Origin of the sequence: Lysinibacillus sp. FSL K6-0075 (assembly GCF_038592945.1) — a bacterium.
GTDB lineage: Bacteria > Bacillota > Bacilli > Bacillales_A > Planococcaceae > Lysinibacillus > Lysinibacillus fusiformis_F.
The window spans coordinates 4,839,126-4,954,468 of the sequence record NZ_CP151947.1 but is presented as its reverse complement, the minus strand read 5'-3'; the positions used below and the strand labels follow the sequence as shown (position 1 = coordinate 4,954,468).

General features: G+C 37.6%; 107 protein-coding genes and 2 other annotated features (1 of these 109 only partly in view). Of the genes, 79 read left to right on the top strand and 28 right to left on the bottom strand.

Going from position 1 to position 115,343, the window contains the following annotated elements:
• The 3 genes in view from MHB65_RS24925 to MHB65_RS24915 are tightly spaced (at most 15 nt apart) and all read right to left on the bottom strand, a layout consistent with a single transcriptional unit that may run on beyond the window.
• Nucleotides 1-622 carry the 5' portion of a GntP family permease gene (locus MHB65_RS24925; RefSeq protein WP_342442081.1) on the bottom strand. It extends 725 nt beyond the left edge of the window, so only the first 622 of its 1,347 coding nucleotides appear in the window; the start codon lies at nucleotides 620-622; the stop codon falls past the left edge of the window.
• Nucleotides 623-637: 15 nt separating this feature from the next.
• Complete coding sequence (gene gntK, locus MHB65_RS24920) at nucleotides 638-2,179, bottom strand: gluconokinase (RefSeq protein ID WP_342442080.1); 1,542 nt, start codon at nucleotides 2,177-2,179, stop codon at nucleotides 638-640.
• Nucleotides 2,172-2,903, bottom strand: a complete 732-nt coding sequence (locus MHB65_RS24915) for a GntR family transcriptional regulator (RefSeq protein WP_205446250.1) — start codon at nucleotides 2,901-2,903, stop codon at nucleotides 2,172-2,174. Before MHB65_RS24915 ends, gntK begins: the two co-directional genes overlap by 8 nt.
• A gap of 237 nt (nucleotides 2,904-3,140) precedes the next feature.
• Here MHB65_RS24915 and MHB65_RS24910 point away from each other — a divergent pair, with 237 nt between their 5' ends.
• Both MHB65_RS24910 and MHB65_RS24905 read left to right on the top strand, forming a co-directional pair.
• Complete coding sequence (locus tag MHB65_RS24910) at nucleotides 3,141-3,350, top strand: hypothetical protein (RefSeq protein ID WP_205446249.1); 210 nt, start codon at nucleotides 3,141-3,143, stop codon at nucleotides 3,348-3,350.
• Nucleotides 3,351-3,537: 187 nt separating this feature from the next.
• The gene (locus MHB65_RS24905) at nucleotides 3,538-3,813 is read left to right on the top strand and encodes a hypothetical protein (protein ID WP_342442079.1); all 276 of its coding nucleotides are present in this window, start codon (nucleotides 3,538-3,540) and stop codon (nucleotides 3,811-3,813) included.
• Nucleotides 3,814-3,879: 66 nt separating this feature from the next.
• Here the strand turns inward: MHB65_RS24905 and MHB65_RS24900 are convergent, their stop codons facing one another.
• Nucleotides 3,880-4,371, bottom strand: a complete 492-nt coding sequence (locus tag MHB65_RS24900) for a hypothetical protein (protein WP_342442078.1) — start codon at nucleotides 4,369-4,371, stop codon at nucleotides 3,880-3,882.
• A 156-nt stretch (nucleotides 4,372-4,527) separates the two neighbouring features.
• Between MHB65_RS24900 and MHB65_RS24895 the strand changes: the two genes are divergently transcribed.
• The 6 genes from MHB65_RS24895 to MHB65_RS24870 all read left to right on the top strand — a co-directional run bounded on the left by MHB65_RS24895 (nucleotide 4,528) and on the right by MHB65_RS24870 (nucleotide 10,852).
• Nucleotides 4,528-4,677: a hypothetical protein gene (locus tag MHB65_RS24895; RefSeq protein WP_243456363.1), complete on the top strand. Its 150-nt coding sequence runs from the start codon at nucleotides 4,528-4,530 to the stop codon at nucleotides 4,675-4,677.
• 138 nt (nucleotides 4,678-4,815) lie between these two features.
• Complete coding sequence (locus MHB65_RS24890) at nucleotides 4,816-5,373, top strand: sigma-70 family RNA polymerase sigma factor (protein WP_342442077.1); 558 nt, start codon at nucleotides 4,816-4,818, stop codon at nucleotides 5,371-5,373.
• A complete protein-coding gene (locus tag MHB65_RS24885; protein ID WP_342442076.1) occupies nucleotides 5,370-6,305 on the top strand; it encodes a hypothetical protein in 936 nt (311 codons plus the stop codon). Before MHB65_RS24890 ends, MHB65_RS24885 begins: the two co-directional genes overlap by 4 nt.
• Nucleotides 6,306-6,376: 71 nt before the next feature.
• Entirely contained in the window at nucleotides 6,377-7,144 is a 768-nt protein-coding gene (locus MHB65_RS24880) for a nucleotidyltransferase domain-containing protein (protein ID WP_342442075.1), read from the top strand.
• 387 nt (nucleotides 7,145-7,531) lie between these two features.
• A complete protein-coding gene (gene mqo, locus MHB65_RS24875) occupies nucleotides 7,532-9,013 on the top strand; it encodes a malate dehydrogenase (quinone) (protein ID WP_342442074.1) in 1,482 nt (493 codons plus the stop codon).
• A 759-nt stretch (nucleotides 9,014-9,772) separates the two neighbouring features.
• Nucleotides 9,773-10,852, top strand: coding sequence for an ankyrin repeat domain-containing protein (locus MHB65_RS24870; protein WP_342442073.1), 1,080 nt, complete (start codon nucleotides 9,773-9,775; stop codon nucleotides 10,850-10,852).
• A 414-nt stretch (nucleotides 10,853-11,266) separates the two neighbouring features.
• Here the strand turns inward: MHB65_RS24870 and MHB65_RS24865 are convergent, their stop codons facing one another.
• From MHB65_RS24865 to MHB65_RS24840, 6 genes are all read right to left on the bottom strand, one after another.
• The gene (locus MHB65_RS24865; RefSeq protein ID WP_342442072.1) at nucleotides 11,267-11,935 is read right to left on the bottom strand and encodes a hypothetical protein; all 669 of its coding nucleotides are present in this window, start codon (nucleotides 11,933-11,935) and stop codon (nucleotides 11,267-11,269) included.
• Between the two features lie 147 nt (nucleotides 11,936-12,082).
• Nucleotides 12,083-12,490, bottom strand: a complete 408-nt coding sequence (locus tag MHB65_RS24860; RefSeq protein WP_342442071.1) for a MarR family transcriptional regulator — start codon at nucleotides 12,488-12,490, stop codon at nucleotides 12,083-12,085.
• Nucleotides 12,491-12,646: 156 nt separating this feature from the next.
• Nucleotides 12,647-13,303 carry a hypothetical protein gene (locus tag MHB65_RS24855; RefSeq protein ID WP_342442070.1) on the bottom strand — a complete coding sequence of 219 codons (657 nt, stop codon included), beginning with the start codon at nucleotides 13,301-13,303 and terminating at the stop codon, nucleotides 12,647-12,649.
• Between the two features lie 2 nt (nucleotides 13,304-13,305).
• On the bottom strand, nucleotides 13,306-13,713 hold the full coding sequence (locus MHB65_RS24850; RefSeq protein ID WP_342442069.1) for a permease prefix domain 1-containing protein: 408 nt from the start codon (nucleotides 13,711-13,713) through the stop codon (nucleotides 13,306-13,308).
• Complete coding sequence (locus MHB65_RS24845) at nucleotides 13,710-14,039, bottom strand: PadR family transcriptional regulator (RefSeq protein WP_004233468.1); 330 nt, start codon at nucleotides 14,037-14,039, stop codon at nucleotides 13,710-13,712. The genes MHB65_RS24850 and MHB65_RS24845 overlap by 4 nt, the downstream gene beginning before the upstream one ends.
• Nucleotides 14,040-14,219: 180 nt before the next feature.
• On the bottom strand, nucleotides 14,220-15,410 hold the full coding sequence (locus MHB65_RS24840; RefSeq protein ID WP_342442068.1) for a M14 family metallopeptidase: 1,191 nt from the start codon (nucleotides 15,408-15,410) through the stop codon (nucleotides 14,220-14,222).
• Nucleotides 15,411-15,594: 184 nt separating this feature from the next.
• Here MHB65_RS24840 and MHB65_RS24835 point away from each other — a divergent pair, with 184 nt between their 5' ends.
• Nucleotides 15,595-18,336, top strand: coding sequence for an ATP-binding protein (locus MHB65_RS24835; protein ID WP_342442067.1), 2,742 nt, complete (start codon nucleotides 15,595-15,597; stop codon nucleotides 18,334-18,336).
• A gap of 5 nt (nucleotides 18,337-18,341) precedes the next feature.
• On the top strand, nucleotides 18,342-19,196 hold the full coding sequence (locus MHB65_RS24830; protein ID WP_205446234.1) for a protein-glutamate O-methyltransferase CheR: 855 nt from the start codon (nucleotides 18,342-18,344) through the stop codon (nucleotides 19,194-19,196).
• Nucleotides 19,197-19,804: 608 nt separating this feature from the next.
• Here the strand turns inward: MHB65_RS24830 and MHB65_RS24825 are convergent.
• Nucleotides 19,805-20,953 carry a fused response regulator/phosphatase gene (locus MHB65_RS24825; protein WP_342442066.1) on the bottom strand — a complete coding sequence of 383 codons (1,149 nt, stop codon included), beginning with the start codon at nucleotides 20,951-20,953 and terminating at the stop codon, nucleotides 19,805-19,807.
• A 125-nt stretch (nucleotides 20,954-21,078) separates the two neighbouring features.
• Nucleotides 21,079-22,086, bottom strand: coding sequence for a hypothetical protein (locus MHB65_RS24820; RefSeq protein WP_342442065.1), 1,008 nt, complete (start codon nucleotides 22,084-22,086; stop codon nucleotides 21,079-21,081).
• A gap of 114 nt (nucleotides 22,087-22,200) precedes the next feature.
• On the opposite strand from MHB65_RS24820, the gene MHB65_RS24815 reads away from it, so the two are divergent.
• Nucleotides 22,201-23,460: a GNAT family N-acetyltransferase gene (locus tag MHB65_RS24815; RefSeq protein WP_342442064.1), complete on the top strand. Its 1,260-nt coding sequence runs from the start codon at nucleotides 22,201-22,203 to the stop codon at nucleotides 23,458-23,460.
• 17 nt (nucleotides 23,461-23,477) lie between these two features.
• Here the strand turns inward: MHB65_RS24815 and psiE are convergent, their stop codons facing one another.
• Entirely contained in the window at nucleotides 23,478-23,930 is a 453-nt protein-coding gene (gene psiE, locus MHB65_RS24810; protein WP_342442063.1) for a phosphate-starvation-inducible protein PsiE, read from the bottom strand.
• A 207-nt stretch (nucleotides 23,931-24,137) separates the two neighbouring features.
• On the opposite strand from psiE, the gene MHB65_RS24805 reads away from it, so the two are divergent.
• Nucleotides 24,138-24,362, top strand: coding sequence for a hypothetical protein (locus MHB65_RS24805; RefSeq protein ID WP_004233486.1), 225 nt, complete (start codon nucleotides 24,138-24,140; stop codon nucleotides 24,360-24,362).
• A gap of 52 nt (nucleotides 24,363-24,414) precedes the next feature.
• Here the strand turns inward: MHB65_RS24805 and MHB65_RS24800 are convergent, their stop codons facing one another.
• Nucleotides 24,415-26,145, bottom strand: a complete 1,731-nt coding sequence (locus MHB65_RS24800; RefSeq protein ID WP_342442062.1) for a cache domain-containing protein — start codon at nucleotides 26,143-26,145, stop codon at nucleotides 24,415-24,417.
• A gap of 194 nt (nucleotides 26,146-26,339) precedes the next feature.
• On the bottom strand, nucleotides 26,340-27,323 hold the full coding sequence (gene guaC, locus MHB65_RS24795; RefSeq protein WP_342442061.1) for a GMP reductase: 984 nt from the start codon (nucleotides 27,321-27,323) through the stop codon (nucleotides 26,340-26,342).
• Nucleotides 27,324-27,559: 236 nt separating this feature from the next.
• On the opposite strand from guaC, the gene MHB65_RS24790 reads away from it, so the two are divergent.
• Nucleotides 27,560-27,979, top strand: a complete 420-nt coding sequence (locus MHB65_RS24790; RefSeq protein ID WP_205446228.1) for a VOC family protein — start codon at nucleotides 27,560-27,562, stop codon at nucleotides 27,977-27,979.
• 62 nt (nucleotides 27,980-28,041) lie between these two features.
• Here MHB65_RS24790 and MHB65_RS24785 read toward each other — a convergent pair whose 3' ends face one another.
• A complete protein-coding gene (locus MHB65_RS24785) occupies nucleotides 28,042-29,991 on the bottom strand; it encodes a methyl-accepting chemotaxis protein (RefSeq protein WP_342442060.1) in 1,950 nt (649 codons plus the stop codon).
• A gap of 650 nt (nucleotides 29,992-30,641) precedes the next feature.
• A complete protein-coding gene (locus tag MHB65_RS24780; RefSeq protein ID WP_342442059.1) occupies nucleotides 30,642-32,591 on the bottom strand; it encodes a methyl-accepting chemotaxis protein in 1,950 nt (649 codons plus the stop codon).
• Nucleotides 32,592-32,817: 226 nt separating this feature from the next.
• Between MHB65_RS24780 and MHB65_RS24775 the strand changes: the two genes are divergently transcribed.
• A complete protein-coding gene (locus MHB65_RS24775) occupies nucleotides 32,818-33,192 on the top strand; it encodes a VOC family protein (RefSeq protein WP_205446225.1) in 375 nt (124 codons plus the stop codon).
• Nucleotides 33,193-33,287: 95 nt separating this feature from the next.
• Here MHB65_RS24775 and MHB65_RS24770 read toward each other — a convergent pair whose 3' ends face one another.
• Nucleotides 33,288-34,034 (bottom strand): hypothetical protein, encoded by a 747-nt coding sequence (locus MHB65_RS24770; RefSeq protein WP_342442058.1) that lies wholly within the window; start codon nucleotides 34,032-34,034, stop codon nucleotides 33,288-33,290.
• 282 nt (nucleotides 34,035-34,316) lie between these two features.
• Here MHB65_RS24770 and MHB65_RS24765 point away from each other — a divergent pair, with 282 nt between their 5' ends.
• The 5 genes from MHB65_RS24765 (at nucleotide 34,317) to MHB65_RS24745 (ending at nucleotide 38,656) form a co-directional block, all read left to right on the top strand.
• The gene (locus tag MHB65_RS24765; protein WP_342442057.1) at nucleotides 34,317-35,483 is read left to right on the top strand and encodes an acyl-CoA dehydrogenase family protein; all 1,167 of its coding nucleotides are present in this window, start codon (nucleotides 34,317-34,319) and stop codon (nucleotides 35,481-35,483) included.
• A gap of 36 nt (nucleotides 35,484-35,519) precedes the next feature.
• Nucleotides 35,520-36,383 (top strand): transporter substrate-binding domain-containing protein, encoded by an 864-nt coding sequence (locus MHB65_RS24760; protein WP_342442056.1) that lies wholly within the window; start codon nucleotides 35,520-35,522, stop codon nucleotides 36,381-36,383.
• A gap of 82 nt (nucleotides 36,384-36,465) precedes the next feature.
• Nucleotides 36,466-37,173, top strand: a complete 708-nt coding sequence (locus MHB65_RS24755) for an amino acid ABC transporter permease (RefSeq protein ID WP_342442055.1) — start codon at nucleotides 36,466-36,468, stop codon at nucleotides 37,171-37,173.
• Nucleotides 37,174-37,185: 12 nt separating this feature from the next.
• Nucleotides 37,186-37,887, top strand: a complete 702-nt coding sequence (locus MHB65_RS24750; RefSeq protein ID WP_342442054.1) for an amino acid ABC transporter permease — start codon at nucleotides 37,186-37,188, stop codon at nucleotides 37,885-37,887.
• A gap of 13 nt (nucleotides 37,888-37,900) precedes the next feature.
• The gene (locus tag MHB65_RS24745; RefSeq protein ID WP_205446219.1) at nucleotides 37,901-38,656 is read left to right on the top strand and encodes an amino acid ABC transporter ATP-binding protein; all 756 of its coding nucleotides are present in this window, start codon (nucleotides 37,901-37,903) and stop codon (nucleotides 38,654-38,656) included.
• Nucleotides 38,657-39,281: 625 nt separating this feature from the next.
• Here MHB65_RS24745 and helD read toward each other — a convergent pair.
• The gene (gene helD, locus MHB65_RS24740) at nucleotides 39,282-41,585 is read right to left on the bottom strand and encodes an RNA polymerase recycling motor HelD (RefSeq protein WP_342442053.1); all 2,304 of its coding nucleotides are present in this window, start codon (nucleotides 41,583-41,585) and stop codon (nucleotides 39,282-39,284) included.
• 584 nt (nucleotides 41,586-42,169) lie between these two features.
• Between helD and MHB65_RS24735 the strand changes: the two genes are divergently transcribed.
• From MHB65_RS24735 to MHB65_RS24720, 4 genes are all read left to right on the top strand, one after another.
• Complete coding sequence (locus tag MHB65_RS24735; protein ID WP_342442052.1) at nucleotides 42,170-43,582, top strand: C4-dicarboxylate ABC transporter permease; 1,413 nt, start codon at nucleotides 42,170-42,172, stop codon at nucleotides 43,580-43,582.
• A gap of 17 nt (nucleotides 43,583-43,599) precedes the next feature.
• Nucleotides 43,600-44,778: an amidohydrolase gene (locus MHB65_RS24730; RefSeq protein ID WP_342442051.1), complete on the top strand. Its 1,179-nt coding sequence runs from the start codon at nucleotides 43,600-43,602 to the stop codon at nucleotides 44,776-44,778.
• Nucleotides 44,779-44,930: 152 nt separating this feature from the next.
• Nucleotides 44,931-45,887: an AAA family ATPase gene (locus MHB65_RS24725; RefSeq protein ID WP_342442050.1), complete on the top strand. Its 957-nt coding sequence runs from the start codon at nucleotides 44,931-44,933 to the stop codon at nucleotides 45,885-45,887.
• Between the two features lie 24 nt (nucleotides 45,888-45,911).
• Nucleotides 45,912-46,550 carry an RNA ligase family protein gene (locus MHB65_RS24720; protein ID WP_342442049.1) on the top strand — a complete coding sequence of 213 codons (639 nt, stop codon included), beginning with the start codon at nucleotides 45,912-45,914 and terminating at the stop codon, nucleotides 46,548-46,550.
• 185 nt (nucleotides 46,551-46,735) lie between these two features.
• Here the strand turns inward: MHB65_RS24720 and MHB65_RS24715 are convergent, their stop codons facing one another.
• Nucleotides 46,736-47,926 carry a coenzyme F420-0:L-glutamate ligase gene (locus tag MHB65_RS24715; RefSeq protein ID WP_342442048.1) on the bottom strand — a complete coding sequence of 397 codons (1,191 nt, stop codon included), beginning with the start codon at nucleotides 47,924-47,926 and terminating at the stop codon, nucleotides 46,736-46,738.
• A 122-nt stretch (nucleotides 47,927-48,048) separates the two neighbouring features.
• On the opposite strand from MHB65_RS24715, the gene MHB65_RS24710 reads away from it, so the two are divergent.
• Nucleotides 48,049-48,966, top strand: a complete 918-nt coding sequence (locus tag MHB65_RS24710; protein ID WP_205446212.1) for a LysR family transcriptional regulator — start codon at nucleotides 48,049-48,051, stop codon at nucleotides 48,964-48,966.
• A gap of 16 nt (nucleotides 48,967-48,982) precedes the next feature.
• Here the strand turns inward: MHB65_RS24710 and MHB65_RS24705 are convergent, their stop codons facing one another.
• The gene (locus MHB65_RS24705) at nucleotides 48,983-49,864 is read right to left on the bottom strand and encodes a LysR family transcriptional regulator (RefSeq protein ID WP_205446211.1); all 882 of its coding nucleotides are present in this window, start codon (nucleotides 49,862-49,864) and stop codon (nucleotides 48,983-48,985) included.
• 113 nt (nucleotides 49,865-49,977) lie between these two features.
• On the opposite strand from MHB65_RS24705, the gene MHB65_RS24700 reads away from it, so the two are divergent.
• Nucleotides 49,978-50,997 carry a YeiH family protein gene (locus MHB65_RS24700; protein WP_342442047.1) on the top strand — a complete coding sequence of 340 codons (1,020 nt, stop codon included), beginning with the start codon at nucleotides 49,978-49,980 and terminating at the stop codon, nucleotides 50,995-50,997.
• Nucleotides 50,998-51,108: 111 nt separating this feature from the next.
• Here MHB65_RS24700 and MHB65_RS24695 read toward each other — a convergent pair whose 3' ends face one another.
• Nucleotides 51,109-51,441, bottom strand: a complete 333-nt coding sequence (locus MHB65_RS24695) for a heme oxygenase (protein WP_205446209.1) — start codon at nucleotides 51,439-51,441, stop codon at nucleotides 51,109-51,111.
• 219 nt (nucleotides 51,442-51,660) lie between these two features.
• On the opposite strand from MHB65_RS24695, the gene MHB65_RS24690 reads away from it, so the two are divergent.
• From MHB65_RS24690 to MHB65_RS24635, 12 genes are all read left to right on the top strand, one after another.
• Nucleotides 51,661-52,347 carry a response regulator transcription factor gene (locus tag MHB65_RS24690; protein ID WP_342442046.1) on the top strand — a complete coding sequence of 229 codons (687 nt, stop codon included), beginning with the start codon at nucleotides 51,661-51,663 and terminating at the stop codon, nucleotides 52,345-52,347.
• Complete coding sequence (locus MHB65_RS24685; RefSeq protein WP_342442045.1) at nucleotides 52,331-53,746, top strand: HAMP domain-containing sensor histidine kinase; 1,416 nt, start codon at nucleotides 52,331-52,333, stop codon at nucleotides 53,744-53,746. Before MHB65_RS24690 ends, MHB65_RS24685 begins: the two co-directional genes overlap by 17 nt.
• A gap of 795 nt (nucleotides 53,747-54,541) precedes the next feature.
• Entirely contained in the window at nucleotides 54,542-55,243 is a 702-nt protein-coding gene (locus tag MHB65_RS24680) for a polyphosphate polymerase domain-containing protein (RefSeq protein ID WP_342442044.1), read from the top strand.
• 19 nt (nucleotides 55,244-55,262) lie between these two features.
• The gene (locus MHB65_RS24675; protein ID WP_131521792.1) at nucleotides 55,263-55,946 is read left to right on the top strand and encodes a DUF4956 domain-containing protein; all 684 of its coding nucleotides are present in this window, start codon (nucleotides 55,263-55,265) and stop codon (nucleotides 55,944-55,946) included.
• Between the two features lie 42 nt (nucleotides 55,947-55,988).
• A complete protein-coding gene (locus tag MHB65_RS24670) occupies nucleotides 55,989-57,770 on the top strand; it encodes a CotH kinase family protein (RefSeq protein WP_342442043.1) in 1,782 nt (593 codons plus the stop codon).
• An 87-nt stretch (nucleotides 57,771-57,857) separates the two neighbouring features.
• The gene (locus MHB65_RS24665; protein ID WP_342442042.1) at nucleotides 57,858-58,457 is read left to right on the top strand and encodes a class I SAM-dependent methyltransferase; all 600 of its coding nucleotides are present in this window, start codon (nucleotides 57,858-57,860) and stop codon (nucleotides 58,455-58,457) included.
• Between the two features lie 404 nt (nucleotides 58,458-58,861).
• Nucleotides 58,862-60,082, top strand: coding sequence for an ABC transporter substrate-binding protein (locus MHB65_RS24660; RefSeq protein ID WP_016992165.1), 1,221 nt, complete (start codon nucleotides 58,862-58,864; stop codon nucleotides 60,080-60,082).
• Nucleotides 60,083-60,228: 146 nt separating this feature from the next.
• On the top strand, nucleotides 60,229-61,104 hold the full coding sequence (locus MHB65_RS24655; RefSeq protein ID WP_016992164.1) for a branched-chain amino acid ABC transporter permease: 876 nt from the start codon (nucleotides 60,229-60,231) through the stop codon (nucleotides 61,102-61,104).
• A gap of 12 nt (nucleotides 61,105-61,116) precedes the next feature.
• On the top strand, nucleotides 61,117-62,052 hold the full coding sequence (locus MHB65_RS24650; RefSeq protein WP_205446203.1) for a branched-chain amino acid ABC transporter permease: 936 nt from the start codon (nucleotides 61,117-61,119) through the stop codon (nucleotides 62,050-62,052).
• Nucleotides 62,052-62,831, top strand: a complete 780-nt coding sequence (locus MHB65_RS24645) for an ABC transporter ATP-binding protein (protein ID WP_205446202.1) — start codon at nucleotides 62,052-62,054, stop codon at nucleotides 62,829-62,831. Before MHB65_RS24650 ends, MHB65_RS24645 begins: the two co-directional genes overlap by 1 nt.
• Nucleotides 62,831-63,538, top strand: coding sequence for an ABC transporter ATP-binding protein (locus MHB65_RS24640; protein ID WP_004233555.1), 708 nt, complete (start codon nucleotides 62,831-62,833; stop codon nucleotides 63,536-63,538). Before MHB65_RS24645 ends, MHB65_RS24640 begins: the two co-directional genes overlap by 1 nt.
• A 485-nt stretch (nucleotides 63,539-64,023) precedes the next feature.
• On the top strand, nucleotides 64,024-64,521 hold the full coding sequence (locus MHB65_RS24635; protein WP_342442041.1) for a cupin domain-containing protein: 498 nt from the start codon (nucleotides 64,024-64,026) through the stop codon (nucleotides 64,519-64,521).
• 41 nt (nucleotides 64,522-64,562) lie between these two features.
• Here MHB65_RS24635 and MHB65_RS24630 read toward each other — a convergent pair whose 3' ends face one another.
• A complete protein-coding gene (locus MHB65_RS24630; protein ID WP_342442040.1) occupies nucleotides 64,563-65,282 on the bottom strand; it encodes a hypothetical protein in 720 nt (239 codons plus the stop codon).
• Nucleotides 65,283-65,307: 25 nt separating this feature from the next.
• Complete coding sequence (rluF, locus tag MHB65_RS24625) at nucleotides 65,308-66,009, bottom strand: 23S rRNA pseudouridine(2604) synthase RluF (RefSeq protein WP_205446199.1); 702 nt, start codon at nucleotides 66,007-66,009, stop codon at nucleotides 65,308-65,310.
• Between the two features lie 241 nt (nucleotides 66,010-66,250).
• Here rluF and adh point away from each other — a divergent pair, with 241 nt between their 5' ends.
• Nucleotides 66,251-67,771, top strand: coding sequence for an aldehyde dehydrogenase (gene adh, locus MHB65_RS24620; RefSeq protein ID WP_205446198.1), 1,521 nt, complete (start codon nucleotides 66,251-66,253; stop codon nucleotides 67,769-67,771).
• A gap of 21 nt (nucleotides 67,772-67,792) precedes the next feature.
• Complete coding sequence (locus tag MHB65_RS24615; protein WP_342442039.1) at nucleotides 67,793-68,152, top strand: DUF779 domain-containing protein; 360 nt, start codon at nucleotides 67,793-67,795, stop codon at nucleotides 68,150-68,152.
• A gap of 163 nt (nucleotides 68,153-68,315) precedes the next feature.
• Here MHB65_RS24615 and MHB65_RS24610 read toward each other — a convergent pair whose 3' ends face one another.
• Complete coding sequence (locus MHB65_RS24610) at nucleotides 68,316-68,441, bottom strand: hypothetical protein (protein WP_342442038.1); 126 nt, start codon at nucleotides 68,439-68,441, stop codon at nucleotides 68,316-68,318.
• A gap of 159 nt (nucleotides 68,442-68,600) precedes the next feature.
• Here MHB65_RS24610 and MHB65_RS24605 point away from each other — a divergent pair, with 159 nt between their 5' ends.
• From MHB65_RS24605 to MHB65_RS24595, 3 genes are all read left to right on the top strand, one after another.
• Nucleotides 68,601-69,569, top strand: a complete 969-nt coding sequence (locus tag MHB65_RS24605) for a DUF4003 family protein (RefSeq protein ID WP_342442037.1) — start codon at nucleotides 68,601-68,603, stop codon at nucleotides 69,567-69,569.
• Between the two features lie 43 nt (nucleotides 69,570-69,612).
• The gene (locus tag MHB65_RS24600) at nucleotides 69,613-71,040 is read left to right on the top strand and encodes an aldehyde dehydrogenase family protein (RefSeq protein WP_342442036.1); all 1,428 of its coding nucleotides are present in this window, start codon (nucleotides 69,613-69,615) and stop codon (nucleotides 71,038-71,040) included.
• 69 nt (nucleotides 71,041-71,109) lie between these two features.
• Complete coding sequence (locus MHB65_RS24595) at nucleotides 71,110-71,589, top strand: acyl-CoA thioesterase (protein ID WP_004233566.1); 480 nt, start codon at nucleotides 71,110-71,112, stop codon at nucleotides 71,587-71,589.
• A 34-nt stretch (nucleotides 71,590-71,623) separates the two neighbouring features.
• On the opposite strand, the gene MHB65_RS24590 is transcribed toward MHB65_RS24595, so the two are convergent.
• On the bottom strand, nucleotides 71,624-72,934 hold the full coding sequence (locus MHB65_RS24590; protein WP_205446194.1) for a globin-coupled sensor protein: 1,311 nt from the start codon (nucleotides 72,932-72,934) through the stop codon (nucleotides 71,624-71,626).
• 283 nt (nucleotides 72,935-73,217) lie between these two features.
• On the opposite strand from MHB65_RS24590, the gene MHB65_RS24585 reads away from it, so the two are divergent.
• Nucleotides 73,218-73,427 carry a hypothetical protein gene (locus MHB65_RS24585; RefSeq protein WP_342442035.1) on the top strand — a complete coding sequence of 70 codons (210 nt, stop codon included), beginning with the start codon at nucleotides 73,218-73,220 and terminating at the stop codon, nucleotides 73,425-73,427.
• 47 nt (nucleotides 73,428-73,474) lie between these two features.
• Here MHB65_RS24585 and corA read toward each other — a convergent pair whose 3' ends face one another.
• Entirely contained in the window at nucleotides 73,475-74,437 is a 963-nt protein-coding gene (corA, locus tag MHB65_RS24580; RefSeq protein ID WP_342442034.1) for a magnesium/cobalt transporter CorA, read from the bottom strand.
• Nucleotides 74,438-74,472: 35 nt separating this feature from the next.
• The gene (locus MHB65_RS24575) at nucleotides 74,473-75,156 is read right to left on the bottom strand and encodes a class I SAM-dependent methyltransferase (protein ID WP_342442033.1); all 684 of its coding nucleotides are present in this window, start codon (nucleotides 75,154-75,156) and stop codon (nucleotides 74,473-74,475) included.
• Nucleotides 75,157-75,280: 124 nt separating this feature from the next.
• On the opposite strand from MHB65_RS24575, the gene MHB65_RS24570 reads away from it, so the two are divergent.
• The 36 genes from MHB65_RS24570 (at nucleotide 75,281) to MHB65_RS24395 (ending at nucleotide 115,043) form a co-directional block, all read left to right on the top strand.
• Nucleotides 75,281-75,586: a DUF4870 domain-containing protein gene (locus MHB65_RS24570; RefSeq protein ID WP_016992147.1), complete on the top strand. Its 306-nt coding sequence runs from the start codon at nucleotides 75,281-75,283 to the stop codon at nucleotides 75,584-75,586.
• A gap of 267 nt (nucleotides 75,587-75,853) precedes the next feature.
• Nucleotides 75,854-76,324: a CtsR family transcriptional regulator gene (locus MHB65_RS24565; protein ID WP_004233573.1), complete on the top strand. Its 471-nt coding sequence runs from the start codon at nucleotides 75,854-75,856 to the stop codon at nucleotides 76,322-76,324.
• A gap of 13 nt (nucleotides 76,325-76,337) precedes the next feature.
• Nucleotides 76,338-76,880: a UvrB/UvrC motif-containing protein gene (locus tag MHB65_RS24560; RefSeq protein WP_205446188.1), complete on the top strand. Its 543-nt coding sequence runs from the start codon at nucleotides 76,338-76,340 to the stop codon at nucleotides 76,878-76,880.
• A complete protein-coding gene (locus MHB65_RS24555; RefSeq protein WP_205446186.1) occupies nucleotides 76,877-77,986 on the top strand; it encodes a protein arginine kinase in 1,110 nt (369 codons plus the stop codon). Before MHB65_RS24560 ends, MHB65_RS24555 begins: the two co-directional genes overlap by 4 nt.
• Nucleotides 77,976-80,420, top strand: a complete 2,445-nt coding sequence (locus MHB65_RS24550; protein WP_205446185.1) for an ATP-dependent Clp protease ATP-binding subunit — start codon at nucleotides 77,976-77,978, stop codon at nucleotides 80,418-80,420. The genes MHB65_RS24555 and MHB65_RS24550 overlap by 11 nt, the downstream gene beginning before the upstream one ends.
• A 91-nt stretch (nucleotides 80,421-80,511) precedes the next feature.
• Nucleotides 80,512-81,888 carry a DNA repair protein RadA gene (gene radA / locus MHB65_RS24545; protein WP_342442032.1) on the top strand — a complete coding sequence of 459 codons (1,377 nt, stop codon included), beginning with the start codon at nucleotides 80,512-80,514 and terminating at the stop codon, nucleotides 81,886-81,888.
• 285 nt (nucleotides 81,889-82,173) lie between these two features.
• Entirely contained in the window at nucleotides 82,174-83,259 is a 1,086-nt protein-coding gene (locus MHB65_RS24540; protein WP_342442031.1) for a PIN/TRAM domain-containing protein, read from the top strand.
• An 11-nt stretch (nucleotides 83,260-83,270) separates the two neighbouring features.
• A complete protein-coding gene (ispD, locus tag MHB65_RS24535) occupies nucleotides 83,271-83,966 on the top strand; it encodes a 2-C-methyl-D-erythritol 4-phosphate cytidylyltransferase (RefSeq protein WP_205446180.1) in 696 nt (231 codons plus the stop codon).
• 293 nt (nucleotides 83,967-84,259) lie between these two features.
• Complete coding sequence (gene epsC, locus MHB65_RS24530; RefSeq protein WP_205446179.1) at nucleotides 84,260-85,201, top strand: serine O-acetyltransferase EpsC; 942 nt, start codon at nucleotides 84,260-84,262, stop codon at nucleotides 85,199-85,201.
• Nucleotides 85,202-85,342: 141 nt separating this feature from the next.
• Nucleotides 85,343-85,819: a 2-C-methyl-D-erythritol 2,4-cyclodiphosphate synthase gene (ispF, locus tag MHB65_RS24525; protein WP_205446178.1), complete on the top strand. Its 477-nt coding sequence runs from the start codon at nucleotides 85,343-85,345 to the stop codon at nucleotides 85,817-85,819.
• 91 nt (nucleotides 85,820-85,910) lie between these two features.
• Nucleotides 85,911-87,371: a glutamate--tRNA ligase gene (gene gltX / locus MHB65_RS24520; protein ID WP_205446177.1), complete on the top strand. Its 1,461-nt coding sequence runs from the start codon at nucleotides 85,911-85,913 to the stop codon at nucleotides 87,369-87,371.
• 50 nt (nucleotides 87,372-87,421) lie between these two features.
• Nucleotides 87,422-87,639: a binding site (T-box leader), on the top strand.
• Nucleotides 87,640-87,699: 60 nt separating this feature from the next.
• Nucleotides 87,700-89,100, top strand: coding sequence for a cysteine--tRNA ligase (cysS, locus tag MHB65_RS24515; RefSeq protein WP_342442030.1), 1,401 nt, complete (start codon nucleotides 87,700-87,702; stop codon nucleotides 89,098-89,100).
• A 5-nt stretch (nucleotides 89,101-89,105) separates the two neighbouring features.
• Nucleotides 89,106-89,525 carry a Mini-ribonuclease 3 gene (locus MHB65_RS24510; RefSeq protein WP_342442029.1) on the top strand — a complete coding sequence of 140 codons (420 nt, stop codon included), beginning with the start codon at nucleotides 89,106-89,108 and terminating at the stop codon, nucleotides 89,523-89,525.
• Complete coding sequence (gene rlmB, locus MHB65_RS24505; protein ID WP_342442028.1) at nucleotides 89,525-90,277, top strand: 23S rRNA (guanosine(2251)-2'-O)-methyltransferase RlmB; 753 nt, start codon at nucleotides 89,525-89,527, stop codon at nucleotides 90,275-90,277. Before MHB65_RS24510 ends, rlmB begins: the two co-directional genes overlap by 1 nt.
• Before the next feature lie 2 nt (nucleotides 90,278-90,279).
• On the top strand, nucleotides 90,280-90,792 hold the full coding sequence (locus MHB65_RS24500; protein WP_205446173.1) for an NYN domain-containing protein: 513 nt from the start codon (nucleotides 90,280-90,282) through the stop codon (nucleotides 90,790-90,792).
• Between the two features lie 68 nt (nucleotides 90,793-90,860).
• Nucleotides 90,861-91,508, top strand: a complete 648-nt coding sequence (gene sigH, locus MHB65_RS24495) for an RNA polymerase sporulation sigma factor SigH (protein ID WP_004233587.1) — start codon at nucleotides 90,861-90,863, stop codon at nucleotides 91,506-91,508.
• A gap of 77 nt (nucleotides 91,509-91,585) precedes the next feature.
• Complete coding sequence (gene rpmG / locus MHB65_RS24490) at nucleotides 91,586-91,732, top strand: 50S ribosomal protein L33 (protein ID WP_004233588.1); 147 nt, start codon at nucleotides 91,586-91,588, stop codon at nucleotides 91,730-91,732.
• Between the two features lie 48 nt (nucleotides 91,733-91,780).
• Nucleotides 91,781-91,966, top strand: coding sequence for a preprotein translocase subunit SecE (gene secE, locus MHB65_RS24485; protein ID WP_205446172.1), 186 nt, complete (start codon nucleotides 91,781-91,783; stop codon nucleotides 91,964-91,966).
• Between the two features lie 352 nt (nucleotides 91,967-92,318).
• Complete coding sequence (gene nusG / locus MHB65_RS24480) at nucleotides 92,319-92,852, top strand: transcription termination/antitermination protein NusG (RefSeq protein WP_004233590.1); 534 nt, start codon at nucleotides 92,319-92,321, stop codon at nucleotides 92,850-92,852.
• Between the two features lie 229 nt (nucleotides 92,853-93,081).
• Nucleotides 93,082-93,507, top strand: a complete 426-nt coding sequence (gene rplK / locus MHB65_RS24475; protein WP_004233593.1) for a 50S ribosomal protein L11 — start codon at nucleotides 93,082-93,084, stop codon at nucleotides 93,505-93,507.
• A gap of 116 nt (nucleotides 93,508-93,623) precedes the next feature.
• A complete protein-coding gene (rplA, locus tag MHB65_RS24470) occupies nucleotides 93,624-94,322 on the top strand; it encodes a 50S ribosomal protein L1 (RefSeq protein ID WP_205446171.1) in 699 nt (232 codons plus the stop codon).
• A 53-nt stretch (nucleotides 94,323-94,375) separates the two neighbouring features.
• Nucleotides 94,376-94,521 (top strand) — a sequence feature (ribosomal protein L10 leader region).
• A 32-nt stretch (nucleotides 94,522-94,553) separates the two neighbouring features.
• A complete protein-coding gene (gene rplJ, locus MHB65_RS24465) occupies nucleotides 94,554-95,054 on the top strand; it encodes a 50S ribosomal protein L10 (protein ID WP_103119000.1) in 501 nt (166 codons plus the stop codon).
• Nucleotides 95,055-95,126: 72 nt separating this feature from the next.
• A complete protein-coding gene (gene rplL, locus MHB65_RS24460) occupies nucleotides 95,127-95,486 on the top strand; it encodes a 50S ribosomal protein L7/L12 (RefSeq protein WP_205446170.1) in 360 nt (119 codons plus the stop codon).
• Nucleotides 95,487-95,562: 76 nt separating this feature from the next.
• Complete coding sequence (locus MHB65_RS24455; RefSeq protein ID WP_205446169.1) at nucleotides 95,563-96,165, top strand: class I SAM-dependent methyltransferase; 603 nt, start codon at nucleotides 95,563-95,565, stop codon at nucleotides 96,163-96,165.
• 242 nt (nucleotides 96,166-96,407) lie between these two features.
• Entirely contained in the window at nucleotides 96,408-99,983 is a 3,576-nt protein-coding gene (rpoB, locus tag MHB65_RS24450; protein ID WP_205446168.1) for a DNA-directed RNA polymerase subunit beta, read from the top strand.
• 203 nt (nucleotides 99,984-100,186) lie between these two features.
• Nucleotides 100,187-103,870: a DNA-directed RNA polymerase subunit beta' gene (gene rpoC, locus MHB65_RS24445; RefSeq protein ID WP_205446167.1), complete on the top strand. Its 3,684-nt coding sequence runs from the start codon at nucleotides 100,187-100,189 to the stop codon at nucleotides 103,868-103,870.
• 137 nt (nucleotides 103,871-104,007) lie between these two features.
• Nucleotides 104,008-104,256 carry a ribosomal L7Ae/L30e/S12e/Gadd45 family protein gene (locus MHB65_RS24440; protein ID WP_205446166.1) on the top strand — a complete coding sequence of 83 codons (249 nt, stop codon included), beginning with the start codon at nucleotides 104,008-104,010 and terminating at the stop codon, nucleotides 104,254-104,256.
• 98 nt (nucleotides 104,257-104,354) lie between these two features.
• Nucleotides 104,355-104,774 carry a 30S ribosomal protein S12 gene (rpsL, locus tag MHB65_RS24435; RefSeq protein WP_010860613.1) on the top strand — a complete coding sequence of 140 codons (420 nt, stop codon included), beginning with the start codon at nucleotides 104,355-104,357 and terminating at the stop codon, nucleotides 104,772-104,774.
• A 149-nt stretch (nucleotides 104,775-104,923) separates the two neighbouring features.
• Nucleotides 104,924-105,394, top strand: a complete 471-nt coding sequence (gene rpsG, locus MHB65_RS24430) for a 30S ribosomal protein S7 (RefSeq protein WP_155593039.1) — start codon at nucleotides 104,924-104,926, stop codon at nucleotides 105,392-105,394.
• Between the two features lie 80 nt (nucleotides 105,395-105,474).
• Nucleotides 105,475-107,553 carry an elongation factor G gene (gene fusA / locus MHB65_RS24425; protein WP_205446165.1) on the top strand — a complete coding sequence of 693 codons (2,079 nt, stop codon included), beginning with the start codon at nucleotides 105,475-105,477 and terminating at the stop codon, nucleotides 107,551-107,553.
• Between the two features lie 136 nt (nucleotides 107,554-107,689).
• Nucleotides 107,690-108,877: an elongation factor Tu gene (tuf, locus tag MHB65_RS24420; RefSeq protein WP_004233614.1), complete on the top strand. Its 1,188-nt coding sequence runs from the start codon at nucleotides 107,690-107,692 to the stop codon at nucleotides 108,875-108,877.
• Nucleotides 108,878-109,032: 155 nt separating this feature from the next.
• Entirely contained in the window at nucleotides 109,033-109,722 is a 690-nt protein-coding gene (locus MHB65_RS24415; protein WP_342442027.1) for a response regulator transcription factor, read from the top strand.
• A 5-nt stretch (nucleotides 109,723-109,727) separates the two neighbouring features.
• The gene (locus MHB65_RS24410; RefSeq protein WP_342442026.1) at nucleotides 109,728-110,747 is read left to right on the top strand and encodes a sensor histidine kinase; all 1,020 of its coding nucleotides are present in this window, start codon (nucleotides 109,728-109,730) and stop codon (nucleotides 110,745-110,747) included.
• Nucleotides 110,748-110,843: 96 nt separating this feature from the next.
• On the top strand, nucleotides 110,844-111,605 hold the full coding sequence (locus tag MHB65_RS24405) for an ABC transporter ATP-binding protein (protein ID WP_342442025.1): 762 nt from the start codon (nucleotides 110,844-110,846) through the stop codon (nucleotides 111,603-111,605).
• Complete coding sequence (locus MHB65_RS24400) at nucleotides 111,595-113,574, top strand: ABC transporter permease (RefSeq protein ID WP_342442024.1); 1,980 nt, start codon at nucleotides 111,595-111,597, stop codon at nucleotides 113,572-113,574. The genes MHB65_RS24405 and MHB65_RS24400 overlap by 11 nt, the downstream gene beginning before the upstream one ends.
• Before the next feature lie 158 nt (nucleotides 113,575-113,732).
• Nucleotides 113,733-115,043: a Na+/H+ antiporter NhaC family protein gene (locus MHB65_RS24395; RefSeq protein ID WP_342442023.1), complete on the top strand. Its 1,311-nt coding sequence runs from the start codon at nucleotides 113,733-113,735 to the stop codon at nucleotides 115,041-115,043.
• Nucleotides 115,044-115,343: the final 300 nt, after the last annotated feature.

Sequence of the window (115,343 nt, the reverse complement as noted above, 5' to 3'; positions counted from 1 at the left end):
TTTTGTTGAATGATTCAGGCACTAACTTTTGCGCCAATTTTGTAAATAATGGTCCTGCTAAAATGACAGTTGGAATGGCGATGATAAAGCCATAAAGCAATACTTCACCAATGTTTGCCCCAAATTCACCAGCGATGACGGTAGGCCCCGGATGAGGTGGCAGAAATCCATGTGTGACTGATAATGCTGCTGTCATCGGAATTCCTAAATATAAAATAGAAACTTTTAATTGTCTTGAAATGGCAAAGACAATAGGGATTAATAGCACAAGTCCTACTTCAAAGAAAAGAGCGATACCGATAATAAAGGATGCGGCTACTACAGCCCATTGGATGTTCTTTTCCCCAAATTTATTCACAAGGGTCATGGCAATGCGCTGTGCACCACCAGAATCCGCAATTAACTTACCTAGCATGGCACCAAGTCCAAATATTAAAGCTAAGTGACCCAGCGTGCCGCCTAATCCAGCTTCAATTGTTTTGACAATAACATCTAAAGGCATACCGAGGGCTAGTGCGACACCGAATGAAACAATGATTAATGAGATAAACGTATTTAATTTAAAGCCCATTATTAAAATTAATAGCGCAATAATACCAATACCTACAATAACTAATGGCATGTATTCTCCTCCTCTTTAGTCAGGCTTAATTAAGCTCCTTTGATACTGAGCAATTGACGCATAGTCATCTGCTAACACTCTAGATAAACGAATGAAAATTGGGAGTAGCTGTCTATATTCTTTGGCCGCCTCTTCGATTGGTGTATGCTTATAAGTGTCACCAACCATATCAGCGACAACGTCAAAGGAATCGATTTTTCCCATAGCATATAAGCCTAAAATACAAGCACCAAGACAGGAGCTTTCATAGCTTTCAGGGACTACCACTTCCGATTCAAAAATATCAGCCATCATTTGTCTCCAAATCTCAGAGCGTGAAAAACCACCTGTTGCTTGAATACGAGTGACAGGGCTTTCCATACATTCGAGTAAGGCTAAATAGACAGTATATAAATTGTAGATAACCCCTTCGAGGGCAGCTCGTATCATATGTTCTTTTTTATGAGACATGGTTAAACCAAAAAATGAACCGCGCACATCTGGATTCCATAAAGGCGCACGTTCACCTGATAGATAAGGATGGAATAGCAGTCCATCAGCACCAGGTCTAACACGTTCAGCGATTTTCGTTAACACTTCATATGGATCAATACCCAGTCTTTTAGCTGTTTCAATCTCAGAAGAGGCAAACTCATCACGAATCCAGCGTAATACCATACCACCATTGTTTACTGGTCCACCAATGACCCAATGGTTTTCTGTTAAGGCATAACAGAAAATTCTACCCTTCACATCTGTTTTGGGTTTATCAATTATCGTACGGATTGCACCGCTTGTCCCAATTGTAACGGCAATCTCACCTTCTCTAATGGCATTCACCCCTAAATTGGAAAGCACGCCATCACTTGCGCCAATGACAAAAGGTGTTTGTGGGTCAATGCCAATTTGTTTAGCTAAATGGACATTGCAGTTAGAAAATAACTTAGTTGTTGGTACGAGTGTCGATAATTGTGCTCTTGAAATACCTGCAATGGTTAAAGCTTCCTCGTCCCAATCCAATGTGTGGAGGTTCATCATACCCATACAGGAAGCTAATGAATAATCCACAACATATTGGTCAAAGAATTTTTTAAAGATATATTCCTTAATACCGATATATTTCTTTGCTTTATGAGCGATTTCGGGATGCTCATTCACCAGCCAAGTGATTTTGCTTAATGGGGACATTGGATGTATAGGTGTACCCGTTCTTTTATAAACTTCATGTCCATTCCATTCATCTTTAATTTTATGTGCCCATGCTTCACTACGATTATCCGCCCAAGTGATGACAGGTGTTAACGGTTGGTCATTTTCATCTACAGCGATAACACTATGCATAGCACTACTAAAGGAAACAAATAGTAATGGTTTGTCGGAATGGACTTTCATAATACTGGTAATGGCTTGCAGTACAGCTTGAAAGATTTCTTCTGGATTTTGTTCAGCTGTCGAAATATCAGGGGTATATAAGGGATACCCGATATTTTCTTGTTGAATAACCTTTCCGTGTTCACTAAATAATACGGCCTTTGTGCTAGTAGTCCCTATATCAACACCTAACATATAGTTAGTCATCTTGTTGCTCAACCCCTTTAGATAGCATTTGCTGTGAACGCCATAGATCTTCTACTTTGCCTTGAACATCATCAAAATTTTCATGTAAGGATTTAATCATGAGTTCTCGGTCTTTGGCTCTAATCGCATCAATATATAGTTCATGATTTTTCACAATTCGAGTGAAATCCTCATATTTTTCTTTAAAGCGCATGCGCATAGATAGCAAAATCAAGCCTTCCATTACTGGTTTTAAATTATTCCAAATCATTGTGATATAGGAATGTCCAATGGAGCGAATGATAGCCTCGTGGAACATAACATCCTGGTAAGAAAATTCGTCCGCATCACTATATTTAATGGCAACCTTCATCATTTCTAATGTTTTGCTAAGCTCCATTGCTAAGTTCGTTGTATCCATTTTAATTAGACGTTCAAACACGAATGTTTCAATCAGCAAACGAACATCATAAATTTCTTCTATTTCCTTTTCTGATAAACCGATGACAACAGCGCCCATTTTTTCTAATCGAATGATATTTTCAGAAGCTAATATTCTTAAGGCTTCACGAATGGGTGAACGACTTACTTCAAAATCAGCTGCCAGTTTGTTTTCAGAAAGAATGGTACCGCTTTCAATTAAGCCTGAAATAATGCGCATTCTAAGTTCATATGCTACGCGATCTCCTGTTGACGCCTTAGAAAGCCATTTTTGTGGATATAAATAGTCCTTAGATTCGCTCATAATATCACCTTTTTTAGTTTTGAGTATACTTGTATACAAGTATTATAGTCAGAAAGAAAATAAGATTGCAAGCGACTTACGAACAATTAGAAATTGAAAAAGCCTCAACACTATACTTAGCTAAATAAAAAAAATAATGCACATTGTTTTTTTCTCATTGGACAAACTTTAGAATGAAAAGTTCCTAAAACACATAAACAGTTTTAAAGCTTTTCAAATAATCGATGGAGGATGGTTATGTCAAATATGAATACAAATCGTAACAAAACAACAAATGGTACGAGAAGTGCAAATAAAACAAACCAACAGCGTCAGAAACTTCATCGTGAGGAGTTTGGTGCTGAGTTTGAGCTTGATTCAGCTTCAGCACAGATTAACAACTTTGCTGAAACACAAGGAAAAACAGGTAGCAAGCAACCAGCCAGTGAGAGGACTGCCTGGCACTAATTTATATTTGACAACTATTTTTACATTGAGGGGGGAACTAAGGCAGTAGCCTTAGTTCTTTGATTATAGCCTGGGAAATATTGTGTTTTGTAACTTGGCGTTATTTTCTTCCATACATATTTTCGGGGCACTTCATAATACTACATCTAGAACAATGAAAACTTTTTAAGAAGGGAAGATGTATACATTGGCTAAGCACTCCGATACAAGTTGGAAGCAAGATCACCCTAGTATATTGTTTAGTAACTCCGTGCTAAAGGCAGATCGTTTGTTGAAGCATGCTAAATCACATCCAGAGGAAATAGCGCTAGAACATGCTTTCAATCAAATTAAGCATGCTGAAAATGCACGTTTCAATGCAGAGCAATATGGTGAACATTTGGATATTGTGCAGCAAAATAAAGAAAGCCTAGAGCAAATTAAACAGCAATTACATGAAATGAAAGACGATATGAATAAGTAATAACAGATAAAAACGGCTTAAATTCTCATAGTGAGGTTTAAGCCGTTGCTCATTTCAATGATGAGGTTAACACCAAACTATGATTTCGTACGGTGTGGTTTGGGCAGGAATACTTCTAGTGGAAGGGCCATAAATGACAATGAGGTTTCGATTTGCAGGATTATTGGAAAAAGGCTGCCCATTTTTAAGTGAGATAACCGTAGTGGGGGAAAGTTTTAATTGTAATTGTCCATCACTACTTAGCAATTGATGATTAAAAAAATCTACCTTTACATTTTGATAGTTGCTATCTTTAACAATAATTAAAGCACGATATTGAGGTGGGTAAATCATTGGAACAGGTGCATCTCCATCATAATATCCTGTTACCCATTCACCCGTTGTAACAATTTCACGATTAACAAAATAGGTGGAGGGAGAAATAATAAAATTGACAACCCCGCCAGCACCATCTTCTAAGGTCATCATTTTATAACAACCGTTCTTATCCCCGTTTTGCCCTACAGGAAAATCACTGATTTGAGTGATGACACCTCGAAAAGATTTAAAATTGACCATAGCCATTCCTTTCTTACATATTTCTCTTTTGTAGCGTATCATTTTAGTTTATGTAGCATTGTAAAATTAGGTGACAGGCAGTTAATAGGGATGCTATTTCATCCCAATCCATCTATACTTAACATGCTTACTATTACGTCAGAGGAGTGGAATCTATTGAATTGGATTTCTAAAAATAAGAAAATCTTTCTATTATTAATTTTTGTTATCGTTGTCATTGCAGGTGTACTCGATATTAAATATGAGGGCTTATTCTTTCAGCTATTACCAACATCTATGCAAACATTTTTAGCTGGTTTATTTTAATATGTTGAGAACCGTACCTTATAAGAAGGACGGTTTTTTTATTAAGGAAGGTTTTTTAAAGAAATTTTTCATTACATGCAACCAATTGTTTGGATTATCTACTTTATAAGTAAGAGTACATAAAAGGAGAAAAAGCAAATGGACGATGAAAAAATAGTTGCTTTATATATACAACGCTCACAGCAGGCTATTTTGGAAACAAGGGAGAAATATGGAGCATACTGTAGAGTAATTGCGAGAAAAATCTTGTCAAATTTGAGGGATGTTGAAGAATGTGAAAATGATGCCTACCTAGCTGCATGGAATACAATCCCACCACAAATACCAAGAAAACTATCTATTTTTTTAGGGAGAATCATCCGTAATATTGCGCTAGATAAGCACAGCTATAATACAGCAAAAAAGAGAAGTAATGAATTTGAGATGATTCTCGCAGAGCTGGAAGAATGTCTAGCTTCCTCTCACACAGTAGAAACATCCTATGAAGCTGGTGAAGTTGCACAATACATTAGCCAATTTTTATACACCCTAGATGAACAATCTAGAAATATTTTTATTCTGAGATATTGGTACTCCTATTCTATTAAAGATCTCTCCTTACACTTTCAAACGAGTAGTAGTAAAGTAAAATCCAACTTATTTAGGACACGTAATAAACTAAGATTTTATTTGGAAAGCGAGGGGATACAGATATGAAAAAAGAGGAGCTGTATCGAGAGGTTGGATTAATAGAGGAAGAGTTAATTGAAGCTGCCAAACATGATGTAAAGAAAAAAAGTTTTCCTAAAAAATGGCTGGCTGTGGTAATAAGTATGATGATCATAAGCTCCGTTTCTACTGCCACAATAGCAGCAGCTTACTATAAACATCAAAATAATGAGCTTTATATTCGTTATTTATCGGCAGAGGATATGGAATTAATGCCGGCTACAGAGTATGATGCAGAGAAATTTCTAAAAGCGCTAGATAGCGACAAAGAGGAGTATATCTATATTGCAATCAATAGATTGATCGAGAGCTATAATAATGAAAAGTTTAGAAATAAGGCGTTAAAGGCTATTCAGCCCTTTATACAAAGTGATAACGAAAAAATTGCGAATGCGGCTATTTTTGCAGTCGATATTTTATCAGGAAGCTTTAAAAGTCAGTATGTATATAAATTAGCAGATGGGAGTATCTTTTTTACTTTATTCAATAATTACTCTGACTACGGAAGCCAAAATGTTCTTTGGCGGATAAAAGATGATGTGCTAGAGGCGTATTCCAGTTTCTCCAGCCCCTCTATGTATATTAAAAAAATAATCCCTTCACCTGATCAAAAGTTAGTCGCCATTGTCACCAATTCTAATAAAAGTGAATTTGTCGAAGTAATCAACGTGGAAGAGCGTATGGTAAGTCCAGAGTTAGTTGAATCTTCTAGGGTTAAATATGGTGCTGAACAAGGTTTAGATACTTGGATTCGAACAGATCATGAAAACTATAGCTATGTGGATCATCTTAAATGGAAGGGAAATGCAACGATAGAATTTGAAGCTAGCCTTTCCTATGATGACACAGCGATTATTAAAAATGTGTTAGTTACTTATGAAATTAACCCAAAGAAATTAACCGTGAAAGAAATTGAATAATGACGTGGAAAGTAAAACAGATTTTCTATTTTTTGAATAGTATTGTTGAAAAAAAAGGAAGTGAATGATCGATGGCAAAATGGACAATGGCCTTAGAAACATTCTTAAAAGATTGGCAAGACAAAGAGGAAGTTGTAGGAGCACTCGTTTGTGGGAGCTATGTTACTGGAAATCCTTCTAAACGCTCTGATATTGATGTCCATATTATTTTGGCAGATAATGTGGAGTGGAGGGAAAGGGGCAATCGTGTTATAGATGGCTTTTTAATTGAATACTTTGCGAATCCACCAGGTCAAATTCGGGGATATTTTCAAGATGATTTTAAAAAACGAAGAACCATGTCGATGGTGCAATTTAAAACAGGTAGAATTTTATTTGATTATACTGGAATAATAAAAGATTTGAAATTTGAAGCAGAAGAGCGCCTCAAAGAAAACTATAAACAAATGAATAAAACGCTCTTAGAAATAAAAAAATATGAATTATGGGATGCACTAGACAATTTAAAGGATTGTTATGAGCAAGAGAGAAAGGACTTTTCCTTTACCTACCATCACTCATTAGCCATTTTGTTTTTAGCGTACTGTCAGTTTTTAAATCTAGAAACGATACCCTTCTATCAAATCCATGCCTATCTGGAAGATCCAATATACCTGCAAAAATATAGTAAGTCGGCTTTTCCAGATGCTGACTTTAAAGAAATTTTTATGAGAGCAATGCAAGAGGACCATGCTGAAAAGATGATGGCACGATATGAAGCATTAGTGGATTATGTGTTAATACAAATGGGCGGTTTTCATATAGATGGATGGTATGTAAAAAGTCCAATCGATAGTTAAGCTTGAAGGATGGAAGTTAGTTCAGAAACAAGACGAGCTACATATTTTTATGTTATTATACAGATATAATAATAAAAAGAACCTATTTTTTATGAAAATGTCAACCATTTTTAGGCCGATTATTCCATTAAGCTTAAATTATTCAATTTTTATTTAGAACAAAAAGTGATTTTTTTGCTTGAATTATGAATGGAAAGGCTCGAAAAAAGCTGATAACTCTCATATAAATAGTTGATATTTTATTCTTGAACTAATTGTGATAAACTGCAATAAGGTAATAATTGATACAGAAATGGTGTGCTCCAAGGTTGCTCCATGGCTACAGTACTTCTAAAGTGGGAGTGCTTACATCCTTTCTGCAAATCTTAATATATAAGGAAGGTAAAAATGAGTAACAGACAAATTAAATCAGATGTTATCTTAATTGGTGCCGGAATCATGAGTGCAACTTTGGGAACATTACTCAAAGAATTAGCACCAGGTTGGAAAATTACAGTGTTTGAAAAGCTTGAAAAAGCAGGCGAAGAAAGTTCTCACGAATTAAACAATGCGGGAACTGGACATGCTGCATTATGTGAGCTGAACTACACATCAGAGAAAAAAGACGGATCAATCGATATCAAAAAAGCGATTAATGTTAATGAACAGTTCCATGTTTCAAGACAATTCTGGTCGTATCTTGTAAACAATAAGCTGATCAATAATCCACAAGACTTCATTATGCCTTTACCACATATGAGTTTAGTACAAGGGAAAGAAAATGTTGAGTTTCTAAAGAAACGTCATGAAACGATGACAAAAAATCCTTTATTTGAAGGAATGGAATTTTCTAATGACCCTGAAACACTAAAAAAATGGATTCCACTTATTATGGAAAATCGTCCTGCTGGTGAAGACATTGCTGCAACGAAAATTGACACTGGTACAGATGTTAACTTTGGTGCTTTAACACGTATGTTAATTAACCACTTAAAAGCAAAAGATGTTGATGTTAACTACAATCATAGTGTTGAAAGTTTAAAACAAGCTAGTGATGGTACATGGGAAGTACGTGTGCATGATTTAGACGGCTGTAAAATGGAATATCATTCAGCAAAATTTGTCTTCCTTGGAGCTGGTGGAGGAAGCCTAGAATTACTACAAAAATCAGGTATTCCTGAAGGGAAACATATTGGTGGATTCCCAATTAGCGGTTTATTCTTACAATGTAATAATCCAGAAGTGGCTGAACAACATCATGCAAAAGTGTACGGAAAAGCAAAAGTTGGTGCTCCACCAATGTCAGTTCCGCATCTTGATACTCGTTATATTGATAATAAAAAATCATTACTATTTGGACCATTCGCAGGTTTCTCACCGAAGTTCTTAAAAACAGGTTCAAATATGGATTTATTTGCTTCAGTAAAACCGCATAATATCACAACATTATTAGCGGCAGGCGTAAAAGAAATGGGATTAACAAAATATTTAATCCAACAACTTATGCTTTCAAAAGAACAACGTATGGAAGAACTACGTGAGTTCATTCCAAATGCGAAGAGCGATGATTGGGATATTACCGTAGCTGGTCAACGTGTACAAGTTATTAAAGATACAGAAGCTGGCGGTAAAGGAACACTTCAATTCGGTACAGAAGTTGTAAGTGCTTCTGATGGCTCGATTGCAGCTTTACTTGGAGCTTCACCAGGTGCATCTACTGCTGTACATGTTATGCTTGAAGTTCTTAATAAATGTTTCCCTCAACATATCAAGGAGTGGGAACCAAAAATTAAAGAAATGATTCCATCTTATGGTTTATCATTAGCAGAAAACCCAGAGCTTCTAAAAGAATTACATGCAACAACAGATAAAGCACTTGGCTTAAAATAAAAGTAAGTCATGTAAGCGTTTAAGAAAGAGCTCTCAATCTACTCAGATTGAGAGCTTTTTTAATGTTGAAAATGGATTTCCGTTGCAGGCTACTTGCTTTCCTGTGGGCGAGCGCCGAATCGCTTCCTCCGCTACCGCTCCGTGCAGGGCTTCGCCTGTCTCGCTATCCCACGGGAGTCAAGTAGCCTTCCACTCCAACCCACAAAAGTGTTATCTTTTTAGCAAAGGTTTTCAGCTAAAGTGAAGGTGTTCACTACTCTTTATGAAGAGGTGTTGTCACGCATCACTTCTCCACATTAAAAATAAGTGCCTCTCCTCTCTCTAATAAGACAAATAGTGGGCTATTTTGTTCACTACTACTAGTATGAAAGACATTTTCAGAATGGTTGATTGGAGTGGAGCCAGCGTCACTCCTAGGGGATTTAGCGTCACAGAGGAGACCCTGGAGCGAACGTTAGTGAGTGAAGCGGCTCATCGGACGCCCCCTGGAAAGGACGCTGGCGGAACGGAAATCAACCTCTCACCTTGCAAAGTTACTTTTTCTGCCGTTTTCTGCCGTTGACATCATCTTTTTTTAATTAGAATATATCCTTTCCTGGGAAATTTTTAATCCAGTTGTGTTCTTTTTAATAAAAGAACCGTCAAAATTAATATAAATCTTGCCTTGTATTTTATGACACTATAGCTCTATGTCCCATTGTTTTGTAAGTGGTTGTTTTCTATACTTTTTATAAATGTTAGAAGGGAGCCCATCTATAGATGATTAAGCTACAAGATATTGGAACATTTCAAGAACTACCAGAGCTTGCAATGCATATCTATACTGGCAATATTACTGCTTTGCAGGCTGCGAGGGATAAAGGCTGGAATATTGAAGAAGAGATACGTTTAAGTCCGCATACATCATTAAGCCCGTTGGATTTAGCATTGATTGCACAAAGATTTGAGGTAGTAAAAGTATTAGTTGAATATGGGGTCAATTTAAATGTGGAAAAAAATCCTGCTTTTTTAAGAGCTGTTCGATATTGTAAGGAAACTATCGTACGTTACCTTGTTGAACAAGGGGCAAGATTAGATGGCTGTAATCAAGTTGGATCTGGGGCCTACTCTCAGGCGTACTATGGCAATAAAAGAAATATCCCACTTATTCATGAATTGGGACTTGATATAAAGCTGCATGGGGGAGTTGTATTACGTCAGGCTGTGTCGAATTTTGACAGGAAAACTGTCACTTATTTACTTGATCACGGAGTAGATATTAATTATCAAAAGCCTGACATGGTCTATCCCTATGAGGCAACACCATTAACAATTGCAACACGAATGGGTAATATCGCTATGGTGAAATACTTGATTGAACGAGATGCAACTGTCACTTTAGCGGAGAAAGATGGGGAGAGGGCTTATACAATTGCAGTAGGTATGAAAAATATGGAACTAGCAAATTATTTGAAGGCTCTAGAACCTATTGAATTTCATACTTTAGAGAACAAAAAAGAGGCATTAAAAAAATACAAATTACCAGATGAATTGGTGAATTTTCTGACAGACGATCGATTGCATCTCGAACTTGCACCAAATGACTATGGCATTCACTATATCGATTTTTTTAAACTAACCGATACAATTGAGATGAAGTTGGGTCGTCGAAAGCTCCTTCTTCTTTCCGCAAATATCGACAATTATTCTGATTTGCAAATAGTCTGGAATCCAAAAGGAGAGGGGCAAGTGGGGTGCTATGATGTAGAGCATGAGGAATATGCTGATTTATGTAGTTTTAAAGAATTTCTTGCTAGACCAGAAATATACCTTATCCATTTTCTTGAGGGGGAGCTTTAGCCGTGCTGATAAAAATGTGAATCAGCTAATAAAATGATCCTTCATGCTGTTCAATATTTTATGTGTTCTTGTAATAAATTTAATTTAAAGTTGTTGAGAGTAAGCATATTCTCCGCCCAAAAATATGCTTACTCCTTTTATTGCTCTATATTCGAAGGTTTGATAAACAAAAAACTATAGAACGTTTAATATATGTGGCACAAAAGAACAGCAGTAGAGCTATTAATAGTGAGAAGGGAATGCTGAACATAACTGGAAGATCTACGCCATACCAGAGGCCCATTTTAATTTGTTCTAGTCCGAAAGTTCGTAAAAAGCCAGCGATTATGGATAAGCCAGCACTGAAAAGTAATCCAACATAAAGTACAGATAATACCACTAAAGCTAATAAGCAAAAAAAAGCCTTTAGCATTTTTAGGAGTGCCACTCTTTTTCCCTCCGTATAATGTGATGCACCTTTGCACTTGAAGCAATCGAATAATCATCTGTGTAGGAAAGTGTCCCGATTACACAATTTTCCCCTACTTGTACCACTTCACCTTCCACAAACTCAGCCTTTGTATTAGAGAATTGTAGGTGTTTACCGCTTACCGTGTGACAACGTAACATTTTCTTAAATAATGGAAGAAGCGTCATCTTATCCTTTTCGATTATCACATTTTCAGCCATTAACCTGCCAATTTCACTTTCTCCTGATAACTTCAAATGAAAATGATGAGCGATTATTTCCGCAGCCTTCACTATTCCTATAGCGTCAAATTGCTCGCTTTGTAATTCCCCCTCAACCATTAGTTTTCCAGAACTATTGATTTTTTGGATTAGACCATTACGTATTTTAATATTACCGGCATTTGTCAGTTCTTCGATTTCACAATAATCCTTTAACACACACGAGCCAGTGCTGTTAAATACCTGCGCAGTAACTGGATAATAAAAGGAGCTATGACCATGTGTGGACACTTTTTTTAAGTGTACTTCTTGATGTAGCGATACAGCTCCTCGAATATTTAATTGTTCATAACCAGCATCCAACTGTTTAATAGTGCCATTCGTTTGTGTTAGGGTACGGAGTTTTTGAAACAAAAAATTCACCTCATTATAATTTAATTAATATATATTTTAATAATTAAAATATATATTAATTAAATTATATGTAACTTCCATTTGTCAAGAACAAAAGCATTGCCTAAAAGTTGAGTAATAAAAAAAGGATTTCAATTTGTTGAAATCCTAAAGAATTTTATTCATTAATTGGTTTACTTCACGTAAGATATTGGCCATGTCTATCAGTTTATCCTGAGAAAACTTTAAAAAGATTTCTTGGACTTTCATGTCACCAGTATTTGTTAAAGCCATGATGACCACACGTCGATCATTATTTTCTCTAATTCGTTGTATTAGCTCTAGCTTTTCCAATTTATCGCACATGGAAGTTACAGCTCCGGGGGTTACACTAAAGAAATCAGCAATTTCTGTTGCCTTCATCCCATCATTTATTTTTAGTTGCAGAAGCAATATTAATTGGTTTTGTGATAACGCTTCCCCTTCAGATAAAAGATCTACAAACATTTTTGACTTCTGCTGTATTTCTAGCATTTCTTTCATAATAATTTCTACATTGTTTAGACTTTCTGCCATATAATCACGTCCGTTAAAATATTTAATAAGTAAATTATATAGCAATTAAACAAATGATGTCCATGTTGGAAATACAAGTGCCAATAAAAGTAAGGAGGTCATGATTAAGACAAGATATTTAATGAACTTTTTAAAAGTTTTCATAGAATACCTTCTTTACATGCGTTTCATAAAAGTAGCATGATACATTCTTCTTTTATACACATAAAAGTACATACTTAGAGGCCACCATAGCGTAACAAAAATAGGGTAGATTGCCCATATAACATCTGGTGAAGAAACAACGTTTACTGTAATGAAAAAGATACTAATTAGTATAGTAGCTGTAACGGAGAATGCTACAAAGGTTTTTCGTTGTGCGTGATATAAGGCTAGAGGCCACCATATCACTAAAAATGCAGGATAAATTGCCCAAGGGTATTGAGGAGATACAATGATATTCAGTATAGTGTAATAGATGATTGTAGAAGCACAGCCAATTAGTGCTGTTTTTAACGTTTTAGCCTTTTCATCTAAGTACATTAGGATTGGCCACCAGATAATTGGATAAATAGCATAGACAAACCATAAATGATTGGGTGCGTATAAATAATTTTCAACTATAAGAAACGCAATAATTAAGGCACTACAAACGATTGAGTATTGTTTATACAATTTTTTAGCCATAAAGAATAAAGTAATTGGCCATAGTAGTAGCAATAAGCATGGGTATATAAACCACATTGTTTGAGGAGATGTCGTATAATTAACAATCCCTAAAAAAACCATTGTCATCAAGCTCCCAGCTATAGAAAAGTTAATAAAGTTCCTCATGTTTATTCACCCCATTTCTTGCGGGACCACACAAAGTACATAGATAATGGCCACCAAAGAATGGCGAAAATCGGATAGATTGCCCAAATTGTATGTGGTGTGTAATAAAGATTAATAAAAATAAAAAATGCAATGATTAAGCCACTACCCCAAATTGAAAATTCTAGATTTAATTTTGCCATGTTTTTCTTTGCTGGCTCTTTAACACCTAATTCTTGCTTTAAGTCTTCAATATCTCCAAATTCTACGATGGCTTTATTGATGGCATCTTCTTGTTCTTTCCCTTGATCCATCAAATAAAATACTTTTTCTTCAAGATTTTCAATGATTTCTTGTTTAACCATTTCCGTTTCGTTATTACGAGGAATGTCTTTAAAAAGCTCATCAATATGGTTTTTTATTCTTTTCATTCTAAGCCCTCCATAAATAAATCGATTATTTCTTTTACTTCCGACCATTCTTTCACTAGCTCATTTAAATAGGCTTTACCTAATGAGGTAATACGGTAATACTTTCTTTTGCCTCCGTGTGAGACATCTCCATAATAGGCTTCAATAATTTCCTTTTTTTCGAGACGTTGAAAAACAGCATACAAAGTTGCTTCCTTGATTTGAAACCGATTGTTTGTACGGAGACTTATTTCCTGAGAAATTTCGTAGCCATAACGGTCTTTTTCTGAAATTAGCCGTAAAATAATCGAATCCAAATGTCCTCGGATAATATCACTGCGAACCATAAGTCACCTACTTTAATTTATTGCTCTATCTGACAGAGTAATAGTAACAAACATTACTCTGTCTGTCAAAGTAATTTATTTCACTTTTTTAGCCATGACGAGACCGTCCTATAAAAAAACTCCATTCGCAGAAAAGCCCAAAAGGACCGTTTCTTAGTGAATGGAGTTTGATTACTCTTTTTACATATACAACGCAGCAAGAAAAATCCCTAAAGATTCCTTGTAAATGTCATCAAACTGACTGACTGGTAAAGGGTTTGTGCCACTGCCTAACTCAACAGTGAAGCCAGGTCTACGCCAATCCTGGATAAACCAATCCTTATAGCCAGCATAGCTTCCAGCAGATTGAACGGGCTCATAGCCACTTACTCTACTAAATTCATTGACAAGAACCTCTGATTCGGGGGGCTCTAGATTTTCAAAGCCCCAATATATGACGCGTCCCTGTGTGTGAAAGGCTAATACTCTAGAAAAATCACGTTGCTTGGTCAAATTAGCCATTGCAATGGCTTCAGGTTCAGATAATGGTCTTTCACCTCCATAATCTCTTGGCCCTGGTGTTTTTGGATTACGGGCACTTTCAAGCTCCCATTCTGCAGGAAATTGGTCATTTAGATCAATTCCATGAATGTTTGCTTTCCAGCCAGAAAAATCAGCGCTATCATTATTCCATGCAATCAGTTGATTTCTTAACGCTTCATCATTTGGTGGGCCTTGTATCACTAAATCAACCCCATCAGGATTCACCATTGGTACGATGGAAAGGAATGCTTGCTGATAAAGAGAGAATGGAGAAATACCACGAATACTACTTTGATTGGTGAGAGCGAGCAAATAGTCATTTAAAAATGTTAGAATAATAGGTGTAGTAATCCATTCGTTCGCATGGAAGGAGCCATTATAGTGAACACGTTTTGCACCATGGCCAATTGTCAGCTCAGGTAGCTCTTTCCCTAAAACGGAACTGCCAATGTTTGAACTATGAAGAAAAGGATAGGCATCAAGGAGCTTTCTGAGATCATTCATCATACGGGTATACGTGTAATTTTGCTTACCTTCAACTAAACGCCATGTAATCCGTTGAGGTATGCGAATCATTTGACCGATTTGTAAGCGATTTGGATTGAGACCAGGATTAACGAGTAATAGGGCGACTAGGGGAAGGTTTCGACTCTGGGCAATCCGCCAAAAAGAGTCCCCTTGTTTAATTTGATAGTTGTTGGTCACAAAACCAGGAATCCGAACGCGTTGTCCAACTCTTAAAAATTGGGGATTTATATTTTCATTGGAATCTAAAATGAGTTGAAGAGGTATTTTAAACACTTCACTGAAATGCCAAAGTGAATCTCCTGGCCTTACGATAATATCCACATGTTTTCTCTCCTTAATTAGAAATAGTTCAATATAAAATGTATATGAAAAATGCATAGACTTATTAATACAAAATAAGCAAAATTTCTTGTTACGAGTCCTAAAAGAAGAGCTAATCAGTTATTTTTGCATGTATACTAGTAATAATAATAGAGTTCAAGAAAGGTAAAGGTAGGAAAACCAAATGTTAAATAGATTGAAATTGGGTATACGCTCAAAGATTACATTAGGTTATATCGTAATCATTCTTTGCTTACTTGCGACGGTTGTCATATTAAATAATCAAATTACATCTCTGCAAAAGGAAAGAAATTATATTATTAAGTACGATTCCAATGTTCTATCTTTAACGAACGAAATTGAAAAATATATATTGGATATGGAATCGAGTCAGCGTGCTTTCATCATTACGGGTAAGCAAAGTTATTTGGAACCCTATGATAATGCAGCTGAGAATTGGAAAATAGATTTTAATGATCTCTATCAACAAATGAAAGATAAACCAAATCAGCAGGACAAACTAAAAGAGATAGAGGAAACAATTGAACATTGGATTGCCACTGCAGGCGAACCAACTATTCAATATAAAAAGGATAATAATGTAGAAGCATTAAATGAGTTTTTTAAAGTAGATAATGGTCGTCAAGATATGGAGAAAATGCGCAAATTATTTGATTCATTCCGCGCCACTGAAAATGCTTATACACAGGCAAAGGCAAGTCAGTTAGACAAACAAAATAATAAATTAACAAGTGGTTTATTTGGGATCTTAATTTTAGTGTCTACAATAGCCATTGCAATAGCTAGTGGAATATCCCGTTCGATAGTAAAAACGATAACGGAAGTAACACAAACGATTCAGGAAATAGCCGCTACAAAAGGTGATTTCAAGAGAAGAATCCATGTGAATACTAATGATGAAGTGAATGAACTTGCTGATGCAACGAATAATCTTTTAGAGTCAGTGGAAAAGAGAGAATGGCTACAAAGTAATGTTGCTGAAATCGTGACAAATTATCAAGGCATTTCAGCAATTACAAAATTGGCGGAAACCTTCCTGTCAGAAGTAGCACAGAAAACACAAGCATCACTTGGCGCATTCTATGTTCGAGAAGTAACAGAGAACCAAGTACAATTTGTGAAAAAGGCTGCTTTTGCTGACACAGATGATAGTGTTGGCATGGAGAGCTTTAAAATAGGACAGGGATTAATCGGTCAATGTGCATTAGAAAAAAGAGTGTTATTCTATGATAATATTCCAAAAGACTATCGTTTAATTAGAACAGGAATAGGTGAAATAAGACCACAAAATATTTTATTGATCCCTATTATTTTTGAAAATGAAGTCATAGCGGTTGTTGAAATAGCAACAATGGCTAAATTCAGTAAGTTACAGCAAGAATTAGTTAGACAAGTCACTGAAACCTTTGGACTAACAGTGAATAGCGTTCTAGGGCGTATGGAAATTGTTCGTCTATTAAATGAATCGAGAGCAATGACAGAGGAATTACAGGTTCAATCAGAAGAGCTTCAGACACAATCAGAGGAATTACAAATGCAGACGGAAGAGCTGACAATGATTAATGAGCAGCTTGAAGAGCGCACGAAAGAGGCTGAGTCTAAATCAAGAGAGCTAGAGAAGGCGAAGAAGGAATTAGAAGAAAGTGCAGAGCAACTTATTCTTAACTCCAATTACAAATCCGAATTTTTAGCTAATATGTCACATGAATTAAGAACACCTTTAAATAGCATATTAATCTTATCAGAGATGCTAGCAGAAAATAGCCAACACAACCTAACAGACGAGGAAGCAGAATTTGCTAAAGTTATTCATTCTTCAGGGGAGGACTTGCTTGCTCTAATCAATGACATTTTAGATTTATCTAAAGTCGAGGCTGGAAAGCTTGATATTATTTTTAATGAAGTCAATATGAGCGAAGTACCTGTGCAAATTGAACATACCTTTGCACCAGTTGCGATGAAGAAAAACTTAGCATTCCATATTTCAAAGGCAGATCATGTAGTAGATATATTCTATACAGATGAAAAGAGATTCCAGCAAATCTTAAAGAATTTATTATCTAATGCCTTTAAATTTACTGAGCATGGATCTGTCACATTAGACATTAACCAGCTTACACCACAACAACTAACAAACAATATGCAGGATATAAGTACAGATTGGCTAGAAATTACTGTTTCAGACACAGGAATAGGTATTCCGAAAGACAAACATCAGCTGATTTTTGAATCATTCCAGCAAGCAGATGGAGCTACAGTTCGAAAATATGGTGGAACAGGCCTTGGACTTTCTATTTGTAAGGAGTTTGCCAAATTACTTGGTGGCTGGATTACGTTGCAAAGCGCTGAAGGACAAGGTAGTAGCTTTAGGTTAACAATTCCAAGTCTACCAAATGGAATCGAAGAGGAGCATTGCCAAAAGCTTGCCATGAACGAAGTGGCTGCTACGACGGTGAAAGAGGAAGAAGCAACAGAGCAACCACAAGCAATGGAAGAAGCTCTCCAACAAGAGGTAGAGGTTTTTCAAGGGAAGAATATCTTAATCGTTGATGATGATAACCGTAATATTTATGCGTTGAAAACAGCATTAGAAAAAAGAGGTATGCATATTCTAGTTGCCAAAGATGGGCTAGAATGTTTAGAGGTCTTGCAAGCTAATCCTGATATTGATCTTGTTCTGATGGATATCATGATGCCTAATATGGATGGCTATGAAGCGATGACTATAATTCGTCAGCAAATGAAGCGTATTGATTTGCCGATCATTGCATTGACTGCTAAGGCGATGAAAAATGATCGTGATAAATCATTGCAGGCAGGTGCATCTGATTATATTAGTAAGCCATTAAATTTAGATCAATTAATATCAGTTTTAAGAGTATGGTTGGTTTCTAAGGGGAGTTAATGAACATGGAACAATTTCAGCCTTTGGAGCAAAATATACAATTAAATAAGCAGACAAATTTAGAAATTGATTTGTTACTAGAGGCTATTTATCGTTTATCTGGTTATGATTTTCGTCAATATAATCGTTCATCCATTTCGCGTAGAATCTACAATAGAATGGGGATCAATAACATTCCAACGATTTCTCGCGTACAGGAAAAGGTCATTCATGATAAAGAATTTTTAGAGCAGCTATTGAATGATTTTTCGATAAATGTAACGGAGATGTTTCGTAACCCTAGCTTTTTTAAGGCTTTTCGTGAAACGGTCATCCCAGTTTTGCGAGAATATCCAGAAATCCGTATTTGGCATGCAGGGTGTGCGACAGGTGAAGAAGTATATTCTATGGCCATCTTGCTGCAGGAAGAGGGGCTTATAGAGAGAGCTGTTATTTATGCAACAGATATGAATGAGCAAGTATTAGAAAAGGCTAAGAAAGGTGCTTTTCCAATTCATAAAATGCAGGCATATACGAAAAACTATATGCTGGCTGGAGGTGCCCATGCTTTTTCAGAATACTATCAAACAGATTATCAATATGCTTACTTCCATCCAACATTATTGAAAAATATTATTTTTGCTCAACATAATTTAGTAACAGATCATTCATTTAATGAATTTCATGTCGTCCTGTGCAGAAATGTTCTTATTTATTTTTCACCTAAGCTGCAGAGTCAGGTACATCAATTGTTTTATGAAAGTCTAAGTGACGAAGGATTTTTATGCTTAGGGGATAAAGAAACATTGCGATTTGAAGAGGTCATTTCAAAATATAGTGAAATTGCAGGCAACGAAAGAATTTATCAAAAAATGTATTAACGAGTAAGAGGCTATCTATAACTGATAGCCTCTCATAGTGTTGAAAAACAAAACCATCAATAGAATTTTTGTGAAAGGTGAAAATGGTTTCCGTTGCAGGCTACTTGCTTTCCTGTGGGCGAGCGCCGAATCGCTTCCTCCGCTATCGCTACGTTTAGAGTTTTGCCTGTCTCGCTATCCCACGGGAGTCAAGTAGCCTTCCACTCCAACCTACAAAATATTAACTTTTTAGCAAAGGTTTTCAAATAAAGTGAAGGTGTTCACTACTCTTTATGAAGGGGTGTTGTCATTACACATTGAAAATAAGAGCCTATCTAATTATACAAATCATGGGCTAATTTGATTACTACGGCTAGCTAGTATGAAAGATAAGGAAAAGCCACTTTTGCAGAATGGTTGATTGGAGTGGAGCCAGCGTCACTCCTAGGGGATTTAGCGTCACAGAGGAGACCCTGGAGCGAACGGAAGTGAGTGAAGCGGCTCATCGGACGCCCCCTGGAAAGGAAATCAACCCCTCACCTTGCTAAAGGGTCTTTTTTTTGCTAGTGACATGATCTTTTTCAACAACATGAGAGGCTATCTATAACTGATAGCCTCTGCTTTTTTATTTATAGAGAATTAGTGCTAGCTTGAATCATTAATACACACATATCATCAGGCTGATTTTCTTGTTTATCCTTAGGTAATAGGTTATCGATTAGGCATTGCGAATAATCCCACTTGGAGGATGTTAGCGTTTGCAAATGCTTTTCAGATTCTATTTCACAAGGTCCCATCGCCTCTAATACACCATCAGTAAATAACACAATTTGAATATCATGCTCATATTGAATATATTGCTTTTTCACTTTAATTTCATCGAAGAAGCCGACTGCACAGCTACCCTGATTTAATGGAATACATGTTTTTTCATCGATTAGTGCATAGCCAGGAGGATGGCCAGCATTTATGTATTCGACTGTTTTGTGCTCTGTATCAATGATTAAATAAATCGCTGTAAAATAATAAAGATTATTCTCTTTACCATCTTGCAATAGTGTCATATAACGATTCAGTTCCTTGATGACAAGTTCGGGTTCAATCAATTGCTTAACCGCCTCTCTTAGAACAGAGGAGATGAACATACAAACAAGCGCTGCAGATATACCGTGACCCATCATATCCAATAGTATAATGGCATAACGATGATCGTCTATTTTGTACCAATAATACATATCCCCTGCTAAATTAGAGGAGGGTAAATAGGAAACCTCAATACGGATGTCCTTCTCATTTAATGGTGGACTAAGAAGACTTCTTTGTACATGGGTGGCTAAATCTAGTTCATATTGTATTTTCTTTTCATGCTGTGTGTGCCAGTCTAATTCCGCTTTTAAACGTAAGGCAACACGCATTCTGGCAAGTAACTCTGTTTTATTAATTGGTTTTGTAATATAATCTACGCCACCGATGTCTAGGGCTTCTGCCAGTTTATTTTTATCCTCGAGTGCTGTGACAAATATGATTTGAATATCTTTCAATCTCTCATTTTGCTTAATACGTTTGCAGGCCTCAATACCATCTACTTCCGGCATCATAATGTCTAACAAAATTAAATCTACTGAATTTCCTGTCGGATTGGGTGCATCTAATTGTAAATAATCAAATAGCTCATAAGCAGATGAAAGAGAAACACAGTTATCATAACCTGCATTTTTTAGTATTTTTTCAATGACAAATAAATTGACTTGATTGTCATCTACTAGAAGAATGGTCATAGTAATTTCCCCTTACTCTGATTGAATTGTGCAGATTATTTTCATGTATATAAAATACTTTCAACTTTATCATTATACAAAACATCAGAGAATAAAGGTATTTTAGCGATTTCAATAGGGGGATTTTATACTCTCGCTTTTTTAAATCCTTGATAGATATCAAATGCATTTGCTAAAACAGCAATAATTATACTAAATAGTAGGATTTTATCTATAGTAAAGGCAACCTTAGCTGATGTTGTTTCTAGGATAGCAGCCATGTATGGAATGGAGGCACTATGAATAAAATCTTGGTGCATCGCCATTAAAATAAACACGATCGTTCCTACACTTTGAAGTAGTGCATTAGTGATGGCGATAGGCACTGTCCACTGACCCGCACGCCATTTTAAAAAAGTTAAAGTGAGACTAAGGATAATACATAGTAAGACTACAGGAACAAACGATTGTAAAATATTTTGATTAAAGATTGGCATAACAAATTTCAAGCTCCCGTTGTCATTTGTTGTATAAATACCTAAAAGACGATAGGCATTCCAATAAACAAAAGAAAAAATAATGATTCCTAGAAGGCTAAAAATTGTGTCACTTAAAGTAATGATTTTATCTTTGGGAATCTTTTTAATCTGTACTAAATCATCAGGTGACCATTGCTTGGTATCTTTCAAAATGGGTAGGGAAATCTTTTCAGCACCAGAGCGTTCCTTAATGATAAAAATAACTGTAACCCAAAACAATACGTGAAATAATACAGCAATAATGGCAACAATGATTCCCACAAAGGCTGTAATAATGGCTGTGAGAAGTGCTTCTTCTCCCGAATAGAGCACCATTTTCTCTATTACTTGAACAATGATCGTAATGAGAATTGCCCAAGGAATAACTAGCTTGATGGTTCTTGTATATTGATCAAAAATCTCTGGACCAATTAAAAAACGGGGAGTATCCTGATAGCTTGCAGCAACCTCTACAGGGCTTCCGAGTTTCTTGAGTACTTCCTTCACCTCGGATTCTGAATATTGCTCTGGCAACATATCCTCAATTGTAGCTTTTAGTTCAACCTTGATTTTCTCACGTTTATTTTTATGTAGCCTTTTAGACACTTCGTGAATATAAGAATCAATTAAAGTCATACATTTTCCTCCTTTACTCATTTTCAGTACTCATTATTTTGTCGTGGTAATATATGTTATTATGGGGTATAAAAATTCATAAATAACATGCAACAATGTGAAAATGGAGGGGACATGATGAGAGTTGTAGAGAAATTAGTAAAAGAACAAGATTTTGTATCCTTTGTGAATATCGTTGTAGGAGCCTATCCAGGAAGAATGGATGGGGCACACACAACAAAAGAACAGCTGACAAAGCACTTTATGCAAAATCAGAGCAATGATGAATCTCTTCAATATTTTGGACTATGGGAAGATGACAAGCTCATTGGCGGTATGCGACTACATGACTTTCAAATGAACCTGTTCTCTACAATGCTACCAATCGGTGGGGTAGGGCTTGTTGCAGTTGACTTATTACATAAAAAAGAGAAGGTTGCAAAAGAATTAATCCAACATTTCTTTAACATCTTTTTAGAAAAAGATATTCATTTTGTGGCTTTGTATCCGTTTAGACCAGACTTTTATAAGAAAATGGGTTTTGGCTATGGACCGAAAATCTATCAATACTTGGTAGAGCCTTTAAGCTTCCCTAAAGGGCCAACCAAAAAGCACCTAAAATATTTGACAGTTGCAGATCAGCAACAGCTAATAGATTGCTACAACAGAGTAGTAGCTAAAAAACATGGGATGTTTTTTAAAACACAACCGGAGCTATCCTTTATTTTTAATAATCCAAACAACTATGTGATTGCAATGGAACAGGAGGGTACAGTACAGGGCTATATTGTTTTTTCTTTTAATAAGCAAAGCGAGAGTAATTTTATGCTAAATAATTTGGTGATTAAAGAGTGGATCTACGAGACTCCTGAGGCTTTGTTAGAGCTTAGTACATTTTTAAACAGTCAAGCAGACCAGGTAAACCGAATTGAATGGAATACACAAGAAGAAAATGTACATTTCTTTTTAGGGGATGTAAGAAATGGGACAAATCATTTAATTCCAAGTGTCTACCACGCAAGTGCTGTGTCTGGGGTTGGACTAATGTACCGTATTATTAATGTGAAAGGCTTTTTTGAAGAGCTAAGAACACGCAATTTTAACGGTGTCACCTTGACATTTAAATTGAATGTTACGGATTCGTTACTTGCTAAAAATAATCAGCAACTCATTGTTGAGGCTGTTAACGGCACAATTAAAATAATAGATAGTGGTAGCTATGACGTTGAAGTCACGTTAGATGTGGCTGAGCTTTCGTCACTGGTAATGGGTGTAGTAACGGTCCAAGAGCTATTTATGCTTAGTCGAATACAGGTTAGTGATAATCAATATTTACAGGCTTTACAGCAATTTTTCTATGTGTTTGAAAAGCCTACATGTATATCGGCATTTTAGAATGGTAGTGAGAGCTTTTAATCTTTTTTGATGAGAATGGATGAACGTGTTGGTCTTTCAAGTGGCGTGATATTAATAATAAAGTAGCTTATGATTAGGATTAGGATAATTAATGAATAGATTAGAGTATTTAGAGGGTGGTCATGCTCCACAATAATTAATCGAATCATCGCTGTGATACCGATATAAATAAAGTATCGGAGTGGAAAATGGTAGTCCTCCTTAAAATATTTAATAATCATTGTGATGAATTCAAAATATAAAAAGAAAATAAGAATATTGGCAAGGAATAGTTTATAATCACCATCTTCCTTAGCAAATAGTAATATTTTAAGAAATTCAATTAGCTCCTTAAATAACAAAAAAGAAAGAATCAGTGCTAATAGTACAAGGCAAACATTGAGAAAGAGCTGTAGAGATTTCGGCACAGCTTTAATGAGCTGTAAATAAGTCGTACTTTTTTGATTCATCCAATTCCTCCAATCGATTTTAGTAAATACATCATCATATGGTTGAGTAGTAGAGTATTATGATATAAATATAACAATTTGCCGTAAATCTTTTCTGTTTTTTTTGTAAAGTTTTGGTATATTTTTATGAAAGAAAGTTTTCAAAATAATTTAGTGGTATGCTAAAATAGATGTGCATGAATATAAAATATAAAAGGGGTTTTTAAAATGGCAAAAGCTGCAAAAACTGATGCGAAAATTACACCAGAACGTTTAGAAGAAGCGTTAAATGTTCGTGATCGTCTTATTATCGAGCTATTGGTACAAGTACTTGATGAAAAATTAGTAATTGAGCGCCCTGTATTACGTGAACGTCTAGGAAACCTTGTAGATCTTGCTGATCATGATGCAGAGCTTAAGGAAACAATCCACGCAGTAATTAATAAACTATAATGTTAAGAAGAATGCTACGGATATGCGTAGCATTCTTTTTATATGGTATTTGTCATGTAAAGCGTTCTACTAAGTCGTACATACGCTCTGCCTCAGTATGAAGCTCCATAGAGGAGTGCATGATAGACGTCACCGCTGACTTCTGTTCGTCAATGGAGGCGTTAATTTGTTCAGTAGCCGCGGCAGATTGTGTAGCGACACTTGCTATTTCATTAATAGCATTCATCACAACTATTCGATTTTCCGCCATGTCATTCATTCCTTTGTCTAGAGAAACAAGGTGCTTTGTAATATCATGAATGGAATCTGCTAGGAAAGTAAAGGCTCCCTTTACTTCCGTAATCGACATTGCCTGATTTTGTGAAAGTTGGAGCGTGTGTATCATTTTTGCATCTGAATTAGCAGTATCAATCTCAATACGCTGTAATAGATTTCTAACACGGTTAGTGGCTTCATTTGTATCCTCTGATAAATGGCGGACTTCCTCAGCTACGACAGCAAATCCTTTACCATGTTCTCCCGCACGAGCTGCCTCAATACTTGCATTTAGCGCTAACAGGTTTGTTTGTTCAGAAATGGATGTAATGGTTTGTACCACTTGATGAATTTCTTTCATTTGGCTCGTCAAGCTTGAGAAATTTGTACGTAACTCCTCAATTACTTGTGTAAATTCACTTGAATTTTGCAGTAATACATCTACTTTTTGTCTACCATTTTCTTGAGATTGATTAATGATATTCATATTTTCAGTAATCTCACCATATTTATCTGTAGCATTTGAGATAAGTGAAGACAGAGTTTCAACTTTACTAATGGCCATTTCTGCTTCTTCAGCTTGTACAACGGCTCCCTTAGAGATGTCATTGATTGCTTGATGAATTTCGTCAGCAGAAGCAGTAGTTTCCTCTGTAATGGCACTCAGCATTTCTGAAGAAACTCGCATTTGGGATGCACTATCCTTTGTGTTGTTGACCATTTCGTGCAAGCTATGTTTCATATTATTCACGTTACTAGCTAGTACGCCTAGTTCATCCTCTGTAGTAACAGGTATGTCATCACCAGTTAGCTTGCCTTTAGCAATATCAGATGTGATCACCATAATTTTTCGTATATAGGTTGTCATTCGTCCAGAGAAGAACCAGAAGAGTGATACACCAATAATCGTTGCAAGGATTGTCATACCCAGTGTGTAATATAAAACATTATTAGTACCTGCATTAAAGTCCATTTCGTATGTACCAGCTGCTATAATCCAACCCCAATGCTTGTCCATTTCCACATAAGTAATTTTAGGCGCAACTATTTCAGGATTTGAGGGAAGAGCCCAATCATAACGTACATATCCTCCTCCGGCTTTTGCTGCTTCAATCATTTCTCTTACAAAATAGCGTCCATCACCTGTTTGTAAATCTGAAATATCTTGTCCTTCAAGAGATGGATGGGTTTCAACCATACCGCTATCTTGGAAAGCATAGAAATAAAAATTATCTCCATATTTGACAGGATTATCGATGGATCGTTTATTATCTTCAATTTTTTTACCAACAATCTGTGTTCTCGCACTTTCCTGAGCTTCCTCTAGCGTTATTTTCCCATTTTGAACTTGAGTGTCTAACTGTGCAATTAATTCAAGTATGCCAAGTGTGCCATTTTTAAGACTATCTCGACCTACCTGATCGAGTTCTCCTTTCACCACAATATAATTGACGGTTCCAACTAGTCCTGTTGATAGTAGAATAACTATAATGGCAAGACTAACAAGTTTATTACGTACTGACTTCATTAGAAACAACCTCCGTCCCTTCATTACTTCAATATAGTTCTATTATAATATATAGTTTTTTAATAAAATAGAAAATTCTGAAAATAAATACCATATTTTAATTCTTCACATTAAAAGAGATAGGTCTCCAAAAAATCACCCCAATCAAGAGTAAGTGGCTCTTGATTGGGGTGATGTTAGCGGGTATACACTAATTAGTACACTTTATCTCCGTTGAAAATGGAGTTTTTCACGATTACATAATCAACATTTCGAATAGCCTCTAGCTTTGTGCCACCAGCATAAGAAATAGATGACTGTAAATCTTGTTGCATCTCGATTAATGTATCTTTGATGCTACCTTTATGTTCAACGTACATTTTCTTACCTTCGACGTTTTTACGTTCGCCTTTTTGGAATTCAGAAGCAGAGCCGAAGTATTCCTTCACTGTTCTACCTTCGATTTCGATTGTTTCACCAGGTGATTCTTCATGACCAGCAAATAATGAACCGATCATTACCATTGAAGCACCAAAACGTACAGATTTAGCGATATCGCCATGTGTACGAATACCACCATCAGCAATGATTGGTTTTGTAGCAGCCTTTGCACACCAACGTAATGCAGCTAGTTGCCAGCCACCAGTACCAAAACCTGTTTTGATTTTAGTAATACATACTTTACCTGGTCCAATCCCAACTTTCGTAGCGTCTGCACCAGCATTTTCAAGCTCACGCACCGCTTCAGGTGTCCCTACGTTACCTGCAATGACAAAGCTGTTTGGTAAATGCTTTTTAATATGTTGAATCATACGAATAACAGCATTTGAATGACCATGTGCAATATCAATTGTAATAAAATCAGGTACCAAATTAGCAGCTGCTAATTCTTCGATAAATGTATATTCCTCTTCTTTTACACCAACGCTGATAGAAGCAATTAAGCCATTTCCTTGCATCTCTTGAATAAAGTTTCGACGAGTTTCTGGTTGGAAACGGTGCATGATATAAAAGTAACCGTTTTCAGCAAGTTTCTTAGCTAGATTTTCATCGATAATTGTTTGCATATTTGCAGGTACTACTGGAAGTTTAAATGTGTGTCCACCTAAAGTAACTGAAGTATCACATTCTGAACGACTTTCTACAATACATTTTGCGGGAATTAATTGAATATCCTCATAGTCAAATACGTTATCCATTATATACACTCCTAAAATACGAATATTTTTTAAGATTTAATTTAAATTGTTCGCCATTTGGTAATTTACATGATTTTTGAGTAAATGTCAAAGCTTTTGCGAAAATAAATAAAAAATTTAAAAAGTAGAGAAGCAAGCTTAGTTTGAAGATGAATTATTCTAGTTATAATTTGTGTTATGATTTGTAATCCATGTACAATAGAATTGCTTCAAAAAATGACAAAGGAGTGTTGGAAATGGCAGTAGAGGTTTATTTAAATTTTAATGGAAATTGTCGAGAGGCAGTAGCGTTTTATGAAGACGTTTTTAATACGGACAAGGCTGAAATTATGACGTTTGGAGAGACACCACAAAATCCAGATTATCCATTACCAGAAGAAGCAAAAGATCTTGTTATGCATACACGACTTTCTGTATTTGGTAGTAGAATTATGTTCTCAGATACATTTCCAGGCATGCCATTTTCCACTGGGAATAATGTCACATTAGCTGTTGTATCCGATGATGAAGAGCAAATGCGTCAAGCATTTGATAAGCTTAAAGATGGTGGTAAAGTGAGAATGGAGCTTCAAGAAACATTTTGGAGCAAATGTTACGGCTCACTTACAGATAAATTCGGCGTTGAATGGCAATTTAGCCATGAGGTAAATGAATAATTAAATAGCATGATAAAAAGCACGATGATAGGGCTAAACCAAGTATCATCGTGCTTTCTTATTTAGTAATTAAAACGATCTACATAGCCTTGTAATTCATCTGCCATATCAAGTAATGTTTTAGCAGAAGAGGCGATTTCCTGCATGGAGGATAATGTTTGCTCCGTTGAAGCGGCAACTTCTTCAGATGCAGCTGCGTTTAGTTTTGCATGGTCTGACAGTTCAATGGCAGTTGCGGATACTTCCTCTACAACGGCAGACATTTCTTGTGCAGAAGCTGATATATCTTCCATTTTCGGAGCCATTTCTCGAAGACTCTCAACGATACTTGTAAATTTCTTTTTCGTGTCCTCAGATAGCTGTAAACCTTGTTGAACGTCTGCTGAAGCTTTTGTCATCGTTTGTACAGATTTAGCTGTATCTTGTTGTATACCTGTAATAAGAGTAGAAATTTGCTCTGCTGATTGATGAGATTGTTCCGCTAATTTACGCACTTCATCTGCTACAACTGCAAAGCCTTTACCATGTTCACCAGCTCTTGCTGCTTCAATAGCAGCATTAAGAGCAAGAAGATTCGTTTGATCTGAAATAGCGCTAATGATTTCTATAATGGAGCCAATTTCTTTTGTTCGATCAAACAGGGATTTAATCATCATATCGGATTGAGCCACAGAATCATGGATGGAAACCATTTGATTAACAGTGTGCTCAACAGATTGACTACCTTCTTCCGCTAATTGGATGGCTTGGCTGGATAGGTCTGAAACTTGTAGTGCGCTATCTGCTACCTCTACAACGCCCTTTGCAATCTCCTCAATAGAAACGGCATTTTGATCGATTCCTGTTGTTTGTTTTTCAGTACTAATAGCAACCTGTTGCATAGCCTCTGTTACCTGCTCAGATGCAGCAATATTTTGCTCGGCGTTTGCTGAAAGACCTTGTGCAGAGGTTTGAACATGCTGTGAGCTTTGATCAACATTGCGAATTAGCTTTTTTAAGCTAACCTTCATTGAGACAAATGCTTCAGCAAGGTGTCCTATTTCATCTTTCGTATGAATATCAATATACTCCGTCAAATCACCCTCACTAATTTTCAGAGCACTCTGCTGTAGTTGTTTAATAGGGTTAACAATAGATTTAATCATAGAGAGCATAAAGATAATCCCTACGATAATAGAAATACCAATAATGAGTAATGTAATAGTAAAAGTTGCGGTAGCAGCATTAGTAGCCTCTGCAATGAACATTGTACCGATTATCTTCCAACCTGTGATTTCATTTGTTTCAAAGCGTAAATGACGGTTACCTTCAGTAATACTACCTTCCTGCTTTTCGTAAAGCTTTGAAACATATTCTTCTGTTGCCTCTGAGCCACTTTCCTTACCCTTTTGTGCAATATAGAGCTTATTATTATCTAACAGAGAGGCAAAACCAGTTTCTCCAATACGTGTTTGATCTGTCAGCGCACTTAGAAGAGAGATATTTAAATCTATGGCAATTACACCCGAATCATCAGGAAGAGCTTGCATGACTGTAACAACAATGTTATTTGTTGATTTTGAAATATAGGGAGAAGTGATGGATACTTGACCTTTATTATCAAGGGCTTCTATATACCAAGGTCGTTTCCGAGGATCATAATCACTTGCATAGTCATGGACGGGTTCATCAATGATTCGACCATCCGCAGTCCCTATATATAGCAGCTCCACTTCTGGATGTGTATTTACATATTCCTGAAAAAGAGTTTTCAATTCAGCTTTTTTATCATCTTGTAAATAAGATTCATTTATTTTCTTGGCAAAATATTCGATATCATGAACTCTAGGAGCAATTGTATTGGTAATATTACTATTAAGCATCCGCACACTTTCCTTGGCGCTTGCTTGCTGCTCTTCTAAAATTTGGTTTTTGGTACTTTTAAAGGAGGTATACCCGATTAAAAGTGCGGGAATGAGAAGTATGACTAAAAATGCAAAGATGAGTTTCTTTCTTAAACTAATTCGTTTCATATAGTTTTCCTCCTTTAACGACATTATTCAATTGTAATACAACTAATTACTGGATTGGTTTTATTACTAGTAGTCTCCTAAGTCGTTCAAATGTTTAATCTGATTCTAAGAGGAAAATGAATAATAATCAACACAATTTTCTGAAAAATCTGGAAAATAAAGTTATGCTACGGCATTATTTGTAGAAAAATATCTTATTTTGTATTTGCCTTTGAATAAAAAAGATGATGTCAACTACAGAAAAGCAATTTTGCAAGGCGAGAGGTTGATTTCCGTTCCGCCAGCGTCCTTTCCAGGGGGCGTCCGATGAGCCGCTTCACTCACTTACGCTCGCTCCAGGGTCTCCTCTGTGACGCTAAATCCCAAGGAGTGACGCTGGCTCCACTCCAATCAACCATTCTGCAAAAGTATCTTTTCCTTATCTTTCATACTAGCTTCAGTGAACAAAATAGCCATTATCTGTAGTACAGAGAGAGGAAAGGCTCTTAATTTCAATGTGAAGAGGGATGCGTGACAACACCCCTTCATAAAGAGTAGTGAACACCTTCACTTTGTTTGAAATCCATTTCTACCTTTCAATTGACTGTTTTGTTTATCAACACTAAAAAATCTGAGTTCAATACTAACTTGAACTCAGATCTAGAAGAGTATTAATATTTAAAACGATTCACATAGCCCTGCAATTCATCAGCCATATCAAGTAGAGTTTTGGCAGATGAAGCCATATCTTGCATTGAAGATAAGGTTTGTTCCGTGGAAGCGGCAACTTCTTCTGTAGCAGCAGCATTTAATTTTGCGTGATCTGATAGTTCAATAGCAGTTGCTGAGACTTCTTCCACCACTGCAGACATCTCTTGAGCTGATGCAGAAATATCCTCCATTTTCGGCGCGATGTTTCGTAGGCTTTCAATAATACTCGCGAATTTCTTTCTCGTTTCTTCTGTCAATTGTAAGCCGTCTTGAACATCTGTCGACGCTTTGACCATGGTCTGTACAGATTTTGCCGTATCCTGCTGAATAGTAGTAATGAGCGCAGAAATTTGCTCTGCTGATTGATGAGATTGCTCTGCTAATTTGCGCACTTCATCCGCCACTACTGAGAAGCCTTTGCCATGTTCTCCTGCTCTAGCTGCTTCAATAGCCGCATTTAGAGCAAGTAAATTTGTTTGGTCTGAAATAGCACTGATCATTTCTAAAATGGAACCGATCTCTTTCGTGCGGTCATAGAGTGCTTTAATCATTGTATCTGATTGCGTAACGGATTCATGAATAGAATTCATTTGCTGCACAGTTTGTTCGACAGATTGTCCGCCTTCTTCAGCCAATTGGATAGCATGGCTAGATAAATCAGAAACCTGCATGGAACTGTCTGCAACTTCTACAACTCCTTTAGCAATTTCTTCAACTGAAATGGCATTCTGGTCAATACCTGTTGTTTGTTTTTCTGTACTAATTGCCATTTGTTGCATGGCATCCGCAACTTGCTCTGAGGCAGCAATATTTTGTTCTGCATTGGCAGATAGATTTTGAGCGGATGTTTGGACATGTTGTGAGCTTTGATCGACATTACGAATTAGTTTTTTTAAGCTAACTTTCATAGCGATAAAGGCTTCTCCAAGCTGACCAATTTCATCTTTAGAATGAATTTCAATAAACTCCGTTAAATTACCGTCACTAATTTTCAACGCACTTTGCTTCAGTCGATTAATTGGGTTAACAATAGACTTTATCATGAAGAGCATAAAAATAACGCCAACGACAATGGAAACAACAATGATAATCAAATTTATATTCAATGTGGAGGCAGCAGCTTTTGCAGCTTCCGCCGTAAACATTGTACCAATTACCTTCCAACCCGTTAGCTCATTCGTAACAAATTGTAAGTGACGGTCTCTTTCAATGACAGTGCCGCTTTCTTGCTCATAAATTTTTGTAATGTAGCTTTCAGTTGCCTCTGTACCACTTGCTTTATCTGGCTGGGCAATGTAAATTTTATTACTATCTAAAAGAGAAGCGAAGCCCGTTTCTCCAATACGTATATTATTCGTAATATCACTTAATGTAGAAATATTTAGATCTAATCCTAAAACTCCAGAACCATCTGGTAAAGCCTGAGTGATTGTAATGACAATGTCACCTGTAGATTGTGTAACATAGGGTGCAGTAATTGAGGTTTTTCCATTATTATCTAAAGCCTGCTTATACCAAGGCCTTGTCCGAGGATCGAAGCCATCAGGATACTCTTGAACAGGCTGGTCAAACAGTTTGCCTTCAGCAGTACCAATGTATATCAGCTCTACTTCAGGGTGCATATTTACATATTCACTTAATAAAGATTTAAGTTCTAAACTGCTATCATCTTGAAAGTAGGTTTTACTAAATTTTTGTGAAAAATATTGTACATCTTTCAACTTGGGTTCAATCATAGTTGTAATATTGGAATTAAGAATACGCACACTTTCAGTTGCACTTGCGTGTTGTTCCTCTGAAATCTGCTGTTCAGCACTTTGGTAAGAAACTATTCCAATTAATAGTGTTGGGATGAGAAGCATGGCTAAAAACGAAAAAATAAGCTTTTTTCTTAAACTTAGTTGTTTCAATTGTATTATCCTCACATAATATTTTTATTCTATACTTTTCCCTAGAAGGTAAATAATACTCATTCTATCAGAAATAAAGAAAAAGTTAAGTACTTTGAATTAATTATTTGATAGTAATATATATTATTGTCAATTGTTAGAAAGTTCCCTAAATTGAATTCGATAGAAGCTATATAAAGCTACTTTTTGATGTATACTAATGCTCAAAAGAGGAGGGAATGAAGTCATGATTCATCAAATTGGACAAGTAATGCTATATGTTAATGATCAAGATATGGCCGTGAAGTTTTGGACAGAAAAAGTAGGTTTTGTTGTTATTTCTGAACAGGAAAAGGCAGGTATGCGCTGGATTGAAATTGCACCAACCAAGGAAGCTCAAACATCCTTTGTACTTCATAACAAAGAAATGATTGCTAAAATGCAGCCTGAGCTAAATTTAGGAACACCTTCTATTATGTTTTACGCTGATAAAATTGAAGAGATGTACCAAGATTTTCAGGCAAAGGGCATTAAAGTAGGGGACCTAGTAATGATGCCAATGGGTAGAGTTTTTAACTTTGCTGACCCTGAAAATAACTATTTTGCCTTAGTTGAAAAATAAATGTAAATAACGGAATCTGCTTGTTTTTTGTTAGATTATTAAGTGAAAATGAGCAGATTCCAGCTTTGATCTTATTTAGTATTTAGATTTGACGTCTAGGATAAATCCTCTCCAAAAATCCCAACCGTTTGCCGATCTATTATAAATTCATGGCCATTCCATTTTAAAATATTTTGTACATAGCCTAATCCATCAGCATGATATCTACCTGCAATTTCTTGATACCCTAAAATTTCATATGTTCCATCTCGGTCATAATCAACAGGATATAGTCCACCAAAAGGATCTACCCAGCCTTCAATCGGTTGCTTTAAGGTACCGTCTGGATTATAAATTTCTGCTAAGTAATCAGCCCCTTTATACTGTAAATCGATTGTGTATTTTATAGCAGGAATGAAACTCCGAACAACAGCCTTGTAATGATCTACATAATTGACGTTATATTTAAGTTTGTTATTAAAAGACTCTGCATCAAAGATGGAACGAACTTGATTGTTGATGGAGGAAAAAATCTCACCATTAACAATTCCACCGCTACCCCCTGTATCAGACACAACTAGAATGTCCTCAACATGATTACCAGTAAAATCGCCCAAAAAAATAGTCGGATTATAGCCCATATTTTGTTGCAGTGGAAGTTGTTCCATTTGACGTGTTTGCCCATAAAAAATAGTCAGTGTTAGGTTTCTCCATAAAGGACTATCTGGCTGTTTAGTGCCCATTAAAAAAATGGTTTCAAAAAAACCATCACCATTAATATCTCCAAACTTAGTTTGAATAACCTGTGGAGCCGAATGGGTTATGATTCCACCGTTTTGTGGAGAATTTATATTATTAGTCATCTATGCACCTCTTTCATTAGTCTTAGCATATGTTGTAAGCAAAGCTTGGTGCATAAATCAAAGGTAAAAGTTGAAACTTTATAATACATATTAAACTTACAAAAAAACTTGAATTTCACCCATTGACATTTTCTAATGCGAAAAGTATTATAAGTGTCAACGAATCAGAAAATTCAGTACCAAATAGTATCTCAACTACATTATGTAGCCAGAGATTTTTTTTCATTATCAATTCTTAGTAAATTTATACGATTTATATATATTAGGAAGAAGGAGATTCATTTGAAGAATTTATTTGTAAAAACTGAGCGACAACGATTTTGGTTAGATCAGCTAGCTACTATTGCTGAGCCAATCAAGGCAGAGGCTGTTGAGGTAGATGAACAATCTCGTTTTCCGTTTGAAGCACATCGGTTACTTTTGCAAATAGGCTATCCACAACTCACTTTGCCGAAACAATATGGCGGAGAAGGCTTATCTGTCTATGATATGGTCCTTGTACAAGAAACGCTAGCAAGCTATGACGAGAATGCTTCTCTTTCCCTTGGATGGACATTAGGCGTTGTCGGAGAAATATATGAAACTAAGCTATGGACTGATGAGCTATTAACAGCGTTCGCTGAAGAAATAAAGAGAGGTGCCATGATTAATAGAGCTGTTAGTGAGGCAGCAACAGGTAGCCCAACACGAGGGGGGCGACCAGGAACAAATGCCATTTCTACAAAAGATGGCTGGTTATTAAATGGGCGCAAAATCTTTACGACTGCATCCCCAGTGCTAGATTATTTCCTTACTTCCGCTTGGATTGAAGAAAAGCAGCAAGTTGGTTTCTTCCTGATTCATAAGGATTCAGTAGGTCTATCCATTGAGGAGAATTGGGAAATGTCTGCAATGCGGGGCACAAGCAGCCATGACCTTGTGTTAAAAGATGTCATTGTGGCAACAGAGCATTTAGTAGAGTTACCAAGTCACCCGAGTGGTGGCAAGATAAATGGCTGGATACTTCATATCCCAGCAACATACTTAGGCATTGCACAGGCTGCTCGTGATTATGCTATCCATTTTGCCAATCATCATCAACCGAATAGCTTGAATGCTCCAATAAGTACATTGCCAAATGTACAACAGCTTTTAGGGGATATTGAATTAAAGCTCCATCAAGCACGATTTGTCTTATATGGAGTGGCCGAGGCTTACGATGACCCAGCTAGACGTGGATTAATAACAAATGAAATGGCTGTTGCGAAACATACTGTCACAAACATGGCAATAGATATAGTCGATAAAGCGATGCGTGTTGTAGGGGCAAAAAGCTTGCAGCTATCTAATCCATTACAACGCTATTATCGTAACGTTCGTGCGGGACTTCATAATCCACCGATGGATGATATGACGATTATTAAATTAGCGACTGCCGCTATTGAACAGCAGAGATTAACTGAAAATTAATCATTACATTACGTGAAAAATAAGGAGAAATGACATATGAAGAAGAATAAGATATTTCAATTTGCAGCGATTGGTTTGGCATCTATAGCATTATTAACAGGTTGTAATTCAGGAGAATCTGCAGATAAAGATTCAGGTAATGGTGAAAAGGTTCGTACAGTAAAGGTTGCCTACGATCAAGCGTCAAAGCCTATTAGTTACATCGACGATAATGGAAATCCAACAGGTTATGATGTCGAAGTAATGAAATTAGTAGATGAGTTATTACCTGACTATCAATTTGAGTATGTAGGTACTACAAGTGATGATTTGTTAATTGGTGTAGAGCAAGGGAAATATCAAGTAGGGGTTAAAAATGCATTCTTTACACAGGAGCGTACAGAGAAGTTTATTTTCCCAAAGGAATTTTTAGGTTTAAGTAGCGCTGGTCTAGTTTTACGTAAAGAGGATGAAGGTGTGAAAACATTAGCGGATTTTGCCAAAAAGGGCTATTCATTGGCACCAATTGCTGCAAATAATGCTCAATATACAATTATTGATGAGTATAATACGGCAAATCCAGATAATAAAGTAAAGCTTGATGCTGGTGACGCATTTACAGTCGATGTAGTGCAGTGGGTAAATGAAGGTCGTGTTGATGGTGGTGTCATGATTGAAGGACCATTTAAACAACAAGTACTTGCAGAAGATGGCCCATATTATAACCTAAAAGATGATGTTGTCTATAACGAATTTGCTGTTATTAAAACATGGCCACTGTTCAATAAAAAAGAGCAGGAATTTGCTGACGCTTATGATAAAGCGATAGCTCAGGTTAAAGAACAAAAGAAAACAAATGAATTAAGTACAAAATTCTATGGCCGTGATTTATTTGAAGTACTGGAAAATGTAAATCGTTAGTTTATAACGGAACGAATTATAAGGCTGTTGAGTCAGTATAGCTCAGCAGTCTTTATTCATAAAAACAAAAGTTGGTGAGGAAATGGATAAATATTTTGATGCAACCTACATTTGGAACGCAATTCCAGTGTTATTGCCATTTTTAAAAATTACGTTCTTAGTTGCAGGGTCCTCCATTATCTTAGGTACCCTATTCGGCTTATTGTTGGCGGCAGCTAAGCTATCTTCAGTGAAGTGGCTTATTAAATTCGCTAATCTGTATACAACGATTATGCGTTGTACACCATCCATTGTTTTGTTATTTCTTGTCTATTATGGGGTCCCAGCATTAGCAGAAAATGTTGGTCTTAATCTCCACTCAATTGAAACGGCCATATTTGTTGTCGTCACATTCACCTTACAATTCGCAGCAATAATGTCTGAGGTGATACGATCCGCCTACTTAGCTATTCCAAAAGGGCAGTTTGAAGCAGCTGTTAGTGTTGGGCTAACACCGTTCCAAGCCTATCGTCGAATTATTTTTCCACAGGCCCTGGTCGTAGCTTTGCCGAACTTTGGCAATGGCATGATTGCTTTATTACAAGAAGGTGCGCTCGCTTATACAATCGGTTTAATTGATATTGTAGGCAAGGCGAATTTAATTATTGCGAGTAACATCAATGCGCATGCTTTAGAAATTTATATTGCATTGGCTATTATTTATTGGGTGCTATCTATTATTATAGAAAAAATATTTACTATGTTAGAAAAAATATTTGGTAAGGGTAAGAAGACCTTAGAAACAACTTAAGGAGGCGTGAATGTGAATTATCAATTTTTACTTGAAACATTTTTCGTAGCATTATCTGGTGTTCCCATCGCACTCCTTGTCACAGTTGTTGCTTTGGCGATAGCTTTGCCACTTGGATTTTTACTGGCACTAACTAGGATTAATAAAATTCCAGTTATCCATCATCTAGCAAAAATATATGTTTCTTTTGTGCGAGGAACGCCGATCATTATACAAATTTTTATTATCTATAGCAGTATACCGTTAATGTTAAAAATTATTTTTGAAAAATATCATATTGCGTATGATATTTATAAAATCAATCCAATTTGGTATGCGTTTATTGTGTTTGCATTCAGTTCAACAGCGATTTTAATAGAGGTGTTTCGTTCTGCGTTAAGTACGATTGAAAAGGGACAATTAGAGGCAGCTCACTCAGTGGGATTGACAACATTCCAAGCATATACTCGAATTATCATTCCACAAGCATTAGTAGTGGCATTGCCAAATATTTGTACAGCTACTGTCAATCTTATTAAAGCTACGTCTCTAGGCTATGCAATGTCGCTTCCTGAAATTACGCTGAAGGCAAAAGTAGCCGCAAACGTTGGCTACAATTATGTGGAAGCCTATCTGGATATCTTTATCGTGTACTTAATTTTATGTAGCACGGTTGAATACTTGTTTAAGCGCTATGAAAAATATTTAAGCAAATACAAAATGGCAAATGCCTAAGGGGTGAACGAGCATGTTAGAAATTAAAAATATTCATAAATCATTTGGTGGCAATGAAATTTTAAAGGGTGTTGATTTAGCTATTGATAAAGGGGATGTTGTTGTTATTTTAGGCCCCAGTGGCTCAGGAAAAACAACATTATTACGTTGTATCAATTTTTTAGAGAAGGCTGATCAAGGCCATGCGACATTTGGAGAGATTCAAGTTGATTTTCAACATGTAAAGAAAAAAGACGTACATGCAATTCGCCAGCGTGTGGCATTTGTCTTCCAAAATTATAATCTATTCACAAATAAAACGGCATTAGAAAATGTAACGGAAGGGTTAATCATTGGACGTAAAATTCCGAAGGCACAGGCTGTGGAAATTGGTAAAAAGGCTCTTGATAAGGTAGGTTTAACAGAAAAATATAATGCCTATCCAAGTCAGTTGTCAGGGGGGCAACAGCAACGTGTTGGTATTGCACGCGCAGTAGCATTGAATCCTGATATTATTTTATTTGATGAACCAACGTCCGCACTCGACCCTGAATTAGTAGGTGAGGTTCTACAAGTCATGAAAAATATTGCTGCTGAAGGTACAACAATGCTTGTGGTGACACACGAAATGGGCTTTGCCAAAGATGTAGCCAATCGTGTAATTTTCATGGATGGAGGAGTTGTTGTAGAGGAAGGCAACCCTCATGATATTTTCGTCAGCCCAAAAGAGGAGCGCACAAAGAAATTTTTAAAACGTGTCATTCCAGAAGATTATACGTTCTATATATAAAGACAGCATGGAGAACAGGAGGATCTGTTATTTACAGATTTTCCTGTTCTTAGTGTTGAAAAACAAAACAGTCAATTGAAAGGTAGAAATGGATTTCCGTTGCAGGCTACTTGCTTTCCTGTGGGCGAGCGCCGAGCCGCTTCCTCCGCTCCCGCTCCGTGCAGGGGCTCGCCTGTCTCGCTATCCCACGGGAGTCAAGTAGCCTTCCACTCCAATACATAAAAATGGTTCTTTTTAGTAAAGGTGTTCACTACTCTTTATAGAGCGGTGTTGTCATGCATCACTTCTCCACATTGAAAATAAGAGTCTATTGATTCTCTAATAATACAAATAATGGGATATTTTGTTCGCTACGGCCAGTATGAAAGATAAAGCAAAGACACTTTTGCAGAATGGTTGATTGGAGTGGAGCCAGCGTCACTCCAAGGGGATTTAGCGTCACAGAGGAGACCCTGGAGCGAACGGAAGTGAGTGAAGCGGCTCATCGGACGCCCCCTGGAAAGGACGCTGGCGGAACGGAAATCAACCCCTCATCTTGCTAAAAGGTCTTTTTCTGCTAGTGACATGATCCTTTTTCAATAACATGACAGGAGAATCTGTAAATAACAGATTCTCCTGGTCCCTATTATTGAAGGAAATAGGTTAGTTTGTTGATGGAATAAATGTGCAATTCATGCATAGCTCTTGTACAGGCTGTATAAAAATAGTACCGTTCGCTTTCTCTTGAGTAATTAGCGGCAGATGCATTATAGATGATTACCGCATCAAATTCGATGCCCTTCGCCATATAAGCTGGAAGTAATAAAATACCCTTTTTAAATTGCTTCGTATTATGGTTGATCAATTGAATATCTACTCGATTGTTTAATTGTTTGTAAACAGCAGAGCATTCGGCTGCAGTTTTACAGATGACAGCAATTGTTTCAAATTTGGTAGATAAATGGTTGATGTTTTGAATAATTTGATCCATTAATTCGAGTTCATTTGGCACGATAGTAATCGATGGTTCAGGGCCAGTTCGGTTAAAAGCTTCTACCTCACTACCATCATTCAAAATTTTGGAAGTGAGTTGAATGATTTGCTTTGTCGAACGATAGCTTTTCGTTAAAATCATTTTTTCTGCCTGCTCACCATATAATTGAGGGTCGAGTAGGGAAGGATTATTAAAGGTATGCGGGTGAATCGTTTGATGACCATCACCTAAAATGGTCATACGTGCTTTTGGAAATAACTGCTGTAAAACCGTCAGTTGGAAAGGCGAATAGTCTTGTGCTTCATCAATTAACACATGACGGATCATCCTATTGGTCTGCTGTCCTTCAATTTTGTCCTGTAAGTATAAAAATGGCGCAGCATCCTCGTAGGCAATCAAACGCTTTGCTAAATTAGGGAGTGTTTGCTGACAAATATCCCCCCAATTGTCTGGCATAAGGTGCTGTAAATCCTTGTTAATAGAACTATTCAAATCAAAGAGCTGTCGATACGTACCCAACATATGGACAAACTTTAACTGGCTAACGGAGTTACGTAATGGTTTAAAGTGTTTTTTGACAATTTGTCTTGCTAATTTAGAGCGTTCTTGATCAAAATCATCAAATGAGTTTTCAGTATAGCGTCCCTCATATAAAAGCTCACTATAAGATTTGGAGTAGTCTTCTTTATCTAATAGCTCAGTTGCTTCTTCTACCCATTCCTTTGTACGTTCAGCCTTTTCTAATTTTGTTAGTTGTTGTAATAACCATTCTTTTACTAATTGTAGGCGATCCGGTATCGACATGGTGGAAGGAAAAGAATAGAAGTATTCATTAATTTCATTTGCAGTAATAATTCTTTCTCCACGAAAAACGATATTTTTAAATAACAAATCTTTATGGGATAAATAACTAACATATTGATCCATCAAATGTTTGTAAGCAAGACTCGCTTTAAAAGAAATGATGCTTAATTTTGTTTGATAATGAGCACTATCTTTTTCTGTTAACAGATCTTCAAGTTGCTCATAAGGATATTCCAATTGAAACTGTCTACCTAATCGTTTTTCAGCATATTCTATAAACGTTAATTGCTGCATATTGTCTTCACCTAAATCAGGTAAGACTGAATGAACATATTGATTAAAAAGTTGATTAGGTGTAATTAGCAAAATTTGATCGGCAGTCATTTCATTACGATAACGATACAATAGATAGGCTACCCGCTGTAAGGCTACAGCTGTTTTGCCACTACCTGCAACGCCCTCAACGATAAGATAGCGTGAATTTACATGGCGAATAATCTTATTTTGTTCTGCTTGAATTGTTGCAACAATACTACGAATATGCTCATTTGCATTTTGCGCAAGGATATCAAGCAATAAGTCATCACCAATTGTAAGGCCCGTGTTAAACATGGATTGTAGTTGACCATTTTTAATAATAAATTGCCGTTTTAACAGCATTTCTCCATGAATTTCTTCACCTAACGTTTCGTAGGAAGCATCGCCAGGTGTGTAATCATAATACATACTTGATATAGGCGCTCGCCAGTCAAAAATGACGATATTTTCATCCTGTTTATCCAATAATGTGGCTACGCCTATATAAATTTTTAAAGGGTCTTGTTGACCATTTTGTAAAAAGTCAATACGAGCAAAATAGGGTGACTGTTGTAAACGTTCATACACCTTCACGTTGCGAATTGCACGTTCCTGTGCAAGCTCTGAGTCAGATAAAAGCTCCGCCTGTTGCTTAATTGCAAAAAAGGTTTCGTCGACATCCTCAGCAGTATCTAAATTGACTCTAACATCGTTCCAAAAGGATTTCTTTAAGGCGACAGCATTTTCTTTAAAGCCTTTTTCTTTGTGCTGTAACTCTTTAATTTTGTGAACAATGATGTTTAAAGAATCCTCAAGGTGATGCTTTTCTTCTAGCCATTCTTTTTGATTTTCCAACGTTTACTCACATTCCTCTCCATAGTTATTCGCTTCCTTTGACAGTAACCCTCACCTCTATAGATGGTGAGAAGAAGGTAATTGTGATACTTTTTTAACTGGTTGTCCAACCACCCTTTGAATAAAGTGAAAGTATCTAAACGCAGGTGATAAGGGGGGATTGAATCAGGAAATTTATCATACATCTACTTCGGAAAGAAGTATAGTCTAGAAATTATTGTAAATTTATGCTATAATAAAAATATAAAGAACATAGAATTATAACGATAAAGGCTGGTCCACAAATAGGTGGAGCAGTCTTTTTTATATGTAGAAATCACACACATTATTCCTATTTTTGAAGAAATTATTATTATTTTTTGTTTTTCATCATTTATTGAGGTAGTAAAAAAAAATTTGACGGAATTATCAAAAAATATTGACATTTTCATTTCTATTTTTTATTCTTTGTATAAAGTTTCCGTTAATCGGAATGTTTTTCCGTTGTATGGAAATTTGGAGTTTCTAAGAAAGTAATTCATTGATATTTTGCCCTATGTCTCGGTTCAAAGATTAAAGAAAATAATTGTTAGGGGGAGAAAGTTATGGTAAACCTGCAGCAAGAAAAAAAGATAGATGAACCACGCATAAAAGGAATTAATGCATTTGTATTAATGTTTATTATTATTTTAGTTATGTCTTTATTGACCTATATTTTACCAGCAGGTCAGTATGAAAGAGTCGAGAGTAATGGAAGAATGGTTGTAGATCCAGAATCCTTTCAATATATTAGTTCAAATCCTGTTGGTTTTCTTGAAATATTTAATAGTGTGCATTTGGGGATGCTTGAAGGTGCTTCCATTATCTTATTCGTCTTTTTATTCGGTGGAGCTTTAGGGATTATGCAAAAGACAGGGGCGATTGATTCTTTTATTAAGGTTATGGCCTCAAAGTTTGGAAAACAAGAATACGTATTAATCCCTATTCTAGTTTTAATATTTGCTAGTTTAGGAACACTAATCGGTTCCGCAGAAGATACGCTTGTATATATAGCTATAATTATCCCGTTAACGATGGCGCTCGGAATGGATGCGATTACTGGCTTTGCCATCGTAATGCTAGGTACCTTAGCAACGGGCTTTACCTCAGGTATTACAAATCCTTTTAACATCGGTGTAGCCCAAACCATTGCAGAGCTTCCAATGTATTCAGGGATGTCATATCGAATAGTGGTATTCACTGTGTTTTATATTTTGACTGTACTTTATATTTACAGACATGCAAAAAAAGTAAAGAGTGATCCATCGAAAGGGATCTACGGAAAGTTTAAACGTGAAGAAAGCATTAAAATTGATTTGGACTTTAAGATGAGTCCACGACATTTGCTAGCATTACTGGTACTTTTGGCGAATTTTGTAGCATTGATTGTAGGGGTAATAAAATTTCAGTGGTATATAAGTGAAATTGGCGGAGTTTTTTTACTAAGTAGCATTATCATGTCGATTATTTGTAAAATTGGTCCAAATAAAATGGCTGAAGGTTTTATTTCTGGTGCTCGAGATATGGTGGAAGGAGCATTAATCATTGGATTTGCGCAAACAATTCTGGTGATTACTACAAATGGAGGATTAATTGATACCATTCTTCATTTTGTTTCGAATACTGTAAGTGTGCTCCCTGCTTCGATTAACGCGGTAGGAATGTTTTTACTTCAGCTTTGCTTAAATTTCTTAGTACCATCTGGGAGTGGACAAGCAGCGTTAACAATGCCGATAATGACACCTTTAGCAGATTTAATCGGTGTAACTAGACAAACAGCAGTATTGGCTTTCCAGTTTGGCGATGGTATCTCGAATATGGTGATTCCTACAAGTGGCGTTTTATTAGCGGGATTAGCAATAGCAGGCATTCCATTTTCAAAGTGGGTTAAGTGGGTATTTCCTTATTTTCTGATACAGACAGGCTTAGCGATTAGTTTGTTAGTCATTGCTCATCTCATGAACTATGGACCGTTTTAATAGAATATATAATAGGGGTGTTTAAATTGATTGAAACAGTAAATTTAAAACAACAGGTTATTAAGTGGCGTCAACATTTGCATATGCATCCTGAATTATCACATCAAGAGTATAAAACAGCTCAATACATTTATGATCAATTAATAACGTTTCCACATTTAGAGGTGAAGCGTTTAACAGAAACAAGTGTATGTGCCTTTTTAAAAGGGACAAAAACAGACGGTAAAGGGCATACGATTTTACTTCGAGCCGATATTGATGCTTTACCGATTGAAGAAGAAACAGATTTGCCATTTAAGTCGAAGAATCCAGGTGTTATGCATGCATGTGGTCATGATGCTCATCCTGCAATGTTACTTGGTGCCGCAAAGGCATTGGCTGAGCGTGGAACCGATTTTAATGGAGAAATTCGTTTTGTTTTTCAGCATGCTGAAGAGGTAACTCCAGGAGGGGCTGCTCAGCTGGTTTCACTAGGAATTGTAGAAAATGTAGATTACGCTTTTGCTCTACATGTAAGTCCTGATTATGAAGTAGGGCAATTTGCTATGAAAGATGGTAAATTCACTGCTGCAGCAGATGATTTTGAAATTAAAATTTATGGGCGAGGCGGTCATGCATCAACACCAGAGGTCGCCATAGATCCATTGATGATAGGTTCAGAAATTGTCGTAGCTCTGCAAACAATCGTGTCGCGCAAAGTTCCAAGTACACATGCTCCTGTTTTAACTGTTGCAAAGTTTCATTGTGGAACAGCTTTAAATATTATTGCAGATACAGCAGAGCTTGGAGGAACGATTCGCTCGCTAGATGCTAAAATTCGTGTAGATGCGCGAAAATATTTAGAGAAAATAGTTACAAATATTGCTTCTATGCACGATGCAAAAGTTGAAATTAAATGGGAGCTAGGTTGCCCATCTGTGACAAACGATAAAGAATTAACGGTATTATCCCGTAATATAGCTAGCGAGATTGTAGGAGCATCAGGTGTAAAGGAATTACCTGAACCAATATTCGGAACCGAGGATTTCGCAGATTTTTCAGAAGCTGTTCCTTCATCAATGCAATTTATAGGGGTACATAATAGAGAGTTTGGTGATGCGTACCCATTACATCATCCTCGTTTTAAAATTGATGAAGAAGCGCTTATTTATGGCGTTCGTTACTTTGAAAATGTAGCACGGACACTGTGTCCATAAGTGCCCTTATCTAGTTAGTTAAAAACTCATATAATTATGAAGGCATGAGTACGGAACATGACTCATGTCTTTTCATTTTCTTACTGCTAGAAATCTAGGCTAAAGGATTGTTCTTTTAATACGATATAGAAACTTGAAGGGAGGTGAAAATAATGAAGGTAATCTTTACAGTAGGGTTGCCGGGGAGTGGAAAAAGTACATTTGTGAAACAACTAGCCCAAAGGGAGAATGCAGTTGTTCTTTCTAGTGACGCTATACGACAGGAATTGTTTGGTGACGCAACTAAGCAGAAATCACGTGTGGTCTTTCGCACATTATATGAGCGTCTGAATAGCTTAGTGGCAAAAGGGTTTTCTGTTATTGTGGATGCTACTAATATTGAACGGGAGCGCAGGATGTTTGCACTTCGTAAAATACCAAGTACAGCTCAAAAGGTATGTTATTATTTTGATACACCTTATTCAATCTGTGTAGCCAGAAATCAGCAACGGAAGCGGCATGTACCATTAATCGTGATGGAAAAAATGAGAAAGCATTTAGAATTCCCGACAGTAGGAGAAGGGTTTGATGAAGTGCATATTGTACATGAATCAAGTCCCTATGATATTTCTCGACAACAGTTTATTTCACTCATACAAAGCAACCCCACCTATGAAGAACTTTTTCAAACACTTCAAGCAGTCCCACTTTTTAAAGAAATTTATCAATTCGATCAAGAAAACCCATTCCATCAATATTTACTATGTCAGCATACGTATTTTGTGTATGCGTATATGAATGAGTACTATTTGGAAAGCGATAAACTTGCTCTTCAAATAGCCGCATTGTTCCATGATGTCGGTAAACCATTTTGCAAAAAATATAAACCATTGCAACAACGTTATGGTTATTTTGGGCATGAAAATGTATCTGCGCAACTGGTTTGCCATTTTCTATTAGAGTTGGGCTTTGAAAAGGAATTTGTATTAAAGGTTGTTCATTTAGTGCAATTTCATATGTTAATCCAGTATGGGGGCGATAGAGGCGGAAGCCAAATTTATCATTTATTAGATGGTGATTTATTAACAAGGCTTTATTTTTTCCGTGAGGCAGATCAATTTGCCAAATAAACAATAGGAAAAGGAAGTGAAAATATGACAAAATTCATGAAATACCCAAGAAGTTTTCATTTACCGTGGAGCAGAGGCTATACCCATGATGATAAAGTTGCTAGAAATGTGAATCATTTTATTGGAAAAGAGGTTGTTGTCACTGAAAAGTTGGATGGAGAAGGTACAACACTTTACAGAGACTATATGCATGCTAGAAGTATTCATTCGGCAAATCACCCCTCAAGAAATTGGGTGAAAACATTCCATGCAAGCTTTGCTTATCGAATTCCAGATGGCTGGCGTCTATGTGGTGAAAATGTTTATGCAAAGCATTCTATTTATTATCAAGCATTAACAAGCTACTTTTACTTGTTTAGTATTTGGAATGAAGAAAATGTTTGTTTGAGCTGGGATGAGACGGTTGCCTTTGCAGCAGAATTAGGTATAGAAACAGTGCCTGTTTTATACCGAGGAATTTTTGACGAAGGACAGATAAAACGTACATTTACTGGTAAATCAATCTTTGATGGTGAACAAGAGGGGTATGTCATTCGAAATGCTGGCTCATTCCATTACGATGATTTCCGATATAATTTAGGAAAATTTGTGAGACCGCAACATGTTCAAACAAGTGAGCATTGGCTACAGGAAGAAATTACGCCAAATAAATTAAAATCATAACCAATTAAGAAGAGAAGGGACTGAGAACAATGTAATACTATAGCAAGCATTCAAAAATCATATATTACGAGGTAGTTGCAAGGAGTGCATATCCCTTTTCAAAGGGATTACGGGTTCGATTCCTGTTATCCTCACCATAAAAAAATGAACTCTCTTCATTAGTACGAGAGTTCATTTTTATTTGTTTATTTCGTGTAATTATCGAAGTAACCTTGAATGTAAATCATAGGTGTTCCTTTGTCGCCCGAACCAGATGTAAGGTCAGATAGGGAACCGATAAGGTCTGTTAAACGACGAGGTGTTGTTCCTTGTGCAGCCATTTGACCTGTTAAATCTTCATCTTTATTTTGAATGTATTCAGAAATAGCAGCTTTCAATTCTTCGCCTCGAAGGTCTGCGAAATCATTGTCTGCTAAATATTTCAATTTAACCTCGTTCGGTGTTCCGTGTAATCCAGCTGTGAATGCAGGTGAAACAACAGGATCTGCAAGCTCCCAAATTTTACCTACAGGATCTTTGAATGCGCCGTCACCATAAATCATGACTTCTACTGTTTTTCCTGTAGCTTCTTTGATTTTTGCTTGGATACCGTCCACAATTGGTTGGCAAGTATGCGGGAATAATTTAACACTATCCTCCGTTGCTTTGTTTGAGCCAAGAAGACCGTACTCAGCATTGAAACCAGAACCATTAATAGATTCAGCTAAAATATTATCAAGGCTGTAAACTTTTTCTGCACCGTTCGCTGTTAGAATACGTTTTGTGCGGAAACGTGAATGAATATCACACGTTAAGATACTCTTTGTGTAATTTAAAATTGTTTTTGGATTATTAGAGAAGATAACCTCACACGTAGCCCCTTCTGCTTCAATTAACTCTTTATAGTATTCAATATAATCTACACCAGTAAATGTGTGTTTTTTATAGCCAAAATGCTCGCGGAATTCAAACTCATTTAGTGTATCCGTCCATGGGTTAATACCTTTTACATCGAGTTCATCAATATCTACAAGGTGATTACCAACTTCATCAGATGGGTAGCTTAGCATTAATACAACCTTTTTTACACCTTTAGCAATACCTCGTAAACAGTTTGCGAAGCGGTTTCGACTTAAGATGGGGAAGATAACGCCTACCGTATCATCACCGAACTTAGCCGCTACATCTACAGCGATATCATCAATCGTTGCGTAGTTGCCTTGTGCACGTGCCACGACAGATTCAGTTACTGTCACAATATCACGATCCTCGATTGCATATCCTTCAATTTTTGCAGCATTTAACACTGTATCTACAACGATTTGTTCAATATTATCGCCTTCGTTAATAATAGGACCACGAAGACCTCTTACAACTGTACCGATTACACGTTCCAATTTAATCTCTCCTCATTCTATCTAGCGTAAAGTGAAATAAAATCCATATGATTTTACTATAAGGCTCGTTAATGATATAAGTAAAATTAATAGTTCATATAATAGCTATAAGAGGTGCTTATATGATAGGGAAATTAGATTTATATCGTGTTTTTAGTGTTGTAGCAAAAAATAATAGCTTTTCAAGTGCAGCAAAAGATTTATATATGACACAGCCAGCTGTTAGTCAGGCTATGATGCAATTAGAAAATGAGCTTGGTACACGTCTTTTTAATAGAACCCCTAAAGGTGTGACATTAACAACAGAGGGCAGCCTTCTTTTTGAATATACAAATTCAGCTTTAGGGCTTTTAGATGCTGGTGAAGAAAAGTTGCTTGAATTTAAAAATTTAACAACAGGGCAATTAAAAATAGGGGTAGGTGATACTATTTCACGCTTCTTTTTAATGCCTTATTTAGAAGCATTCCACACAATGTATCCGAATATCAAATTGCAAATGCTAAATGGTACTACCTCTGAAATATGTAATTTTATTAAATCGGGTGAGGTAGATATAGGATTTTGTAATTTTCCAATAGAAGATTCAACATTACAGTTAACGGTATGTACAGATATTCAGGATATTTTTGTCTGTGGGGAAAAATATAAAACACTTTCATCTAAAAGTTTAAGCTATGAGGATCTTTTGAAATTTCCGCTTATCTTTCTAGAGAAAAAATCAAATTCACGGAAGTATGTGGAAGATTATCTCTTTGCAAGAGGGGTTCATATAGAACCAGAGTTTGAGCTAGGTTCACATGATTTGGTACTAGAATTTGCTCGTAGTAACCTCGGCATTGCATGTGTAACAAAGGAATTTTCAAAGGACTATCTTCAACGAGGTCTTCTTTATGAATTAACTTTAATGGAAAGTATTCCAGCAAGAAGTATTGGTATGTGTTATTTGAAGTCAGTGCCCCTTTCTAGAGCTGCGACGAAATTTGTCGAAATCATTGAAAATAAGCGTTTCAATACGAGAAGAACGATAAAAAAAGCTTAGCGACGAGAAAAGTCAGCTAAGCTTTCTTAGTTAAGACATCAATCAATATGTCGACATTGCGCTTATTTTTTATCGTTGGTGAGCAAAGATAAGAAAATGTTCGCATAAAGTGCTGCCCTTCAAGGGGCAAAATGGTCATATCTCCATTTTTTAATTCACGTTCTATAACACAGGCAGACAATAAGGAAAGACCAAGTCCCTGTATAACACTCTCCTTTACTCCCTGATTACTGCTAATGGTCAAAAGCGATTGAATCTGCAGACCATTTGCTCTGAATAAATGATCCAGATAATAACGTGTTCCAGAGCCTTCTTCACGCGCAACCCAGCTTTGCTGCTGGAGTTTATCAGCAGTAAGAGAATGTTGCTTTGTAAGAGGATGATTACTGGCACTGACAATAAATAGCTCATCTTGCATAAATGGCTTAATGACGAGTTCATTATCATGAGCCTGCCCTTCAATTAAACCAATATCGACTTGCAGTAATTTTGTATATTGAATGATTTCTTTTGTATTGCCAATAATAATTTGAAGTTCTAGTTGTGGGAATTGTTGCTGTAGGCTGGCTATGATTGGAGGCAATATATATTCACCAATCGTAAAGCTTGCACCAATGACTAGTGTACCTTGAACCTCTTGATGATAGGCAGCGATATCTTCTTTTGCAGCTTCAGTGATAGCCATGATTTGCTTTGCTCGTTTATAAAGTATTTCACCAGTTGGTGTAATTTGCACCGATTTTGGTGAGCGAATAAATAAGGTTGTTTGTAATTCTTGCTCTAGGTTCTTAATGTGTAAGCTAACACTTGGCTGTGAAATATGAAGTATTTCAGAGGTCTTCGTAAAATTATTGACCTCGACCAGTGTGATGAATGTTTTTAAAGCATCATATTGCATATCTCCACCTCTATTATTAGAAATATTAATAATAACGATTATATATATGTATTTTACTAATAGTGTGCTCTTTATTAAAGTAATAATCAACAAGGGAGAAAGAAGTGAACAACATGGTTAATAGACAGAATAAAGTAAAATCCACCCTTAATCCAAATTTCTTGAAGGGAATATTGTTAACACTCCTTATTGCTTTAGTAGCGAAATATATTGCCACATTTCCTTTCTTTTCGATATTGGGACAGTTGGTTATTGCCATTATATTAGGGATGGCTTGGCGAGCAGCATTTAAAGTACAGGATTCATGGCAAGTAGGTATTGGATTTTCCAGCAAGAAGCTATTACGCTTCGGTATTATTTTATTGGGCATGCGCTTAAATTTGGCAGATATTTATCATGCGGGAGCAAACGTTTTTTTAATTGCAGTCATTAATTTGCTATTTGCATTAATTGTTGTGTATGGGCTAACAAAAATATTTAAAGTCGATCAGAAGCTAGGGATTTTAACGGCTTGTGGGACAGCCATTTGTGGAGCTGCTGCAGTAGTGGCAATCGCACCACAAATTAAAGCAAATGAAAAGGAAACCGCCGTAGGAGCCGCGATTGTTGCGTTATTGGGGACTATATTTACACTTATTTATACGGTACTCTATTCCATTATCGATTTAACACCTTCTGCGTATGGTATTTTCGCAGGTGGTACATTACATGAAATAGCTCATGTGATTGCAGCTGCCTCTGCTGGTGGAAATGAAGCAATTGATATAGCAGTCATCGTGAAATTAACTCGTGTTGCCCTGCTCGTACCTGTAGCGATTATAATTGGTATTTTCTATCGAAGAATGGACAAAAGCGAAGAGAAAAAGGCGTTTTCATTATCGATCATACCGTGGTTTATTTTAGGCTTTTTAGCGATGAGTGCTATCAATTCTTTAGGAATTATACCAGTGAATGTATCGACAGCATTTGTAAATATTGCTTATATCTTAATTGCTATGGCAATGGCCGGTCTGGGATTAAATGTTGAGATTAAAACATTTAAGGAGCTAGGTGTAAAGGCATTTATTGCAGGTTTAATTGGCTCAGTTTGTCTATCCGTACTGGGCTATCTACTAGTCATTCTTTTATATTGATTTAGTCAACGGTTCTTATAGCAAGAAAAAAGACCCTGCATGATTGTTCAACATGCAGGGCTTTTTAGATAGAATCAGAAGATAATGTATAAGTAATTTAATTGTCGTTCATTAACTTAAAGCTTCGATAGAAGATGCTAATTCAGCCACTACTATTTTGCTGCCGATAATTGGACTGTCAGCTTTTTCTCCCTCAGAACCTGAATTTGGACGTTGATGGGCTGCAGCAAATGCATCGCTATTACGCCATGCTTGGAAATGCTCCTTGGATTCCCAATACATATTAACACTCATTTCGTCATAAGTAGGATCATCGGTTGAAATTAATACCTCTACTTTATGAAAGCCTTCAAACTGTTGTAGAGGACCTGGCTTTGTAAAATTTGGTGCCATTCTCGCAGCAAAACCGGGTTTTACCTGAATACGATTCGTTACAATAATCATGCTTTTACCCCCCTTAATTTCATTTACTAGGTTTTCGAATGAATTATCATTGATTATCATTCGCACTCAATGATAAGTGGCTTAGGAAGACATTGTCAATAGATGACCTCTATATATTCTCTGCTAGTAGTTTTTGAACTATGGATAGGCTGACATTTAACTGACATAATCCGGTGCTATAATGAACATAAGAGCGAACTAGTAACGAGGTGATTGACTTTGGCAAACATTTTAGTAATAGAGGATGAATATGCAATAAGCCAGGTTTTAAAGGTGTATTTACAAAAAGTGGGTTATAGTGTGACACAATGTTTCAATGGTGGCCAAGCCTTGGACATGTTTCGTGAAACACAGCCAGACCTAGTGTTGCTAGATATTATGTTACCAGAAAAAAATGGTTGGTCCATTTTAAAAGAAATAAGAGAACGAAGTACCTGCCCTGTTATCATGTTAACAGCATTAGGAGAGGTTAATTACCGTCTAGAGGGGTTTGATCATGGAGCAGATGATTATATTGCCAAGCCTTTTATCGCAGATGAAGTTGTTGCAAGAGTGAGGGCTGTTTTAAGGCGTGCTGAAGGCAGCCCAGATGCATCTGTTATTAAGCGGTATGGGTCTCTAGCAATTGATTGTAAAGCACATAGAGTGTTTTTGGGTGGAGAAGAGATTGTATTAACACCAAGAGATTTATCGGTGCTTATGTTTTTAGCTGACCATCCCAATCAAACATTTACCCGTGATCAGCTTATAGATCAAGTTTGGGGTTGGGAGTATGAAGGTAGTGATCGTGCCGTAGATTTAGCCATAAAGAGACTTAGGAAGGCATTAAAAGAATGGGATGAGGCAGAAGGAGAAATAAAGACACTACGTGGATTGGGGTATCAGCTAAGTGTTCCAAAAAAATAAGCGTATATCCTTACTCCAATATTGGACGAGCCGTTATTTACTAACACTTTTCATAGGCTTAGCTATTATTTCGTTAATCTCAGCAGCATGGATTCGTCATACAACATTTGAAAATCGATTAGAATTGATGGAGTTTTTAGCAGACGAGACGGTCTATCGTTTAACGGATACAACAAATCCTAATAATGGACCTATAAAGGGTATTCCAGGTTTTATAGGGGATCGAGAGCGTTTTAATATGAAAGAGATCGATCCGATTTTGTACGTTGTAGATACTGAGGGCAATATACTGACAAGCAACCGTCCAGTACCACCTGGTAGTGCCAAAAATGTAGCTGGCTTGTTGGATGGAAAAGAAGGTACTAAGGAAATAAAGGATGGACTTGAACCTGAATATGTGGTGAAAAGAAAGATAGAAAATAATAATGAGTTATTGGGCTGGGCCCTGGTGATGGAGAAGAAGGAGAATTTAACAAGGGTTAATCAAGCATATGGACAGCTTGCCATATTAATAGGAGCGTTAGCTTTATTAGGCTGGATCGCTATTTACTTTTTGTCAAAGCGCTTGGCCCATCCCATTAAACAAGTAGCAGAGGCTGCCAAGCATGTACAGGAAGGCAATTATGCAATTGATTTGCCTCAAGATAGTAAGGAAAAAGAGGTCTATGAGCTTGTTTCCTCCTTTAAAAACATGGCAAATAAATTAGAACAGCTGGAGAAAACTCGAACGGAATTACTAGCAGGTGTCACCCATGAGTTGAAAACACCTGTCACCTCTATAAGTGGTTTATTACAGGCGGTAAGAGATGGTGTTGTAACGGGACAGGATGCTATGGAATTCATTGAAATGGCTATGGTTGAAACGACAAAAATGAAAACAATGGTTGGGGACTTACTTGCCTTTAATCATTTTGCTGTCGATGCTATCCCTGTGCAGATAGAGTCCGTAGATGTTAATCAGCTACTGCGAGAGGCGGTGGCACAGTGGGAAGTAATGCAGGAAGAGGAACATGTAAAAGTTCATTTACATTTGTTAGAACAACCTATGCTGGTACAGGTAGATCTTGTTCGTGTCCAACAAATCATTACAAACCTTTTAACCAATGCTAAACAGGCGATGGACAAAGGAACCATCACCTTGACGTTGATAGATCAAGGGGAAACTCTGTCGGTGATGGTGAAGGACACAGGTCATGGTATCCCTCTAGAGGATCAGGCATTTATTTTTGAGCGCTTTTATAGAGGAGAAAATAAAAAATATACTGTTCGTGGCTTGGGTTTAGGATTACCACTTAGTAAAATGATGGCCCAATCTGTCGGAGGCGATTTGCGATTAATCGAAAGCAATCCCTCTGGAACACACTTTGAATTAGTACTGCAAAAGGCTACTGCGCTATAAGAGCGTGGTAGCCTTTTCATGTTGTTGAAAAAAGATAATGTCAACGGCAGAAAAAGCAACTTTACAAGGTGAGGGGTTGATTTCCGTTCCGCCAGCGTCCTTTCCAGGGGGCGTCCGATGAGCCGCTTCACTCACTTCCGTTCGCTCCAGGGTCTCCTCTGTGACGCTAAATCCCCTAGGAGTGACGCTGGCTCCACTCCAATCAACCATTCTGCAAAAGTGTCTTTGCTTTATCTTTCATACTGGTCGTAGCGAACAAAATAACCCATTATTTGTATTCTTAGAGGGGATGAGCTCTTATTTTCAATGTGGAAAAGTGATGCGTGACAACACCCCTCCGTAAAGAGTAGTGAACACCTTCACTTTATCTGAAAACCGTTGCTAAAGTTAACATTTTGTAGGTTGGAGTGGAGGGCTACTTGACTCCCTTGGGATAGCGAGATAGGCAAAACTCTAAACGGAGCGGTAGCGGAGGAAGCGGCTCGGCGCTCGCCCACAGGAAAGCAAGTAGCCTGCAACAGAAATCCATTTCTACCTTTCAATTGACTGTTTTGTTTTTCAACACTAAGAAAAGGCTACTACGCTATAAGAGCGTGGTAGCCTTTTTGATGGTTTAACCCGTCTCTCAGAAATCTGCTTTGTATTGTAAAAGATAAATGAAGAATATGTAAAGCTGACATCTGCCTGACACAAAAGCCCTTTATAGTAAACGATGTAGACGAGAAATGAACAAAGGGACGAGCATCAATAAGGGTTTGTCGGTTTGACACTAATACAAGTAGGGAGAGTGATGAAATGCCAATCGTTACTTCATTTAATCCAAACGGTCGCCAAGAAATTAAACAAGCGATCTCCTATCCAGATTATGCGTTATTAAAAACCAAGCTTCAGCATGTTATGCAGCGGGACAAGCATGCGGGTTTAGACGGTAAATATTTGATACGTAGTACGTACTTCGATAATTTTTCCAATAAAGTGCTAAATGAAAAAAAAGAGGGCTTTATCAATCGAGACAAATATCGGGTTCGCATATACGGCAAGTCTAGTGCTGTTATTAATCTGGAGCGGAAGAGTAAACGTAACAATGTTACCTTTAAAACAAAATGTGCAATATCTCAAGCTGAGTATGAAAAAATGCGTATCGGGGAGATATCCTGGATGGAGAATGATGACCGAGGGTTAATTCGAGATTTATATCAAGAGATGAATTACAACCAGCTAAGACCTACTACGGTAGTGGATTATGAGCGAGAGGCCTATATCTATCCGTTTGGTAATGTGCGTGTGACGTTTGATAGTAAGGTGCAATCAAGTCTACGCAACACTGATATGTTTAATCAAAACTTGCCGATGGTGGATGTACTGGAGCCAAATCTTGTGATCTTAGAGGTAAAGTACGATGAATATCTGCCAGACATCATCAAGTATTTACTACAGTCGGTGGATACTCGTGCAGAGGCCTATTCAAAATATCAGCTTAGTCGTATGTACGGCTAATAATAAAGGAGAATGAACAATGGATACAATTAAATTTAGTGATATTTTTAAATCCAACTTTTTAGAAAAAACAACCTCATTTTCATTAATCGATTCCATTATTGGTTTAGTAGTCGCGTTTTTTATTGGGCTTTTCATTTACGCTGTTTATAAGAAAACCTTTAATGGTGTCATTTACTCACATTCATTCAATATCTCATTACTTATTATGACAATGGCAACAGCATTAGTAATTATGGGAATCAGTTCAAATGTTCTGCTGTCACTTGGTATGGTTGGTGCTTTATCCATTGTACGTTTCCGTACACCTATTAAGGACCCAATGGATTTAGTCTATATTTTCTGGGCAATTGTTTCAGGTATTTTATGTGGTGCTGGCTTTATCCCATTAGTGATTATTGGTGCTGTTTTAATCGGACTTGTATTGCTAATATTCGTTAATAAAATAACAGTAGAAAACCCTTATTTATTGATTGTAAAGTTTGAAGAAGAGCTAGCAAACGCTGAGATCGAGCGAATTATTGCTGCACAAACAAAAAAGTTCGCTCTCAAATCCAAATCCATTATGCAACAGAATGAAATCGAAACTACTTATGAAATTCGTGTAAAACAAAATGATGCAAAATTGATGGATGAGCTAACAAAGGTAGCTGGTGTAAAATCAGCCATTATGCTTAGCTATGATGGGAATTTCACAGCGTAATGACCTCATTAGCAAAAAGGACTACGATGAGAGGTGACGGCTATGATTAAAACACGAATTGTCTACCTGTGCATGGCAATTTTACTCCTTCTCTTTGTCGTGATATATGCTGTACTTCCGAATGTAGGCATTGAAACGAAAAATTCAGAGTTCTCCTATGAGAATATAGTATTTAATAAAAATAAAGTAACAACAGTTGATATTGAAATTGCGGAGGAAGATTGGGCTGATATGCTCGAAAATGCTTCGGCTGAGGAATTAAAACAGGCAGATATTACAGTAAACGGCAAGAAAATTGAGAATGTTGCTATTCGTACAAAGGGCAATCTATCATTACGATCGGTTGTCAATAGTGACTCAGATCGCTATAGTTTAAAAATTGATTTTGATTATTATGATGATACACAAAGCTTATATGGCTTAAAAAAATTAAATTTAAACAATAATTATAGTGATTCTACATTAATGAGAGAGTACATCTCCTATGAGCTGATGGAGCAAATGGGTTTACCAACACCGGCACACTCCTATATGTATGTCACAGTGAATGGTGAGGAACGAGGCTTGTTCTTAGGAGTAGAAGCAGTGGATGAGACATTCCTAGCTAATAACTATGGCTCTAATGATGGCTTTTTATTTAAGCCAGATGGGACAGGCAGCGATTTAAAATATATTAGTGACGATATCGAAGACTATACAGGCATCGGATTAAAAACAAATGAAGGTAATATTGATCAATCCAAGTTGGTTGAAATGCTAGATGCTATTAATAATGGTGGAGACATAGAAAAGTATATTGATGTTGATGAAATGTTACGTTATTTTGCCGTCAACACAGCTCTTGTGAATTTAGATAGTTATCAAGGGAATATGAAACATAACTATTATTTATATGAACAGAACGGTGTGTTTTCTATTATTCCTTGGGATTACAACATGTCCTTTGGTGGCTTTGGGGCTGGAGGAGGTAGAATAGCAGGAGGAAACGGAGAAAATCCAGCTGACGCTTCTACTAATATGGAAAAACCAGTGGCACAAAACAATGGACAACCCGCTCAGGCAGGTGATGGGGGTATGCAACAACGAGGTGGCGGATTCAACATGGGAATGGGCATGTCTGGCGACTTGTTAGCTGATAGTGCTATTAATTTTAGTGTGACAACCCCTGTTTCTGGCACAACATTAGAGGAGCGGCCACTCCTAAATGCATTACTTGCTAATGAAGAATACCGTGCCAAATATGAAGGGTATCTAGAAGAACTAGCAACAACCTATTTAACAGAAGACTATGTCCAATCTATTACTAAAAACTTAGCGGTGCTATTAACTACCTATGTGGAGGCAGATCCAACTAAATTCTCTACTACGGAGCAGTTTTTGGAAGCAGTTGAAGGTGAAAAAAGCTTGCCTGAATTTGCTAAACAGCGCTCAGCATCTATATTAAAGCAGCTGTCTGGGGAGCTTGTAGTGGAAGCATCTACGTCTTCTCAGGGCAATATGGGTATGCCAATGCCAAATGAAAATGGTGAAATGAATTCGATGCCAGACGATTTTGATCCAAGTCAGCTACCAGAGGACTTTGATCCATCAAAGAGCCCACCTTTTAATAGAGAGGGCGAGGGTCCGAGAGCAGGACAAAATGGGGAACAAATGCAACGCCCAGATGGAAACGGAGGTCCAATGGGGATACCGGGTGCGAATGGTGAAGCAGCCAATCAGGAACCTGTTATTGATAAAAATATGGTGTTTACAGCCATTACATGCCTAGTGCTACTCCTTTTCGCACTTCTCTTTGTTGTTAAATTTAAACGCAGAGGTCGTTAAAAAATAACCATATCCAATATCTTTGGGTATGGTTTTTGCTTTTTATCGTGTTAAAATAAAGCATTCTTTTCTGAGGGGTCTTTTCATATGAATGAACAGCAATTTGATAAACATTTGCACATTAACACGGTGGGAGAGCAATATGGTTTTCCTAAGCTTGCACACTATCACCGTTATGAGCCAACGCCATACAGTGGGTTGGAGCAATTATTCGCAGCGTATGAGATGCCTGACAATCCAGTATTTATTGATATGGGGTGCGGGAAAGGGCGAGTTCCCATTTATGTGCACCATAAGTTCCATATTCCAACTGTTGGGATAGAAATGGATGCAGGATTTTATGCAGAGGCAGAAGAAAATAAACGTAGTTATCTTCAAAAAATGAGAGCACATGCACCCATCAAATTTATTCATACAATAGCAGAAGCTTATGAAATAAAGTCACGTGATAATGTGTTTTTCTTTTTTAATCCTTTTTCCATTCACATTTTTCGTTCAGTCATTCATAATATTTGGAAATCCTACGAGCAGCGAATGCGAGATATTCATATAATTTTATATTATCCGCCTTACGATTATTTACAATTTTTACATCATGGAACACCATTTGAATTACTTCATGAAGTACATTTAGAAAATGAAACAAATATAAATGAGCGCCTTTGTGTGTTTGAATTAAAAGCTTAGAGTATGGGGGAACCCACTCTAAGCTTTTTCCTATTTACTGTACAGATATAAACAATTTGTTACTCTTATTCTCATAATTATTTTCAGGGAAATAATCGTAATAGATGGAGGGGGTGTTTAAATCAACTAGACTTTATTGTGAAAAAACAATTTCATCTGATAGTTTTGTACTAGTCTATGGTTTTAATTAAAAGATAATTCACAAATAACTAATTATACTGAAAAATCACTCTAGACTAAATATAAAGAATGTTTTACAATGAAAAAGGCTTATATGAATAATATTTTTCTTTTGTTTTTAGATAGTTATAAATAATTATTTTAGCTATTGAGTAAATGATTTTAATTGTTTATAATTATCAGAAATATCTAATATTTGAGAAATTTTCAGGGGGAATTTAATTATGAGAGAGAGCAAAAAGCTTAAGAAGTTCGGTTCACTTTTAGTAGCATCTTCATTACTTGCTGGTGTTCTTGCTGGTTGCGGTAACGGAGACGATTCAAGTTCTGGCGGAGGCTCATCATCAGGCGGAGGTTCATCTGATGGCGATACAATTAAAATTGGTGCCAACTTAGAACTTTCAGGGAATGTAGCATCTTATGGTTCCTCTATTGGGCTAGGTGCAGAGCTGGCTGTAAAAGAAATTAATGATGCTGGCGGTATTGATGGTAAGAAAATTGAACTGATTAAAGTAGATAATAAATCAGAGAACTCTGAAGCAACTTCAGCTGCTATTAAACTAGCAACGCAGGATAAAGTAGTAGCGATGCTAGCACCTGCAACTTCAGGTAATACAGTAGCAACTGTTCAAATTGCAAATGATAATAAAATTCCTATTGTTACTGGTTCTGGTACAGCACCAAATATCACAGTAAACGAGGATGGCAGTGTTAATGAATATGCTTTCCGTACATGCTTTATTGACCCATTCCAAGGGATTGTAGCGGCTAATTTTGCTTCAGGTGAGCTAGATGCGAAAAATGTAGCTATTTTCGCAGATAATGCATCAGACTATGCAAAAGGTTTAGCAAAATCATTTAAAGAAACGATTACGAAGAGTGGCGGAAAAGTTGTAAAAGAAGAAGCTTATGTAGCGAAGGATACAGACTTCCGTACACAATTAACAAATATTAAAGCGGCAAATCCAGACTTTATCTTTATCCCTGGATATTATGAAGAAGTTGGTTTGATTGTTAAACAAGCACGTGAAATGGGCATTGATGTACCTCTAATGGGGGCTGATGGTTGGGATTCTCCAACTTTAATCGAATTAGCTGGCGCGGATGCATTGAATAACACATTCATCACAAACCACTATTCTGCTGAAGACCCAGATCAAAAAATTCAAGATTTCGTAAAGGCATTTAAAGCTGCAAATGGTGACAAAGCGCCTGACGCATTCAACGCACTTGGTTATGACACAATTTACTACATTGCGGATGCGATTAAACGTGCAGGCTCTACGGATGGGGAAGCAATTAAAAATGAATTAGCTGCAACAAAAGATCTTTCTTTAGTAACAGGTACTTTCTCAGTTGACGAAAATCATAACCCAATTAAAACAGCAACAGTTCTTGAATTTAAAGACGGTAAACAAGTGTTCAACTCTAAAGTTAATCCTTAATGTTTTGTAAGCAAGGGGGAGGCGGGTAAACACGCCTTCCTTTTTTGTGTGCTAGATAACTAGAATCGTAGTGCAAAACATAACTATTAGTATCGATCTATGTACTTATTTTTCAATTTTCAGAAAATTTAAAGGAGTGAATGCGCATGGAATGGATACAGCAACTTGTGAATGGTATTTCACTTGGAAGTATCTACGCGTTAATAGCGCTAGGGTATACGATGGTATACGGTATTATCAAGCTGATTAACTTTGCTCATGGTGATGTCTTCATGATTGGGTCATTTATTGGCTTTTACGCAATTGCTAAATGGGAGCTTGGATTCTTCCCAGCACTATTATTGGCGATGTTAGTTTGTGCGATCTTTGGTGTTTTAATTGAACGTATTGCCTATAAACGATTACGAAATGCTACACGTATCGCAGCTTTAATTACAGCGATTGGTGTATCGCTATTAATCGAATATACAACGATTTTCTTCAGAGGGGCTCAGCCAGCAGCTTATCCTGAAGTTTTCAAAAATAAATCACTAGATATTTTTGGCGTACAAATCAGCAGTACATCCATCTTAATTTTATCAGTCGCAGTTGTACTGATGATTCTTTTACAATTCATCGTACATAAAACAAAAATCGGTAAAGCGATGCGCGCCGTTTCCCATGATGCAGATGCTGCTCGCCTAATGGGTATTAACGTTGACAATACAATTTCTGCAACGTTTGCGATTGGTTCAGCCTTAGCTGGTGCAGCAGGTGTTATCTTCGGTGTTTATTATACAAAAATTGACCCCTTAATGGGTGTTATTCCTGGTGTTAAAGCATTTATCGCAGCTGTTCTTGGTGGTATTGGTATCATCCCTGGCGCTATGGTTGGTGGTATGTTACTAGGTGTTGTAGAGTCCTTAGTAAGTGCACTTGGCTTCTCGTTATGGCGTGATGCAGCGGCATTCGTTATCTTAATTTTAATCTTAATCTTCAGACCATCGGGTATCTTTGGTAAAAATGCCCGTGAGAAAGTGTAGGTGAGCGGTTTTATGAAAAAGTCTAAAGTTTTCTGGGGCTATGCCGTAATAGCGCTAGTCATCTATGCAGTTGTACAGTTATTGATTACGACAGAAGTAATTGATTTGTACTATAAAAATATGTTGATCACGATGTGTATTAACATCATGCTAGCTGTCAGCTTGCATATTGTTATTGGGGTTACTGGGCAATTCTCTATTGGGCATGCCGGGTTCCTTGCAGTTGGAGCATATGTATCGGCTATCATTACAACAAAGTTAATGCTGCCATTCCCATTGGCTATCCTTTTAGGGGCTGCTGCAGCAGCAGTTGCTGGTCTCATTGTAGGGATTCCAACGCTTCGTTTAAAAGGGGATTATTTAGCGATTGCCACACTAGGGTTTGCCGAGATTATTCGTATTATCTTTTTAAATACGGATTATGTTGGTGGCGCAGCAGGGATGCAGGTTAAATATTTATCTAACTGGACGTATGCATTCTTTGGCGTAGTGTTAACGATTCTAGTCATCTCGAACTTTACAAATTCTCGACATGGACGTGCGTGTATCTCCATTCGAGAAGACGAAATAGCAGCGGATGCTATGGGTATTAACACAACTTACTATAAAGTTGTTGCATTCGCTATCGGTTCTTTCTTCGCTGGTCTAGCTGGCGCTATTTTTGCACATAACTTTTACATTATCCAACCGACAACATTCGGTTTCTTAAAATCATTTGATATTTTAATTTACGTTGTACTCGGTGGTTTAGGAAGTCTTTCTGGTTCAGTGATTGCTGCGATTTTCTTAACATTCGTGTCTACTTATCTCGCAAATTTCCCAGAAACGCGTATGATTATTTACAGTTTAGTATTAATTATCGTAATGCTTTATCGTCCAACAGGCTTGATGGGAACGAAAGAGATCACGCAATTATTTAAGTTTGGTAAAAAAGGAGGTACAAAATAATGACTGGAAACCTTCTTATCAATGTTGAAAACATGGGTATTCAATTCGGCGGTTTAAAGGCAGTACAGGGTGTTAATATGTACCTTAACCAAGGCGAATTGGTAGGACTTATTGGACCAAATGGTGCTGGGAAAACAACGAGCTTTAATATGTTAACAGGGGTATATACACCAACGGAAGGTACAATTACTTTTAATGGTATGAAAATAAATGGGCTTGCACCCTATCAGGTTACACAGAAAGGGATCAGCCGTACTTTCCAAAATATCCGCTTATTTAAAGAGCTATCTGTACTAGACAATGTGAAGGTAGCCAACCATTCTCTTGCTAAGCATTCTATGTGGTCTTCTATTTTTCGTTTGCCAAACCATTTCAAAGGTGAGGCCGAAATGGAGAATCAATCAATTGAGTTCTTAAAAATCTTTGGCTTAGATGTCTATAAGGATGAGCTGGCAAAAAATTTGCCATACGGGATGCAGCGTCGTTTAGAAATTGCTCGTGCGTTAGCGGCAAATCCAAAACTACTGCTATTGGATGAACCAGCAGCAGGGATGAACCCACAAGAAACACATGATTTAATGGAGTTAATTGCATTTATTCGTAAAGAGTTCGGCTTAACAATTTTGCTGATCGAGCATGATATGAGCTTAGTCATGGGAATTTGTGAACGCATTTATGTACTCGATCATGGACAATTAATCGCTGACGGGACGCCAGAAGAAATTCGCAACAATCCAAAGGTAATAGAAGCGTACCTTGGTGAGGAGGTTATCGGCTAATGCTAAAAGTACAAAATATCGATGTTTATTATGGCAACATCCAAGCATTAAAGGGCCTCTCTTTAGAAGTAAACGAGGGTGAAATTGTAACGTTAATCGGAGCAAATGGTGCTGGAAAAAGTACGCTCTTAAAGACATTGTCAGGTTTATTGAAGCCAAAAGGCGGCATTATTGAATACGAAGGCTTCTCTATTGCTGGGAAAGCGGCACAAACTATTGTGAAATCAGGGATATCCCACGTTCCAGAAGGTCGTCGTGTTTTTGCCAATATGTCCGTTGAAGAAAACTTAGAGCTTGGAGCATATCTGCGTAATGATAAAGCAGGTATTAAAAAAGATATGGATCATGTTTTCGAGTTATTTCCACGATTATTAGAGCGTCGGAAACAGCAGTCAGGCACATTGTCTGGTGGGGAACAGCAGATGCTTGCGATGGGTCGTGCTTTAATGGCCAAACCAAAGCTATTATTAATGGATGAACCTTCGATGGGTCTTGCACCGTTAATGGTTAAAAATATCTTCAATATTATTGAGCAGGTCAATAAAGAAGGAACAACCGTATTACTTGTTGAGCAAAATGCTAATATGGCATTATCGGTCGCTAACCGTGCATATGTACTTGAAACGGGACGTATCGTTCTATCTGGTTCAGCAAAAGAGCTACAAGAGAGCGAGCAAGTAAAAGCAGCTTATTTAGGCGGATTATAAAAATGGTAGGGCATCTCATTTATGAGATGCCCTTTTAGTGTTGAAAAACAAAACAGTCAATTGAAAGGTAGAAATGGATTTCCGTTGCAGGCTACTTGCTTTCCTGTGGGCAAGCCGCTTCGTTTAGAGGCTTGTCTGTCCTGCTATCCCACGGAAGTCAAGTAGCCTTCCACTCCAACCCACTAACTTTTTAGTAAAGGTGCTCACTACTCATTTTATTGAAGGGTGTCATAACGAATCACTTCTCCATATTGAAAGGAAGAGTCTATCCTACAAATAATGGGCAGTTTTGTTCACTACCGCTAGTATGAAAGATAAGGAAAAGACACTTTTGCACATGGTTGATTGGAGTGACGCTGGTGGAACGGAAATCAACCCCTCGCCTTCCTCCGTTAAAATCACTTTTTTCTTGCATAATGAAAGAAAATCAGAGGTAGCATTTCTACTTTACTTTTTGGTAAGGTTGAAAAAAGGAGTGATGCTTTTTGAAGAATTCAGCACAATATTTTATTGAACATTTAAAGTTAGCCGAACATCCAGAAGGGGGCTATTACATTTCATCATTTCGTGCATCAGACGATATAGCCGTGAGAGATGTTCAGAGGCCCATTTATACAAGTATTTATTTCCTATTACGCTCACAAGATATTTCCCATCTACATCGCTTGCAATCGGACGAGCTATGGTATTATCATGCAGGCAGCCCACTAACCGTTCATATGATTTTCCCAGATGGTACATATGAAGCGAAGAAGCTTGGTTTGAATTTAGAAGCAGGGGAAGTACCCCAAATTGCAGTGCCAAAGCATACAATTTTCGGTTCGTCGGTGGAAGAGTCTGATACGTTTAGTTTAGTTGGATGTATGGTGGCGCCAGGCTTTGACTTTGAGGACTTTGAATTGTTTACACAGGAAGAGCTTTTAGCAAATTATCCTCAGCACGAGGAAGCCATTCGTAAAATGGCCTACAAAACGTTTGAATAAAAAAATAGCCGTCTCAATTATTTTGAGACGGCATGATTTATTCACCATAATATTTCTTCAGGATAATTAAGTTGAATTTGAATATCATGCAATGCTTGTTTCGTTGCAATAGCTGCTTCCATCAGGTGGGATTTTAATGCTACATATTCATGGTCCTCTATCATTAATCGTACAGCAAATGCCGCTAAATGTGCTTGACGTTCCTCTTTACTTAATTCGATATATTCTAGATTCAGAACATCCACGTACTGTGTTGCAAAACGGAAGGTAAATGGATTTTTAGCATGTAACATTCTTAAAAACACAACATAATCTTCTTCACTCACCTCTTGTTCCAAACAATCAGCAATAGCCGCTTGAAATTTGCGTATAATAGCTATTTCATGATTCCACATAGAAGCATTGTTTAATTTTTGGTGCAGATCAATAAAATCATTTAATGCGATTGCACTAAAGATAATTTCTGGCCAAAGAATTTCTGTTGAAAAATAGACATTCTTATTTGGAAAGATTAATTCATGTTGAGTTAGAACACTCTTATTAAGTCCGTTACTAACAAACTCTAGGTGATGTTCGCCAAGCATAGCATGTCTTAGTTTATAGCAAACGCTTAAAATACGTAGTCGAGGACCCTGATAATCATAGTATTTATTTTCATCACCAGTTACTTTATAAATAGCATTAATTAGTTCATCTAAATCCCAATAATCGGCGCTAATTCGAACTCCTGTTAGTTGCTCTGTGCTTTGAATGGATATCATAGTCCTCGTCCCTCCTCTTGAATGCCTATTTGAGTGTGTAATTAAGTAGTTTGAATAGTTCTGTTCGTTCCTTCTCTGTTAAATCACGCCATTGCCCCACCTTTAAGTTACCAAGCTTAATATTCATAATACGAATACGTTGTAGACGCTTAACGGAATACCCTAGTGCAGAACACATTCGGCGAATTTGGCGGTTTAAGCCTTGCTCTAAAATGATTTTAAACACCTTATCCGAAATCCTTTCCACATGGCATGGTAAGGTTGTTGTATCTAAAATATCGACACCACTACCCATTTTTTGGATAAACTGTGTCGTTATAGGCTTGTCAACTTGAACAATGTATTCTTTTTCATGATGATTTTCAGCACGTAGAATTTTATTGACGATATCGCCATCATTCGTTAATAACAATAACCCCTCTGATTCCTTATCAAGACGTCCGATATGAAAAATACGCAAGGGATGATTGACAAAATCAACCACATTGCCTTTTATATGTCGCTCTGTCGTACTTGTAATACCAACAGGTTTATTTAGAGCAATGTAAACAAGTTGTTGTTCTTTCTTTACCTCTTTTCCATCAACGCAAACAATGTCCCCTGCTTCAACTTGACTACCGACTGTTGCCAGTTCCCCATTAATCGTTACTTTTCCTTCTTCTATCCATTTATCAGCGCCACGACGAGATATGATGCCTGTTTCACTTAAATATTTATTAATACGCATAATGTTCTCCTATATTTTATATTATTTTTAAGTATACCTTAACGCCATGCTTACAGTGAATGCTAGAAGCTTTTCTGGTAAAAATAAATTAGTTGGAAAAGTTTTTGAAAAAGTTGAAATTATTTTATGTTTCTGACAATATATTAGATGAGAGGGTTTCTATGAAAATATTGTTATTCCGATATAAAATAACGTTTTTTCTAGATAGTTCTCATTAAATTGTGTAAAGGGGAGAAGTAAAATGGTTTATGCATTTCCAAACACTGAAGGATCGGTAGTTCAATTCAAAGAGAAATATGATAATTATATTGGTGGCGAATGGACACCCCCAGTGAAGGGTCAGTACTTTGATAACGTTACTCCTGTTACTGGACAAGTTTTTACACAAGTAGCACGTTCCACAGCTGAGGACATTGAACTTGCATTAGATGCAGCACATGCTGCTAAGGATGCATGGGGCAAAACATCACCGACAGAACGCGCAAACATTTTACTTAAAATTGCGGACCGTATCGAGCAAAATTTAGAAAAGCTAGCCGTTGCCGAAACATGGGATAACGGTAAAGCGGTACGCGAAACATTAAACGCAGACATCCCTCTTGCAATTGATCATTTCCGTTATTTTGCTGGGGTATTACGTGCTCAAGAGGGCTCAGTAAGCCAAATTGATAATGATACAGTTGCTTATCATTTCCATGAGCCAATTGGTGTAGTTGGTCAAATCATTCCTTGGAACTTCCCATTATTAATGGCTGTATGGAAGCTTGCACCAGCACTTGCAGCTGGAAACTGTGTCGTATTAAAACCTGCAGAGCAAACACCAGCATCGATTATGGTGCTTTTAGAATTAATAGAAGACCTACTACCTTCAGGTGTCATTAATGTTGTGAATGGATTTGGCTTAGAAGCAGGGAAACCGCTTGCATCAAATCCACGTATTGGTAAGATTGCCTTTACAGGTGAGACGACGACAGGTCGTTTAATTATGCAATATGCTTCTCAAAACCTTATTCCAGTAACATTAGAATTGGGTGGTAAGTCACCGAACATCTTCTTTGAAGATATTATGGATAAAGATGATGCCTTTTTAGATAAAGCTGTTGAGGGCTTCGTACTATTTGCTCTAAACCAAGGAGAAGTATGTACATGTCCTTCACGTGCACTGGTTCAGGAATCTATTTACGATAAATTTATGGAACGCGTATTACAACGAGTAGAAGCCATTAAAGTTGGTAACCCACTTGATCCAAACACAATGATGGGTGCACAGGCTTCTAGTGAGCAAATGGAAAAAATTCTTTCTTATTTAGATATTGGTAAGCAAGAAGGTGCAGAATGTCTAATTGGTGGAGACAAAAATAATGTAGGTGAAGGCTTTGAAAATGGCTACTACATTAAACCAACTGTTTTCAAAGGGCATAATAAAATGCGTATATTCCAAGAAGAAATTTTCGGACCAGTTGTTGCTGTCACAACGTTTAAAACGAAAGAGGAAGCATTGGAAATTGCAAATGATACATTATATGGCTTAGGTTCCGGTGTTTGGACGAGAGATATTAATACAGCATATCGCTTCGGTCGTGAAATCCAAGCTGGCCGTGTTTGGACAAACTGTTACCACGCTTATCCTGCACATGCTGCATTCGGTGGCTACAAAATGTCAGGTGTTGGTCGTGAAAATCATAAAATGATGTTAGCTCATTACCAGCAAACGAAAAACTTATTAGTGAGCTACAGTGAAAACAAACTTGGTTTCTTCTAAATCGTAGGGAGGTGCATGAGCGTGGTTGAACGTGTATTAGCAACGGAAGAAGCGCTGGCACTAATCGATCTATTAAAAGAGAAACATGGGCCCGTTATGTTTCATCAATCGGGCGGATGCTGTGATGGCTCCTCGCCAATGTGTTATCCAGAAGGAGACTTGCTAATAGGTGATCAGGATGTGTGCCTTGGTGAGATTGGTGGTGCTTCCTTCTACATGCACAAAAATCAATATGATTACTGGAAGCATACACAAATCATATTGGATGTGGTGGATGGCAGAGGTGGCATGTTCTCACTTGAGGGCGTAGAAGGCAAACGATTTCTAACAAGGTCAAGAGCCTTCACATCAGAAGAGCTACAAGAGCTAGGGTTAATTTAACGAAGTATTGGTACAGCGGCAAAGTTTTTCTGCCGCTGTTTTTTATCTTGAGTCAGAAATGTTTATTGTATGGAAATTGAAGCGTTAGGACATACGACTTTCTATTCTTTAGGAGAGATCAATAATTGTTTCGGTATTCAAGTGTCCTCTGGAAGCCTCGATATTAATTTTTATGAAAAAGAGTATGTAAAGCGATATTTTTCGATGAATTTCGTAGAAAAAGGAATAGATTTAATCGATCCTTTAAGGTCATGGCAAATAATAGTTTTCTTGTGGTTTTCGTTAACATCGGCAATACCTCCTTTTTAGGTTGTTAATATTTTCTATTAAATCAAAGAAAGTAAGTAACATACATTAAATTATGTTTACTTTTTATGTTAATTGTTACAAAGAGGGTGAATCTTTCTTACATTATGTAACGTAAAACGAGTAAAGGAGTGTGCTAACTATGGATTATGTGATGATTGAAAATGAATTTGCAACTACGGTAGAGGATGTATCAAAAGCTGCAGGATGGACAGTGGACCGTAAAATTGTTTTAGCTATTGCTAGTACATTTGTAGCGTCAGGAAAAACTTTTGATGCAGCGAAGTATAAAAATGTTTTACAAGAAATGAAGAAGCAATCCTCATGGATGTCTCCTTTACGAACAACAGTTGGGTATAGTATTGCTGCCAATTTGATGGAGCAAGATGATGCTGAAAAGGCAGTAAAGAATATACTAACAAACGTGAGCATCTTAAAGGAAGCAAAATTCAGAAGCGGCAATTTTAGCTATATCGGGGCACAATTCTTGACAGAGGATGAAAACGATAAAAAGGCGCATGCACAGGCAGCTAGAGCCTTATTTGATGCTATTCGTAAACATCACCCATTTTTAACATCTTATGAGGACATTCCTTATGCAATATTATTAAGTAGTCCATCTGATGATGTTGAGCTGCGTGCGGAAACAATGAATCGATACTATAAAGAACTACGAACATATAATTTCAATGCTGGTAATGAGCTCCAATGGCTTTCACAGGTATTAACATTTTTATCACCACAATTTGATGGTCAGCTAGTACCAGATGTTGTAACACTTCGTGATACGCTCAAAAAGCAAAGTGTGAAAGTCAAGGCCATGCATTATCCTTTACTTGGCTTTTTAGCCATACTTAATCTGAATAAAGCGCAACTTCAAGGGATGATTGATTTATATCATGAATTAAAGGCCATGAAATTATTAAAATGGCATCATGAATTTGTGCTCTTTATGGCTGTACAAATTGCTATTTATGATATGGCCAAGGTGCAAAAATCTTTGTCCATGACCATTATGTCTTCGATTGAGTTATTAATTCAAGCACAGCAAGCAGCAATGATCGCAGCGGTTAGTGCAGCCGCCATTGCATCTAGTTCAAGTTCTTCGTGATAGAATAAAGAAGAACTTAATTATTTGGAGGTGCATTTGAAGGATGAAGGAAACAAAACTGTGGATTAATGGTCAGTGGCAAGATGCAGAGGAAAGCTATGAGCTAGCTTCTCCATATAGCGGTGAGGTTATTGCTCATGTAGCAAAAGCATCTATTCAAGATGTAGAGAGAGCTATCGAAGGTGCACAGCAGGCATTCCAATCGTTTAAAAAAACAACAGCCTACGAACGTGCCGAAATATTATATAAAGTTGTTGATAGAATGCGACAACGAAAAGAAGAACTTGCAGAGATTTTAGCCTTAGAGGCAGGAAAGCCTTTAGTCGCAGGATTAGCGGAAATTGATCGTACAATCGCAACCTATCAATTTGCAGCAGAGGGAGCTAAACAGTCAAAAGGTGAGACTGTTCCAATGGATGCAGCCCCTGGAGCAGGGGATCGAATAGGCTGGACAAAAAGGGAACCCTTAGGTGTGATATCGGCCATTACGCCATTTAATTTTCCATTCAATTTAGTGGCACACAAGTTAGGTCCAGCATTTGCAGTAGGTAATACCGTTGTATTAAAGCCAGCAACACAAACACCACTAAGTGCTATCGTTATGGCTGAAATTTTCCGTGAGGCAGGATTACCAGATGGAGCATTGCAGATTGTGACAGGAAGTGGAGGCGAGCTTAGTGACACACTTGTCACACATCCATACGTCAAAAAAGTAACGTTTACAGGTAGTGGTAAAGTTGGTTTGAGAATCAAAGAAAAAGTCGGTTTACGTAAAGTAACTTTAGAGCTAGGTTCTAATGCAGCAGTAATTGTCGAACCCTCTACGCCAATAAATAAAATTATCAGTCGTTGTGTAAGCGGTGCTTTTAACTTTGCTGGACAAGTATGCATTTCGTTACAACGTATTTATGTGCATTCTTCCATTATTGATGAATTAACTAAAGCATTTGTTGCAGAAACTGAAAAGCTTATAGTTGGAGATCCATTAAATAAAACTACAGATGTCAGTGCCATGATTCATTCAGACGAAGTGGAACGCATCAGAGAGTGGATTGAGGAGGCACAACAACAGGGTGCCGTGATTGCAACTGGGGGCGTATTTACAGAACGTACTTTAACACCAACAGTTATGACGAATGTGACAGCTGATATGAAAATTGTCTGCCAGGAAACATTCGCACCAATCGTCTCAATTGTTTCATATGAAACATTAGACGACGCAATTCGACTAGTAAACGAGTCGGACCTTGGCCTAAATGCAGGTATTTACACGAATATATTGTCAGATGCTTTATATGCAGCAGATGAATTACAGGCTGGTGCTGTCATTATTAATGATATTCCGACATTCCGGGTAGATAACATGCCATATGGTGGTGTAAAGATGAGTGGTTATGGACGTGAAGGAATTAAGTGGGCAATAGAGGAAATGACTGACATGAAATTTATTTCGATGAAAAAATCGTTCTAAATTTGCATCAGCTCTTTTTCTGCGATACGATGACGAAAGAACATCATGAGAAGGGAAGTTGCAAGAATTATGCCAAACAACGCTGTACCAATGAGCCAATCTCGTACGGTTCAATCGCGTCTCGTATTACCCCCAGACACAAATAATCACAATTCTATTTTCGGTGGAAGAGTGTTAGCTTATATTGATGAAATTGCTGCTATTACAGCAATGAAACACGCAAAAGGTCTTGTAGTGACAGCTTCTATTGACTCGGTTGATTTTTTATCCGCTGCACATGTAGGAGATATTCTTGAAATTGAGAGTATTGTTTCGTCTACAGGACGTTCTTCAATGGAGGTTTATGTTCGCGTTGTTTCTCGCAATATTGAGACTGGCGAGGAAAAATTAACGACAGAATCATTTGTCACGATGGTTGCAGTAAATGAGGAAGGGAAACCAGTACCAGTTCCTTCGATTTACCCTGAAACAGATGAAGAAAAGCGTTTATTTGAAACCGGGCCAGCAAGACGAGAGCACCGTAAACAAAAACGTGCATTGCCGCATTAAGGAAAAAGGGAACTCTAAATGAGTTCCCTTTTTTTTACATATTTAGCTCATTGACAACATTAATGAGTGAGTCAGAAGAAGAGGAGACTAGCGTAGCCCCTTGCGATAATTCCGTAATTAAATTAGAAATGGCTGAAATATCTCTTGATGTATTTACATATTGTTGTTGAATGCCAGAAACTGCATCAGCAATATCATTAAATGACTTGGATAAACTTTCTTGTGTATTGACACTATGCTGAATTTTTTGATCGACATTCACAACTGAATTAGCCATTGTCGTAATATTACTTTCCGTTTCCTTAATGAGGTGAGAAACATTTTGTACGGCGTTTTTAGTTTCCTCAGCAAGTTTACGCACTTCCTCAGCTACTACCGCGAAACCTTTCCCATGTTCTCCAGCTCGAGCAGCCTCAATAGAAGCATTTAATGCTAATAGATTTGTTTGATCAGCAATGCCTGTAACAAGCCCAACGATTTCGGAAATTTTTTGAGAAGAGGTACGTAATTGATTCATCGTTACTTCAAGACCGTTGACACTTTGCAAAATAACTTGGATTAAATCATTTTGTTCTTTCAACTGCTGTTGGCCCCGTCTTGATTTTTCTTGTGTATCTGCTACGAAGCTCAATCCTTGCTTGGTCGCTACAGCAATATCATCTGTTTGCGAGGAAATCACTAATAATGATGCGGCCGTTTCTTCACTAATGGCATTAAGCTCCTCTGCAGTACTTTGAATCGTCGTTACAAGGGAATTTTTTGTTGCATCCGCTGCAGAGCGAATACGTTCTTCCTCTTTTTCATATGCCTCAATCACAAGTTGTTGCTCAAAGTTAATGATTTTACAAAAAGCATTTATAGCACGAATAGCATCTGTTTTGGAGATATCTACTTCGTTCACAAAGTTTGCGAAAGTAGTAGTGAGTGACTGAAATGAGGCAATATACCATTTTGACTGCAAGCCAATTCGAACGTGGGCCTCAGCAATGGCTTTTCGTTCAGCAATGTAGGCATCATTAATACGACTTTCAAAAATGTCACTTAAATGTTTATGTAACGTAATCTTCAAACGATCAATATGTGATGTTCTATTAATAATATCAAGTAAATCTTGGCTCAAACTAATGGCTACATAAAATTTCTCCACCATTTCAGGAATTAAGTCTTTAGCTAAAGGCTGTAGTTGCTTAATGATGGCTAAATCTTCAAGTGTTAAATTTAAAAGTTGTAATTGTTTTTGAAGATTGGGGTGGTTCAATACATCTAATTGTACACCGCTCTTAAAATTTTCAGGTGTTAATGTAATTGAGTAGCTAGAACTACTGTTTTTTGAAAACCAACTCATTATTATTTGCTCCATTCTTAATATCCATAATAAATTGTAAGTAAATAAGCACTTTTAGAATTTGTTAGGTTTGTAAACTTAATAAATAAATGGGATTAAATCTATTTTACTATTATTTGCTGAATATTTGGTTAAAAAATTGGTTATTTCTTTATTTTTTTACTTTATTGTTAGTCCAAATGGTGAAGCGATGTAGATTTGAATTTAAAATAGGAAACCTGTAAAATACGAACTGTTTAGTAATAGAAAAATAGTACGTAAAAAGAATAGGAGGAGGGATGGTATGGAGAAAAAACGTTTTAAATTTGTTATTCCAGTCATGGTGATTGTCGCCATTGGTTCCGTTTATATGCTGCGAAACTATCATGCTGAGGTACCAGATGTTGATCAATTATTAATTACAATATGCGCATCTTTAGGATCAGGGGTACTAGCCTACTTTTTATTTCCACAGCAGGGCGATAATAAAATTGATGACAGAGGACCGTATTAATAGATTGAAAAAACTGCTCGTTTTCGCAACAAAACGAGCAGTCTTTTTTATGGTTTAAATAGTTTAAACCAGCCCTTATGTTTAAAGATGGCCAACATAAAGATAACGATAATAATCATAATCCCAAGTACAATAAAATAGCTATATTGTCCATGAAGCTCCGGCATATTATCGAAATTCATCCCATACACACCAGCAATGAAGGTAAGTGGGATAAAGATTGTTGAGACAATTGTTAAAGTCATCATAATACCATTCATGCGACTAGAACTCATAGCCATATAACTATCCCGCATATCCGCTGTAAGCTCTCGATTGGATTCAACCATCTCTGTTAGCTTAAGTAGATGGTCATAGATATCTCCAAAATAAGCTCTTTCCGATTTCTTTAGTGAGAAACGGTAAGAATTAAGAACGCGATATAAAAGATCACGCATTGGTAAAATAGTACGTCTTAAGTCAAGTAAGTCACTACGGAACTCGAAGACAATCTTCATGGCATTTACGTTGCTTTGGTATGTAAGTTCACCTTCTAATGCATTTAGATGATCTTCAATTTTGTAAACGAGTGGAAAATAACTATCAACAATTTTATCAATGGTTTGATACGTTAAGTATACGGTACCGCGCTCCCAATTCTTCGGTTGGTTTTCTAGCATCTTCTGCACCTTATCTATTTCAGGGACAGGACTTTTATGGAAGGTTACGATAAATTTATTGGAGGCAAATATATTAACCTCCTCTGCAGCTAACGTCTCTTCGTTTACTCGATGAATGACAAAAAAATGAAAATCATCATAAAAGTCGAGCTTCGGACGCTGTAATCTCATTAAGCAATCCTCAATAGCAAGAGGGTGAAAGTGAAAAAATGTATCCAACAATAATTCTTCCTCGGCTGTAGGACAATTAAAATCAACCCAATACCATTCAAATTCTTGCTGATGTATCTCCTCTAATGGAAAATCCTTTAACAGTTGTTGTTGTTTTGTAATGCCAATGGTGCTTATCACGGTTTTCACCTCAAATTATTTACTACAAAATATAGTTAGTGCTCCTCTTTAAAGCATACCCAACCACCAAACAAAGTAGTGGCAAAAAATCTAGAAGGTTTTGTAAAGCCTGCACTTTGTAAAAGTGTTAAAATATCCTCTTCACTCATAAAAGAAAGAGAGCGAATGGATTTCTCCATCTCTGCTACATCAGACACAGAAAGTCTAGTATGTTGTAGCCAATAGGAACGCCATAAATCAAATTGTATCTCTGTTTCTAAAGAGCCTTGCTGACCATACTTTGCAACAAGGACAAATGGTGCTCCAGGTTTTAAATATTTTGCTATTTCTTTTAATGTCACCAGCTTTTCTTCATCATCCCGAATAAAATGCAAGACGAGAATACAGCTTGCTGCATCAAACTGTGTGGAGGTCAGCGGAGCATCGAGTATTGTAGCCTGATGGAATGACATATTATTAGGTAGAGCGAGCAAACGCTCTTTAGCTATGTTAAGCATGGATTCTGATGGATCAATGCCCGTGAATGACCAGTGTGGTCTTCCTTCTGCAAGCTGTAAAATTTCATTGCCACTCCCTGCACCCACAACTAACATGTTAGCGTTTTCTGGAAGTTTGGAATGATAAAAGGTTTGTATTAAACGCAGCATGGCATCATAACTTGGCAACGTACGGCGAATTCCCTTTTCATATTCATTTGCTAATGTGTTGTTAAATTCCATCTCTCATCACAGCCTCTCAAAAAAATTTTTAAAAATCCTTTTTAATGTGAAACTATTGCGGGTATAGTTCCGTAAATAGTAGTACATAAAACATAGATAAAGTTCAAAGAAAGGGTTGATATATATGGAGACTAAATGGTCTAAAGTAATCATACACGCAAGTGCATTTTTTGCGCCATGGTTAGTGCCCATTATTTTCTTTTTAATTAGTTCGGATGAGGAAGTTAAGGCAATTTCTATTCAAGCATTGCTATTCCAAATTGTCATGGGCGTTTTAATTGCTATCTCTGTAGTTTTAAGCTTTGTCCTTATTGGCTTACCATTTTTAATCATTTTCGGCATTATGCTATTTGTTGTACCGATTATCGGTATTGTAAAAGCATTGTCTGATGAACCTTGGCGTTATCCAATTGTTGGTCGCTGGGTATAATTTTCATAGACGCAAGTATATGCTAGTTGCATATGCTTGCGTTTTTTCTATGACTAATAAGGGTACATTAGGTATATGAGGAAATTATAAAACCGTACACAAATGATCGAAAAGGTGTTATTTTCGGCGCTTAAAAAGGCATTTTCAAGACTTTCCACTTTTCTATGGGCGAAATCATTGCAATTTTTTTCAAGCGTTTTGTATAATATACTCAAAGAAAGTCAAAGATAGTCAAAGTCAGTGAAGCAAGCGAGGTGTATTCCTAAAATGCGTAATATATCAGACATCATAGAAGGTTACTTAAAGCAAGTACTTGAATTAGGTGGAGAAGGGCATATTGAAATTAAACGTAGTGAAATCGCTGATAAATTTCAATGTGTACCATCACAAATAAATTATGTCATTAATACAAGATTTACTGCCGAGCGGGGTTACCTTGTTGAGAGCAAACGTGGTGGTGGTGGATACATTCGAATTTTACGTGTCCGCGCGAATTCACAGATTGATTTAATCGACGATGTTCTCAGGCAAATTGAAGGTGGGGCATCACAAACGATGGCAGAAGATTTGGTTTATCGACTGATTGATGAGCAGGTAATTTCAAAGCGAGAAGCGAAATTAATGTTAGCAGCAATTGATCGCTCCACGATCGACTTGCATCTCCCATTAAGAGATGTCATTCGATCAAAAATATTGCGAGCAATGCTGACAACAATTAAATATGAACAGCAAAAATAGTGAGGTGATGGAAATGATATGCGAACATTGTAAACAACGTAATGCGACAGTTACAGTAACACAAGTTCAAAGTGGGCAAAAGGTGGAGCACCATTATTGTGACGTCTGCGCCTCACAATTCCATCCATTTCATGCAGAGTTTAAACAAGAGCCAGTATCTATTCAACAGTTATTGTCTAACTGGTTTGGCTCTCCTACATGGCAAAAGGTGGGGGAAAAACAACAGGTACAACCACAACAGCAAACATGCCCACAATGTGGATTTTCGTATAAGCAATTTTTAAAAGAGGGAAAATTCGGGTGCCCAAGCTGTTATGACACATTTAGTGAACATTTGCCGAAGCTTTTTAATCGCATTCAGGCAGGTCCACAACACATTGGTAAAATGCCTGGTGCTCGCAGCAATGTGTATGTTATTAAAAAGCAAATAGAGGATATCCGCAAGCGTATGAAGTCCGCCGTAGAGGAAGAACAATTTGAAGAAGCGGCGAAGCTACGTGATGAAGTCAAAGAGCTAGAAAAACATCTACAATTTGAAGGTGGTGATGTGTCATGATGATTGAATCATTTTTAGAGCGTGCGACGCCAACCTGGATGCATATCAAAGATGATTACTCAGATATTGTCATTAGCACACGGATACGCCTTGCTCGAAATTTAGATGGGTATCGTTTTCCATTAGCCTTTTCAGAGAATGAGGCATTGCAGGTGGAACAGGCCGTTACACATGCTGTAAGCGATAGCCCAACGCTTCAAAATGATTATGCTTATTTTGCTATAAAGGATTTAACGCCTTTACAGCGTCAAATTCTTGTAGAAAAGCATTTGATTAGTCCGCAATTGGCTAAAAAAGAGCAAGTGGGTTCTATACTACTTTCTGAAGATGAATCCGTTAGCATTATGGTGAATGAAGAGGATCATTTACGCATTCAATGTATGACAGCAAGTTTTCAACTTCAAAGTGCCTATGAACAAGCAAATAAGATTGATCGTATCCTAGAGAAAGTATTACCGTATGCTTTTCGAGATACTTTTGGTTATTTAACAAGTTGTCCAACGAATATTGGTACGGGTCTACGAGCGTCCGTCATGATGCATTTACCCGCTCTTACACTAACGGGGCAAATGAATCAAATTATAAATGCCATGACACGCTTAGGAATGACTGTAAGAGGTATATATGGTGAAGGAAGCGAAAATTTAGGGAATGTTTATCAAGTGTCTAACCAAATTACACTTGGAAAGACAGAGGAAGATATTTTAGCAGACATACAAAGTGTCGCTGAAAAGATTATTCAAAAAGAACGCCATGCAAGAGGTAAATTAATGGAAAAGGCAGAGCTTGCTCTAGAGGATAGAGTATATCGAGCTTTAGGCACCCTTACACATGCGAGAATTTTGACAAGTGAGGAAGCCGCGACTTGCCTATCTAATGTTCGTCTAGGAGTAGATTTACAGATGATTGATGGTATACAAGCAACAACTTTAAATGAATGTGTTGTTTGTATGCAACCAGGTTTTTTACAGCACTATGCAGGTGAGGTACTGCCACCTGCTGAACGAGATCGTGTACGAGCGGAAATGCTTCGCGAGACATTATCTCAAGAATATGCGAATAAGCCTATAAATGGGGAAAAAGGAGAGGATTTATATGATGTTTAATCGTTTTACACAACGCGCGCAAAAAGTATTACAGCTTGCTCAGGAAGAGGCTATTCGTTGGAAGCACGAATCTATCGGTACAGAGCATATACTATTAGGGCTTATACGTGAAGGCGGCGGTATTGCTGCGAAAGCGTTAGAAGCCATTGATATTAGTCCTCAAATGATTGAAGCTGGAATTGAAGAATTAGTTGGTAAGGGCAAAGAAGATGTCGGTCCAATCGTTCACTATACGCCAAGAGCTAAGAAAGTAATTGAACTATCTGTTGATGAGTCACGTAAATTAGGTCACTCTTATATCGGCACAGAGCATTTATTATTGGCGCTTATACGTGAAGGCGAGGGTGTGGCAGCTCGCGTTTTAAACAATGCGGGGGTCGGCTTAAATAAAGCTCGTCAGCAAGTATTATTGCTATTAGGTAATAATGATAATGCACAATCTGGTCAACAAGCAGCTCAAGCTGCCAATACGCCAACATTAGATAGCCTAGCACGTGATTTAACACAAATTGCACGTGAAGGTACATTAGATCCTGTTATTGGGCGAAGCAAGGAAATTACACGTGTGATTGAAGTTTTATCGCGTCGTACGAAAAATAACCCTGTATTGATTGGTGAGCCAGGTGTTGGTAAAACAGCGATTGCTGAAGGATTAGCACAGCAAATTATCAATAATGAAGTACCAGAAATCCTTCGTGACAAACGTGTCATGACACTAGATATGGGTACGGTTGTTGCAGGTACAAAATATCGTGGTGAATTTGAAGACCGTTTGAAAAAAGTGATGGATGAAATTCGCCAAGCAGGTAACATCATTTTATTTATCGACGAATTGCATACATTAATTGGTGCAGGTGGTGCTGAAGGTGCGATTGATGCATCGAATATATTAAAACCATCTTTAGCACGTGGTGAGCTTCAATGTATTGGTGCCACAACACTTGATGAGTACCGCAAGTATATTGAAAAGGATGCAGCTTTAGAGCGTCGTTTCCAACCAATCCAAGTGGATGAGCCGACAGTGGAAGAAGCTATTCTAATCATTCAAGGCTTACGTGATCGTTATGAAGCACATCACCGTGTAAAAATAACAGATGAAGCGATTGAAGCAGCGGCAAAAATGAGTGATAGATATATTTCAGACCGCTTCTTACCCGATAAAGCGATTGACTTAATCGATGAAGCAGGTTCTAAAGTACGCTTACGTTCATTCGCAGTGCCACCGAACTTAAAGGCACTTGAGGATAAGCTTGAAAATGTTCGTTCTGAAAAAAATGCAGCCGTATCAGGTCAAGAATTTGAAAAGGCAGCAGCACTAAGAGATACTGAGCAAAAGCTGAAGGATGAAATTGAAGCTACACGAAAAAATTGGAAAGAAGAGCAAGGTAAAGCCGAATCTAAAGTGACTGTGGATGATGTAGCAGCAGTTGTATCAATGTGGACAGGAATCCCAGTAGCTAAAATTGCTTCTGAAGAATCTTCGAAGTTATTACAGCTTGAAGAAGAGTTACACAAACGTGTAGTAGGGCAAAGTGAAGCGGTAGAAGCCATTTCTCGTGCAATACGTCGTGCAAGAGCAGGCTTAAAAGATCCAAAACGACCAATTGGTTCATTTATCTTCTTAGGACCTACAGGTGTTGGTAAAACAGAGCTTGCAAGAGCACTTGCTGAAGTAATGTTTGGCGATGAGGATGCGATGATTCGTGTTGATATGTCCGAGTATATGGAAAAACATTCGACTTCTCGCTTAGTAGGTTCACCTCCAGGCTATGTAGGCTTCGATGATGGTGGCCAACTAACAGAGAAAGTTCGCCGTAAGCCATATTCAGTCGTTTTATTAGATGAAATTGAAAAGGCACACCCTGATGTATTCAATATTCTATTGCAAGTGCTTGAAGATGGTCGTTTAACAGACTCTAAGGGACGTGTAGTAGACTTCCGTAATACAGTGGTCATTATGACTTCAAACGTTGGTGCTGATGCATTAAAATACCAAAAGAGCCTTGGTTTCAATGTAGGTGGTGCAGAGTCTAAGCATAAAGACATGAAGGGTACGATGTTAGAAGAATTGAAAAAGGCATTCCGTCCAGAATTCTTAAACCGTATCGATGAAATGATTGTCTTCCACGCATTAGATAAAGAGCATTTAAAAGAAATCATTGCAATGATGGGCAATGCATTAACAAAACGCTTGAAAGAGCAAGATATTTCGTTAGAGTTAACAGATGCGGCACTTGAAAAAATTGCTGAAGAAGGTTATGACCCTCAATATGGTGCTCGTCCACTACGTCGTGCATTACAAAAGCAAGTAGAGGATCGACTATCAGAAGAATTACTAAAAGGTAATGTAGAGAAGGGTAATCAGGTTATCATTGATTATGTAAACAATGAATTCATTGTAAAGAAAAAAGAGGGAGTATCCATCTCTAAATAATTTCATGGAAAGACAGTGAGGCTTTAAGTGCCAAGCTGTCTTTTTTTCTGTACAATTAAGGATAAGAACAAATATTCGAGGTGAAAGCAACTTGGCAAAGAAAAAAACGAAATTTGTATGTTCAGGCTGTGGCTATGAATCTGCAAAATGGATGGGAAGATGCCCTGGATGTGGTGAATGGAATAAAATGGTCGAAGAAGTGGAGATGGTTGCTAAAGGTCCACGTGGAGCATTTCAACATTCTGCTACAGTTACCCAAAAGGCAATTCCGATTATCCAGGTTGAAGCTACTGAGGAATCCCGTGTAGCGACAGAAATGGGCGAACTCAATCGCGTATTGGGTGGTGGTATTGTGCCTGGTTCTCTAGTATTAATTGGGGGCGATCCTGGGATAGGAAAATCAACATTACTATTACAAGTTTCCGCATTACTTTCGAATAAAGGGCATCGCGTACTTTATATTTCTGGAGAAGAATCCATTCGTCAAACTAAATTACGAGCAGAGCGTTTAGGGGTGATTTCTCAAGAGCTTTACATATACTCCGAAACGAACCTAGAGTTTTTAAACCAAACCATTGATGAAGTCAAACCTAAGTTTGTCATTGTCGATTCCATTCAAACGGTCTTTCATCCAGAAGTAACAAGCGCGCCAGGTAGTGTATCACAGGTTCGTGAATGTACAGCAGAGCTTATGCGAATCGCTAAAACAAAAGGCATTGCTATTTTTCTAGTAGGGCATGTAACAAAAGAGGGGCAAATTGCAGGGCCTCGTATTTTAGAGCATATGGTTGATACTGTACTGTATTTTGAAGGGGAAAGACATCATAATCATCGTATTTTACGAAGCCAAAAAAACCGCTTTGGCTCTACAAATGAAATTGCCATATTTGAGATGCTTCAAGGAGGTTTAAAGGAAGTTCTAAACCCTTCAGAGTTGTTTTTACAGGAGCGTTCACAGGGTGCAGCGGGTTCAACTATTGTTGCATCAATGGAGGGAACAAGACCAATCCTTGTGGAAATTCAATCCTTAGTTACACCTACAAGCTTTAACTATCCTAAACGTATGGCAACGGGTGTCGATCAAAACAGAGTACAATTGCTAATGGCTGTACTGGAAAAGCGTATGGGCCTCATGCTACAAGCTCAGGACGCATATATTAAAGTTGCTGGTGGTGTCAAATTGGATGAGCCAGCAATAGATTTAGCGGTGTTGACGAGCATTGTATCTAGTTTTAAGGATCAGGCAGTGCGTGCAACCGATTGTTTTATTGGTGAGGTAGGGCTGACAGGTGAAGTCCGCCGAGTGTCACGTATAGAGCAGCGAGTCATTGAAGCGGCGAAGCTTGGATTTAAAAGAGCTTTCATTCCAGCTTCGAATATTGGGGGCTGGGAATTTCCACAGGGAATTGAAATTGTTGGCGTAGAAACGATAAAAGATGCATTAAATGCTTGTTTTAGAGAGTTGTAAAAGAAAGTGTGCATGTTGGATACCATTCTGACATGCATTTTCCTTCATTTTTTGATGCTAATATTGAAACTCAAATAAAAGAATAATCGTCCTAGATAATAGCTGATGAAGGGATAAAGGATTGTCATTTTATACGTACTAAAATAGAAGTTTGTAAAATTATGACTAACTGACCTATTCTTGTTTCACAACATCAAAAATAATGAGAATTTGATTGAGCTCATGAAAGATTTTCTGCCTTAAACTATGTATAATCTTAACTAAACAATTAGGAGGTGACAGCTTGTGAAAAAATTTGTTCAAATTGCGTTTTTACTGATTGGAGGAGCATTGGGCCTTGTTTTCTTACCGCCATTATACGAATTGCTTCATTTATCATCTAATCCTTGGCTAGATAATCCTTATGTATCAGTAGCTTTAGGCGCGCTTTTACTGTTTACACTATCTTTTGCATTTTCCGATTACTTTGTAAAGCTCATTAGCTGGATGGAAGAAGTGCTGTTTAAGGTACCTATCGGAGATTTATTATTTGGTACGCTTGGCTTAATAATAGGGTTGATTGTCGCTTACTTTTTAGGCTTTGCCATTGATAGTGTACAAATCCCTGTTATTACGGAAGTGCTTCCTATTATCCTGTCATTTGTTTTAGGGTATTTAGGGTTCCGTCTAGGCTTTAGAAAAAGAGATGAGCTCATACAGCTTTTTACATTACGTAGTAACAATACGAAGAAAAAGGCTGCTGAAGGTGCTGAACTTCAAGAAGTTCGTGGGAGCTACAAATTGCTAGATACAAGTGTTATTATCGACGGTCGTATTGCTGATATTTCTGAAACAGGATTCATCGAAGGCGTTCTAGTTGTACCTCAATTTGTGCTCACAGAGCTTCAGCATATAGCTGATTCGTCAGATACATTAAAGCGCACAAGAGGTCGGCGTGGTTTAGATATTTTAAAAAAATTACAAGATGAGCGTAAGACAAAAGTTGAAATTACGGACGAGGATTTTGAAGATGTACAAGAGGTAGATTTAAAGCTTGTACGTCTTGCGAAAAAAATGGGTAACGACACACAAATTGTTACGAATGATTTTAACCTGAATAAAGTCTGTGAGCTCCATCATGTAAAAGTATTAAATATTAATGATTTAGCGAATGCAGTGAAGCCTGTGGTCATACCAGGTGAAGATATGCAGGTTGTGGTTATAAAGGATGGCAAAGAGCATAATCAGGGAGTTGCCTATTTAGATGATGGAACGATGATTGTTGTTGAAGGTGGTCGTAGTTATATCGGACAGGCAATTACAGTTACAGTTACTAGTGTGCTGCAAACATCAGCAGGTCGTATGATATTTGCTAAACCGAAGGACGATTAGGATGTGGGAAAATGCAATATGAAGTAGTTCTACCTGCAGCAGGAAGTGGGAAGCGTATGGGTGCAGGGCAAAATAAATTATTTTTAAAACTTTTGGAGAAACCTATTCTGATACACACGCTAGAAGTGTTTCAACAAGATCCCTCCTGCACAGGTATTTGGCTTGCCGTTAAACCAGAAGAACGTGCATATATTCAAAAGCTGCTAGAGCAGTTTGAGATTACGAAAGTGAAGGGTTTACCTGATGGGGGGGCTGAGCGTCAGCATTCCGTTCATTCATGCATGAAAGAGATGCAACAGGTAGATATTGTGCTTGTCCATGATGCAGCACGTCCGTTTATTACGCATGATATCATTGCAAAGCTTGTACAGAACGCGCATGATCACGGTGCAGCCATTGCAGGGGTTCGTGCGAAAGACACGATGAAAAAAGTATCAACGAATGGCATTATTGAGGAAACGGTTGATCGCGAAAGCCTATGGATGGTACAAACACCACAAGCATTCCGCTTTGAGTTAATTATGGAAGCGGAGGACGTAGCTGAAAAAGTAGGTTTTCTTGGAACAGATGAGGCGATGCTAATGGAGCGTCTTGGACACCAAGTACACATCGTAGAAAGTAGTTATGAAAATGTAAAAATGACGACACAAGAAGATCTAGTATTTGGTGAGGCAATCTTGCGTAAGCGTGAATCATTCAATCTTTAAGAAATATTATTTATATAGGCTATTCATTCGAAAGTGTTAAGGATGAATAGTCTTTTTATATGTTGTGATTCGTAAAATTACCTCTTTGTTTCGAAATATGTCAATTCATATAAGTACGATAATGATATAGGGATAGTCGAATGAGAAACGGAGGCGTGGGAAGTGGATAAAAGTTGGTAATGGCTTAAATAAATTGGGTTTTATCCATGTGATCGTCTTACGTGTAATGAAATAGTGGATATATGTTTAATAAGGTAATAGAATAGATGAAAAAGATGTGAGGGGTGTTTATTGTGTCATTAAATGAATGGTTAAATCAAAAGGTTCCCGAAATTACAGGTTCATTAACAAGTATAAATAAACAGTACATCGACGTTGACAACTCAATAGGCTTTGATGGACGGGATCGGGTTATAAAAATAATAGATAATTTCCATGAGGTGCTGTTTCCTGGCATTTATACAAAAAGACCTATTGATGAAACAAGAGTGAACGTAGTTTGCAGTAATAAGCTGCGAGAAACAGCAATAGATTTACGGGATATTATCGAAAAAGTATTGTTTTATAATATGGAGGACAGTGATCCTGCCAATTGCGAGAAGTATTGCCGTGAACAAGCAGACAAAATTGTTATGAATTTGATTAATCGGTTTCCTGCCATTCGTCAAGTGTTACAAACAGATATTCAGGCGGCATATAATGGTGACCCAGCAGCTCTATCCACAGAGGAAATTTTGCTAAGCTATCCATCTATTGTGGCTGTTTATATTCACCGAATCGCACATGAGCTATATGAGATGGGCGTACAAATTGTACCTCGTATTATGTCAGAATACGCACATCGATTAACGGGTATCGATATTCATCCGGGGGCTACCATAGGAGAATCATTCTTTATTGACCACGGAACAGGGGTCGTTATCGGTGAAACTTGTACTATTGGAAAGAATGTGAAAATTTATCAAGGTGTAACATTAGGTGCACTAAGCTTCCCGTTAGATGAAAACGGTAATCCGATTAAGGGCATTAAGCGTCATCCGAATATTGCTGACAATGTTGTCATTTATGCTGGTGCTACGATTTTAGGGGGCGAGACGACGATTGGGCACGATTCCGTCTTAGGGAGTAATATTTGGCTAACACATTCTGTTCCCCCTTATTCACGTGTTTACAATTCACAGCCATCACCGAATATTAGCAACAGTCAAATGAAAAATATAGAGTATCATATTTAAAAAATGTTGGGCAGTCTAGGGAGTATAGCTTTCTAAACTGCCCATTACTGCTAGAGGAGGATAATTATTAAAGCGCTTTTCAAACACCCTTTGGTAAACTTTGATATGATAATGATAAATATTAATTAAAGGAAGATGAATATGTTTCGAATTGGACAAGGTTTTGACGTACATGCATTTGAAGAAGGGCGTCCATTAATTATTGGTGGCATTACAATTCCGCATGAAAAAGGACTAGTAGGACATTCTGATGCGGATGTTCTTTTACACACGGTCACAGATGCAGCTCTAGGAGCAATTGGAGAAGGGGATATTGGCCGTCATTTTCCAGATACAGACCCTGCATTTAAGGACGCAGATTCAGCAAAATTATTAGAGTACATTTGGAAAATTGTTGAGGATAAGGGTTATGCTCTAGGTAATGTGGATTGTACCATTATGGCACAACGTCCTAAAATGGCACCCTATATTGGACAGATGCAACAGCGCATTGCTGAATTATTACACGCAGAGCCTTCACAAGTAAATGTTAAGGCAACAACAACCGAACGATTAGGCTTTACAGGTCGCGAGGAAGGTATAGCGGCAATGGCCACGATTCTTTTGATTAAGAAATAAATGTGGATGAACTCCGCTTTTATTTCCTGTAACAGAGTGGTAAAATGAACAAAGTCAATTTTTTGATCGAAAATTTAGGAGGCTTTTAATTATGACGAAAGAAGTTCGCGTTCGTTACGCGCCATCTCCAACAGGTTTTTTACATATCGGTGGAGCGCGTACAGCATTATTCAATTATTTATATGCAAAACATCATAACGGTAAATTCATTGTACGTATTGAAGATACGGATATTGAACGTAATGTAGAGGGCGGAGAAGCATCTCAGCTAGATAACCTAAAATGGTTAGGTATTGAATATGATGAGTCCATTGATATTGGTGGACCTTATGCGCCTTATCGTCAAATGGAACGTCTTGATATTTATAAAGAGCACGCTGAAAAACTATTAGAGCAAGGTGTAGCCTACAAGTGTTTCTGTTCCTCTGAAAAACTTGAAGCATCTCGTGAAGAACAAAAAGCAAGAGGTGTAGCAGCTCCAACTTATGATGGTACATGCCGCCACCTATCAGCAGATGAAGTCGCAGCGAAAGAAGCGGCGGGTGAGCCATATACAATCCGTATGCGCATTCCAGAAAATGTAACATATGAATTTGAGGACTTAGTTCGTGGACAAGTTACATTTGAGTCTAAAGATATTGGTGATTGGGTACTTGTAAAAGCAAATGGTATTCCAACATACAACTATGCAGTTGTTTTAGACGATCACTTTATGGAAATCTCTCACGTTTTCCGTGGTGAAGAGCATTTATCGAATACACCAAAGCAAATGATGATCTTTGATGCATTTGGTTGGGAATATCCACGCTTTGGTCATATGACATTAATTATTAACGAAAACCGCAAAAAGCTATCTAAGCGTGATGAATCGATTATTCAATTTGTTACGCAATATAAGGATTTAGGCTATCTTCCTGAAGCAATGTTCAACTTCTTTGCATTACTTGGTTGGTCTCCAGAAGGGGAAGAGGAGATTTTCTCAAAAGAAGAATTTATTAAAATCTTTGATGAAAAACGTCTTTCTAAATCACCGTCTATGTTCGATAAGCAAAAACTAACATGGATGAATAATCAATATATTAAAAAACTATCTTTAGAAGAAGTGGTCGCATTATCTTTACCTCACTTACAAAAAGCAGGCTTATTACCTGAAGAACTTACTGCAGAGCAACATGCATGGGCGACGGATTTAATTGCACTTTATCATGACCAAATGAGCTTTGGTGCAGAAATTGTCGAATTATCTAGCCTATTCTTTAACGAGCATATTGAATATGATGAAGAAGCAAAAGAGGTTTTAGCAGGAGAGCAAGTACCAGAAGTAATGGCAGCGTTTAAAGCGCAATTGGAGGAACTAGAAGAGTTTACACCGGATGCGGTAAAAGCTGCGATTAAAGCTGTACAAAAGACAACTGGCCATAAAGGTAAAAATCTGTTTATGCCAATCCGTGTTGTGACAACAGGTGAAACACATGGACCAGAGCTGCCAAACGCCATTTGTTTAATTGGTAAAGAGAAAGCAATTGACCGTGTAGAAAAATTTGCGCAATAAAGAGAAATTTATTGACAATTCATTCTTTCGTTGTAAAATGTATTTACATTGAAAAAGCGTTGATAAGGAGAAGTAAGTAGCGCATGCTCTTAAGAGAGGACCATCATCGGCTGAAAGTGGTCTGAGCCTAGGCAAAACTGAAATGCACCTTTGAGCATAAGGCTGAACGATAGTAGGCTTTATCGAGTCGTCCCCGTTAAAGGATGTCCAAAGTGGAAGGATTTTTCCTTCAATCAGAGTGGAACCACGCAAATCGAGCGTCTCTGTCATTCCTTTTAGGAGTGATAGGGGCGCTTTTTTATTCATCAGAAAAGGAGAGTGAAATACAATGGGTATTCAAATTTTTAACTCATTAACAAGACAAAAAGAAACCTTCGTCCCGCTAGAAGAAGGTAAGGTGAAAATGTATGTCTGCGGTCCAACTGTTTATAACTATATCCATATTGGGAACTCACGTCCTGTAATTGTTTATGATACAGTACGTCGTTATTTTCAATATAAAGGCTATGATGTAAAGTTTGTGTCCAATTTTACGGATGTAGACGATAAAATTATTAAAGCAGCAAATGAGCTAGGTGAAGAAGTGCATGAATTAACAGAGCGCTTTATTGCAGCCTATTTTGAAGATGTTATGGCACTAGGATGCAAAAAAGCAGATGTTCATCCACGTGTGACAGAGCATATGGATGATATCATTCAATTTATTCAAGTGTTAATTGATAAGGACTATGCTTATGAGTCTGCTGGAGATGTGTATTATCGTACTCGTAAATTTGATGGATACGGTAAATTATCACATCAATCAGTTGACGATTTAAAAATCGGTGCTCGTATTGAAGCAGGCGAGAAAAAAGATGATGCATTAGATTTTGCTTTATGGAAAGCGGCTAAGCCAGGTGAGATTTTCTGGGAAAGCCCATGGGGAGATGGCCGTCCAGGTTGGCACATTGAGTGTTCTGTAATGGCTCGTGAACATTTAGGAGATACTATTGATATTCATGCTGGTGGGCAAGATTTAACTTTCCCACATCACGAAAATGAAATTGCCCAATCAGAAGCACACAATAATAAGACATTTGCTCGTTATTGGATGCATAACGGGTATATTAATATAGATAATGAAAAGATGTCCAAATCTCTTGGGAATTTCATTCTTGTGAATGATATTCGTAAACAAATTGACCCGCAGATACTACGTTTCTTTATGTTATCTGTCCATTATCGCCATCCAATTAACTTTGCGAAGGATTTAGTAGAAGCTGCTGCTGCAGGTTTAGAGCGCATTCGTACAGCTTACAACAACGTGAAACATCGCCTTACGACTACAGTAAGCTTAGGTGACCATTCAGAAGAATGGCTTAGCAAAATTGCGGAACAAAAAGCACAGTTTGAAGAGGCAATGGATGATGACTTTAATACAGCCAACGCGATTTCTGTATTATTTGAAATAGCTCGTATTGCTAATATTTACTTAAATGAAGCCAATACTTGCAAGAAGGTATTAGAAACCTTTATTGAAACTTTTGAAGTACTAGGTGACGTCCTAGGTATTGAATTCGCAAAAGAAGAAGAACTATTAGACGAAGAAATTGAAGCATTGCTACAAGAGCGCGTGGAGGCACGTAAAAATCGTGATTTTGCTCGTTCTGATGAGATCCGTGACCATTTGCAAGCCCAAGGTATCATTTTAGAAGATACACGACAAGGAACTAGATGGAAACGAGGGTAATTAAGTTGGATAAACTTCGCAATGAAGATGTTAAACAATTAAATGCGCTGGCGTTAGCCTATATGGGTGATGCTGTATTGGAACAAAAAATCCGAGAATATTTGTTACGCTCTGGTCGTGTTAAACCTAATACACTTCATCGAGAGGCAACTCGCTACGTATCAGCAAAAGCGCAATCTATGATCGTTCATCGCATGATGGATGGAAATTATTTAACAGAGGAGGAATTGGCTGTGTTCCGCCGTGGACGCAATGCCAAATCCGGCTCTGTACCAAAAAATACTGATGTCCAAACCTATCGTAATAGCTCAGGCTTTGAGGCGGTGCTTGGTAGTTTATATTTATTAAATGAACTAGAACGCGTCTACGAAATCATTGCATATGCTATTCAAATAATCGAGGAATCAAAAGGAGTGTCTAAATAATGGCAGAACAAAATGGTGAAATTATTGCCGGTAAAAACCCAGTGTTAGAAGCACTTCGTTCAGGCCGCGATATGAATAAAGTATGGATTGCAGAAGGAGTAAAAAAATCGGGTGTCAATGAACTGCTAGATTTAGCCCGAGAACGTGGTGTTATAGTTCAATTTGTCCCAAAAAAGAAAGTTGATCAATTATCAAGTGCCAATCACCAAGGAATCGTTGCTTCTGTTGCCGCATATGAGTATGCTGAACTTGAGGACTTATTTGCAGCAGCAGCTAATAAACAGGAAGATCCCTTTTTCTTAATCCTAGATGAGTTAGAGGACCCTCATAATCTAGGGTCTATTATGAGAACGGCTGATGCTATAGGAGCACATGGTATAATTATTCCTAAGCGTCGATCAGTGAGTTTAACAGCAGTAGTGGCAAAGGCATCTACAGGTGCGATTGAACATGTTCCCGTTGTACGTGTAAACAATCTTGCTCAAACAATCGATGAATTAAAAGAACGCGGTGTATGGATTGCGGGTACAGATGCGAAGGGATCTGCAGATTATCGAAAGATGGATGCAACATTACCATTAGCCATCATTATTGGTAGCGAGGGCAAGGGAATGGGTCGTTTATTAAAAGAAAAATGCGATTTTTTATATCACCTACCAATGGTTGGGCATGTCACATCACTGAACGCATCAGTAGCAGCGGCTCTTTTAATGTACGAAGTGTATCGTAAACGTCAAGAAGCGATTGAATAACAATGAAAAACATTTTGCTTGTTGATGGCTATAATATGATTGGATCTTGGAAAGAGCTGCGGCCATTGCGTGATACGAATTTTGAAGATGCGCGAAGAAGGTTGATAGAACTCATGGCTGAATATAAAGCGGCAATGGGTTGGCGCGTAATTATTGTTTTTGACGCACACCTTGTACCAGGAGTAGAGCAATCTTATATAGAAAATGATGTAGAAGTCATTTATACACGAAAAAATGAAACAGCAGATGAACGTATTGAAAAAATGACGCATGAATTAAAGGCTAGAAATGTACAAATTCATGTAGCAACCTCTGATATGGCAGAGCAAAGTGTTATATTTGGGAATGGTGCTCTAAGGAAATCGGCTAGAGAGCTAGAAATTGATACAAGTATTATCCAACATAAAATTACGCATGATGTGAAGCGAAAACAAGAAAGTAAGCCACCTTCTCGTATAGAATTAAAGCCAGATGTTGCGCTCGCCTTTGAAAAATGGCGACGAGGGATGAAATGATTGATTGACGCATATTTTCCAATTCCGTTATACTGATTCTAATTATCTGTTGTGGCTGAGGTGATACCATGTTTAAAAATAGCATTGTACAAGTGACACAAGATTTTGAACGATTCAATGATGAAGAGCTTATTGAAATGGTGCATCAAGGTAATACAGATGCGTTGGATTATTTAATTACGAAATACCGTTTGTTAGTAAGAGCGAAGGCAAGATCCTATTTCTTAATTGGAGCAGATAAGGAAGACATTGTGCAGGAAGGCATGATAGGCTTATATAAAGCGATTCGTGATTTTAAAGGAGATAAGCTTGCATCTTTCAGGGCTTTTGCAGAGCTATGTATTACAAGGCAGATTATCACGGCTATTAAAACAGCAACTAGGCAAAAGCATATACCTCTAAATTCCTATATCTCTTTGGACAAGCCTATATTCGACGAAGAGTCAGACCGAACGCTTATGGATGTGCTAACAGGTGCTATTATGGATGATCCAGAAGAATTGATGATTCATAGAGAAGAGTTTGGATATTTAGAAGAAAAGATGAGTGAGATTTTAAGTGAATTAGAGCTACAAGTTTTAGCCTTATATCTAGACGGTCAGTCTTATCATGAAATTTCCGCTAAATTAAATCGTCATGTGAAATCTATTGATAATGCATTGCAGCGGGTAAAGCGCAAATTAGAACGTCATTTAGTGCTTGAGGAAATGTCTTAGTCCGTATAGGCCTTTATTGACATTGACAAATATAGGTGTTAGTCTTAAAAAGACAAAGTGCCGAAAAAGGTGATTATATGGCAAAAAAAGTCGTGCTAAATTGCGAGAAATGTGGTTCGAGAAATTACACGTTCCCAGCTAAAGAAGGCTCAACTGTACGTCTCGAATTAAAGAAATTTTGCTCGCATTGCAATGAACATACAATGCATAAACAAACGCTATAAAATGATATGTAAATAGACAGATTTGATTGATTCGGAGGTTAAGCTAGAATGGGCAAGATCAAAGGCTTTTTCAGCGATGTAATGTCGGAAATGCGCAAAACAAGCTGGCCGAAAAGTAAAGAACTGACGAAATATACAGTCGTTGTAATTTCAACTGTTGTCATTATGGCTTTATTTTTTGTGTTAGTTGACTTAGGTATTTCATCATTATTCCGCTGGTACTTAGATTTATAATTTAGTAAATAGCATATTTTTGAAATAGCCCGTCCATTGCAATAACGGGTTTTTTCGTTTGTTTTATCTTCATTCAGCAGAAAACGCCATCTAATGGATCGATGAAGTGGGTGGAGTGAAGAGCAGAGCAGTAAATCTCCTCATTATGATAAATACTACTAGGAGAGTATGATAGTAGCGATAGATGACTATGCTAGTTTCGGTATATATCATCGAGCTTTCGCAAGCAATTAGCGAAAGCTATATTTTTCTAATGAGATGTTTGTGAAAAGAGTAAAAATGCATTGAGCTTATCGCGATTCATTTTCACTTTTATTTGTAAGGGAGGGACGGACGAGAAGTCCTAGTAGTTATGGAGAAAAATTGGTATGTTGTTCATACGTATTCAGGGTATGAAAACCGTGTAAAAGCAAACCTAGAGAAACGTGTAGAAACAATGGGAATGCAAGATAAAATCTTCCGTGTGATTGTTCCTGAGCATGAAGAAACAGAAATGAAAGATGGGAAAAAACGTACAATGATGCGTAAAGTTTTCCCTGGTTATGTGTTAGTAGAGTTAATCATGACAGATGACTCTTGGTATGTAGTTCGAAATACGCCTGGTGTTACGGGCTTTATCGGTTCGTCTGGTGGAGGAGCAAAACCAACACCTTTATTACCAGAAGAAGCGGATCGTCTACTGCAACAAATGGGTATGACTGATAAAGTTGTAGAAGTGGATATTACTGTTGGTGAAGCAGTGGAAGTATTAGAAGGGCCGTTTGCTCATTTCCAAGGGCGTGTTGAAGAAATTGACACAGAAAAAGGCAAAATAAAAGTGACGGTTGATATGTTTGGACGCGAAACAATTATGGAACTAGATTTCGAACAAGTTCAAAAGTTATAGTTCTAACAATAGAATGTTACATGCTGATTGGTAGATGTTTCGCAGATTTTGTTAATTACTACTTGCTTAAAAAAATTAAAAGTGGTATCATTTCATAGGTCAGACTGTCATACTTTTGTTTGACGTCTGTAATGATAATTTTAATGTTATCGGCAATTAGCTGACAGACAGATATTGAGTGGGAGGGGCAACCCAATTACCACATCACGGACTTAAGGAGGTGTGTCTCGTGGCTAAAAAAGTTATTAAAGTTGTAAAACTTCAAATCCCTGCTGGTAAAGCTAACCCAGCTCCACCGGTTGGTCCTGCATTAGGTCAAGCGGGTGTGAACATCATGGGATTCTGTAAAGAATTCAATGCGCGTACTGCTGATCAAGCTGGTCTTATTATTCCAGTTGAAATTTCAGTATTCGAAGATCGTTCTTTCACTTTCATTACAAAAACTCCACCTGCAGCAGTTCTACTTAAAGTAGCAGCTGGTATCCAATCTGGATCTGGTGAACCAAACCGTAAAAAAGTGGCAACGGTTAAACGTGATAAAGTTCGCGAAATCGCTGAAACTAAAATGCCAGACCTTAACGCTGCTTCAGTGGAAGCTGCTATGTTAATGGTTGAAGGTACTGCACGAAGCATGGGTATTGTTATCGAAGACTAATCCCATTTACTTGATGTTTTGTTTTTTGGAAGGTTGCGAAGTTTCTTTGTGAACACGCAACCTTTATTCGTGGGAGGTAAAATCCGCTATAACCACAATCAAGGAGGAAATATATAATGGCTAAAAAAGGTAAAAAACTGCAAGATGCAGTAAAGTTAATTGATCGTAACTCACTATACAATGCACAAGAAGCAATCGAACTTGCTCAAAAAACTAGCACAGTAAACTTCGACGCTACTGTAGAAGTTGCTTTCCGTTTAGGTATTGATACTCGTAAAAACGACCAACAAATCCGTGGTGCAGTAGTGCTACCAAACGGTACTGGTAAAACTCAACGCGTATTAGTATTCGCAAAAGGTGAAAAACTTAAAGAAGCTGAAGCAGCTGGTGCTGACTATGTAGGCGATGCAGAATACATCCAAAAAATCCAACAAGGTTGGTTTGACTTTGATGTAATCGTAGCAACTCCTGACATGATGGGCGAAGTTGGTAAACTTGGTCGTGTATTAGGACCTAAAGGTTTAATGCCAAACCCTAAAACTGGTACAGTTACTTTTGATGTAACAAAAGCTATCGAAGAAATCAAAGCTGGTAAAGTAGAATACCGTGCTGATAAAGCTGGTATTATCCACGCTCCTATCGGTAAAGTTTCTTTCTCAGCAGAAAAATTAGTAGAAAACTTCTTAGCTGTTTTTGACGTAGTGCAAAAAGCAAAACCTGCTGCAGCTAAAGGTACTTACATGAAATCTGTAAATATTACAACTACAATGGGTCCAGCTATTAAAGTTGACGCTTCTAACGTAGTAGTAAAATAATTTATATATATGTATTGACGATAGTGGCTATACGTGATAATATAGTTGCTGTTGTGAATTATCCATTTGTACCGTAGACAGTAGGAGTGACTTGTCACTTAATGTTCCTACCGAGGACATCGGAATTCAGATTCTTATTTAAAGATGATGACTTTCAGCCTCTGTGTCTATTTGACTCGGAGGCTTTTCTTTTGTCGGTATAAATGACCCATTCTAATAGGAGGTGTCATCATGAGCAAAGCAATCGAAAACAAACAAGTACAAGTTCAAGAGATTACTGAAAAATTCCAAGGCGCTGCTTCTGTAGTAGTTGTGGATTACCGTGGTCTTAATGTTGCACAAGTAACTGAGCTTCGTAAACAACTTCGTGAAGCTGGCGTTGAGTTCAAAGTTTACAAAAACACTTTAACTCGTCGTGCTGCTGAAGCTGCTGGCCTTGAAGGAATCAACGAAGTATTAGTTGGTCCTAACGCAATTGCGTTCTCAAATGAAGATGTTGTAGCTCCTGCTAAAATCATCAATGAGTTCGCTAAGAAAAACGAAGCTTTAGAAATTAAAGCGGGTATTATTGAAGGTACTATCTCTTCTGTTGAAGATGTTAAAGCACTTGCAGAACTTCCATCACGCGAAGGTCTACTTTCTATGCTTTTATCTGTACTTCAAGCTCCAGTGCGTAACTTCGCACTTGCAACAAAAGCTGTTGCAGAACAAAAAGAAGAACAAGGCGCGTAATTTAATACGCACTAAAACTTCTGCGGCATGACCGCAAAAAATAAAACATTATCCAATTAGGAGGAAATTATAATGAATAAAGAGCAAATCTTAGAAGCTATCAAAGCTATGACAGTTCTTGAATTAAACGATTTAGTAAAAGCTATCGAAGAAGAATTCGGTGTAACAGCTGCTGCTCCAGTAGCAGTAGTTGCTGGCGGTGCTGCTGCAGCTGAAGAAAAAACAGAATTTGACGTAGTATTAGCATCTGCTGGTGCAGAAAAAATCAAAGTAATCAAAGTGGTTCGTGAAATCACTGGTTTAGGTCTTAAAGAAGCTAAAGAAGTAGTAGATAACGCTCCTAAAGCTCTTAAAGAAGGCGTTTCTAAAGATGAAGCTGAAGCAATCAAAGTTAAACTTGAAGAAGTTGGCGCATCTGTAGAAGTTAAGTAATCTCGCGTTACTTTTTAACAAAAGGAAAGCTCGTCATTTTGGCGAGCTTTTTTCTTCATTCTGAGGAGGCGTGAAAATGTCAGATCACTATTATACAAGTAAGCCTCAAACTGAAAGTAAACCACGTCACTGGACATTCAAGTTACTAGGGCATACGTTTTCATTTGAAACGGATGCAGGTGTATTTAGTAAAAGCGAAGTAGATTTTGGATCCCGTGTTTTAATAGACGCTTTTCAAATGCCTGATATTGATGGTGCGATTTTTGATGTAGGTTGTGGATATGGGCCGATAGGGTTATCGATTGCCAAAACTAATCCAGATCGTACCGTTTTTATGATGGATATAAATGAACGTGCAGTTGCGCTTTCGCAAAAAAATGCGCAAGTGAACGGTGTTCAAAATGTGCGAATATTTGTGAGTGACGGCCTATCGATGGTTGATAAAGATGTAGAAGCAGCAGCTATCTTAACGAATCCACCAATTCGTGCGGGGAAGGAAACGATTTTCCGCTTTTACGATGGAGCTTACGATCGGCTAGTGTCTTCGGGTGAGCTTTGGATAGTCATTCAGAAGAAACAAGGAGCGCCATCGACAGTAAGTTACTTGGAAGAAAAGTTTTCAGAAGTCGATATTGTAGAAAAGAAAAAAGGGTACTGGATAGTACGCGCAAAAAAATAAATGAAATATGTATAATTTATTGACTTGACAAATCGGCTATGATAATATGATACAATGCAAAAATATTATTTTGAGGTCGTATGCCCTTTTTGTATAGAAATGTTTTAATATGGGTATACTTGCCAAGATAAGTTTAGTTAACCGAAAATGAGATCTTTTTGAAGACTCGTTTTCTTTTTGTCTTTCGAAATCATACACTATTTGTATGAATTTGCAAAGACCTAATATCGCTTTATTGAGGGGTGAATGAGTTGACAGGTCAACTAGTTCAGTACGGACAACACCGCCAGCGTAGAAGCTTTGCGCGTATTAAAGAGGTGCTTGAGCTTCCAAATCTGATTGAGATTCAAACGGCGTCTTACGAGTGGTTCCTTGAAGAAGGTTTACGTGAAATGTTCCGTGACATTTCGCCGATCGAGGACTTTACAGGTAATCTTTCATTAGAATTCATCGATTATTCATTAGGTGATCCTAAATATGATGTTGATGAATGTAAAGAGCGAGATGTTACTTACGCAGCTCCATTACGTGTGAAAGTACGTCTTTACAACAAAGAAACAGACGAAGTGAAAGAACAAGATGTCTTCATGGGTGATTTCCCGTTAATGACAGAAACAGGTACGTTCATTATCAACGGTGCTGAACGTGTTATCGTTTCACAATTAGTTCGTTCACCAAGTGTGTATTTCCATGATAAAACTGATAAAAACGGTAAAAAAGGTTTTGGAGCTACAGTAATTCCGAACCGCGGTGCTTGGCTAGAGTATGAAACTGATGCCAAAGACGTAGTTTATGTGCGAATTGATCGTACTCGTAAGCTACCAGTAACAGTGTTACTACGTGCGTTAGGTTTCGGTTCAGACCAAGAAATTATCGATATTATCGGTGATAACGAGTATTTACGTAATACGTTAGAAAAAGATAACTCTGAAAGTACAGAAAAAGCACTTTTAGAAATCTACGAACGTTTACGTCCAGGTGAGCCACCAACAGTAGAAAGTGCGAAAAGTTTATTATACTCTCGTTTCTTCGATGCAAAACGTTATGATTTAGCGAATGTTGGTCGCTACAAAATGAATAAAAAGCTTCACATTAAAAATCGTTTATTCAATCAAACGATTGCTGAAACGCTTGTAGATCCAGAAACAGGCGAAATTTTAGTAGAAAAAGGTACTGTACTAGATCGTCGTACTTTAGATAAAATCCTACCTTACCTAGAAGATTCATCAAAAGGTATTGGTTACCGCACTTTATCACAAGTCGGTGGAGTGCTTGAAGATGATGTAACCATCCAATCTATTAAGATTTATGCTCCAAAAGATGAAGCGCAAAAAGAAATTAATATCATTGGTAATGCGTACATTGATGAAGAAGTGAAGAATATTACTCCTGCTGATGTTTTATCTTCAGTAAGTTATTTCTTCAACTTACTTTACCAAGTAGGAGCAACAGATGATATTGACCATTTAGGTAACCGTCGCCTACGTTCTGTTGGTGAGTTACTACAAAACCAATTCCGTATTGGTTTGTCTCGTATGGAACGTGTAGTACGTGAGCGTATGTCAATTAACGACACAGCTGCAATCGTACCACAACAATTAATCAATATCCGTCCAGTGATTGCGTCAATTAAAGAGTTTTTCGGAAGCTCTCAATTATCACAATTCATGGACCAAACAAACCCATTAGCAGAGTTAACGCATAAACGTCGTTTATCTGCATTAGGTCCTGGTGGTTTAACGCGTGAACGTGCTGGTTTCGAAGTACGTGACGTTCACTACTCTCACTATGGTCGTATGTGTCCAATCGAGACACCAGAGGGTCCAAACATTGGTTTAATCAACTCATTATCTTCATTTGCCAAAGTAAATAAATTTGGTTTCATTGAGACACCTTATCGTCGTATTGATCACGAAACAGGTCGAGTGACTGAACAAATTGATTATTTAACAGCTGATGAAGAAGATAACTACTATGTAGCACAAGCAAATTCATCGTTAAATCCAGATGGTACTTTTGCTAATGATGAAGTTGTAGGTCGTTTCCGTGGGGATAACACTGTATTCAATAAAGCGCAAATGGACTACATGGATGTATCGCCTAAACAAGTTGTCTCTGCAGCGACTGCATGTATCCCGTTCTTAGAAAACGATGACTCGAACCGTGCACTTATGGGTGCCAACATGCAACGTCAAGCAGTTCCACTTCTTAACCCAGAAGCACCATTCGTTGGTACTGGTATGGAACATGTTGATGCGCGTGATTCAGGTGCAGCTGTAGTAGCGAAGTATGATGGTATTGTTGAGCATGTTGAAGCTCGTTCTATCCATGTTCGCCGCATTGAAGTTGTAGACGGCAAAGAGGTTAAAGGCGATTTAACAAAATATAAATTACAAAAGTTCATTCGTTCAAACCAAGGTACTTCATATAACCAACGTCCACTTGTAAAAGTTGGCGAACGTGTGAAGCCTCGTGATATATTAGCAGATGGTCCATCAATGGAAAAAGGCGAACTAGCTCTTGGACGTAACGTATTGGTTGCATTCATGACTTGGAACGGTTTTAACTATGAGGATGCTGTTATTATGAGTGAGCGCCTTGTAAAAGACGATGTCTATACATCTGTTCATATTGAAGAATATGAATCAGAGTCTCGTGATACAAAGCTTGGGCCTGAAGAAATCACTCGTGATATTCCTAACGTTGGGGAAGATGCACTTCGTAACCTAGACGAACGTGGAATCATCCGCATTGGTGCGGAAGTACGTGACGGTGATATTCTTGTAGGGAAAGTAACACCTAAAGGGGTTACAGAATTAACTGCTGAAGAGCGTTTATTACATGCAATCTTCGGTGAAAAGGCTCGTGAGGTTCGTGATACATCATTACGTGTACCACATGGTGCTGGCGGTATCATTCTTGATGTGAAAGTATTTAACCGTGAAGATGGCGATGAATTACCACCAGGTGTTAACCAATTAGTTCGTGCTTACATTGTTCAAAAACGTAAAATACGTGTTGGGGACAAAATGGCCGGACGTCATGGTAACAAAGGGGTTATCTCTCGTATCTTACCGGAAGAAGATATGCCGTTCATGCCAGATGGCACGCCTGTTGATATCATGTTAAATCCACTTGGTGTACCTTCTCGTATGAATATCGGACAAGTTTTAGAGTTACACTTAGGTATGGCTTCTCGCTACCTAGGCGTTCATATGGCAACACCAGTATTTGATGGAGCTAATGAAGAAGACGTTTGGGAAACAATGGAAGAAGCAGGGATGAACCGTGATGGTAAAACAATCCTGTATGATGGACGTTCTGGTGAACCATTTGATAACCGTGTATCTGTTGGGATCATGTACATGATCAAACTTGCTCACATGGTTGATGATAAACTTCACGCGCGTTCAACTGGCCCTTACTCACTTGTTACGCAACAACCACTTGGTGGTAAAGCGCAATTTGGTGGACAACGTTTTGGTGAGATGGAGGTATGGGCACTTGAAGCATACGGTGCTGCATATACACTTCAAGAAATCCTAACGGTTAAATCCGATGACGTTGTTGGTCGTGTGAAAACATATGAAGCCATCGTTAAAGGTGAAAGTGTACCAGAGCCAGGTGTTCCTGAGTCATTCAAAGTATTGATTAAAGAACTTCAATCTCTTGGTATGGATGTTAAGATGTTAACAGTTAATGATGAAGAAGTAGAGCTTCGCGATTTAGACGAAGAAGAAGATCTTCAACCAGCTGATGCACTTAACATTGCACCACAGCCAGATACAGAAGAAGAGCCAGTAGAGTCTTTTGAATAATGGAAACCCAAATTCACAATCGTGAATAAGGTCAAACTTATTTTTCAAATTAGCCGGGCAGGATTTAACGCCCTGCCTGGCTTTTTCTTTTAATAAATCATTCTATTTCTAATCCTTTGCCAAAGAAACAATTCTTTGCAAGCGATTATCGAGCTGCGTAAAAGAGTCTTTATAAAGACCTATACTAGAGGGAGGTAGGCTCCTTGATAGACGTTAATGAATTTGAATATATGAAAATCGGTTTAGCATCCCCTGACAAGATTCGTTCTTGGTCATATGGTGAGGTTAAAAAGCCTGAAACAATTAACTACCGTACATTAAAACCAGAAAAAGATGGTTTATTCTGTGAACGTATCTTTGGTCCAACTAAGGATTGGGAATGTCATTGTGGTAAATATAAACGTGTACGCTATAAAGGCGTCGTTTGTGACCGCTGTGGTGTTGAAGTAACACGCGCTAAAGTTCGTCGTGAACGTATGGGACATATCGAATTAGCAGCACCAGTTTCTCATATCTGGTACTTCAAAGGTATTCCTAGCCGTATGGGTCTAATTTTAGATATGTCACCTCGTGCCCTTGAAGAAGTTATTTATTTCGCTTCATACGTTGTGATTGATGCAGGTGCTACTAATTTAGAAAGTAAACAATTACTTTCTGAAAAAGAATACCGTGCATACCGTGAAAAATTCGGAAACACATTCGAAGCATCAATGGGTGCAGAAGCAATCAAAAAATTATTAGGCAAAATTGACCTAGAAGATGAAACACAATCTTTAAAAGAAGAGTTAAAGTCTGCTCAAGGTCAAAGACGTACTCGTGCCATTAAACGTCTAGAAGTTGTTGAATCTTTCCGTAACTCAGGAAACTCACCTGAATGGATGATTCTGGATGTGCTACCTGTTATTCCACCAGAGCTTCGTCCAATGGTGCAATTAGATGGTGGTCGTTTCGCGACTTCAGATTTAAACGATTTATACCGTCGTGTAATTAATCGTAATAACCGTTTAAAACGTTTATTAGATTTAGGTGCTCCAAGCATCATCGTACAAAACGAAAAACGTATGTTACAAGAAGCTGTTGATGCATTAATCGATAATGGTCGTCGCGGACGTCCTGTAACAGGTCCTGGTAACCGACCATTAAAATCACTTTCACATATGTTGAAAGGTAAACAAGGTCGTTTCCGTCAAAATCTACTTGGTAAACGTGTTGACTATTCTGGTCGTTCCGTTATCGTAGTAGGTCCAAACTTAAAAATGTACCAATGTGGTTTACCAAAAGAAATGGCTATCGAGTTATTTAAGCCATTCGTTATGAAAGAATTAGTAGAACGTGGTCTTGCTCATAACATTAAATCTGCTAAACGTAAAATCGAACGTTTAAACAACGACGTATGGGACGTTTTAGAAGATGTTATCCGTGAGCACCCAGTATTATTAAACCGTGCACCAACGCTTCACCGTCTTGGTATTCAAGCATTTGAACCAACACTAGTTGAAGGTCGTGCTATCCGTCTTCATCCATTAGTATGTACAGCCTACAACGCTGACTTCGATGGTGACCAAATGGCGGTTCACGTACCATTATCAGCAGAAGCTCAAGCAGAAGCTCGTCTTCTAATGCTTGCTGCACAAAACATCCTGAATCCAAAAGACGGTAAACCTGTTGTTACACCTTCTCAAGATATGGTATTAGGGAACTACTACTTAACTCTTGAACGTGAAGACGCACGCGGTGAGGGTACTGTTTTCTATGGTCCAAACGAAGTTTTAATTGCATATGATACAGGTCATGTACACTTGCATACACGTATCGCGATTAAAGCAAGTTCATTAAATAATCCAACATTCACGGAAGAACAAAATAATATGTTCTTACTAACAACTGTTGGTAAAGTAATCTTTAATGAAATCTTGCCAAAATCATTCCCTTATATTAATGAGCCAACTGATTTCAACTTAGAGCAAGTAACACCTGAAAAATACTTCGCTAAGTTAACAATTGATGAAGAAACACTAAAAGAGCTTGAATCAGATAGTGCTTATAATAACTTAGATGAAAAAGGGAAAATTGATGCACAACGTACAGCTGTATTGCGCAAATACTTTGCATCAGTCCCTGTTGTAAATCCATTCCGTAAGAAATTCCTAGGAAATATCATTGCTGAAGTATTTAAACGTTTCCACATTACTGAAACATCTAAAATGCTTGACCGTATGAAAAACCTAGGTTTCAAATATTCAACACGTGCGGGTATTACTGTAGGTGTATCTGATATCGTGGTATTACCTGATAAAGGTGAAATTTTAGCAGAAGCTCAAGAGAAAGTAGATAAAGTTCAAGCACAATTCCGTCGTGGTTTCATTACAGAGGATGAGCGCTATGATCGTGTAATCTCAAGCTGGAGTGCTGCAAAAGATGAAATTCAAGCGAAACTGATGAAGTCACTTGAGAAAACAAACCCAATTTTCATGATGTCTGATTCAGGTGCCCGTGGTAACGCATCTAACTTTACTCAGTTAGCTGGTATGCGTGGTCTGATGGCCAACCCGGCTGGTCGTATCATCGAACTTCCAATCAAATCTTCATTCCGTGAAGGTTTAACAGTATTAGAGTACTTCATCTCAACTCACGGTGCTCGTAAAGGTCTTGCCGATACAGCTCTAAAAACTGCCGATTCAGGTTACTTAACGCGTCGTCTTGTTGACGTTGCACAGGATGTTATTGTCCGTGAAGATGACTGTGGTACTGACCGTGGCTTAACGATTGGTGCATTAATGGAAGGCACAGAACTAATCGAGGCTCTAGATGAACGTATTGTTGGTCGTCATACGAAGAAAACAATCTTCCACCCTGAAACTGGTGAAGTTATTCTTGCAAAAGACGGTTTAATCGACCAAGATATCGCTCGTGTAATTATCGAGACTGGTATTGAAGAAGTGACAATCCGTTCAGCATTTACATGTAATACAAAGCATGGCGTATGTAAAAAATGTTACGGCATGAACTTGGCAACAGGTGAAAAGGTTGAAGTTGGGGAAGCTGTTGGTATTATTGCGGCTCAATCAATTGGTGAACCAGGTACACAATTAACAATGCGTACATTCCATACAGGTGGGGTTGCCGGAGATGATATTACACAAGGTCTTCCACGTATCCAAGAGATCTTTGAAGCACGTAATCCAAAAGGTCAATCTGTTATTTCAGAAATCGAAGGTACTGTTTCAGATATCACAGAAATTCGTGAAGGCTTAAAAGAAATTACTATTCAAGGTGACGTAGAAACTCGTAAATATCAAGCACCTTATAATGCACGTTTAAAAGTTATCGAAGGTGATAATGTAGAACGTGGTCAAGTTTTAACAGAGGGTTCTATCGATCCAAAACAATTGTTAAAAGTCAAAGACGTTTCAACTGTTCAAGAATATTTATTAAAAGAAGTTCAAAAAGTATACCGTATGCAAGGGGTAGAAATTGGTGATAAACATATCGAGGTAATGGTCCGCCAAATGCTTCGTAAAGTACGTGTAATTGAAGCTGGAGATACAGATTTATTACCAGGTTCATTACTAGATATCCACCAATTTGCAGAGGCAAACGCAGATGCTGTCATGAGTGGCAAAAATCCTGCAACTTGTCGTCCTGTTATCCTGGGTATTACAAAAGCTTCTCTTGAAACAGAATCATTCTTATCTGCAGCATCGTTCCAAGAAACAACACGTGTATTAACAGATGCAGCAATTAAAGGTAAACGTGATGAGCTTCTTGGATTAAAAGAGAACGTAATTATCGGTAAACTTGTTCCGGCAGGTACTGGTATGCAACGTTACCGTCAAATCCGCATCGAAAAAGATGAGCTTGACACAGAAGGCGTTTCTGCTGAATAGACATTAAAATAGGACCGAAGAGATGGAATTCCACCGTCTCTTCGGACTTTTTAAAGATATTAGTTGACAGTGTAAATGAGTAATGATAATATATTGAAGGTTGATAGTTAACTGTCTGTACTTCGGAGGATATGAAAATGTCTTATGATAGAGTAAGGGCTAGTCAAACAATCATAGGTACAAAGCAAGCAGTAAAAGCAATGCAAGCCGGTTCAGTGAAAGAACTTCTTGTGGCACTTGATGCAGACAATTGGGTAACCGATTCGGCCATATCTTTCGCGAGAGAAATCGGTATACCAGTTATTCTTGTTGAGTCAAAAAAGGAACTGGGCAAGGCCTGTGGAATCCATGTTGGAGCTGCGGTAGTTGCAATTACTGTAGAGTAGTTTTTGTGTATTAAACACAAAGACTTTGTTTTTACCCAAAAAATGAACCACCTGGATGTGTGGTATTAACAAGGAATAAATGAAGGGAGGAAATATCGATGCCTACAATTAACCAATTAGTACGTAAGCCTCGTCAATCTAAAATCACGAAATCAAAATCACCAGCGTTAAACAAAGGATATAACTCATTTAAAAAATCTTTAACTGATGTTAAATCACCACAAAAACGCGGTGTTTGTACTCGTGTTGGTACAATGACACCTCGTAAACCGAACTCAGCGTTACGTAAATACGCTCGTGTACGTTTAACTAACCAAATTGAGGTTACAGCTTATATCCCAGGTGAAGGCCACAACTTACAAGAGCACAGTGTTGTTCTTATCCGTGGCGGACGCGTAAAAGACTTAGCGGGTGTTCGTTACCATATCGTACGTGGAGCTCTTGATACAGCTGGTGTAAACGGTCGTTTACAATCACGTTCTAAATACGGAACAAAACGCCCTAAAGAAAAAAAATAATTTAACGTTAGATAACGTTATTTAATACCGAGCCTCATACTAATTGTCACAAATATCGAATCTTGCTAGCAGATTTGATATTTGATCGACAAATACGATAAGGCCAACTTTATAAAATAATCGATAACTATTCGAAAGGAGGAAAACACATGCCTCGTAAAGGTCCTGTTTCCAAACGTGACGTGTTACCAGATCCAATTTATAGTTCAAAACTAGTAACTCGTTTAATCAATAAAATGATGGTTGATGGTAAAAGAGGTACTTCTCAAAAGATTTTATACGGTGCGTTCGAACTTGTTAAAGAACGTTCTGGTGAAAATCCAATTGAAGTATTCGAAGCTGCTCTAAATAACGTAATGCCAGTTCTTGAAGTTCGCGCTCGCCGTGTTGGTGGTTCTAACTACCAAGTACCGGTTGAAGTACGTCCAGAACGTCGTACAACTTTAGGTCTTCGTTACCTAGTTAACTACTCTCGTCTTCGTGGTGAAAAAACTATGGAAGAACGTTTAGCTAACGAAATTCTTGATGCTTCTAACAACACTGGTGCATCAGTTAAGAAACGTGAAGACATGCACAAAATGGCAGAAGCGAACAAAGCATTCGCTCACTACCGTTGGTAATTTAGCCTATGTGTTAGCTAACAGGCTAACACAAGGTCTCTTATACAGTCTTTACCCCAATATGGAAGGAGAAATTTCCTATGAAACGCGAATTCTCACTTGAGAATACTCGTAATATTGGGATCATGGCTCACATTGATGCTGGTAAAACAACAACAACTGAGCGTATCCTTTATTACACTGGTAAGATTCACAAAATCGGTGAAACTCATGAAGGCGCTTCTCAAATGGACTGGATGGAGCAAGAGCAAGAACGTGGTATTACAATCACTTCTGCTGCAACAACAGCCCAATGGGCAGGCCACCGTGTAAACATCATTGATACTCCTGGACACGTAGACTTCACTGTAGAAGTTGAACGTTCATTACGCGTACTTGACGGTGCTGTTACAGTATTAGATGCTCAATCTGGTGTTGAGCCTCAAACTGAAACTGTATGGCGTCAAGCTACAACTTATGGTGTTCCACGTATTGTATTCATTAATAAAATGGATAAAACAGGAGCAGATTTCTTATATTCTGTAGGAACTCTACATGATCGTTTACAAGCAAACGCTCACCCTATCCAATTACCTATCGGAGCTGAAGATCAGTTCTCTGCAATCATCGACCTAGTTGAGATGAAAGCTACTTTCTATGGCGACGAAAAAGGTACAGCAGTAACTGAAGGAGAAATTCCTGAAGAATACCGCGAACAAGCTGAAGAATACCGTGAAAAACTAATCGATGCTGTTGCAAGTGTTGATGAAGAAATCATGGAAAAATATTTAGAAGGCGAAGAAATTACTGTTGCGGAACTTAAAGCGGCAATCCGTCGTGCTACAATCGCAGTAGAATTCTACCCAGTAATCTGTGGTACAGCATTCAAACACAAAGGCGTACGTCCAATGTTAAATGCTGTTATCGATTACTTACCATCTCCAGTTGATGTACCAGCAATCAAAGGTACTTCAGTAGATGGTGACGAAGAGTTAGAACGTAAATCTTCTGATGAAGAGCCATTCTCAGCTCTTGCATTCAAAGTTATGACTGACCCATTCGTAGGTAAATTAACTTTCTTCCGTGTGTACTCTGGAACATTAGATTCAGGTTCATACGTGCAAAACTCTTCTAAAGGTAAACGTGAGCGTGTAGGTCGTATCCTACAAATGCACGCTAACTCTCGTGAAGAGATTTCAAAAGTATTTGCTGGGGATATCGCAGCAGCAGTAGGTCTTAAAGACACTACTACTGGTGATACTCTTTGTGACGAGAAGAACCTAGTTATTCTTGAATCAATGGAGTTCCCTGAGCCAGTAATTTCTCTTTCTGTAGAACCAAAATCAAAAGCTGACCAAGATAAAATGGGTCAAGCTTTACAAAAACTTCAAGAAGAGGATCCAACTTTCCGTGCTCATACTGACACAGAAACTGGACAAACAATCATCTCAGGTATGGGTGAACTTCACCTTGATATCTTAGTTGACCGTATGCGCCGTGAATTTAAAGTAGAAGCTAACGTAGGTGCTCCAATGGTATCTTACCGTGAAACATTCCGTAGCTCTGCAAAAGTTCAAGGTAAATTCACTCGCCAATCTGGTGGTCGTGGACAATACGGAGACGTAACGATTGAGTTCTCTCCAAATGAAGAAGGTAAAGGATTTGAATTCGAAAACGCTATCGTTGGTGGTGTAATACCTCGTGAATACATCCCTGCAGTTGAAGCAGGTCTTCGTGACTCTCTTGACCGCGGTGTAGTAGCTGGTTACCCTCTAATCGACATTAAAGCGAAATTAGTATTCGGTTCTTACCATGACGTTGACTCGAATGAGATGGCGTTCAAAATTGCTGCATCTATGGCTCTTAAAGAAGCTTCGAAACTATGTGACGCTGTTATCTTAGAACCAATGATGAAAGTAGAAGTTGTAATTCCAGAAGAATACCTTGGCGATATTATGGGTAACATTACTTCTCGTCGCGGACGCGTTGAGGGTATGGATGCTCGTGGTAACTCACAAGTTGTTCGTGCAATGGTTCCTTTAGCAGAAATGTTTGGTTATGCAACAACACTTCGTTCTGCAACACAAGGTCGTGGTGTATTCTCAATGACATTCGATCATTATGAAGAAGTACCAAAATCAATTGCTGCTGAAATCATCAAAAAAAATAAAGGTGAATAATTGAATTTTCATCTTGCATAAAGTATAACTAATTTGTAAGCTATGATTGCAGGATAGGGGATGGGCCCGTTCTCTGTCGGCATTCATTCTATAAATTTCAAAAATAAAACATATAATTTTGAGGAGGCAATCTCTAATGGCTAAAGAAAAATTTGACCGTTCTAAAACGCATGCTAACATTGGTACAATCGGACACGTTGACCATGGTAAAACTACTTTAACTGCTGCAATCGCTACAGTTCTTTCTAAAAAAATGGGTGGTACAGCTAAATCATACGCTGACATCGATAACGCTCCAGAAGAAAAAGAGCGTGGTATCACAATCAACACTTCTCACGTAGAATATGAAACAGAAACTCGTCACTATGCACACGTTGACTGCCCAGGACACGCTGACTATGTTAAAAACATGATCACTGGTGCTGCACAAATGGACGGCGGTATCTTAGTAGTATCTGCTGCTGATGGCCCAATGCCACAAACTCGTGAGCACATCCTTTTATCTCGTCAAGTAGGTGTTCCATACTTAGTAGTATTCATGAACAAATGTGATATGGTTGATGACGAAGAATTATTAGAATTAGTAGAAATGGAAATCCGTGATCTACTATCTGAATATGACTTCCCAGGTGACGATATTCCTGTAATTAAAGGTTCTGCTCTTAAAGCTCTTGAAGGTGAACCAGAATGGGAAGAAAAAATCGTTGAATTAATGGACGCTGTAGATTCTTACATCCCAACTCCAGAACGTCAAACTGACAAACCATTCATGATGCCAGTAGAGGACGTATTCTCTATCACTGGTCGTGGTACAGTTGCAACTGGCCGTGTTGAACGTGGTCAAGTTAAAGTTGGTGACGTAGTTGAAATCATCGGTATCGCTGAAGAAGCAAAATCTACTACTGTAACTGGTGTAGAAATGTTCCGTAAATTATTAGACTATGCTGAAGCTGGTGACAACATCGGTGCTTTACTACGTGGTGTTGCTCGTGAAGAAATCCAACGTGGTCAAGTATTAGCTAAACCAGGTTCAATTACTCCACACACTAACTTCAAAGCTGAAGTTTACGTTTTATCAAAAGAAGAGGGTGGCCGTCATACTCCATTCTTCTCTAACTACCGTCCTCAGTTCTACTTCCGTACAACTGACGTAACAGGTATCTGTAACTTACCAGAAGGCGTTGAAATGGTAATGCCTGGTGATAACATCGAAATGACAGTTGAACTTATCGCTCCAATCGCTCTTGAAGAAGGTACTAAATTCTCTATCCGTGAGGGTGGCCGTACTGTAGGCGCTGGCGTAGTTGCTTCTATCCAAAAATAATTTTAGCTTTCGCTAATTTTCAAACCAATCTGTAGGGACGCTTACAGATTGGTTTTTTGTGTTAAAATAAGGGATATTAAATGGTTTTAAATAGTGTATGTATACATAATAGCTAGCATGTCATCTAGGATAAATAAAGGAGAGGAGAATTGAATATGGACATGAAAATCTTGCTCATTGAAGATGATCCATCAATTTTTAATATGATTCAAGAACGTTTTGCACAATGGTCATTACAAGTGGTTGGTCCAAAAAACTTTCAAAAGGTGATGGATGATTTTATAGAGGAGAAACCACATCTTGTGCTGATTGATATTCAATTACCTGCCTATGATGGCTTTCATTGGTGTCGAGAAATTCGTCATTTATCCAAAGTACCCATCCTGTTTCTCTCTTCTCGAGACCATCCAATGGATATGGTGATGGCTATGCAAATGGGAGCAGATGATTTTATACAAAAGCCATTCCATATGGAAGTGCTACTTGCGAAAGCACAGGCGATTTTACGAAGAACCTATGACTATGTTGAAGAGAAAATGGACGTTACACGTTTTAATAGTGCCGTTATTGATTATACAAGAAGTGAGATTATGTTTGATGGAGTCACTGCGTCCTTAACGAAAAATGAGCTTTTCATTTTACGAATTTTAGTAGAACAGGTTAATCAGATTGTTTCAAGAGACGAATTAATGAGAAAGCTTTGGGATGATGAACGTTTTGTTAATGATAATACTTTGTCGGTAAATGTTAATCGATTACGTACAAAACTAGAGGATATTGGTTTACCCGAAGTGATTCTAACAAAAAAAGGACTTGGATATATGGCAGTCAGCCAGGGGACGTGAAAAACATGCTATTATTATTTATAAGAGAACGCTTTGCATGGATCGGTTATTTCATTTTCATATTTACACTTCTAAATGTACTATTTTCTTTAGATGTTGGTTTAAATAGTATTTCAATATGGTATGTAAACATTAGTTTGCTTGTTAGTTTTACGCTCTTTTTTATCTGGCGTTATGTCACTGAAGTTGGGAAATTAAAAGATTTCCTGGGAAATATGGACGGCTACCACCTTGATGAAGCACATAAAAATCGACTCGTTTTAACTCCTTTTCAGGAAGCAAGTTTTCGAAAAATAGAAAGAGTCTTTTATGAGAAGAACATGGAGTTAAATCAAGCTAAAGTGCTGCTACAAGAGTATTCAGATGAGTTGTTGGCTTGGGTTCATGAAGTAAAGGCCCCTTTAACAACTATTAATTTATTGTTAGAGCATGTTGAGGATATATCATTGCGTCGAAAATTAGAGAATGAATGGCTGAGACTACATCTTTTAGTCGATCAACAGCTACATCAAACAAGATTAGCCTCTATTGAAAAGGACAACTATTTAAATGAGGTTGAGCTGAAACCGATTGTCTATAAAGAAATTAGGGGTATGCAGGCTTGGTGTATTGAAAAAGGCATTGGCTTTGAAGTCGCTGAGCTTACAGAGACAGTTCTGACTGATGGCAAGTGGCTGGCGTTTATTGTTCGACAAATTCTCTCGAATGCCATAAAGTATAGTCCAGCAAATTCTGAGGTCACAATTTTTACTGAACATGACCCAACAGGTGCGACATTATTACATATAAAAGATGTAGGTTTAGGTATTCCTTTAGAGGATTTACCTCGAATTTTTCAAAAATCATATACGGGAACAGCAGGGAGAGAATCCTCACAATCTACAGGTATGGGTCTTTATTTGGCATCTAATGTAGCTCGAAAAATCGGTATTCGTATTTATGTTCAATCGAATGTTGGAGAAGGCTCATTATTTACACTACGTTTTCCCTTACAAAATGAATATGTCAAACTAACAGGTAGATGACGAAATTGTCACCTACCTTTTTATATTGTCATGTAAAACGCACGAATGATTAGATGTGTCAGGGTACACTTGAACTATAGAAAGGGGTGTTATCAAGTGACAGTTTTAATTGGTCGTAAAATAAAGAAAGTGTATGGAAAAAAATCAACGGCTCAAGAGGTATTAAAGGGTATTGATTTAGAAGTGAATAAAGGTGAATTTGTAGGCATTATGGGCCCTTCTGGTTCAGGTAAAACCACGCTTTTAAATGTCTTATGCTCAATTGACTTTGCGACAGAAGGTGTTATTGAGATAAACGGTCACAGTTTACGTGGTATGAAAGAAAAAGCTTTAGCAAACTTCCGACGAGAGCAGTTGGGATTCATATTTCAAGACTATAACTTACTAGATACCCTCACAGTAAAGGAAAATATCCTTCTGCCATTAGCTATCAGTAAGTTACCGAAAGCTGTTGCGGAAAGTCGAGTGAAGGAGCTCACTGCTTTGCTTGGAATTACGGAAATTTTAAATAAATACCCCAACGAAATATCAGGTGGACAAAAACAGCGTACCTCTGCTGCACGTGCACTTATTACCAATCCATCATTGGTATTTGCAGACGAACCCACTGGTGCATTAGATTCTAAATCAGCCACAGCCCTTCTTCAAAATCTACAAAATATTAATGAAACAAAAGAGGCAACAATTATGATGGTTACACATGATGCTGTAGCTGCAAGCTTCTGTACACGTGTTTTATTTCTAAAGGATGGGCTTATCTATAGTGAACTTTATAAGGGCGATAAAACAAGGCAGGCCTTTTTCCAAGAAATTATGCATACACAAAGTGTGCTAGGCGGTGACGGGTATGAGTCTTAGTAAGCTAGTGCTTCAAAGTATGAAGAAAAATATGAAGCACTACTATCTGTATTTCTTTGCACTTATTTTTAGTGTTACATTATATTTTTCTTTCGTCACATTGCAAAATAATTCTGAAGTGTGGGCTGCTGTTCAAATGAGTGGAACGGCTGCGGCAGGATTTAAAGCAGCCACTTATATTCTCTATTTTATCGTTTTGTTCTTCGTTCTGTATGCAAATCATTTATTTATGAAGCGTCGAAGTAAGGAAATAGGCTTGTATCAATTGATTGGTATGACTAAGGGGCTAATCGTGCGCTTATTAGCGATTGAAAACATCCTCTTATTTGTTGGAGCCGTTATTATAGGTATGTTGGCTGGCTTCTTTAGCTCTCGTGTGTTTGCCATGATTTTGCTACGTATACTTGAAAAAGAGGCTCTTGTAACCATGACCTTTAGTACACAAGCTTTACAGCAGTCGATGATTGTATTTGCTATTTTATTGATCATCGTTCTTATACAGATGGCCTGGATGATTCATCGCGTTTCATTGTTATCACTATTTAGCGCAGCAAAACAAGCAGATGAGCGTGTGAGACGTTTTAGTGCATTACAGATGGTTATTGGCTTTATGGGTCTTATACTGATTGTTTATGGCTACTATGCGTCTACAAAGCTGTTTGATATCGAATCTGCTGGTAATTTATTTATTAATATGATTATTATTTTAGCTACTACAATAGGTGGAACATTCCTTGTTTTTCGTTTCTCTGTAGCATTTATTATGAATACTATTCGCCTAAAGAAAAAAGGGCATCTATCCATCCGAGATGTATTAGCATTAACACCCATAATGCACCGCATGAAGAGCAATGCAAAGTCATTAACGCTGATCACCGTGTTAACGGGCGTTTCTCTAGGTGTGACGACGCTGTCCTATATTGCCTACTATTCCTCAGAGGCATCTGCATATAGCCAAGTACCTGGTGATTTCATATTGCTTGAAGAGCAGGGGCATTCATTCTTAGAGGAGTTAGAGGAAAATAACATTGCCTATGATAAAATAGACTATCGTTTGCAGGGAGTAACTGCTTCTGTAGGTCAATTGATGTCTAAAAAGCAGCAGGATAACCCTTTATATACGATGGAGGGGACAATCTATACCATTCCCCTTTCTGATTATCAGCAAAGTGTTCCAGAAGCCAAGTTATCGGGCAACGAGGTTATCCTAACAAACTATGGTGGTTATATGGCTGAGATGTTCCCGTTAGAGAAAGATCATGATTTAGTAGTATCTGCAGGAGAACTTGAAGAAACATTTCATGTCGTTGATGTTCATGATAAGAGTGTTATAAGTGGTATTGTAACGGCTGGGGGCGGGGGACCTATCTTTGTTGTGACAGATGATATGTTTAAAAGTTTAACTACGCAAGCAGCGCTTTATCCTTGGCATCATCAAACGACGATTACTTTAAAATCGAATGAAGATATAGCAGCAGCAGAGAAATTATATATTCAATCAAATGCAGGCATTATTATGGCTGTAGATGATAAGGGGAAAACACAGCAATATACACAATCATCCTACGAAGGAAAACGTAAAGACAATATTGAATCATTAGGTCTTACAATATTTACAACAGCATTTTTAGGATTAGCATTCTTAATGACAACAGGTAGTATTCTATACTTTAAACAAATGTCTGAGGCAGAGGAAGAACGTGGTTCCTATACAATCCTCCGAAAGATTGGATTTGCCGAAAAAGATATCATGAAGGGTATTTATATGAAGCAAGCCTTTAATTTCGGAGTTCCATTAGTTATTGGGTTATTGCATAGCTACTTTGCTGTTAAGTCAGGGTGGTTTTTATTCGGGACAGAGTTAACAGCTCCCTTGTGGATTGCAATGTGCTGTTATATAGCCTTATATACGATTTTTGCGATTCTTTCGGTAGGCTATTATAAAAAAGTTGTACGTGAATCGTTGTAATATTATATAAGTAGAAATTCGAAAACAGTGTGGTGTTTATACATTACACTGTTTTTTAGTGCAAAAATATTGAAATTGCAAAAAGCCTTGACTTTCAATTATCAGAATAATAAAGTTTAACATGTTAGTAATTTAGTGTATGAAAGTAGAGTGTAACAATGAATGCAGTAATTGCGGCAGTCGCCATTATGTTAATATTAAGCTTACTTCGCATCAATGTCGTTCTTTCCTTAGTTTTAGGCGCCTTTGTAGGTGGTCTTACAAGTGGGATGGGTATTGAGTCTACCGTTCAATCATTTACAGAAGGATTAGGGGCAGGGGCAACCATTGCATTAAGTTATGGCCTACTTGGGGGCTTTGCGATCGCAATAGCCAAAACAGGAATACCCGAATTAATGATAGCTGGGATGTTAAAGATTTTAAATGGTGAAAGTAATAGAAAAGGTCTAGTGAAGGTATTAATATTTTTCCTTATTTTTGTGATGTCTATTTTATCTCAAAATGTCATTCCTATTCATATTGCCTTCATTCCATTATTAATTCCGCCCATTTTAAAGATTTTAAATATGTTAGAAGTCGATCGACGTATAATTGCAACGTTAATTGCAGTAGGTTTAATTGGTACTTATAGTTTTGTACCTGCTGGTTTTGGAGCAATCTTTCAAGATATCGTTGCTACACAAGTGTCAGAAGCAGGAATGGCCGTATCTTCACGTGATGTACCTGCAGCAATGGGGATTCCTGTATTCGGAATGCTAATTGGATTGATAATCGCCTTTGTTGTATACCGCAAGCCAAGGCATTATAAGCATAGTGAAGTGGAGACGGAATCTTTAAATGTAAATGTCAGCAAATTTATGATATTTTCGACGGCGCTTGCATTAGTGGTATCACTATGCGCTCAAGTGTTAACAGATTCAATGATTGTGGGTTCGTTTGCAGGTATTATGATTATGTATTTTACAGGTGCACTTAAATGGAAAGAAGCCGATGATATTCTTTCTGAAGGAATGAAGATGATGGCCTTTATTGGCTTTGTTATGATTGCTGCAAATGGTTTTGCAGCGGTTATAAATGCAACAGGTGATGTGGATAGCTTAATTACAAGCTCGATCACCTTACTAAAAGGAAATAGAAGTCTCGCTGTCTTCATCATGTTAGTAATAGGACTAGTTGTGACGATGGGGATAGGTTCATCTTTCGCAACGGTGCCTATCATTGCAACGCTATTTGTTCCGTTAGCACAAGGTTTAGACATGAGTCCTTTAGCGATTCTATGCTTAATCGGTACAGCGGGTGCTTTAGGAGATGCGGGTTCGCCAGCATCCGATTCTACATTAGGACCAACAGCTGGGCTAAATGTAGACGGCCAGCATCATCATATTTGGGATACCTGTGTTCCGACATTTATCTTCATTAACATACCACTAATCCTGTTTGGCTGGATTGCCTGTGTGTTCTTTCTATAACAAAGAGGTAGTTTCTATAAAGATAGAAACTACTTTTCTTTTTTTGAGTTATTTGAAATGTGCGAAAATGTTGATATGACAACCTTTAGTGTTGCAATATGTAGAGAAATTTTATATACTAATAAACGGCTTAATAAAGCGAAGAAGTAGTAGTATTAAGAATATCTACAACATTTAAAAGAATTTAGCGAAAAGACTTGCTTATTCTTTTTTTATTGTATATAATGTTGAATGTTGGTCTTTGACTGCGATGAAACGAGAGGTTGCCGACACACCCGGCCGCTTTGCCATGGCGGTGTG

Excerpts from the sequence above, each read along its gene's own strand:
- gntK (WP_342442080.1), bottom strand. The coding sequence starts at position 2,179 with ATGACTAACTATATGTTAGGTGTTGATATAGGGACTACTAGCACAAAG.
- MHB65_RS24915 (WP_205446250.1), bottom strand. The coding sequence starts at position 2,903 with ATGAGCGAATCTAAGGACTATTTATATCCACAAAAATGGCTTTCTAAG.
- MHB65_RS24910 (WP_205446249.1), top strand. The coding sequence starts at position 3,141 with ATGTCAAATATGAATACAAATCGTAACAAAACAACAAATGGTACGAGA.
- MHB65_RS24900 (WP_342442078.1), bottom strand. The coding sequence starts at position 4,371 with ATGGTCAATTTTAAATCTTTTCGAGGTGTCATCACTCAAATCAGTGAT.
- MHB65_RS24890 (WP_342442077.1), top strand. The coding sequence starts at position 4,816 with ATGGACGATGAAAAAATAGTTGCTTTATATATACAACGCTCACAGCAG.
- MHB65_RS24885 (WP_342442076.1), top strand. The coding sequence starts at position 5,370 with ATGAAAAAAGAGGAGCTGTATCGAGAGGTTGGATTAATAGAGGAAGAG.
- MHB65_RS24880 (WP_342442075.1), top strand. The coding sequence starts at position 6,377 with ATGGCAAAATGGACAATGGCCTTAGAAACATTCTTAAAAGATTGGCAA.
- mqo (WP_342442074.1), top strand. The coding sequence starts at position 7,532 with ATGAGTAACAGACAAATTAAATCAGATGTTATCTTAATTGGTGCCGGA.
- MHB65_RS24870 (WP_342442073.1), top strand. The coding sequence starts at position 9,773 with ATGATTAAGCTACAAGATATTGGAACATTTCAAGAACTACCAGAGCTT.
- MHB65_RS24860 (WP_342442071.1), bottom strand. The coding sequence starts at position 12,490 with ATGGCAGAAAGTCTAAACAATGTAGAAATTATTATGAAAGAAATGCTA.
- MHB65_RS24855 (WP_342442070.1), bottom strand. The coding sequence starts at position 13,303 with ATGAGGAACTTTATTAACTTTTCTATAGCTGGGAGCTTGATGACAATG.
- MHB65_RS24850 (WP_342442069.1), bottom strand. The coding sequence starts at position 13,713 with ATGAAAAGAATAAAAAACCATATTGATGAGCTTTTTAAAGACATTCCT.
- MHB65_RS24845 (WP_004233468.1), bottom strand. The coding sequence starts at position 14,039 with ATGGTTCGCAGTGATATTATCCGAGGACATTTGGATTCGATTATTTTA.
- MHB65_RS24835 (WP_342442067.1), top strand. The coding sequence starts at position 15,595 with ATGTTAAATAGATTGAAATTGGGTATACGCTCAAAGATTACATTAGGT.
- MHB65_RS24830 (WP_205446234.1), top strand. The coding sequence starts at position 18,342 with ATGGAACAATTTCAGCCTTTGGAGCAAAATATACAATTAAATAAGCAG.
- MHB65_RS24825 (WP_342442066.1), bottom strand. The coding sequence starts at position 20,953 with ATGACCATTCTTCTAGTAGATGACAATCAAGTCAATTTATTTGTCATT.
- MHB65_RS24820 (WP_342442065.1), bottom strand. The coding sequence starts at position 22,086 with ATGACTTTAATTGATTCTTATATTCACGAAGTGTCTAAAAGGCTACAT.
- MHB65_RS24815 (WP_342442064.1), top strand. The coding sequence starts at position 22,201 with ATGATGAGAGTTGTAGAGAAATTAGTAAAAGAACAAGATTTTGTATCC.
- psiE (WP_342442063.1), bottom strand. The coding sequence starts at position 23,930 with ATGAATCAAAAAAGTACGACTTATTTACAGCTCATTAAAGCTGTGCCG.
- MHB65_RS24805 (WP_004233486.1), top strand. The coding sequence starts at position 24,138 with ATGGCAAAAGCTGCAAAAACTGATGCGAAAATTACACCAGAACGTTTA.
- MHB65_RS24800 (WP_342442062.1), bottom strand. The coding sequence starts at position 26,145 with ATGAAGTCAGTACGTAATAAACTTGTTAGTCTTGCCATTATAGTTATT.
- guaC (WP_342442061.1), bottom strand. The coding sequence starts at position 27,323 with ATGGATAACGTATTTGACTATGAGGATATTCAATTAATTCCCGCAAAA.
- MHB65_RS24790 (WP_205446228.1), top strand. The coding sequence starts at position 27,560 with ATGGCAGTAGAGGTTTATTTAAATTTTAATGGAAATTGTCGAGAGGCA.
- MHB65_RS24785 (WP_342442060.1), bottom strand. The coding sequence starts at position 29,991 with ATGAAACGAATTAGTTTAAGAAAGAAACTCATCTTTGCATTTTTAGTC.
- MHB65_RS24775 (WP_205446225.1), top strand. The coding sequence starts at position 32,818 with ATGATTCATCAAATTGGACAAGTAATGCTATATGTTAATGATCAAGAT.
- MHB65_RS24770 (WP_342442058.1), bottom strand. The coding sequence starts at position 34,034 with ATGACTAATAATATAAATTCTCCACAAAACGGTGGAATCATAACCCAT.
- MHB65_RS24760 (WP_342442056.1), top strand. The coding sequence starts at position 35,520 with ATGAAGAAGAATAAGATATTTCAATTTGCAGCGATTGGTTTGGCATCT.
- MHB65_RS24755 (WP_342442055.1), top strand. The coding sequence starts at position 36,466 with ATGGATAAATATTTTGATGCAACCTACATTTGGAACGCAATTCCAGTG.
- MHB65_RS24745 (WP_205446219.1), top strand. The coding sequence starts at position 37,901 with ATGTTAGAAATTAAAAATATTCATAAATCATTTGGTGGCAATGAAATT.
- MHB65_RS24735 (WP_342442052.1), top strand. The coding sequence starts at position 42,170 with ATGGTAAACCTGCAGCAAGAAAAAAAGATAGATGAACCACGCATAAAA.
- MHB65_RS24725 (WP_342442050.1), top strand. The coding sequence starts at position 44,931 with ATGAAGGTAATCTTTACAGTAGGGTTGCCGGGGAGTGGAAAAAGTACA.
- MHB65_RS24720 (WP_342442049.1), top strand. The coding sequence starts at position 45,912 with ATGACAAAATTCATGAAATACCCAAGAAGTTTTCATTTACCGTGGAGC.
- MHB65_RS24710 (WP_205446212.1), top strand. The coding sequence starts at position 48,049 with ATGATAGGGAAATTAGATTTATATCGTGTTTTTAGTGTTGTAGCAAAA.
- MHB65_RS24705 (WP_205446211.1), bottom strand. The coding sequence starts at position 49,864 with ATGCAATATGATGCTTTAAAAACATTCATCACACTGGTCGAGGTCAAT.
- MHB65_RS24700 (WP_342442047.1), top strand. The coding sequence starts at position 49,978 with ATGGTTAATAGACAGAATAAAGTAAAATCCACCCTTAATCCAAATTTC.
- MHB65_RS24695 (WP_205446209.1), bottom strand. The coding sequence starts at position 51,441 with ATGATTATTGTAACGAATCGTATTCAGGTAAAACCCGGTTTTGCTGCG.
- MHB65_RS24680 (WP_342442044.1), top strand. The coding sequence starts at position 54,542 with ATGCCAATCGTTACTTCATTTAATCCAAACGGTCGCCAAGAAATTAAA.
- MHB65_RS24675 (WP_131521792.1), top strand. The coding sequence starts at position 55,263 with ATGGATACAATTAAATTTAGTGATATTTTTAAATCCAACTTTTTAGAA.
- MHB65_RS24670 (WP_342442043.1), top strand. The coding sequence starts at position 55,989 with ATGATTAAAACACGAATTGTCTACCTGTGCATGGCAATTTTACTCCTT.
- MHB65_RS24665 (WP_342442042.1), top strand. The coding sequence starts at position 57,858 with ATGAATGAACAGCAATTTGATAAACATTTGCACATTAACACGGTGGGA.
- MHB65_RS24660 (WP_016992165.1), top strand. The coding sequence starts at position 58,862 with ATGAGAGAGAGCAAAAAGCTTAAGAAGTTCGGTTCACTTTTAGTAGCA.
- MHB65_RS24655 (WP_016992164.1), top strand. The coding sequence starts at position 60,229 with ATGGAATGGATACAGCAACTTGTGAATGGTATTTCACTTGGAAGTATC.
- MHB65_RS24650 (WP_205446203.1), top strand. The coding sequence starts at position 61,117 with ATGAAAAAGTCTAAAGTTTTCTGGGGCTATGCCGTAATAGCGCTAGTC.
- MHB65_RS24645 (WP_205446202.1), top strand. The coding sequence starts at position 62,052 with ATGACTGGAAACCTTCTTATCAATGTTGAAAACATGGGTATTCAATTC.
- MHB65_RS24640 (WP_004233555.1), top strand. The coding sequence starts at position 62,831 with ATGCTAAAAGTACAAAATATCGATGTTTATTATGGCAACATCCAAGCA.
- MHB65_RS24630 (WP_342442040.1), bottom strand. The coding sequence starts at position 65,282 with ATGATATCCATTCAAAGCACAGAGCAACTAACAGGAGTTCGAATTAGC.
- rluF (WP_205446199.1), bottom strand. The coding sequence starts at position 66,009 with ATGCGTATTAATAAATATTTAAGTGAAACAGGCATCATATCTCGTCGT.
- adh (WP_205446198.1), top strand. The coding sequence starts at position 66,251 with ATGGTTTATGCATTTCCAAACACTGAAGGATCGGTAGTTCAATTCAAA.
- MHB65_RS24610 (WP_342442038.1), bottom strand. The coding sequence starts at position 68,441 with ATGTTAACGAAAACCACAAGAAAACTATTATTTGCCATGACCTTAAAG.
- MHB65_RS24605 (WP_342442037.1), top strand. The coding sequence starts at position 68,601 with ATGGATTATGTGATGATTGAAAATGAATTTGCAACTACGGTAGAGGAT.
- MHB65_RS24600 (WP_342442036.1), top strand. The coding sequence starts at position 69,613 with ATGAAGGAAACAAAACTGTGGATTAATGGTCAGTGGCAAGATGCAGAG.
- MHB65_RS24595 (WP_004233566.1), top strand. The coding sequence starts at position 71,110 with ATGCCAAACAACGCTGTACCAATGAGCCAATCTCGTACGGTTCAATCG.
- MHB65_RS24590 (WP_205446194.1), bottom strand. The coding sequence starts at position 72,934 with ATGAGTTGGTTTTCAAAAAACAGTAGTTCTAGCTACTCAATTACATTA.
- MHB65_RS24585 (WP_342442035.1), top strand. The coding sequence starts at position 73,218 with ATGGAGAAAAAACGTTTTAAATTTGTTATTCCAGTCATGGTGATTGTC.
- MHB65_RS24575 (WP_342442033.1), bottom strand. The coding sequence starts at position 75,156 with ATGGAATTTAACAACACATTAGCAAATGAATATGAAAAGGGAATTCGC.
- MHB65_RS24570 (WP_016992147.1), top strand. The coding sequence starts at position 75,281 with ATGGAGACTAAATGGTCTAAAGTAATCATACACGCAAGTGCATTTTTT.
- MHB65_RS24565 (WP_004233573.1), top strand. The coding sequence starts at position 75,854 with ATGCGTAATATATCAGACATCATAGAAGGTTACTTAAAGCAAGTACTT.
- MHB65_RS24560 (WP_205446188.1), top strand. The coding sequence starts at position 76,338 with ATGATATGCGAACATTGTAAACAACGTAATGCGACAGTTACAGTAACA.
- MHB65_RS24555 (WP_205446186.1), top strand. The coding sequence starts at position 76,877 with ATGATGATTGAATCATTTTTAGAGCGTGCGACGCCAACCTGGATGCAT.
- MHB65_RS24550 (WP_205446185.1), top strand. The coding sequence starts at position 77,976 with ATGATGTTTAATCGTTTTACACAACGCGCGCAAAAAGTATTACAGCTT.
- ispD (WP_205446180.1), top strand. The coding sequence starts at position 83,271 with ATGCAATATGAAGTAGTTCTACCTGCAGCAGGAAGTGGGAAGCGTATG.
- ispF (WP_205446178.1), top strand. The coding sequence starts at position 85,343 with ATGTTTCGAATTGGACAAGGTTTTGACGTACATGCATTTGAAGAAGGG.
- gltX (WP_205446177.1), top strand. The coding sequence starts at position 85,911 with ATGACGAAAGAAGTTCGCGTTCGTTACGCGCCATCTCCAACAGGTTTT.
- cysS (WP_342442030.1), top strand. The coding sequence starts at position 87,700 with ATGGGTATTCAAATTTTTAACTCATTAACAAGACAAAAAGAAACCTTC.
- rlmB (WP_342442028.1), top strand. The coding sequence starts at position 89,525 with ATGGCAGAACAAAATGGTGAAATTATTGCCGGTAAAAACCCAGTGTTA.
- MHB65_RS24500 (WP_205446173.1), top strand. The coding sequence starts at position 90,280 with ATGAAAAACATTTTGCTTGTTGATGGCTATAATATGATTGGATCTTGG.
- sigH (WP_004233587.1), top strand. The coding sequence starts at position 90,861 with ATGTTTAAAAATAGCATTGTACAAGTGACACAAGATTTTGAACGATTC.
- rpmG (WP_004233588.1), top strand. The coding sequence starts at position 91,586 with ATGGCAAAAAAAGTCGTGCTAAATTGCGAGAAATGTGGTTCGAGAAAT.
- secE (WP_205446172.1), top strand. The coding sequence starts at position 91,781 with ATGGGCAAGATCAAAGGCTTTTTCAGCGATGTAATGTCGGAAATGCGC.
- nusG (WP_004233590.1), top strand. The coding sequence starts at position 92,319 with ATGGAGAAAAATTGGTATGTTGTTCATACGTATTCAGGGTATGAAAAC.
- rplA (WP_205446171.1), top strand. The coding sequence starts at position 93,624 with ATGGCTAAAAAAGGTAAAAAACTGCAAGATGCAGTAAAGTTAATTGAT.
- rplJ (WP_103119000.1), top strand. The coding sequence starts at position 94,554 with ATGAGCAAAGCAATCGAAAACAAACAAGTACAAGTTCAAGAGATTACT.
- rplL (WP_205446170.1), top strand. The coding sequence starts at position 95,127 with ATGAATAAAGAGCAAATCTTAGAAGCTATCAAAGCTATGACAGTTCTT.
- MHB65_RS24455 (WP_205446169.1), top strand. The coding sequence starts at position 95,563 with ATGTCAGATCACTATTATACAAGTAAGCCTCAAACTGAAAGTAAACCA.
- MHB65_RS24440 (WP_205446166.1), top strand. The coding sequence starts at position 104,008 with ATGTCTTATGATAGAGTAAGGGCTAGTCAAACAATCATAGGTACAAAG.
- rpsL (WP_010860613.1), top strand. The coding sequence starts at position 104,355 with ATGCCTACAATTAACCAATTAGTACGTAAGCCTCGTCAATCTAAAATC.
- rpsG (WP_155593039.1), top strand. The coding sequence starts at position 104,924 with ATGCCTCGTAAAGGTCCTGTTTCCAAACGTGACGTGTTACCAGATCCA.
- fusA (WP_205446165.1), top strand. The coding sequence starts at position 105,475 with ATGAAACGCGAATTCTCACTTGAGAATACTCGTAATATTGGGATCATG.
- tuf (WP_004233614.1), top strand. The coding sequence starts at position 107,690 with ATGGCTAAAGAAAAATTTGACCGTTCTAAAACGCATGCTAACATTGGT.
- MHB65_RS24415 (WP_342442027.1), top strand. The coding sequence starts at position 109,033 with ATGGACATGAAAATCTTGCTCATTGAAGATGATCCATCAATTTTTAAT.
- MHB65_RS24410 (WP_342442026.1), top strand. The coding sequence starts at position 109,728 with ATGCTATTATTATTTATAAGAGAACGCTTTGCATGGATCGGTTATTTC.
- MHB65_RS24400 (WP_342442024.1), top strand. The coding sequence starts at position 111,595 with ATGAGTCTTAGTAAGCTAGTGCTTCAAAGTATGAAGAAAAATATGAAG.
- MHB65_RS24395 (WP_342442023.1), top strand. The coding sequence starts at position 113,733 with ATGAATGCAGTAATTGCGGCAGTCGCCATTATGTTAATATTAAGCTTA.